Source organism: Fluctibacter corallii, from assembly GCF_025751585.1.
In the GTDB taxonomy this organism is placed as follows: Bacteria; Pseudomonadota; Gammaproteobacteria; order Enterobacterales; family Alteromonadaceae; genus Fluctibacter_A; species Fluctibacter_A corallii.
This window is the reverse complement of sequence record NZ_JAOWKX010000007.1, coordinates 1-115343: the sequence shown is the minus strand read 5'-3', so window position 1 is coordinate 115343 and position 115343 is coordinate 1. Positions and strand designations below refer to the sequence as shown.

Genomic DNA, 115343 nt, shown 5'->3' with positions numbered 1-115343 from the left:
TGGATGACTGAGTTCATGATCAGGTTAATCATGATTTGGTTAATCGGGCCTGCTTTACTCTCGATATATAAATCGCTATCGCATTTTACATTGATATGGTGTTTTTCCTTTTTCAGCTTAGGACGAAGTGACAGTAAAATTTCATCCATTAGCTGGCCGAAAGAGAACACGCGACTGGTCTCTGATGATTGATCAACGGCAACTTGTTTAAAGGATGAAATAAGCTCAGCAGCGCGATTCAAGTTGCGATAAATAATATTGAGATTCTCTTTGCCTTCTCCGATGAATTTTTCCAACGAGCTGGCTTTGAGGGTTTTTGATTCAAACTCTTTCGTGAGCTGCTCAAGGCGATCGAGCATCATTGTAGAGGCTGTTACACCCAAGCCAATTGGCGTGTTGACTTCATGCGCAACGCCCGCAACCATGTCGCCAAGAGAAGCCATTTTTTCATTTTGCACCAGTTGGCGCTGAAATTGATGAAGCTTTTCTAGCGTTTGTATTAATTCCTGATTTGCCTCTTTCAGGGCGACGGTGCGTTGGTTAACTTTTTCTTCGAGGCTGGCCTGTAATTTGCGTTGCTCTTCCTCGGCTGCGTTTTGCCCTAGCATGTACTCATGTGTGCGGCTGAGAAGCTCGTTGAAAGATTCTGCAAGCAAAGAAAACTCTCGAAGATTAGACGCGTCTGCACGAAGAGAGTAATCCCGCTGACGAGATACACGCTGAACAATGTTAATCAATGAATCGATCGGCTTTGTCAGTGTTTTTTGCAATTTGAGTATTAAAAAGAAACACACTGCCAGCGCAATAATGGTCACGGTAAGGGTAATCGCAATGGCCTGAGTAATTAAGTCAACCAAGCCTTGTGCCGAGTAGCGAATATAGGTGTAGCCTATTAGTGCCCCGCTTTGGCGTATAGGCCAAATGATCTCCATGAAGTCATCTTCCAATTTGGGCTCCGAAAGCTCCTCAATTCGACTCAGTTGTGGCACAACCGGTGCGATGCCCGGTTTGTTAAAGCTGGAGAAAAACATGGGAGAACCATCTGTATCCAAATTATAAATGTGCACATTGAAGATCTCGTCGTTTACTGCGAGCGCTTTGAGGTTCTCTTCTTCTTTAAAACTGTCTTCAGCGATAATGGAGTTGGTGGCGTTAATGCTAATAAGTTCGGAGTATGTGCGTACATCTTGCACCAACTCCTTTTTATAGTTGTTGATCTGCAAATACAGAGAAATAGCAGATGCTACTGCCAACGCAAAGGCGGTAATCGCCATCACTACCGTAATGAAGAGATTCTTAATCGAGTAAATATTAGTGTTTCCTGACATTAAGTGCGTATTGTCATATTCTTATTATTACACTGTATTTAACAATAGTGGTATAAACTGGACGAAAAGGAAACAAGATTCTCAACGGTGACTAAGAAATCTCTGTCTGAACATGCCTCACTTCTATCAGCATACCGAGACATTTATTTTAGGTTGAATACACCTGTTAAGTGGTCTGCGTTCTCGATTGTCACAGCGTACAATCCCCGTTCGATTCCCTTGCCGCAAACAAGCAATCTGCGTCATCAAATTCAGTTGCAAGAAAGGGTTCAGTTGCGGGAGTGGAAGGCGGTGTCATTGCTAGCTGGTAACCGCGATTTTACGTATTACGAACCCAGTTTGGCGATACTGCTGACGCAATCTGAAGCCATCAATCTCGCAAAAGATGTTGAGCAAAATGCCATTTACTGGATTGAAAACGATGGCTTGTGGTTACTGCCCGTTTTAATGCCAAGGCACTATGCAGAATACCTAGGGCGCTTCTCACCTCGTTGCCAATATACTTAAATTATGGCTTATTCTCGAATCAGCTTAATCAAGTCTTCGGGTTTCATACCCAGCTTAGAGGCCGAGCGACTGAGCGCAACTTGCTGTTCTATTTGCTTCTGGCGAGAATCTGCGGGTAAACGAATCTCAGTAAAATCGGCCATACAAATGCACACCATGTCGCCCGCTTTTACATTAACGACGTTAACATCTACAGGCGATTTTTTATAAACAAGATGAGGACAAACGTCACTTCGTTCTGGCAGCTCAAGGCAATTCTCTGGCATTTGCGCAAATGTAATACTGGGTAACAACAGTAGTGAAATCAAAACTCTCAAAGGGATCTCCGTTATTTTCTGCAAACACTAATATCAAATAGGTACATGGGTCAGACAGTTTTCATACAGGGTCTGGTAGTCCAGCGCGGAGCTTTCCCATGTAAAGCGTGTTTTCATGGCGCGAATGCGCATGGCTTGCAGTTGCTCTGGCGCTTCATAATAAAACAAGAGTGCGCGGCGTAAACAATTTAAAAAGGCGGAACTGTCTGGGTGTTCAAATACAAAACCGGTCGCCTCATCGGGACGCTCCTGCAAATCAATCACTGTATCTTTCAGGCCCCCGACTGCTCTAACAATGGGCAATGTGCCATATGCAAGGCTGTACATCTGGTTTAAGCCACACGGCTCAAATAATGATGGCATCAAAAAGAAGTCGCACCCCGCTTCCAACAAATGGGCAATCGCTGGGCTAAAGTCTTCCTTAAACTTAAATTTATCAGGGTGTTGTTCTGCATGCGCGGCAAGTGCGTCGCTGATAGAAGGATCACCTGTACCGACAATTAACAACTGAACATTATGCTGAAGTAGATTATTTAAAATTGGAAGTAAATAGCCAAACCCTTTTTGCTCGGTTAATCGACAAACCATACCCAGCAGCGGCACATCAGATTTTTGCGGTAAACCTACCTGTGCTTGAAGGGTTTGCTTGCACATGCGTTTGCCATCAAGGTTCTCAGGCGTGTAGTGGGCGGGCAGATAGGTGTCATTGGTTGGGTCCCATTGCCTGTAGTCACATCCATTTAGAATGCCTGAAATATCTTGTTTTCTGGCCTGAAAGTCATTGTATAAGTTATGTGAACCTAAAGGTGTTAGCAATTCATGGGCATAGTTAGGGCTTACGGCATTGATTTTAGTGGCGTAACGAATGCCTATTTTAAGAAAGTTCAGATAACCACTTTCGCTGTGGCTGTGTAAATGCAAATGGGGCTGTAAAAAAGGAATATCTCTAAGAGGATAGTTACCTTGAAATGCGCCATTGTGGATCGTTAATACACTTCTCGTGTGCTGAAAAAAACCAGACGTATCTTGCTGCATAAAATATGGTGTAAGTGCCGTGTGCCAGTCGTTACAGTGAACAATGTCTGGTGCAAAATCGATGTGTCTTGCTACATGCATGGCAGCGGCAGAGAAAAAGGCGAAGCGCTCAGCATTATCGCCATAGGCGTGGTAGCCATCGGAATATAATCCGTCTCGATAGAAGTAGTCAGGATAATCAACGCAGTAAACCGGAACATCTTGCAAAGATAACGTCTTTATCGCGAAGGTATAGCGCTTGTCATGGGCATCAATATGGGCGTTATCGACAATCGTATTTAAGGTGTGTTTTTCTGCAACGGATTTATACAGTGGCTTTACGATACGTACGTCGTGGCCCATTTTCTTTAATGCGATGGGCAAGGCTTTGGCTACATCAGCTAATCCGCCTGTTTTTGCAAGATCTTCCACCTCAGAAACTACAAATAGTATCTTCACTGCCTTTCCTTTTTCACTGTGGCGCGGCCTGCGTTATAGCTTAGCGTTGGCGGTGATGTCAGTGCAACTTTTGTGTTGCTTTTCGACAATTCTTGCTAACAGTTTGCCGACTTCACTGCGCATTTTTCCGTGGTTTTCAGGTACGTGATTGGTGGCATAAGCAACAGAAGCATCGTAATCAGGCATAAGCAGAACAAACGCAGTAGAAGCTCCGCCCATGACGCCTCCATGATGAACAATGTTGACAGGCTTACCATTAATTGAAAAGGTTTTAGACGTTTGAATGCGCCATCCGAGGCCGTAAAACTGCTTGTTGACCTCACCATTGTTTAGCGTTACTGGGGTCGTGACTTGCTTAACTGCATTTTTTGAGAGTAGTGTATCGGTAGAAAGCGCTCGAGTCAGTTTAATCAGGTCGGAAGGGGTAGAAATAAACCCGCCACCACCAAATAAAAAACTGCGGTCGCGAGGGGTTATGGCTGGAACAAAGTGGCCTTTATCGTCTTTTTTCGTGTAATAGGTCGCTTCTTTTTCATTACTGTGAATACTGTCATCGAGGGCGGTATTATGCATGCCTAATTGCGTCCAACTTGCTTGCATAATCTCCATATAAGGCTGTTTAGCGGCTGCTTCCATCGCAGCGGACAGCAACACATAACCCATTGATGTATATTGAAAATCACTACCAGGTGAAAACCATAATGGCTCATCTTTAAAAAACGGCAGCACATCCATTGGCGTACTGAAGTCGCGTGGTTTATCAAATTCTAGCGTTTGGCGAATATCCCAAGGCCTGCCAATGCCCGACGTATGGGAGGCTAGCTGTTTAAAGGTGACAGCATGTGCATGCTCAGGATAATTAGGTAAATAGCTTGCAATCGGCGCATCAAGCTGCATGACGTCATCGTCTAGCAATGTCGCAAGGGCAATGCCGGTCATCGGTTTAGCGACACTGCCAACAGAGTAGCGAGTTGTCGGCGTTGCGGGAATCTTTTTCTGGATGTTGGCATAGCCAATAGCATCAGCGAAGAGCAAATCGTTATTCAGACCAAGTGCTAAAGAAAACGAGGGTAAATCATAGTCTTTCTGAATGGACGCTATAGTGGACTTTATCGCTGTGGAGATATCCTCAGTGGCACAGAGGTTGTGCTGGTGGGGCGCAGCATACACAGAGTCAGATATAGCGGCTAAAAGTAACAGGGGGATGTAGGTAATGAGGTTTTTGTTAAGCACAAACGTTCTCCTGACATTGATTATTCTATTTAAACAAATAGAGTCGATCTATGTCAGAAAAAAGTTTCAAAAAAATCAATAAATTAATTAGTTGTATCGCACCTTGTACTCGCAAAGTGCGATACTAACTTATGATTTTCTAGACGGTGCTAGTCTAAATGTTCTGTTAAAAAAGCATCCATTTCAGCAAAAAAGCGGTGTCTGTTTCGTTGAATAGACAGGTAATGATCACCATTTTCAAGCTCTACATACTTGAACTTCTTATCGTTACTTTCTAGCTCTTCAGCCAAATAGCGGCTTTGTTTTGCATCAACAACGCGATCATCTTCTCCATGAACTAGTAATATGGGTGTTTTAATTTTATCCATATGATTGATAGGAGAACGTGCTTCCAAATCATCGTAATCATCACCAATTTGGTTTTTAACAAACTTTGAGCTCGTATACGCACGCGCATCAAACACTAATCGCTTCAAATCAGCTACACCAGCAAAACTGACTGCACACTTGAATAGGTCAGGTTCTTTCGCAATGCCCATTGCAGCAGCATATCCGCCGTAACTGCCGCCTACAATGCATACTTTGTCTTTGTTAGCGACGTTTTCTTTAACCAAAAAGTTCACAGCATCAGTGAGGTCGTCTTGCATTTGCAGGCCCCAACTTTTCATTTGTTGTTGTGCGAACTCGTAACCATATCCCGTTGAGCCTCGGAAGTTAGGGCGGAATACAGCATAACCTTTGTTAAGGAAAAAAGATGTCCAGTAGTCAAAGCCCGCAAATTCTCGTGCTCCAGGTCCACCGTGAGGAAACAAGATAAGCGGACGTGGGCCTTCTGTACCAGGAGGCTTACTCAAGTAACCTTCAATTTCAACACCATCGCGTGCTGTATAGGAGATCAAATCATGAGAATAATCTGGCAGTGACTCCAACTCAGGATACTGAGAGAACAGTACGTTGATGGCTTTTTCTTTACGCTTACCAATTAGGTACATTCCTGGTGTATAGTCGTTTTCGGTATACAACAAGTAGGTGTTTTCATCTTTACTGAAGTCAAAGATATAGTTGTCTGTGTCAGGCAATGCATCATCAATTGAACGTTGCAGAACATTACGATCTTCATCCCAATAAATGCGTCCAGTGTCAGTATTGGCGTGAGAGAAGCCGATGACTTCACCTGATTTTTTGGAATAGATGAGTCGACCGCTCACATCCATCTCAGGATCATGGAAAACCAGTTCATGTTTTTCTGTGGTTAAATCCACTTTAAATAATGAGCGCATGTCGTCTTTGACCGCAGTGTAGTACATCGTATTTCCGTCATACGAAAATCCTGATACTGCAATCGATGGGTCGGTGAGTGCATTGTAGCCAAACAGTTTATGCCACTTTGAATCAGGCTTTTTACGAACATAAATGTTTGCCTCACCGCTTTTGTAATCTAACGACTCACCTGCACGGAGATTACCTTGACGATCAGTCGTCCAATCGCGAATTTTACGCTTTCCTTTTTCTACACGCTGCATCTTCTTGGTGTAGATGTTGAGTTTGTAAACTGATGGAAGATGTGGTTCATCAAGATCAATAGAAATCAGCACGTGCTCTGGATCGTCACGCAAAAAGTTGATGATATTGTCTTGGAATTGAGAGAAGTGATTACTTGCTGCACGACCCGTTGACCTACGAGGCTTAATGAGTAGTCGTGGCTCAACTTTATCGTCTTTGCCGTTAATATCAATGGCAAATAGCCTTGTTTCCGTCGTATCTGTGCCATAGCGTGACCCCGCGTATCTCACACTAACGATAATGGTATTTTCGTTAGCCCACTCATACCAATTGATTTTTACATCTTCGTTATCTGTATGAAGTAGATACTTTTTTTCGCCCTTGGTCATGTCATAAGAGACCATTAGCGTGGCCGCATCGCCCGTATCATCTTGGATGTTTGTTAAGAATGCGAGCTTGCTTCCGCTGTCACTTAAACTAACGGAACCGTATTGTGGAAGACTACTGAATGCCTTTGTTGGTAAATCGGCCGCCATAGCGTTTGACGACAAGAGACTCATGCCTAAAAAGGCAAGTGAAGTGGTGAGTTTCCTCATTAGGTTGTTTCCTTTGTTACTACTAATACGAGGCGGTTGGCTCGTATTTCCTTATTGGATTTTTATTTTACCGCGTGATATAGGCTGAATTTGGATGTCTGTGCAATGGTAGCAAAATGCTTGAATGTTGCCTCTAATAAATCTGGATATTTCAAGAATCGATTGGCAACAAGCGTTAATTTTGCGTCATTATGCATATGAGTAGACAATCCTTTAATCAACTTCTCCGTGATGGAGTAGTCGGTTTTGATTCCTGTATGAAACGGTGGATTGGTGTACACCCGATTAAATTTTCCTTCAATATTAGATAGCCCGTTAGAAGGAATAATGGTCGCTTTTACGTTATTTGCTGCCACTGAACGCTCAGCACAATACAAAGCTAAAGCACTTACATCGGTCATAGTTAGATTGATAGAGGGATTTAGCGTAGCCATACAAATACCAATAACGCCATTTCCACAGGCAAAATCTAACACGTTCTTGTCTGGCTGAGCGCTAAACTCTTCCAGTAATAATGCAGTGCCCGCATCTAGTTCACCGTGGCTAAATACACCGGGAAGCGAGGTAAGCTGAATTGAGTTGCCATTGAAGGTGATACCTTGTTCGCTTACCCAGTCGGCCAGAACAAAAGGCTTTACGGTGTTATCAATTTGTGTGGCGAACAACGCGCAATGCCGTGCCGAATCAATCTTATTCACTTGTGAGCCAACAGATTCAAGCAGTTTGGCTGCGCTTTTTATACCGCTTTTATTCTCGCCTACCAACATCAGTGTGCCGTTTGGCTTGATACATGCCGCGATATTCGCAATTAGCATGGCCGCATGCTTTTTCGCCTTTGGCATGTATATAACAGCACCGTCGAGACGTTCCTCTGGGGCAAAGTCTGCGCTGAACGTATGCGCGCATCGACTTGTTTGCTGTGCTTGCTCATAAATATCGTAGAACTGATGAAACCCACATAGCGATGCCTCAGGCAGCCCATTGAAGATGGCTGCATCGGCCGCGTTGACTAAAGCCCATTTGCCATCACTGAACAGTGATGCATTTCTCACGAGCACCTGGCTTGGCGCAGATAACATCATTATTTCACTCTCTCGAACATTAAGTCCCAAACACCATGACCTAAGCGGTGGCCACGTTGTTCAAACTTTGTGAGAGGACGATGATCGGGGCGTGGCACATAGTCATTGCTGACTGATTGATTCTGATAACCCTCTGCGTCAGACATCACTTCTAACATATGTTCGGCATAGTTTTCCCAGTCTGTGGCCATATGGAATACGCCGCCAATTGCCAACTTACCACGAAGTTTTTGCACAAATTCTGGCTGCACAATTCTGCGTTTATGGTGACGTTTTTTGTGCCACGGATCAGGAAAGAACAGCTGTACTCTGGCTAAGCTGGAATCAGGCACGCAATCGGCTAATACTTCCACTGCGTCGTGCTCAAATACACGCAAGTTTGTTACGCCTTGTTCTTCTGCTTCCATCAAGCAAGCACCAACACCCGGACGATGTACTTCGATGCCTATATAGTCATGATCTGGTGCATTTTTAGCCATTTCAACAAGCGATTTGCCCATACCAAAGCCAATTTCGAGTACAACAGGCGCTGTGCGACCAAAAACCTGATTGAAATCAAGTAAGCCGTTTTGGTGCTCTAAGCCCATTTCTGACCAGTTGTTTTCAATCGCATTGGCTTGCCCTTTTGTTAGGCGACCTTCTCGCTTCACAAAGCTTTGGACTTTTCTTACATAAACGCCCGCCGCTTCGGCTTCTTCTTGCGTTTTATATTGACCCATTTAAGAGTTCCTTCGCGAATAATCTGTAAAATTGCTGCGCATTATGCCGCCACAAATATGCATTGCAAGTCAGGTTTCGCAGCGTGGTTCTTTGCCTGACTTAATATCTGGCTAAGTTATTGATTTCGCTGGGCCAGAAAATCTTCTATTGCCTTAGCGCTTTTATCTGGCGCTTCGACTAACATCATGTGGCCGCAGTGCTCAATCACAGACAGTGTAGAGTCTTTTGCGATTGTGTGCATATGCTCAAGCGTATTGAGTGGTGCGATGAGATCATGACTTGCCGCTACGATATGCACGGGCACATCAAGATTGGTGAGTTCTTTCAGCCTCGATGGCCGAGGTGTCGCCGCTTTGATATGCGCCTTAAGCACACCGTTGCCTAAGTCGTCATTCATGCTAGCTAGATAGCTAACTAATTTAGTGTTGTCTTGATTGCTAGGATGCAGATAAGGCTGTAAATAACTTTCTGAACTGCCTTTATACATGCCTTTTTCAATGAGTGAGACAATATTATTTCGGCTAGCAATCTCATTTTTTGATAAGCCATCGGCGTTGTAGCCAATTAAGGTTAGCGATGCGACCTTGTCTGGATTCGCTAATGTATACTCAAGTGCAACGTAACCGCCCATAGAGAATCCGACTAGATGCGCTGGCGCGCCATACTCTTTCACTCTGTCATCGGTTAGGGCAAGCATTTGATCTAGCGATTCAGCCCACTGTAACGGCACATACGCACGTTGATGAATTGACATCGCCTTCCAGCATGGAAACCAAATGCGTTCGTCGCATAATGTGCCAGGTAAAAATAGAACGGGATGGGATAATTCCAAATCAAATTGCTCCAAATCGGGTCAAATCGAGTAAAATCGCTAACAGTTATTTAGAAACAGGTAGCGATACGTTGTATATGAGCTTTTCCGATCGCATTTTGGCATGGTTTGACCAACATGGCCGAAAGAATCTTCCTTGGCAACAGGATATCACGCCTTACCGGGTTTGGGTGTCAGAAATTATGCTTCAGCAAACTCAGGTAAAAACAGTCATTCCGTATTACGCGCGTTTTATGGCAAGTTTTCCCGATGTTCACGCGTTGGCTGATGCCCCAGAAGATGAGGTGCTACATCACTGGACGGGGCTGGGCTACTACGCCCGCGCTAGAAATTTACATAAAGCAGCAAAAATGATTGTGGCTGAATATAACGGTGCGTTTCCCCGCACGCTTAGCGAAGTAATGACGCTACCGGGCATTGGGCGTTCTACTGCCGGAGCCGTGTTGTCAATCGCTTGCAATCAGTCTCATAGTATTCTTGACGGGAATGTAAAGCGCGTATTGGCGCGCTATTTAGGTATCGAAGGTTGGCCGGGTGTTAAAGCTGTTGAAAACGTGCTGTGGGAGCATGCCGATGCGTTAACGCCTACATCTCGCACTCACCATTACACGCAAGCCATGATGGACATGGGCGCAACGGTATGCACCCGCAGTAAACCCGCATGCGACAGGTGTCCAGTTCAAGTAGATTGCATTGCCTATGCTTCTGGGCGTCAAGCTGAACTGCCGGGTAAAAAGCCCAAGAAAATATTGCCCGAGAAATCGACGATAATGATGATTCCCATGTGGCAGCAGCAAGCGTTATTGTATAAGCGCCCTCCTAGCGGGTTGTGGGGTGGATTATGGGGGTTTTATGAGGTTGATACACCAGAACAGATCCCAGACAAAATAGAGCGGTTGAAATTAGGTACCGTAAGCCAACAGCCCCTACCTGTTTTTCGACATACGTTTAGCCATTATCATTTGGATATTCAGCCCGTGATATTGCATTTGTCGCAGCCGCCCCAATCAATGGCAGGTGAGCAAGTGCAAATGTGGTACGATTTGACCCAGCCCGCGAACGTGGGATTAGCAGCACCAACTAAAAAATTGTTTGCTACTATTGGCAAGCATTTATAACCAAGCGATGGAACAGTTATGAGCAGAACCGTATTTTGTCAGCGATTAAAGAAAGACGCCGAAGGGCTAGATTTTCAATTATACCCAGGCGAACTTGGCAAAAAGATTTTCGACAATATCTCAAAAGAAGCATGGATGGACTGGCAGAAAAAGCAAACTATGCTAATTAACGAAAATAAACTTAACATGATGGAGCCTACCGCTCGCCAGTTCCTTGAAGAACAAATGCAAGCGTATTTGTTTGAAGGAAAAGAGCCTGAAATTGAAGGTTACACACCTCCAAGCAAGTAAAATGCGGTGGCTTTTATAGCAATATGGGTGCTTTTTGTTCAAACGGTCACAAAAGTGATAAATTTCTACAAAAAGGTGTTGACTTAGTGCGTCAATATCCGTTTAATACGCACCCACAGCGAGGCGAGTTACTGAAACCGCTAAGCTAACCGAGATTGCCCAGATAGCTCAGTCGGTAGAGCAGAGGATTGAAAATCCTCGTGTCGGTGGTTCGATTCCGCCTCTGGGCACCATTATTCCGAAAGCCTTGACTAGAAATGGTCGAGGCTTTTTTTGTTCTGGGGTTAAGTGAATTCAAGAACACATGCTAACGGTGTGTGTTATGTTTAAATTCGCACCTCGTGTCGGTGCTACTGCGTAGCGCGTATCGATTCCGCCTCTGGGCACCATTATTCTTGAAGCCCTGCAAGCAATTGCGGGGCTTTTTCAATTCTAGCCCCATTTCAACTTTCCAAATAAAACCGTATTTTCCAAAAACTATACTCGTTTCTCGAACGGTTCTACCCGCGCTCCAAGCATACTATAATGTTGCTTTGTAACGGAAGTACTTGTGTGACCTACTGTTTTGCTAGCCTTCGCCAGGTCATTGTAGTCAGTTATAGCTTTATTCCTCAAATATCTCTCAGCAAACGGTTTCTCTAGGTCGTTTTCTAACGCCCTAGCCATCGATCTCTGCCAAGCACTACTGAATGATTCCGCGTTATGTGGTTCACCCGTTTTACTAGTAAAAAAATATTTTGAAGCGGAAGGCATTGAATTAGTTATTCGGTCTATTAATGCCCTCAAATCATCAGTCCAATCAAACATTAAAGCTCCGCCCCTTTTAGAAATATCGTGCACAAAGAAACAGCTTTCCAAAATCATTGATATATTGAGTTTAAGCATTGCGGTCTAGCTGAAAAGAAATATTTGATTTTGAAAGGTGTTCGACTTGTAGTTTACGTACTTTTGTACCTGTAAGTCTTACCACATCCCCTTTGTCTAAAAATATCGAACTGTTCATGGTTTTCCTCAGTTAACGTTTCCAAAAAAGTCATCTAACTCCCGACGTTAACTGCTAAAAGGTTGGGGAAAACCCTTAAACTAAGTAAAACACTAGTGGAAAGTGTAAAAAACGCAAGTTGGTAACATAGAGAGAGCAAACTGAAAAGTAGGAGATGTAGAGATTAGAATTTGTGACGATTTGTCCCACCCTTAGCCCACGTGATCCGTGGGCTGGCCATAAATAGATGAATATCCATCAGGTGTGGTAATTGTTTGGAACAGAACAACAGCTTAAAAAGCGTGTAAAAAAATCGAAAAATTTTTTCGTTATCGCTTTTTCAGATTCTGAAAAAGCACCTAGGGCGTCATCAAAAAATAACTCACATTTAGCACCATTTTGCTCGCTATGCACCTCACAATGCAGTTATCATTTTGTACATGTTAAACTTTTAAAAGCTAAGATTTACTGGTTACTAGCTGTTTTAAGTATTGTTTTCACTGAGTTAACAAATTTTATGGATGAAAAAGAAGACTCTGTACAGTATCGATATGCCTATAATTCACGGGGTAATCTTACACACGTAAATGATGCAAAGAGACTAGAACGATATAGTTGCCCCGGGTGTGAAGGCGACCTCATTCCCATTTTAGGTCAAATCAAGGCCAAGCATTTTCGCCATCATTACGATTCTTGTTCCTATGAAACATATATTCATAAATGCGCTAAAAATGCATTTCTGAATACCTATAGACGCGCTTTAACTGAAAATGAGCCCATTACGTTGGAGCTAAATCGACTGGTTGTTTGTGACGGTCACAAAGCCAAACTCTTGGATGACTTTGGTTTTAAATGCGAGAAAGTGACATTAGCGAGATACGACCTAGTACGCATATTCGATAAGGCTGAGTTAGAAAAATTCGATAACGTGACTGGTTTTACACCTGATGTATTGCTGCAAGATTCGAAAAGCGAGCGACGCTGTTTCATCGAGATATGTGTAACACACCCATGTTCACAAGAGAAAATAGCTAGCGGTATTCCAATTATTGAATTCAAAATTGAATCAGAGAGAGATATTCAAATGCTATTGGACGGCGTCTATCGCCGAATCGATGAACGAATTTCTTTGTATAACTTTTCTCCAAAAATACAAACTAGAGATAAATGCAGCGGTACTTGCATAGCCGACAATACTGAGATTTCCTGTTGGACTTTAAGCGAATCTGGAAGGCTCTACGAGAAGCGAGTCGCACTTGGAAATATCGAAGTTGACGACTTCTCAAGTGTGAATATGTGGCTAAAGAAACTCCCATCTGATGCTTTAGAGGCGAATCTTCAATTATTTCTTCAACATGCTGATCCAGAGAGAAGATACCCAATGTGCCTTCTGTGCAAGCATGGAAAAAATTGGATTGACGGCTACATGGAATGCCAAAAAAGAGCCAAGAAAGTGGCTTATACAGAGGCGAGAAGATGTGCCGATTATGAGTTGATTTAATGGCCAAAAGACTTACAAGAGAGCAAAAAGCTGTCGTCCACCACCTTGATGGACATGCACTAGTTAAAGCGGTACCTGGTAGCGGCAAAACGACAACGTTGGTTAAAAGAGTAGAAAGACTAGTTAAGTCCGGAGTTTCGAAGAGGGCTATTTTGGTACTCATGTACAATAAATCAGCACAAGTGAGTTTTGCTGAAAAGCTAAAAATTGCTCTAGATAGTGATGTTATTCCTGAAGTACGAACATTTCATAGCTTCGCACTACAAGTCATTAAGGTTGCAGAAAATAGAAAGCTTATTGAGAAAAGAACGCTACTAACGCCTGCCGACCCAAAACATGTAAACATGGTTAAACAAGCGTATCGCAATGGTTTTTCGCATAGCGACACGTATATCCCGCAGGATGATATTGAGGAACTGGAGCTTTTTATCACCCGTAATCGTGCCGAAGGAATAGTACCGAGCGATATTTCTTCAGATCCATCATTGAACGAAACAAAACCCGAATTTTTAAGAGCTTACAGTTGGTATTGCGATACCTTAGATGAAAACAAATTACGTACTTTTGACGATTGTTTGATTGAAGCAGTAAAAATACTCAACGAATGTCCACAGATTCTAGGGACATTCAGGCAGATCATTGTTGATGAATATCAAGACGTAAATTTCATACAAAATGAACTTGTAAAAAGGGTAGCGACGTCTGGGGTGTCTGTTATGGCTGTGGGAGACGTCAACCAGTGCATTTATGAATGGCGTGGTGCGCGCCCAGATTTCATTGCTGGTATATTCGAGAAGCATTATATAAATACAAAAGTTTTTAACCTCTCCTGTACATTTAGATTCGGACATAAGTTAGCCCTTATGTCTAATTCCGTGATCCGTCGCAATTCTGTCAAGCAATCGAGTCTTTGTATAAGTCATCCGAGTGCGACGAATACAGAGATTCAAATCTATCATGAAGACGACATGCAAAGTGCACTTAGAGAGCTCGCCAATCAAGATGGCTCTTGCGCAATACTATCAAGGACGAAAGCTAGCCTCGCTGAAACAGAACTAGCATTGCGAATGAATAGAATTGCCTATTCGTATTTGAATGGTGATTCACCTCTATACACTCGGGCAGAAATTGGCATGTTAGCGATCTATTTTTCCATAGGGATGTTTGGGGATTTACAAATCTTAAATGGCAATCCACAAAGGCAGACATTAGTTTTCGGTTTCTTAAAAAATGCTGGTTTCAAATGGGAAAAGGGGCAACTGCAGGAAGCAAGACAAGTATTAATGCATCCAGATTCAGATTTATGGAATACTCTCTACAGTTTATTGGGGCAAAGCGAATTTCGGCGACAAAGAGTAGATGAACTAAGTGCCTTAAAAAACAAATATGATGAAAATACAAACGCTTCTACTATGTTTTCAGACCTAAAAAACCTAGGGCTATTCGATAGCATTGGGTTTGGAGGCGTTTCACGAATTGGCTCTAACGACCAAAAGCGCGGTACCTTTAGAATTGAACAGTTACTGCTTACATCTCATCTATCTGGTTTAGAATTCTTGAATTTGATTTTGGAACCACCTGAACCTGTAAGCACTGCTGAGTTTGTTTTATCTACGCTTCATACTTCCAAAGGGCTTGAGTGGGACCATGTGGTAATGGTTGGACTAAATGAAAAGGACTATCCAGGTATAGCTAAAAATGATGCTGACATTGTTTTACCAAAAGAATTAACCACGGATTCAGAACTTGAAGAAAACAGAAGGCTATTCTACGTCGGGATGACACGTGCTATGCGCAGCGTAACGTTCATCGTCCCCGAGGATGAAGGACTGAAAAAATGGTTAGCCAATGCGTGGGATTCGACACCGAAACTTACGTCAGTTGCAACAAGATTTGTTTATGAGACAGGACTAACTGCCGCCATTAGAACTGGCGATGCAATTTATGCAAATAGCATTGACGCATTGAGTCCTAAGTTAAACAAGCTTCATAAATGGTACATAAAGGAGTTCAAGAAACTTAGAATTTAAGGAAGGCGAATACCAGCACTATAATTACAGTTGAATAGACCAATGCAGATAGCCATCCTTTTTGTTCTTCTTTTTGCATTTCAATTTTATGCTCTTCCCAAGACTTTATACAAATCCTCCAATTGGTTTAATCAAATTATAGCAGACAAATAGTTCGTAAAATAAACGACCACTTGTTTGCTAGTGTTCATTTACTGACAAGACCTTAGGAAACAGCTTGCTTGAGTGTAAATAAATCCGTAAAGTTTTCAATGTAAAGAAAAGGTACCTTTGTTTATGAAGATCTGCTACGCAAGAGTAAGTACCAACGGTAATATTTAACTGATTTCAAAATCGCAGTTATAGTCTGGCAACTACAACTGGTGGGGCGTTAAGATTCGTCTAATCTTGACTTCACATCCAATATCAAACCGAGTTCACACCTCGGTTTTTTGTTTTATGCGCTTCGTGAACGTGAATTTTCGATAAAACCTCCTTAAAAATTGATTTCCAAAAACGCAGTTTTAATTGAACCAAAACATGCGGTTTGCAAGTCAGTTTTCGGAAGTTCCACTTGGAATGGAAATCTATCTAAGTGATTGATTTTAAATTGAAATGCATTGTCTGCTTAGCGGATTGAAAATCCTCGTGTCGATGCTACTGCGTAGCACGTATCGACACCGCCTCTGGGCACCATTATTCCGAAAGCCTTGATCAGAAATGGTCGAGGCTTTTTTCGTTCTGGGGTTAAGTGAATTCAAGAACACATTCTAACGGTGTGTGTTATGTTTAAATTCGCACCTCGTGTCGGTGCTACTGCGTAGCGCGTATCGATTCCGCCTCTGGGCACTCTATAGAAATAGTGAGTTTAGTTTACTGCGAATGAATTGTCGGAAGTTAAGACACAAGCAAAGATAAAAACACAGAGTAGCGTTCCTTGGCTACCCTATTATTTTACGTCTATTGGTAGGTTAGTTTTTACCATTTCGACCGAACAAGTATCCAATAATTGCGGTATTAATGGCGACGGTAGGTGTGAGTAGTTGTTCCCAAATTTGCTTGCAGATTTCAAACTCAATCGCGCCGAAACCTACAAACAGCATTGGAACAAAAATCAACCCTACAAAGATGAGTGACCAGATAATGGCAAGATCCATACGTCGCTTATTGGATGAAATCTTAACCTGATCATCAACATTAATCGTGCGAGGCGCTATTGATGAATCAATAGTCGATTCGCTTTGTTCCTCCCCTGTTGGTTCATTCGCTGCATTTTTCTTGTTAAATACGGTCAAAATGCGTTGAAAATTTAGTTTACGTTTACGCTCATCACGAAGTTTACTTCCTCTCATACCAATGCCTCCTATGAGGATGACTATGAGATTGTGTCTCGTTGGCAAATCCTTGTTTTTGAGTGTAAGCGCTCCTTTCTTATGTTCTTCTTCCTGTCTGCTCAATCTAGAGCGTTAAGAGACCTATCTCATATCGAGTTGTTTAACCGTCGAGTACTTAGATACTGAACACAGCACATTGCCTTCAGCCAGCTCATTCCTGATGAACAGCTCATCGCCAATGGCTTTCATCATGAATGATTTTGTGTCCATACCCGTGCGGTGGATTTCATCAATGACTTTTCTCGAAATTTTCAGTACTAACGTTTCTCTGTTACACATAATGAGTACTCCGATTGGTTTGATTAAATAAGATATCTTTTTGATGTCTTATTGGTTTCAATATTGATCAAAAAACAATCAGGCGCAAGTGTTTTAACGTGAGGTTTTGTCGATATGTTACGAATTCAGTACTAAAGCACTGAAAAGTATAAGGTTAAAATTTTCTGTAATATCAACATGTGTGAATTGAGAGAAGCGAAAAGAAAAGATAACAAGCAAATGAGAAGAAAAGACTAGCGGTATATTCGCCAAATTAGATTTCTATAGGTTTTGATCGATACAGTGTGGCTTGTCTCGTCGTCTTCAGGAGGAGGATTAGGCACAGGTGTGTCGATATGGATCACATTCGGCAGAACGTAATCATCAATAACAATGACACTTTGATCGTTTTCATCCTCTTTGGCCATAACCCAATTCCTCAACGTCATCCGTAACCATCACTGCATAATTTATCTTAGCACAATTTCCTTTACTTCATTGTCTTTTGTCTGAATCAGCACACGCGAGCCATTGGCATGTTCTTTCATTAAGTACAGCTCTGTACCTATTGCGCGGCGGATAAATTCTTGTGTAGTAATACCTTGCGTTGAAGCGGCTTCCTGAATCTCGTCAACGAGGTGCGTGGTTAACCGCAACGTAAGCGGTTTTTTACTTGGGGCAGACATGATTTTCTCCAGTATCTCATGTATTCATGTATGGACTTTATCGGCAACCAATTTATAAAGCTTATTTTTGACATCAAAAAGATATTATTTGTATTACAAAAGTAGTGCTTTATAGACAATTTACAAGGTGTTTTTTCACCCTGAACCATAAGTATCAAATTTCATTGAGAATTTAACTTGCGTTACGTAACTCTATTGCCATGAAAGAGGTTGTGTTGTCACGATAGATGTCAGCAAGTGAGTTTCTTTGTAGCTCAATACTTTTGGGGTATCTGACATGATATGTTTGAATAAATCTGGATCGTCAGGTGTGTTTGAAAACTCTAATCCTACCCACGCATCTTTCTTATTGCGCTTGGCGGCGTACAAACAGGTATCGGCGATATCTACCACCTGAGACCAGTTAGCAATTGAATAGTTGTTTGGTATGAGTGGATAACAGGTGAAACCAATTGAGCAGGTGAGATGCAACGTGGTGTCATCGCTAACATGAAACGGATGGGTGGCGACTGCCTGTCTGAAGCGTTCTGCGTAGGTTGATGCATCGTGTCGATTGACGTGGCGCATCACCACGAGAAACTCTTCACCGCCCCAACGAACCAAATAATCAGATCCTCGGAACACCTGGCTCATGATTTTACTGAGTTCCATCAAGACAATGTCGCCTGCGGTATGTCCGTGAGTGTCATTTACTTGCTTAAAGTTATCTAAATCCAACATCAAAAAAACGTAATCTTGATGCATGTCTGTTTTACGCTTTGTGTGCGATTGTTGCTGCAAATTCTGCAATTCGTTGGTGAGTCGCTGCATTAAAAAGCGGCGATTAAATAACTTGGTCAATTCATCTGTTTGGCTACGCAGCTCCATAACTTCGTAGGCTTCCTGCAATTCTTCATTCTTCTGAGCCAGCTGTTTTGTTCGATGTTTTACTTGTTTACTTAGATTTTTATTCAGGCGCCTTTGTAGCCAGCGTCTGTGTAACAGGAACGCTACCCAACCCAATGAAATAACCAATACAATAATTACGTTGCGCTGTACTATCTGCGCGTCGGCGATGCGCTCTTGATGCTCCATTTCTTTTTTGTGTTCTACGTTTTGGAGCTCCTGTGCAAGTGCGAGTTGTTCGAGTTTATGTTCTGTTTGAATGGCTTCATTCTTAGCGCGTAATGCCGCAATTTTTTTGTCACTCTTATCATTAAAAATGTCATCTTTAATTGAAGAGTAGGTTTTGTAAGCTTCAAGCGCTTGCTGAAAATTTCCTTGTGCCTCATAAATCGTTGCCAATAAAAAATGCATGTCACTGACTTCTGAGCTGAATTCTTGTTGCGTTGCAATTTTCAACGCGTCTTGCGCGTAGTTTAAAGCGGCGGCAAAGTCTTTTTCTTGTAGTGCGATTCTGGCTAAGTGAGAGCGAGGGTTGAGAGCGACGGTGTTATCACCGATTTCATCTGCTAAATTGAGTGCTGCTTGTGCCAACGCTTTTGCCGTAGGTATATCATCTTTAGCATAATACAGGCCCGCCAGCCCATTCAGTCCCTGCGATTGAAGATTTTTGTCCCCTAGTTTTTCTGCTATTGATATACCTTGTTGATAATAACTAATAGCTGTTTCGTAATTTTCTGCGTCACGGTATAAAGGCGCGATATTTAACAAGGCCAGACCTTCGCTATGTGTATCATTAATTCGCTTTGCCAGCGCGAGCGCATCTTGATAAATCTTTAAGGCTTCGTCGTATTTATCTAAACGGTTGTAGGTTACCCCTATGTTGTTAAGTAATGCCTGCTCTGTCGAAGCATCTTCGGTTTCTCGGGCGATCTCAAGTGCCTGTAAATGTGCTTCTAAAGATTCCTCATAGCGTGACTGGCTTCCATACAGAATGCCTAATATATTTAGTGTTTTACCTACTTTTATGGTGTCATAAAACGAGGCAAAGGTTGGCAGAATGCGTTTGAGAATACGTATGGCCTCATTAAACTTGCCTTGGTAAAAATAGATGATACTGATTTCATATTCAGAAGATGCGCGCTCAATAGGTAAATTGTATTTTTCTGCGTGTAGCTTGGCTTGTTCAAATAAGGTAAGGGCTTCGTCAAGATGAGATTCGTAACGCGCAATTACCCCTAAAAGGCGAAGGCTTTCGACCTCAGCCATTTGCCAGCCATACTTTTTACTTAAATTATTAGCTCTTGTTGCATTGGCAGATGCATCAGAAATGTTGGCCTGACCTACTTGTAAAGTGGCTAGCTTTATCAGCGCCTTGGCATATTGCGGCGTGTCAGAGGCGTATTGGCTGGCGGCAGCGACCCACCGTAATGCATACTGCTTGGCATATACGGGATGCGGGTGCGAACTGATTTCTACGATTTCTTCAAGAATCGGCAGTACATTGTTGCCCTGACGCTGGCTAAGCGCTTGCTCAAGCTCAGCGAGCTCTTGGGTGGGAGCGGCATTGCCCACACATGCGAAAGTCAGCATGCTTATCAATACAGCAGCTGTAATATTGAAAAGTCCCACACCCATTTCTGATACTCCAGAATACAACGAATTACGGTCAAGTGGCTGGTGGTACATGGTCGCCAGCTCGTTATAGTTTACACGAATATATCGATTGAATTAGGTCTGACAAGTGTCTTAGGATTAGAGTTCACCCTCCGCTATATAACGGCTTTTATTTTATGCGGTGATATCAAATGCTAAAAGGCAATTTGCGTGTTAAACCCAAGAATTGAGCAAGGAGTGAACTCGCTCCATACTCCACCCAAATATAGGTGATAACATGGGAACATGCTTAGAAGGGTGAAGCTCCAGATGCTTAATAAAAGTAGATGGTAAGTGAAATTCTTTTGCGCCTTCTAGCATTAAATCCAGATAGCGTTTTGATGGTAACCCCGGAGATTTTGCAGCTTCACTTGTTAGCATGATAACCGGTAGTGTCGTTCCATCCCTAAGTTGTGCCATAGCATTGGCAAACGTGTATTTACTGCTTTCAGATTTGGCGAGGGTATATAACTCGTCGACTGAAATTCGATAAATCACACCAAACACAACTGAACCATGCTGTGGTGTGATGTTGGCGAAGCGAGGCTCTAAAAAATTTATGCCAGGATGTGTAAAAGATAGCTCCCAGTCCATAATATGTGCCTGTGAGCTCCATATCGGTGCGATCCCTCGACGTTTGGTCATCACCCGTGAAGCCATATTGGCGCCATAAGCAAAGTAGTTTACGTCTTCTTGAAAATCCTCTTCCTTTCTAGCAACGGTATCCTCAGGCTCCATCGTTACTCGCTCCTTAATTGAAGACTGTTAAATTTGGTTTAGCGACACAAGTTTAGACTAGTTTACCATTTAGGTGAGAGGCAAGGTCGCATTCTTCTAATCTATTAGAAGGGGGTCATTTAGGCCGCTTTTATTGAAAGCAGCCTAAGCGCGCAATACGTTGAGGTGAGGCATTGACTTTCAAGAGTATGAGGAAAAGGTGATTAGTTTAATCACAGTACAAATCATGCAAAGTTGAGATGATTGCTTTAACTTCTTTGCTTGCTAATGAATAGTAAATAGTTTGCGCATCACGTCTGGTGCAAACTAAATTGTCTTTTCTTAAAACGCTCAGATGTTGAGACAATGTAGATTGAGGAATTAAAATTTGATTGTTCAATTCGCTCACTGATAATTCTTCGTCATTCAGGATGCAAAGAATGAGTAATCGATGTTTATTCGCCATTGCTTTTAGCAAGGAAGAAGCTTGCTCAGCGTTGGATTGCATTTCTTCAAAAGTCATCGTCGTACAGCACGCATGGTTACTTCATTAACCCATCATCATACTCTGTTCATTGAGAACTACAATCTCTCTTAAACTGGAAAGACCACAGCATTAAATATTTGTATATTGTAAATTGTGAATGTATGATTTTTGGTAAATTAGGTACAACTATGTTTTACCGTTAAAAAAAGAAATTAACGCAATATCTAAAGTGTTATCTATTCTTTAGAAGTAAAAGTAGAGTTAATTTTCTGAACGACTGCTGAAATTGTGAAGGGTTTGCTGCCATTAAGGGTGGGGGTAAATTCATTTCTGAGGAGGAAGCATGCTGAATTTCCCAGAGTATGTAGCAAAAATCAAAAAAGAAATAAAAGAGATTGATACGACAACGGCGCAAGACCTTTTGACGGAATTTCCTTTAATTATTGATGTTAGGGAGCATGGAGAGCATCATAATCGACGTATTCCTAATGCAAAGTGTATCCCAAGGGGAATGGTCGAAGCGCAATTATTCAGTTGTGTGCCAGAAGCAGGAAAATCGAACCCAGGCCAGTGGTTAACGAAAAATAAAATATTACTTTATTGCCAATCTGGTGCAAGGTCGGCTTTAACTGTAAATTCGCTAAAAGATATGGGGCTTGTTCACGTCTACTCCCTATCAGGAGGGATGAAAGCGTGGGAAGACAAAGGCTTTGAAACTGAACCTTGTAATAAGTAATTCAAAGATTACTGTGCGCTAGTGCTTTTGACTGTGAGAAATATGCTGTCATTAGACTGTTTAGTCAAAAAAATCACAAAAACCGCTTTACAATAGTAGTATTCTTGGTCTGATCCGATATATAATTACCTTCCAAGGGTGCACCGACAGCACCTTTTTTTATGCCCAGCGAAACTTTCAGTGTGTTTTCGTAATGCACCATGAAAGTTTTCAAGGGAATAAAAATAGCTACCATATTTTAAAAAATATGATTCTTGATAGCGATCAGGCCGTCAAGAGCAGCCTTGGAAAATCACACATGAAAAACACACACACAATTTCTCAGATTTCAAAAATGTCTCTTTTAGGGGCGTCTATTTCTCTTGCTTTGTCTGGTCATGCTTTTGCTCAAGATGCGGCAGAAGAAGACAACAACAGCAACATTGAAGCTATCACAGTTACGGCGACAAAACGTTCTCAAGTTATTTATGAGGTGCCGATTGCAATTAGTGCATTTAATGGTGAAGCGCTTGCCGCTCAGGGCGTAACCGACCTAACGGATGTGGGTAAGTTTGTTCCTAACTTAAACGTAACAGGCTTCTCTGCGGGGCATACATCTTCGGCTAACCCTTTTATTCGTGGTATTGGTTTGCAAGATCACTTGATCACAACCGACCCAGGCGTGAGTGTTTATGTTGATGGTGTGTATCTTGGACGCCAAGTAGGTCAAAACTGGAATTTGAATAACATCGAGCGTATTGAGGTACTACGTGGACCTCAGGGAACATTGTACGGCCGTAATTCTATTGGTGGTGCGATAAACATTATCACCAAGCAGCCAGATGAAGTGGCGGTCACGAAGTTAAATGTAGAAGCGGGTACGCGTGGACGCAAAAAAGCAGATATCTTCCTTAACCGTGAAATTACACCTGAATTGGCTTTCAACCTAAATGCAGGTTACAACGCGCGTGATGGCATCGGTGAATTCATTAACGTGCCAGATGCTGAATATGATGTAGGCGAAACAAAAGAGTTATACGGCCGTTTGTCTGTTCGATATGCACCTAGCGATGATTTCAGCTTAGTATTAACGGCGGATAAAAACGATGGTGAAGGTGGTTTACGTCCTTATCAAGTATTGATCGATGAAGTGCCTACAGGCGCTTACTACACGGGTGGTCGTTTTGGTGGCACATTCGAGAATGGCCCACTGCGTAATGCTGACACAACAGCAGACCCATATGACAACGCAACGGGTTCACGTGATGTGACCACGGTCACCAATGAAGCGTCGGGTATTTCACTGACAGCTGATTGGAACTGGAATGATGATTTTGCTTCAAAGGTGGTTGTAAGCTCTCGTTCTTCTGAGTACAAAGCAGGTTTGGATGACGATGGCACAGTGTATACCATCGACCAGTTCCCTGAGCTAGGTGAAGCTGATCAAACTTCGGTAGAATTCCAAATAAACGGCTTTTTGGGTGATGCAGACTTTGTTTCTGGCCTTTACTGGTTTGAAGAAGAAGGCAGCAACTATCAAATGCCAGGTACTGCGGGTTCAACCGATGGTGCGTTTTTTAATGAAGGGCCGACACTGCTAGCGCTAGACCAAGAGACAACAAGTAAAGCGGTATTCATCAACGTGGGTTACGATGTATCGGATGCTCTTCGTGTGTCTGGTGGTTTGCGTTATACCAAAGATGAGAAAGAAGCATCAGCAGATATTTGGATCGATGGCGAAGATGGCCCTACAGATGCGACGAAACCACAATTTGCCAGTGATAAATGGGACGAAGTATCGTTTGATTTGTCTGCAAACTATACCTTCGATAGCGGCATCAACGTGTACGGTAGCATCCAAAATGGTTATCAATCTGGCCAGTTCCCTGCTCGTCCATACTGTATGTTTACTTCGCGTAGCTGTTTTGTTGCGACTGAGAACATTACCGCAGTGAACTATGAGCTAGGTGTAAAAGGTGAAGTAACAGACAACTTCAGCATGAGTGTTGCAGTATTTAACACCGAGTTTGAAGATTTGCCTTATCAGGTAAGTACAACCGCAGTAGGTGGCTTTAACACAGTAAACTTGGTTGTTGAGCAAACGTCTCGCGGTGTTGAATTCGAAGGTACATTAACACTAACAGATAACTTCAAAGTACATACTAGCTTAGGTTATATGGATGTTGATGTTGACGAGAAAGATGGCGTGAAGCCTGTCGCACCACTGACACCTGATTTAACAGCATCGATTAGTCCGATGTTTGAATATCCGCTAGCCAGTGGCGCAACCATTAAAGCGCGTGTTGACTATTCGTTCCGAGATGAAATGTATGGTGAGCCAACGTCTGACGCAGGTCGTCAAACATTGCTAGACAGCCGTGAATTAGTTAACTTTGATATCTCTTACGTTGCAGCTAGTGAAGACTGGACGGTTTCACTATATGGTCGCAACGTGTTTGACGAGCGTTATGACAACGCACGTTTGAATACAGGTGACTATATCCTACAAATTCTAAGCAATGATGCGAGCGAGTTTGGATTGCGTTATAGAAGAGACTTCTAAGTCTATTTAGCTCTAAAAAGAGGCACGTTTAGGTGCCTCTTTTTGTTTTCAATGACTGATTCTATTTAGCCCCACACGTTTCAAGCCTATGTGGGAGTGTGTAATGGAATCAATAATCAAATGCACAAAGCATTATTATTTTGCAATTTTTCAGTACCTTAGTCGGTACTTGGTGGGATGGTGTTGACTCAAATCTTTGTTGTGGCTAACATTCGCGCGCAATTTATTGTGTTGCGAAATTAATAGATAAAGGCAAACAAGTCGCGAGACTTGGACGCAAAGCCACCAGTCTGCTGAAATTGGCAGATAGTGGGGTTACCTAGTTCCAATCTTTACTCAGATTTTCCTGAGGGCTGATCGCGTCTGCTCGGTGTCTTTATCCTGTAAAGCGGTATTTGAATATCTACATGGACTAATGGATTGATATTCAAGAAAAAGGATAAAAAAATGAAAATATCTTCTGGCAAAGCACTCTTGCTTTCTCTCTCTGTTTTTGGGTTGACGGCTTGTGGAGGCGGCTCTTCCGACTCTGATGCTTCATCGCCTTCAACGTCACCTACGTCATCTCAGCAACCTACTCCCGCAGGATCGTTAAAGGTTGTGAACCCGATTCCAGATTTGACTGCAAAGGTAGGGGTGGATTTCAATTTCGAAATTCCAACTAATACCTGTGAAAGTACAAGTGGACAAGCCGTGAGCTACGGTATCACGCGTTTGACGAATGCTTCTGGGCTCACTCTTGTTAATTTTGAAGCGCTAGTAGGAAAACCGACTAAGCCAAATACTGTATTGGTGACTGTAACGTGCAGAACAGCATCATCATCGGTGAAAGATGAATTTAAAATTGTCATAACGGAAGATAACGTAGCCCCCACCGTAGATGCAGGCTCCGACCAGTCTGTGAAAGCTGGCGAGAAAATTACTCTGAGTGCATTGGCCGCCGATATCAATACGCAGGATGAAGTCGTATCTTATGAGTGGGTACAAGTGGGTGAAAATATGGATGCTATCGACATTATTGATGGCAATTCATCTAGCGCCTCTTTTATAGCTCCAGATGTTGAAATTGAAGAAACCTTTACTTTTTCTGTCACCGTAAAAGATAAGTCTGGCGCTGAAGCGACCGATACTGTTGATGTGAAAGTCGTTTCACGTTTTGTTCCAGACGTGAATGTTCATTTTCCCCTTCAGTCAAGCTATACAAACGCTGACAAGCTCGATGTATTTGGGGCTGTTGACGTAAAAAATGGTGCTTCGCTATCTAAGGTTGTGCTTGATGCAAATGGTACTGTTTTCGAAGCCACCGTTGATGCAGCCAATGGTACGTGGCGAGCGACAGATGTTGATACACTAAACGTTGATACAATGACTGTAAAAGCAACGGACTCCAAAGGATTGAGTTCAAGCGTTGAGTTAACGTTATCCTCAGATCAAGATGCAGTTACTGTAATACCTAATGATATTGTGGATATCGGTTTAGATTCAAAGAACGATACATTGTATGTGCAGACAACGGGCCTTTTGGTTCGTGATAATCAAACTCATGCTTTAGATTTACAAAAAGGAACAGCGAGCGTTCTGAATATTCAACCCGCCGGAAGTGATTTTGATACATCTAAAGTGTATAGCTTTACGTTTGACGAAAACTCAAACCAAATGCTCCTAGGGTTTTCGAACGGCACGGGTGGCGCATTAATGTCGGTTGAACCGTCTAATTTGCAGCTTAAGCTGATTACCTCTAGCGACGTGGGTCATCCAGTAGATATTGTTGTAGGCAACAATGGCACGGTATATTTGGTTGATAACAACAATGAAAGCGTTTCATCAGTAGATTTGAACACTGGAAATCGCACTCTGGTTGCAGGCCCTGATTCTACGCCGCTAGCTGTTGATGCACCGATTGCTGCTGCATTTAATCCAAATGATAACAGTATTATATTGGCGGCTAATTCGGCTATTGACTATCCGTTTTTACGCGTTGATACAGGTTCTGTGAATAGTGTCTCAATCGTTAATGGTGCGAGCAACATCTCAATTTCAGATTTGGAAGTCAACGAAAAGACGAATACGTTGTATTATATCAATGCAGACTCTAGCTTAGTTGCGTTTGATCTTACCACTGAGAAAGAAAGCGTATTAATTGAAAATCTAATTAACAGTAACGATTTTTTCTCACCATCAACGGGTGCAGGTCTCGCAATGGATACTGACACTGGCTTACTGTTTGTTGTAGGTAAGAGTCGAACAACCTTCAACAATATCGTAGTGGTAGTTGATACCGTATCAGGAGATTATATTCAGTTGTAATAAAAGATTGGTATATACCAATATTTTATCTCAATTTTGATCTAAGCCAGCGTTATGTCGCTGGCTTTTTTGTGCGTAACGTTAAGCTATTCACGGCTAGATGTAATTGGCATACACTTACTCAAATGAAACAGCAAGTAAATGCGATTTTGTTATGTGTGGTCGATATGCCAACCATGTAGGCGCAATGCATGGGTGGTCAGATATTCTTGATAGCTGGCCGCAACAGCTAGAGCTGGGTTTCAACGTGTCTCCTAGCATGATGATTCCGGTGTTTACGCCCTCAGGGGGGCAGGCAATGCGGTGGGGCGTGATTCCGCCTTGGTTAGATCGCCCAAGCAGTCAGTACGCGACGTTTAATGCGAGGTTGTCGAGTGTGGCCGAAAAGCCGACCTTTCGACGCGCTTGGAGACAAGGTCAGCGCTGCTTGATTCCTGCTATTGGCTACTTTGAGTGGAAACCTGTAGGCAATGTAAAACAGCCTTATTTTGTTAGGCCAAAGGATAATGCGCCCCTTGTATTTGGTGGTATCTTCGAAACGGGATCAACGGGTAAATATGCCTCATGTGCGATTCTAACTCGACCCGCTCAAGGCGGGTTAGCCACCCTTCACCATGCAATGCCCGTTTTTATAAATCGAGCGTCTGCTGAGTCGTGGTTAGAGGCAGATGTGACCCAAGCAGAGAGTATTGCATGGCAAGATTATGATGAGTCTTGTTATTTTTATCCTGTGTCTCAGCGGGTGAATCGGGCATCAGAGCGAGGTGCAGAGCTAATTGAAGAAATTACACGTGAAGTGCCTACGCAAACCGGATTCGATTTTTGACTTAGCGTTCAGTGGGAGGTGCGGTGATGTTCACCTGCTCAGCGTTAACTTCTAAGGTTACTTCAGAACCGTAACACACACCCTCAATAAAGGGCATAAGCACCTCAATTAGAGAAGGTGGATGAAAGTCTCTAGGTTTGGTGTCGGGATGAGGATAGTAAATCCAGCCCTGATAGGATTTTTGTTTAAACATTAATTGGCACTTCACTAATGAAAAGGTTTCTGCCGGAAATCCTTCACACCACACAAGGTTCTCCAACGTAACATCGGGTGCAATGATGGAAAATTCGAACGGGGAGATCGTTAAGTTGAGCGTGCCCTTGTAAAGTGTATCCATACATACGCCCTCCCTTGCAAAAAAGGGGGCTTGCAAGGCAATGCTGCCGTCAGGATAGGGCGAACTCTCTGATTGCCCTGAGGCAATTCGATGGCCTTGAATCACCGTGGCTGGAATTAACTCTTTCATATTCTGTGACTCATATTTTGATTAACACATTGGCCCTTGTTTGGGCTCCAAAATAGATAAAATTATTCCTTGTTTGTCGAATACAATCGCAACTTGTTGGCCTTTCTTGACGTTACTATCTAGCTTGTTCATATTTGCCAACGCATTTACCAGCGTTTGGCTTAGGTATAAGCGAGTATTGTCACACGTTTTCAGTTCTAACCCGTTGTTTGTTGACATAATTTTTGCGAAAGACTGACGATATGCCTTAAGTGTCTGCTCTTTCGCAATATAATCGGCGTAATGTTGAGCTCGGCGTTGAGTCAGTTCTGCTGATATAGAGGGTTTGATGTTATCTACGGGCATACTATGAAGCTCTACATTCGTCACAAGGTGCGCATTGTTTAAAGGCGACTGATTAGGTGTAAATGATACAAACATGACCAATAACATGGTGCTCGCTGCGAGCGCGTAAAAAGATAATCGATTAAACCAACCGTTAGAAATGCGCGTTTCGCGAGCGTGTTGGAGTAAAACGTGTTTGGATGAACGTGGCATACGGAGTTGATGTTTACGATTCAGATAAAGCTTATCAAGATCTAGTTTATCGTCTGTCTTCGTCAAGTTTGTCTGTTTACTCATGAATATTCTCCAGTGCGTCACGCAATGTTTTTCTTGCGTAGCGAATACGCGTTTTAATGGTTTCCGCCGAAGTGCTAGTGATCTCACTAATTTCTTTTAGGCTAAATCCCTCTTGTTGAAGACAAAATGCTTCCCGTTGCACAAACGGTAGTTGCATTAACACTTGATCGAAGCGTTCTTCTATTTTCTCTGCCGTCATGTTTGGCGTCGTTGTGTGTAGCGACAGTTGGTCTAATTCGACACACTTCGACTGGGCACGAAATTCGTCTAACAAGGTTCGTCTGGCAATGGTAAATAACCAAGGTTTGAAACGACCAGATGGCCTATATAGATGCCGCTTCTCGATTATTTTCAACCAAGTTTTTTGTGCGACATCTTTGGCAAGCGTATAATCTGAGTGCGTAACCAGAAAGTGAAACAAATCGTCTGCGCATGCATCATAAAGCTGTGATAATACTTTTGCGTCGCCTGTCTCAGCGTAGCGTTCCATTAGTATTTCAGGAGTGACTTCAATACCGATGAGCGTTTTTATTGTAAGGCTGATACTCATTCAATACTCCTTTTTTTGCTTGATTCTGGATAACTAGCTTTGCTATTTCTCTAGTGTAAATTGCAGTATCACTTCTAATCCATTTCTCATCACTGGCTTTCCGTCAATTAATTGTGGCTTGTATTTCCACTTAGACAGTGCGCGCTTGGCTTCACGATTGAATATTCTCGCAGGTTCAGCATCGATGATATTAACATTAATTACTGTACCATCTGTATTAATTGAGAATGACAGTTTCACCCATCCTTCAAGGCCATTGCGTGCCGCATCAGGGGGATATTTGGGGCCAACTCGAACAATCGGTCTAGCTTCGTTATCGCCTGATTGAAGCGTATTTTTGTCTACTAAATTGTTTGGATGAGTGGGTTTTACAATCTCATGTCCTCCGTTAAAACCCATTTCGTTAGGCTCTAGCGGTTCAATTTCTCTGCGTTCAATAGGCCTTTCGATTGGCTCTGGTTGCTTTGGCATAGGCGACTTTTCGTTAGTATTTTCATCTTGTATGTCGGGCAAAAAATCAATAACGACTGGCCCTTCAGTGGGCGCGATGTAGGCTTGGTCGTTTTTGATGAGTGTGTTCATCATTGCAAATAGGCCAAATGAGACCGCGGCTGCCAATGCTATCGAAGATAATGTTCGAATCATTGATGAGTTGGATGCACTTTTTTGAGTGATAAATGTTAATTCGTGACTGACGTTGCTGTTTGTAGCAATCATATACTGGCTCCTTGTTATGCTTTTATAACTACCACGCACCGCGAATCAAAATGGGGTGAAAACGTTTGTCGGTTGGTATCGGTACTTTATCGATTTTTTCGTGTTTTCTTCTCTTGTATACGAGAAAATACGTATAAATTTTTGTAAAACCAAAGGGTTATTTGCCCTTACTATTGCGCGGTTGCGGAATGTCAGGAACGATAAAATGAATAAAACAACATGGAATGGGATCCTACACATGGCTGTTATTGTGTGCGGATTGGCATTTTCGTACTCGTTATTTGCGCAAAATTTAGATAAAACTTATCAGGTTCCGGTCATCAAGACGGACGTGAATATTGATGGCATTATTCATCAAGAAGAGTGGGCGCAAGCCGAAACCATTACCCTCGACTACGTTACTCGGCCATACGAAAACACGACCCCACCCGTTAAAACCGAAGTAAAAATCATGGAAAGTGGTGATACGTTATATCTCGCTTTTACCGCCTTTGACCCTAAACCTAATGATATACGTGCCTTTTATCGTGACCGAGATAAGGTCTGGAGTAACGATCTGATTGGTGTAAAGCTCGATCCTTTTAATGATAGTCGCCTTGCGTATCAATTCTTTGTAAATCCATACGGTATACAAATGGATTCTATAGAAAATGAGATGACCAAAGAAGAAAGTGATAGCTGGGATGCCATTTGGGAATCAAAAGGGCGTATTACTCAACAAGGATTTGAGGTTGAAATTGCGTTGCCATTACGTATTTTCAATTTCTCTGAGGGTAAAGGCGCTAAAACCTGGGGGGCGGAGTTTGTGCGTTTTTATCCGCGTGAGACACGGCTTCGTATTTCTAATATTCCTTACGATAGAAACAATGCCTGCACACTCTGTCAGTTAGGTGAAATTGAGGGGTTTGAGGACGCAAAGCAAGGCAAGAATCTGGCGCTTATTCCTACTTTGGTTGTTGGAAAAGGACGAAGTCGTGATTTGGATGAGTCACGAATTTGGGATGATTCAAATACTAACGAAGTCGGCATTGATGTTAATTGGGGGGTTACCCCAGAAATCTCGCTTCAAGCCACCATCAATCCTGACTTTTCGCAAGTGGAGTCTGACGCGGCACAGTTGAGTATTAACAATACCTTCGCATTGTTTTTTGACGAGAAAAGGCCTTTTTTCTTAGAAAATGCCGATTACTTTTCAACTAATTATAATCTGGTGTATACCCGCAATATTGGTGCACCCGATTATGGTGCCAAAGTAACGGGCAGAGTAGATGATCACACATTTGGCGTTTTTATTGCGAATGATGAGAATGCGACCTTCCTTGTACCAGGTAACTTGGGCTCTTCTATTGCAACCATAGAGGAAGAATCCATTAATGTGGCGTTGCGATATCGGTACGATGTGTCTGATGATTTGTCTTTCGGTTTAATTAATACGTTCCGCTCTGCCGACCATTACCACAATTACGTGTTGGGGTTTGACACTAAATATGCAATAACTCACCAAGATACGCTGCGTATTCAATGGGTAGGATCAGACACAGAATATCCGGATACGTTATTTAAGGACTTTTGTGACGACAACTGTCAGGTAAAAGATGATTTTTCTGAAGCTGCTATGCGTACCAAAGAAGAGGATAGTTTTCAGGGAATCGCCTATCAACTTAATTATCGTCACGAAGAGCGAGATTGGTTTTTCCGTTATGACCACTATGCCAAGCGAGACGGTTTTCGCGCTGACCTTGGCTTTGTTTCAAGTATTGATAAAACCACGGATGTAATAGGCGGTGGATATATTTGGTATGCAGAAGACAGCTGGTGGAATGAATTTGAAATCAGCGGTGATTGGGACATCCATCACACTGATAATGGAGAGTTGCTTGAAAAAGAGTCACAGATTCAATTTTTGCTGCAAGCGGGAATGCAATCATCGTTTGAGCTTGGCTTTGAGACACGAGATCGCGTAGGGCTGCGCCACGATAGGAGCATACTAGCGATAGACAACAATACGACGCTATTCCACGAAGATACTATTTGGACATATTTTGACTTCCGCCCTTCTTCTAGCGTTTATTTTGAAACCTTTGCCAGATATGGGGATCGTATCGATTTTGTGAATAACCGACTTGGCAAGGAGTGGACAGTTGAACCGAATATCACGCTAAGTTTAGGTGAACATTTTGAAATCGATATTGAGCATGTATACAGTTCAATGGATGTCGAGGGAGAGCGACTTTACACTGCAAATCTGACGGATGCCCGTTTGTCATATCAAATTGACCAACGTCAACTGATTCGCCTTATATTGGTGTATTCTGATATTGAGCGGAACAAAGCAAATTACTTGGATCCTAATGACATCGATGCGCGAAGTACTGATTTTGGCGCTCAATTGCTGTATTCCTACAAACTAAACCCACTGACAAAGTTCTTTGTTGGTTATTCAAGTTCAGGGTTTGAAGATGACAACGTGCCCAATCTAACAATTACAGAGCAATCCATTTTTATGAAATTGAGCTACGCTTGGTTGAATTAACAAAGTGTCTTGTCGTCCTCTTTTATTTAGCATTTTGGCAGTGAGTATGTGGTTGTATCAGCAAGATGACTTTTGCTGCCAATGGTTAATATATTTACCTCAAGTAAAATGTGAGTCTAGTTTTTCATTTTTTTTAAAAAACTAGTACAATTCTCTACAGATATGGGTTAACATTTTAACCTTAGGGTAATTAAATTTCGCTGTTAAGTCGTTACCTGAAGTTGATGTGACCTCTACTGGAGATATCGTATTCTCAGGCTGTAAATTTCACTCGATATTTTTTCATTATTGATTTGCTATTTCATAAATGTGGGATTTTTACCTTCACAGCTTGGGCGAAGGTACTTTGTAGAGAATTGTAAAAAACGAGGATAGCTCAGTTAAGGATTTGCTGAGTCCGTTTATTTTTCAAAGGATATGCTGATGTTGATTCGGGAATTGTTTAAGTGGGCGCTGTTATTGACTTGTTTTTTTGGTCCGTCTTTCGCCTATAGTAATGCTGTCCCCCCCCATACTTTACCCTCTTTGCCAGACAGAATAGCCATCGACGGCTATGTCAATGAAGCTGCATGGGACAATGCGTTAAAGCAAACGCTTGACTACCAGACATGGCCAAATGAAAACGAGCCGGCACCCGTTAAAACCGATGTATGGATATATGAAAATGGTGAATACCTTTACGTTGCGTTCAAGGCGTATGATCCCGATCCAGCAAGTATTTATGCGCTCTATCGAGATCGAGATTTGGTTATCAGTCACGACAATGTCGGAGTAGAAATTGATACATTTAACGACAATAGGCTCGCATACCGATTTAACGTCAACCCCTATGGTGTGCAGACAGACTCTATCTATAACGAATTAACGGGAACAGAATCTTACAGTTGGGATGCAACGTGGCAATCAGCGGGGCGTATTACAAACGAAGGGTACGAAGTTGAAATTGCGCTACCGTTGGAAGTATTCAGTTTTGAACAATCTCAAGATATTAAAACGTGGGGAATCCGTTTAGTGCGATTTTATCCTCGTGAAGAAAACATGAGGCTCGCGAACGTTCCTTACTCCAGAGACCAGTCTTGCTTGTTATGTCAGTACGGGCGAGTGCAGGGGTTTAAACATGTATCTCAAGGAAGTGATACCGTTGTATCACCGTTTGTTGTCGCAGGCCGACAACGCTCTCGAGATCTTTCCAGTGGCAATGACTGGCATTATGAGGGGCGAGCCGAGGCCGGTGTTACTGCAAAATGGAATCCTACACCAGAAGTGTCACTGTCGGGCACAATCAATCCCGACTTTTCCCAAGTGGAGGCAGATGTCGCACAATTAAGTGTGAACACACCCTTTTCGTTGTTCTATGAGGAAAAACGTCCATTTTTTCTAGAAAATAATGACTACTTTTCTACGTATACAGACATCGTGTATACGCGAAACTTGTCGGCACCTGATTATGGTGTAAAAGCGACTGGACGAATGGGAAGTCACACCTTGGGTGTGTTTGTAGCGGATGACGAGAGCACCACTTTCTTTGTTCCTGGGAATATTTCGTCTTCCATTGGTTTTATTGATGAAGAGTCAACAAATGCAGCTGCACGATATCGTTATGATTATTCGTCGGGACTATCTATAGGTGCAGTCACTACATTGCGTGAGTCGGATAATTATCACAATTATGTCTTTGGTGTTGATGCGCAGTACGACCTGACACAGCAAGATACGATCACGATGCAAGTATTGAAATCGGATACAGAGTACCCTTTAAATTTTTCAGACCGCTTTTGCAAGTATATTTGTGGCCAAACTGAGTTGTTTAACGAAGCACCGTTGAGAACAGAAGAGCAGGAGATCAGTGGGGCAGCATTTAAATTGGAATATTCTCATTTTGAGAGAGACTGGAATTTGACCGCTTCGCGCGAATCCTTTGATGAAGACTTTCGTGCAGACTTGGGCTATATACCTGCCATTGATACCGTAAAAGACAAATTGACTGCCGCTTATCTGTGGTATGAGGAAAACAGTTGGTGGAATGAAGTAGAAGCCCGAGGAACGTGGGAGAAAAAAGAAAGTTCAGCAGGGGAGTTACTTGAGCAGGAATGGGATGCCAAAGTCATCGTCACGGGCATTTACAAAACGTACTTTGAATTGGGCTATTCTGATCGTGAACGTGTAGGCTTTCGAAGTGTTGCAGAATCTTTGCGAGTAGAAGATAGCAGCGCATTGTTTGATGAGCACGAATGGTACATGCAGATAGTAACACGCCCTATTTCGACCATGTATATTTCTCAGTATTTTCGAACTGGAAGACAAATCGATTTTGTTAACAATCGTTTGGGCGACGATTTTATGTCTCAAACTCGATTTTTTATAAATTTAGGTATTCATACTACGATAGACGTTCACCATACCTATCAGGACTTTGATGTGGACTCGGGTGACCTATTTACAGCCAGTTTGACTGATGCACGTATTACGTATCAATTTGATAAAGAACAGTTTATTCGTCTTACATTCGCATATAATGATGTTGATCGGCATCTTGAAAACTATGTCGGCTCTAATTTTTATGAAACCAACAGAGATTTTGGTACTCAATTGCTGTACTCCTACAAAGTCAATCCTTTTACTAAGTTCTTTTTGGGATATTCTGATTTCGGTGTTCAAAATGATCAGGTTCCACATCGAAGAGTAGCTGAACAGTCTCTATTCATGAAAGTGAGTTATGCGTGGTACAACTAACCTATGTTTAGTGCGACTAAATAGACGCAAAATTACCCGCTCAACAAAATAAAAGGTCGGCATTCGCTGGCCTTTTAGCGCTTAAATCTTTACCCTAGCCGCCATTCTCAGTTGAGTATTATTGTCTAACCTAATCAAGTAGTAGAGAGAGCCTATGTTTACGGGTGAAATTGCCGCATTAAGTACCGCACTGTGTTGGGCTGTAGCTGCCAGAATGTTTGCGATATTAGGAAGGAGCTTTTCTCCTTTGGCCCTGAATTTCTGGAAAGGGCTAGCTGCAATTGGCATATTGTTCATTATTACAACCTATTTTGTACCTGCCTATACATTGTCTAATGAAGCGATGTTTTGGTTGTTGCTAAGCGGTGTGATTGGGATTGGATTAGGCGATACGTTCTTTTTCCAAGCGCTAAACAAGATAGGCGATAGCCAGTCCATTTTGGTGGCCGAAACTCTCGCTCCTATTTTTACTGCATTATTGGCTATGGCTTGGATCTCAGAATGGCTCACTTGGCAACAATGGACAGGTATTGCACTGGTGATATTGTCGGTAGATATGGTAGTGAAAATTCAAAAGAAAGATACTACCAAGCTTTTTGAAGCGACTGGATATGTCTATGCCGCTTTAGCTGCATTGTGTCAGGCTGTAGGCGCGGTAATCAGTCGAGATATTCTCACATCAACGGGCGTTGATGCCTTCAATGCAAGTCAGATTCGCCTAGTGGGCGGTATGGTGATGATTGTCCTATTAATGGTGTTGATGCGTCAAACGTGGCTACCTAAAACTAACAACGCAAAACAAACTTGGGTGCTGTTTACTGGCGCAACCGTTATCGGTACGTTTGCAGCCCTGTATTTGCAGATGGTCGCGTTTGCGAATACCAAAGCAGCGGTGGTACAAACCTTGTTTGCTACCAGTGTCATTTTATCTCTTATCGTAGCTAAAGTGTTAGGTGAGCGGGTTGAACGGAAAACCTTGATCTGGTCAGTGATAGCGTTAATTGGTGTCGGCGTGTTGGTTGGAGCGGAACATATTCCTCATTAACCGAGTGGCGAGCGTGTTGAGCATTTGTCGTTACTAAGGTTGAAGCGCCATCCTATAGCGACAATACAGCAAATATATCTTGTGTTGGATGCGGGATTTATATACAATGCGCGCCCTTAAATCAGCTACTTTATTTTGTTCCTTGTCTCAACACAGTCTGGCTGAGCTGCACGAGACTACAACCGTAAGGAATCAACGATGCGTCATTACGAAATCGTTTTCATGGTTCACCCTGATCAGAGTGAACAGGTTCCAGGTATGATCGAGCGTTATACTGGGATCATCAAAAATGCTGGCGGTACTATCCACCGTCTAGAAGATTGGGGTCGTCGCCAATTGGCTTACCCAATCGAAAAGCTTCATAAAGCACACTATGTTCTTATCAACGCAGAAGCATCTGCTGAAGCGATCGAAGAGCTAGAAACTGCTTTCCGTTTCAATGATATCGTTCTTCGTAACCTTGTTATGCGCACTAAGAACGCTGTGACTGAGCCATCTCCAATGGCGAAAGAAGAGCGTCGTGAGAACAAGCGTGAAGAGAAACGTGAAGAAGCGCCTGCTACTGAAGCAGCTTCTTCTGAAGAATAATCATTAAGGAGACGGATAATGGCTCGTTTTTTCAGACGTCGTAAGTTCTGCCGATTCTCTGCAGAAGGTGTAGCGCAAATCGACTATAAAGATATTGCTACGCTTAAAAACTACATCACTGAAAGTGGTAAAATTGTACCTAGCCGTATTACTGGTACAAGTGCGAAATATCAGCGTCAGTTGTCAACTGCTATCAAGCGTGCGCGCTTCCTAGCATTGCTTCCTTACACTGATTCTCATAAGTAATTGTTGGCGTAAATAAGAGGTAGCAAAGATGGAAATCATTCTACTAGACAAAATCGCCAACCTTGGCGGATTGGGTGATCAGGTTAACGTTAAGTCTGGTTATGCTCGTAACTTCCTTTTCCCACAAGGAAAAGCGGTTCCAGCAACAAAAGCAAACGTTGAAAAATTTGAAGCACGTCGTGCTGAACTAGAAGCAAAAATCGCTGACCAGCTTTCTGCTGCTGAAGCGCGTGCTGCTAAACTAGGTGAACTTGAAAATGTGACTATCGCTGCTCCTGCGGGCGACGAAGGTAAACTATTCGGTTCTGTAGGTACACGTGACATCGCTGAAGCAATTACTGCTGCAGGCGTTGAAGTGGCTAAGTCAGAAGTTAAGCTACCACAAGGTACGCTTCGTGAAACTGGTGAGTTCGAAATCGATATCCAGTTGCACTCTGATGTAATGACTACGATTAAATTGGTTATCATTCAAGAAGCGTAATTCGCATTTTTGAATCAATCAGTTTTGAAAACCGGCTCTTGAGCCGGTTTTTTTGTATATGTCGCTAAATGAATGCGTTACGCATTCATGCCAGTCAGTTCTGGTTTCAAAGAGATAAAGTGGGAAGCGGTATTGATGTTGCTACTAAAGCGAGCAACACAACAAAAATATGCGGGAAAGCGACGGTGGGTTTCAGGCATTGGCGCATGTATGAGATGATCAAAGTTACTCCCCCTGCGCGTTGTTCGCTCCACATCGTGTTGAGTTGCATGGCTTTGTAATGCTGTTGTTCCGCGATGGCTTTTTCTACTACCAATAGTCGATCCGAGATGCGAGCCTGATAGGTTTTTATCATCCCTTCTGTTACCCATAGCGCCGCCGTAATAAACACAATTAAGTAATCAAAGTGGCGGTGAAAGACCAACACACCTAAAGCGATCAATCCGGCCAGTTTTAAATGTACCGCGGTTTTCTCGAAGCTGTGAAACTGCCCTTGAAGTGTGCTCCATTCTGTGTGCAGTGCGCTTGCCTCAAATCCTGACATTGCCTTGTATCCTTGAAAATATTAAACCCAGAATAGCGTAAGGGATGTGGTCATCCCTTAGCGAGCTATTTATACTGCAACAGCGTATTTTTCTCTACTTATGGGGCAAATTTAGAAACGATAGTTTCTGTTTGTCGTCAAAGTGGTATTCGTCAATTAATTCAACGAGCTCTGAGGTGACATCTGCAAGCGCGGTGGCAGCGCGGCTGATCTGGTGCGTCCCTTTGGCATTTTGATCTGACATTTCATCTATCTTGGTGACATTCGTTGCAACATTTTGTGTAATTCTGGCCTGCTCCTCAGCTTGTGAGCTAATGCTGAATGAAATGTCATGAATTGCGACAACACTTTCAACAATTTGCTCTAATAACGCTTCAATATTTCTAGCGTTATCGACAGCCTGATCGGTTTTCTCTTTGCCCTGTTCTATCATCCGTGTTGCAGTTTCAGAGTCTCGTTGTAACGTGCTGATAATTTCGCTGATTTCTTCAGTGGCTTCTTGAACACGCTTTGCTAAGCTGCGTACTTCATCTGCCACCACGGCGAAGCCGCGGCCTTGTTCACCCGCACGGGCCGCCTCAATTGCTGCATTTAGGGCCAATAAATTGGTTTGTTCGGCAACCGATTGGATCACGGTAACAAAATTTGAAATATTTACTACCCCGTCATTTAAGGTCGCAATATTGTCACGAATGTTATTCACTTCTGTCGCGACTTCGTCAATGTTTTCTACGACTTCGGTGACGGCATCTCGGCCCGATTTGGCGAGATCACTGGCTGCTTTGGTGGAGTCTGCGGTACCTTGAATTTGCTTTGCTACGTCAACAATGCTGGCGGCTAACTCTTCCACTGAGGTCGTGGATTGTGAGCTTTCGTCGCGTTGTCGGAGTATATTGGTGTCGCTTTGCACAACAGCTACTACTGTATCATGGGTTGACGACACTGCACTGTAAGTAATATGAGCGATACGTGAGAAGTCTGTGCCAATTTTATCTAGTAGCTCATTCATTTGATTGGCTGATTTACCTAGGTAGTCTTCGCTAATGACAGGGATTTTTAGAGTAAGGTCACTGTTAGCTCGCACAGCTCGCAGCGTGCTGTCTATTTCTCTAGCCTGCTGTCCCATGGTATCGATGGTTTTGTACACTAAATAAGTTAATACAACCACAAACACGATAAAAATGGCATCGAGTATCACGAATAAAACCATCTCACTGTGTAGGTCATTCATATAGCTCTTTAAATCATCAATAACACGCTGATTCAAGTCACCTAACGCTTTTAACCGCTGTGTCGCAACCGCAAACCAAGATTCGGGTGTTTCATTAAATTGGCCGTTGGCTGCTTCGGTAAGAACTTTGTCGCGTAAAGACACCGCTGATTGGTTTTGTGGTGAAGAGATAAAGCGCTCAATATCATCCTTTAATTCGTATATGGCTAAGCTCGTAGCGGTGTCTAAATACGCCCTTTCTTTTGCGACTAGTTTAGAGACTAAATCACGGTTTTCTGCCGATAAAAATTTTGAAGCTAAAATATTACTGACGGTGGCGCGCTGAATGCCACCTTGCTCTTTTACCTGTTCAAGTGCGAATAATGTTGAGAGATCTCGGGTGACATGCGCATTCTCAAACACCCGCATGATGACAAGGGTCTCGTGAATGAGATTAGTAATCAGTGGGGTGTAATACTTGAGGGTGTCTTGTAAGGGCAATGCCCCTTGTTGCACGCCTTCGCGCACTTCTTCCAAACGCTGTAAGTCATTCAATGCTTTTTGAATGTTGGCGCTTGAATCTCGGCCTACCTCACCTAACACCAATGATTTAACGAAGGTTTTGTAATTCGTAACGGCAATATTTGTTTTGTTGTAGTGGTCGCGTAGTTCTTGACCAAATTTCATACCGCCAGACCCTAAATAGCCTGATGACATACCCCGTTCCACTTGCAAGCTTCCGACGAGGTCTTTTACCACCTCCGAAAACTCGACAATTTCGTATGCTTTTGACTCATTCTGTAATGCAACAATGTTTTTCCACATTACGAATAGGCTGATTAAAATCAGAATAATGGAAGGTAAGAGAATAATTGCCGAAATGTGCTTTGAGAGAAACTTGCTCATTCTTCACCCTGTTTGTATTTCAACTTGTGATTTCCACGCTAGTTTAAATTTAGGCTGAAATACCAGCTTTGCCAGTTTTTGGGGGGGAAATTGAAAAGAGGAAAGTGTGTTAATTATCAGAAATACAAAAAAAAACGGCTCCGTAGAGGAGCCGATTCTTAAGTGGTAAGCCGTCGCTTACCGACCATGTTGAAACTAAATACGGTCGTTCAATACTTTTGCGATAGGTGAGTCCATTAGGCCTTTATCACTGACCCAAGCACGTAGCGTTTTACCGTCTGCTTCAGGTGCATTAAGTTGGCTTTTTGGCATCTTTTTAATTAACAATGATCCAGACTCAACGGCACCGTTAAGAAAGGCAAAACGAATTAAGCTTTCGCCGCTGCAAGACACACCTGAATAATAATCTTGAAGTTTAAGTTTGTAATCAGACTGAACTTTCTTCATTTTTTTACGAAGTTCGCCTTTGTCATCTGCCTGTACAATTGTGCAGATGTTAGACAGAGCCGCATTAACATCGTTCGCGAATGCGTTTGCACCGAATGATAAAGCCGCTACTGCAAGAGAAATCTTAACTACTTTCAACATGGTTAACACTCCAATAAAAGGATTATAGGTCTTATTGACGGCGGCCATTAGACCTGAGAAAGCGTGCATGCGAAAGCGGCATGTTAATACTTAGGTATGGGTTTGAATAACATGTGTTTTTTCTCAAAAGCGAGTATTTATCTGTACAAATAACCAGTGTTGAACTAGTGTCTGGTTACCGGAGTTAAATTTGGTAAGTTGAGATGTACTTAAGCGATAACCTAACTGTGAACTAAGGAATGATCATGAGCGAAACGATAAAGCTGTCTGGACGTTGTTTGTGTGGTGATGTAACGGTTACGGCAAATACCGTTGTGCCTGCTGTGGGTGTCTGCCATTGTGGAATGTGCAGAAAATGGGGCGGTGGCCCGTTAATGACAGCGGATGGGCAAACGGATGTTACCATCGAGGGAAAAGATAGTCTCACGACTTACCCGTCTTCTGAGTGGGGCGAGCGTGCTTTTTGCTCTCGTTGTGGTTCACATTTGTTTTATCGTGTGCAGCAAACTGGGCAATATTTTCTTTCGGTGGGTTTATTTACTATTCCTGACAATATGGACATGGAACACCAAATTTTTATTGATGAAAAGCCACACTTCTATTCTTTTAGTAATCAAACGCACACCATGACTGCGGCAGAGACCATGGCGGCATTTATGCAAGAGTCGTCCAATTAATATAGTGTAAGGATGACAAAACGGTTGCGATAGCAGAGTGCGCTTATTGCGCGCCCTGCCGTTTGTTTAGAATCTGACTAAATATGCTGCTTACATGAATTCATGCTGACAGCCGAGTGTGCCAGATGTTAGCACTATTTCCCCACGGTATTTTCCCACGGCATGGGCGAGATAGGAATGTCGTAGCAGTCTTGATGCCCAGCGATACAGACTTCAATGTGTGAGTGATTTGACGAGTTTTTACTTATTGTTTGCATAATATGATCAAAGCTCGTTGAGTTCACGGGGGTTTGGTTGATTGACGTGATGATGTCACCCACGTTGAATGTATTTTGGGGTAATGCGGAGAATTCATAAATTGCTTTGATGATCCCCCCGTTTTCATGAGGAAGAATACGCAAGCCCAAATGAGGCAATGTTTGGGAAGACACGCCATCGCGGATAGGCTTTAAATACAAGGCTTCATGTTCAAAATCAACGATGGCGTTGAATTGACGCAGTATTTGATTGCCTAATACCCCATGGCTGCCACTTTGGGGGTTTTCTCCCTCGCTTCTAAAATAGGCAGGAAAATGATTAACATTGAATCCTGCAAGTGTCATGTTGTCTACCAAACCTACTTTATTGCGTGAGTAGCCACTGATGCCCCGTGAACGTGCTTCATAATGTTTGGCTGGTACGGTGACCCCTTCTGGTAAGACACCCATAAATAGAGATAAATATCCTGTTGAGCCTGTATCTATCATGACTTTCACGGTGTGTTTTTTATCGTTTATTGTTACATGGGTGTCTATAAATGGCGTATCGCTATGAACTGGCATGGCGTGGAATTGCCAACCTTGTGCTAAGCGTTGATCGTGGAAATGTTCGTGACTTTCTGGTGGTTCAGCAAATGTGACTTGCATATTGCCGTAATCAATTTCAATTGTCGTGCGGTTAAAAAAGTCAGCTCCAATCACGCCGTCGAAGTAAGTTTCGTCTTGGGAATCAAAGGGGAGTGCGTCGGTTGTGGCATAAATAACCGATAGGTTTGCAATCGAGAAGTCACCCGTACTGAGGGTAATATTATCCAAAACGTACGCAGTGGGGTCGCCATCATTCCCCGAACCGCTGATAGCGATAGGTGAATCTTTTTTAAAGGATAAATGCTTCGTTCTTGGGCTTTGGGTTATAACGGTTGCGGCTGCACCCGTATCTAACACGAACCTCAGTGGCTCGCCGCCATTGATGCTTACAGGCACAATAATGTGATGGTTGTATGTTGTAAATGGCACGCTTGTTGTCTTGTCGGGGGTGGTCCATTTGACGTTCGCCTGCTGCTGCTTTAGAAAAAATGAGAGTGAATTCGCAAGCTGGCAGCCGCTCAAATAGAGTAAAGAGACAATAAACACGCAAAGTTTGATGGGCGCTGTTATATTCATAGAATACTCCGTAGTTAATGTTCTGTGATAACAAATTATCGTAATACAATAATTATAGGTTGTTTTGTAATAATTGTTTCAAGATGTAAAATAGCGAGATTATTGTCACTATGAGACTGTTAGATATGAAGGCGTTAGAAACATCAGTAGAGCAAAACTCTCTAAATCGACATATACGCACGTTAAGCAAAGGGGCGCGTTTGCTTATCGCCTCTTTTGCAATATTGGTCATGATAACCAGCGCAATGGGATGGTTTATTGAAGGGCGTTGGTGGGTCAGTTTATTTAGTGGTCAGTTCAATGCGCTGTGGGAGCAACAGACGGTTTCGCAAACATGGCTATGGGTGTCTTTACTGCCTTTGATTGGGTTGTGCGTGTTTGCTTATATGCAATTGGATCGCTTTTTTCGCCATACTTCCCGAAGCGAGTTTTTCTCTCATGATGCGGCCTACTGCCTTTATCGGGCTGCACAAGGGTATACCGGAATGGTTGCTTACTCGCTATTATGGCCACTGTTGATGCTATTAGTGGTCACTGGTCAGTCAGCAAACATCGAATTGAATATCGCACCAGGACAATTGGTTGTGGCAATCACCTTTTTGATCATTGCAAAACTCTATGCGCTCGCCGCGTCTATTGATGAAGAAAACAAGGCGTTTATCTGAGATGAAAATTATTGTGAATTTAGACGTGGTCATGGCGCAAAGAAAAATGAGTTCGAAAGATATCGCTCAACGAATTGGTATTACGGAAGCCAATTTGTCATTGCTAAAACGGGGCAAGGTGAAGGGTGTCAGGTTTGAAACCCTTGCAGCGTTATGTCGTGAGCTAGATTGTCAGCCAGGAGACATTTTGGCTTATGGTGAAGACGCTACTTAGATAGGTTTACACCTAAAGCGCACCATTAAGTCTTACGAACACGGTAACTTATGTCATGGCTTTTAACCATTGTTCAAAGGCGATACCGACATTTTTATCGTGAGATTCAAGAAATTGTAAAAAGCGTTTAGCAGAAGTATTTACCACGCGCTCCAATGGGAAATCCACCGCAGCTGCTTTTTCTTCGCATTGATGCGTGTCGCCTACATGATATGCAATGTGGGCATCGCTTGAAAACACCACTTGCCAGTCGAGTGTATCAACTAGCTCCATAATGCGTGTGCAGTTTTCTTCACTACCGACTCGAGAGTGAGTAAATGAGCTGTTGTTAATTTCAATCAATACGTTGGCATCTTTTGCGGCGCGGATCACTTCCTCGTAATCTAACGGGTAATTGGGATTTCCTGGATGCCCAATGATTTGGCATTGTCCCGATTGAATGGCGTTGATTACGGCACGTGTATGGGTTGCCTTATCTTTAGGTGGAAAAACAGGCTCATGAAAGCTGGCGATGGCAAAATCTAAGTAGGGATGAAGGTTTTTAGGAATATCTAATTTTCCGTTGTCAGGCAAAATATTCGCTTCGATACCTCGCAAGACGCCGATTCCGTCTATCACGCGTGGAATGACCGAACGATTGCCAAAATGCCAAGGATGCGGAGAATCTGGCATCTGCGGGCCATGCTCAGTGAGCGAAATCATCTTCAGCCCTTTTGCTTTGGCTTGCTGCACATATTCGCCCACCGTACTGTAAGCATGGGTACTGGCTACCGTGTGAGAATGTGTATCAACTTCGATTAACATATTACCTCCTGCGCCACATGGGGTTGGTGCTCGTTTTGTTGTTTGTCCCGCTCGCTATCTTCAACCTGCCGACTAAGATACTATCATGTTCACATGACATATCGCTGACAATTTCGCTGTTTGAGTAATGAATATTACCAATTAGAACCAGTAGCGAATCAGCGTACAACCGAGTGAGGAAAAGAATGGAATTAGCAACGTTTATGCAAGCTGCAATTAATGAAGCACAAAAAGGCCGAGATGAAGGAGGGATTCCGATTGGCTCGGTGTTGGTGCATAACGGTAACGTGATTGGTGCGGGTCACAACCGTCGTGTGCAAAATGGCAGTTGCGTGTTACATGGTGAAATGGACGCGTTGGAGAATGCTGGCCGTTTACCTGCCAGCGTATACCGTGAGTCAGTTATATTTACGACATTGTCGCCATGCTCAATGTGTACTGGAGCGATTTTGCTGTATGGGATCCCCCACGTTGTGATCGGTGAAAACCAGACCTTTCTTGGAGAGGAAGAACTACTTAAATCAAAAGGGGTTAAGGTGACCGTAATGGATGATGAAACCTGTAAAACCTTGATGAAAACCTTTATTGAGCAACACCCTGAATTATGGAACGAAGATATTGGTGAATAGGCGATTAAAAAACGGATAGAAATTGCAAAAAAATGGATGCGCCTAACAATTAATGCCGACATAATACCCATATAAAATTTAGCACATCCAGTGCAAAGTCGCGTAAGGGGCGTCTATTATCTAGAGAGGATTCTAGATAGGCGTTCCTTTTTCTTTTTCGGAAGGCCTGATGGTGAATCAAACGAAAATATCAGGCACATTTTGGGGATAGAAGTGAGCAATAACGAAGATTGGACAATCGAAGACGCAGAGCGCTTATACAGTGTAGGTCGCTGGGGCGGCGGTTATTTTGAAATTGGCGAAAACGGTAATTTACACGTTACACCAGATTTGGATAACAAAGACATTCGTATTGATTTCAAAGCAGTGCTTGAAGAAATCAAAGAAGAGGGTATTCAATTACCTGTCGTTGTGCGTTTTCATGACATCTTGCGTTCACAGGTAGAGAAACTGAACGAGACGTTTCGACGCACCATGAATGACGCCGAGTATGGCGCTCAGTACATGGGTGTTTATCCTGTAAAAGTGAATCAGATGCGAGAAGTCGTAGAGGAAATTGTTGATGCCGGCAAACCGTTCAACTATGGCTTGGAAGCAGGTTCAAAAGCAGAGTTGATTACCGCACTGGCGTACAATACCAATGAAGATTCACTGACAGTGTTAAATGGCTATAAAGACGAAGAGTTTATGCGTTTGGCGCTTCTAGCTAGAAAGCTTGGTCGTAAAGTGATTGTGGTCATTGAGAAGTTTTCTGAGTTGTTGCTTCTGGTCAAAATTGCGAAAGAACTCGACATACAGCCTATTGTGGGCTTGCGTTCGAAAATGACAGTTAAAGGCCGAGGAAAGTGGGAAGGTTCTGGCGGCGATCGTGCCAAGTTTGGCCTCACCATCAGCGAGATCATTAAGGCTGCACGCTACCTTGAGTCTGAAGGAATGGGAGACACCTTCAAATTGCTTCACTTTCACATTGGTAGTCAGCTAACCGACATTAGAGCGGTAAAAGAAGCCATTAACGAAGGCGCACGCATTTATGCCGAGCTTTATCGCATGGGCTTTAAACTGGATTATGTTGATGTGGGTGGCGGACTAGGCATCGACTATGACGGCAGTAAATCAACGAATGACTCGTCGCGTAACTACAGTATGGAAGAGTACGTCGCTGATGTTGTATTCGGTATGAAAGAAGTGTGCGACTTGGAAGACGTGCCTGTACCGAACTTAGTCAGTGAAAGTGGCCGAGCAATAACGGCACACCATAGTTGCGTAGTCACACAGATTGTTGGTGAAATTCGTGCGAATAGCGCCGAAATTGACACCAAAGAGGAAGACGACGAGCACATTTTAGTGTCGAATATGCGCGATTTGGCGTTGGGTGTTGATCAACAAGACAACTTGCAAGAAATATTCAATGACGCATCTCAGTGGAAAGAGCAAGCAATAGACGCGTTTAAACTTCGTGTGGTAACGCTTGAAGAGTTAGCAAAAATTGAAACTTTGTATTGGCAGATTATGGTGAAGCTTCGTCATCGCACGCGTGATGCTGAGTTCGTGCCAGAAGAAATGCAAGAGCTCGAATACACGCTTTCTTCCCAGTATTTGTGTAACTTTTCGGTTTTCCAAAGCGCTGCTGATACGTGGGCGATTGACCAAGTCTTGCCCGTTGTGCCAATTACCCGCATGAATGAGCGCCCAACGGTGAACTGTTCGCTGGTGGATATTACGTGTGACAGTGACGGTAAAATTGACCAGTTTGTTATCGAAAATGGTGTGTCTGATGTGTTACCCATGCACCCTTTACGTTCTGGGGAAGAGTATTACTTAGGCTTATTCCTAACTGGCGCATATCAGGATGTAATGGGCGATATGCATAACCTGTTTGGCCGACTCAATGAAGTGCATATTTTTAGTTATGACGATGATCCTCAAGACTTCTACATTGAAGAAGTCGTGCCCGGCTCGTCGGTAGAAAACGTGCTGTCAATTATGCAATATCACCCTAGTTCAATGGCACAAACGGTGAAGCGTATGATTGACCGAAAGGTGTCTGAAGGCATAATGAACCCACGTGAAGGGGTTAAATGGACAGACTTTTATGAGCAATGTCTGGCTGGATATACCTACCTGAAACAAAAATAACGCAGGTAGTTACTCAGGTTATGTCTGTTCTTCAGAGATAACCTGAGGCTGCTTTAGCGTGTTGCTTCTAAACCGTCATCGTACCGTTGGTTGTGCCTATCGACGATGGCAAATACGATTCGATGAATTAGCAATAATCCTCCTATTATAACGTAAGGCAGGTAGGCAGTGTCGCCCGCTTTTTCAGCTAGAAAAAAGTGCAATAACACCAAAACTAACAAGCCATACACACTGCGGTGAATCTGCCGCCATGTGCGTTTCAGCTTTTTTTGAATTGCGGTGATAGAAGTGATCGTAAGAACGACATAAACCGTGATTGATAGCCAGCCTATCCAAATAAATGAACGCCTTAACGCATCTTCGATTGCTTCATCTACTATCCAAACGACTTCCATATGCAAATAGGCAATACAGTGTATTAACGCAAAAAGGGCTGAAATCAACCCTATACGTCTGCGGTACTGAATCAAAAAGTTCCAATCGGCTAAGCGTTTTCCATAGGGAGCATGTAAATAGGTAAAGCATATCGACAGCCAGCGTCGCAACGGCGTAATCGCGAGGCTGAGGAGTAAGAATATCAACGCATACGTGCCACTGCGATACATAATAGTTTCAAAACTATTGGCGCTGGGTATCAGAGCGGGGAAGACCGCATAGATGGCTAAGAGCATCGCTATTATCAAAAGCAGCCGTTTGATAATAGGTTGTTGGCGTTTAATGAACTGAATCGAATCTCGCATTATAGTAAGTAGACACCCATCATCATAGCGGCATGTTATTCAGCTAAGGCTGTTCAGAATGTCTGGCGTATAAAGGTGCTGTACATCGTCTGCATAACCATTTAGCAACTGGGTAGCACGCTTTTGGGTTTCACCGAGTGGTAGTTCTCGTCGTTGACTCCATCTTGGGTGTGGAACGTCTGGATTAACGTTGGCAAAAAAGCCGTATTCGCTAGGCGCCATCTGTTGCCAACTGCTGAGTGGTTGATAAGAAACCAGTTCAATTCGACGAATGGCTTTAATACTCTTATAGCCGTACTTCCAAGGCACGACTAACCTCAATGGTGCGCCGTTTTCAGGCGTTATAGCACCGCTGTACATGCCTGTCGCGAGTAAGGTTAACGGGTGAAGGGCTTCATCGAGCCTAAGTCCTTCAGTGTATGGCCACTGTAAAATCTGTCTGCGCTGACCGATCATTTCTTTTGGATCAAAGTGACCAATAAATTTTACGAATTTTGCTTCTGGCTTAGGATTTGCCCTAGAAATGACATCTTTCAGCAGAATACCTTGCCAAGGAATTACTGCAGACCAGCCTTCTACACAACGAAGTGAATAGGTGCGCGAATGCAGAGTAAACAGTGAGGAAACGTGACTCACATCAATTGAATAAGGGGTGTCGACTAATCCGGTGACGTCTACTTGCCATGGATTGAGGGTTAACGCTTGCGCTAGAATTTTCACGGCTTCTTTTGAGCGGCTGAATTCATAGTAATTGCAATAAGAAGACACTAATGATTGCGGGGTAACGTCAGGAGAAGGCGCAATATTAGGCTTTGAACAAGCAGGTAATAAGCCAAGCGCAATCGCGCCTTTAATGACCTCTCGTCGCGTTAAAAAGAGATGCTTAGGCGTGATTTTACCGGGAGTGGTTGCCTTAGTTTTGTGCGCTCGCTTTTTATTATTCATGTAGCGCACAACCGTTAACTAATTGCGCAAGGTATACACATATTCAACTACGCTTTCTAATTCTTCTTCACTAAGCTGGTCTTTCCAAGGCGGCATTTGCATAGAACGCCCGACTTTTTCTCCGCCTTTTTCAATGATGTCTTGTAAATATTGTTTAGGTAATACGCTCACCGTTAAATTGGCTGGTGGTGGCGTTTTGATGATTTTACTCATGCGGCCGTCGCCTTTGCCATAATCACCATGACACAAAGTGCAACGCGTATTGAAGACCTGTCTACCTAAATCAAGAAGGTTGGTTTCATTTTTAATGTGAACGTCATTTAAAAAGGTGAGCGCCTTGGGCGCGTCTTCGCGTAACAGTAAAACAAAATCGACAACGCTTTGTAATTCTGTCCAACTGATATCTGCACCCATCGGCGGCATATAAGGCGATACGCCCGCTAATGACGCGCCATGGGCAATGACTTTTTCAAGCCCCGCTCGATTTGGGTATTTGATATTAGTACGCAGGTTAGTGTCGGGGTAATCTTTGATTTGCATTGCCAGCCGTCCTTCACCCATGCCTTGTGGACCATGACACAAGGCACATCGATGTTTAAATACGTGAGCGCCCAATTCCATCGATGGATGACTGACCTTCTCATAGACATCCAAGTTGGGTTTTCCTGTTGCTGCGCTGTCTGGCTTTGCCGTTGCAAAACTGCTGATGATCATCAGCACCCATACACTATTTATCATGCTTAACCTGCGCATGGTGCTTATCCTATTCTTTAACGATGACTTTCATTTTCATGGCTGGGTGAATAGCACACTCCACTTCAACCGTGCCTGCTTGATCGAAGGTGACATCTCGGTATTCCCCTTTAGGGAAAGATCCTAAATCAAATAACTTGGTGTCTGACAGGCTGTAAACGTTGTGAAAGAATGGATCTTCATTCACAAAGCGCACTACATCTCCTTTGTTAATTTCAACTTCAGCAACCGTAAACTCTTTGTCTTTTTGTGCTACTTCAACGGTTTTGGCTATAGCCGTCGCGCTGACGATAAGTAACAGTAGGGTGATGAAAAGGGCTTTCATACATTCTCCTTGTGATTTTTCGCGTTAAAGTGGAATCGCTGGCAAAGTAAAAGGTTTTTGCGGTGACGTTAGGGCTTCTAAGAAAGCGACTAAATCGGCTTTTTCTTTATCGGTTAACGTCAGCGCCTTCATATTCGGAGAGACATTGGTTTTGACAACACCGCCAGTAATATAATGGTCGACGACGTCCTCTAACGTACGTGCACTGCCATCATGAAAATACGGGGCCGTGGTTGTGATGTCTCTTACCGTTGGTGTTTTAAATGCGCCTTTCATTAGGCGAATAGGCACAAATTCAAAGCGGCCCATATCTGGTGTTTCCGCCCCATAAGACGGCAAGCCGATATTGTGAAAGCCGTTGTCTGTAAAGTTAGGCGCGCTGTGGCACACTTCACAGTTTCCTTTGTCAGGATCAACAAATACTTTAAACCCGTTAATCTGAGCAGGAGTAAGCGCGTCTTTTTCCCCTTTAACCCAGCGATCAAAAGGGGAGTTGCGGCTCACCACAGTGCGTTCGAATGCGGCGAGGGCTTTCGCTAAGGTTTCTGTACCAATAGGTTCATCGGGATATGCCTTTTTAAAGGATTTCGCATAGTCAGATGTTTTTAAAAATTCGACTAAACGGGGAATACTCATGTTCATTTCTACATGTGATTCCATCGGGCCCATGGCTTGGTCTTCCAATGTGGCTTTTCTGCCGTCCCACATTTGAATGGAGTTGTAACCTGTGTTGACGATAGTCGGTGTAGCGCGGCCTAACACCATACTTTTAAATCCTTTGGCTGTGGCAAGCCCGTCAGACCATCCAAACATAGGATTGTGGCAGGTTGCACAAGACATGTTGCCGTCGCCACTTAATCGCGTATCGAAGAAGAGCTTTTTGCCTAGCTCAACGCGCTCTGGTGTTGTTTTATTGTTGTCTGGTGCAGGTACCTCTTCAGGCAGAAGCCAACGTTGAAGAGACGGGTGTCCAGCTTCAAACACATATTGCGATGCGAAACTGCTAAACGTAAGACCGTACAACGAAAGCATACTGCAAAAAAATATCAAACTGCGGCTAAGTTTAATCATAATTTGCTCCGTCGAAGCGTGAAGAAGTGTCAAAGGTTATTGTGTTATTAAGGGTAGACAATATTTTCACAAGCTGTGTAAAAACATTTGTTTACGGTTAAAAAAGAGCGTTGAGCTTCCTAGCTCAAAAGGGGGTGGAGAAAGGCAAGGCTTGACACTCGGCAGTGTTCAAGCCTTTTGGCAATAAAGTATGCGCTGCCCCGAGGGACGGTGGTAGATATTAGTTTTGGGTTTTCTCTTGCTTAGCCGCAAGAGTTGCATATTGGGTGAAAAAGTCAGCCCAAAATGCAGCGGTTAATCCGTTTATTGTATTTGATTCTGCATTCATCAGGATTGCAAAGCCAACCTGTTGCTCTGGTGCAAATGCAATGGCTGCACGATAACCTTGAACCCAGCCACCGTGATAGATAAGGGGCTGGCCTTTGAAGTCATAGATACGCCAACCTAAACCATAGTGGGCATCGTTCAAATACCCTTTCCAGTCGCGTCTGCGCAATTCACGTGATGTTTTTACCACGGGCGTTGTGACTTGCTCTATGAGTGAGTCAGAAATAACATGAGGATATTCACCTAGCATGGCTCGTAGCCAAATAGTCATATCTTTTATACTCGCGTTGACCCCTGCTGCGGGCGAATAGCGGTAGTAACTCTTTTTGACTTTGCCTTCACGCCATTTGTCTTTTCGAATGGCAATATGGGGTTTTGCCCACTCATCGGAAGATAACAGCGCGGCTAATCCGGCACTGGCAGTGGGCATACCTAAAGGCTTTAAAATTTCTCGATTAAGCACGGCGCGATAACTGGTATTTTGGGCATCAAAGTAATGCTCAAACACACCGAACAACGCATTTTGATAGGTATAACACTTGCCTGGTGTACACAGTGGCTCTAAATCTGCCAGCATATTTAGTACCCGAGGGAGCGGGTAATTGGCTTCAATTAAGTTGTCGTAGGCGTTGGGCATGTAGCCACTGGCTTGCCCAACAATATGGCGCACGGTCAGATCATTGCGGCCATTGGTAGCAAACCCAAATTCAGGCGCGAGCTTTGATACAGGCGTATCCCAATTAATGGCTTTTTGTTCTGCCAGTTTGGCAATTGCCATCCCTGTAAAGGTTTTTGAGACAGAAGCAAGCCTGAATACTGTGTCTTCGGAAATAGGCGCGCCCTTTCGGCTCGTTTTACCAAACGTGAAAATGTGCTCGGGTTTGCCTTTTTCTACAAACACCAATGCGTAGCCAGGAATATTATGTTTCGCAGCTTTAGCTTGGGTGCTATCGGCATAGTCATATAACCATGGCGCCTGTCGGGCAATAGCAAGGTCAACAATGAGCAGGTTTATGATAAATAGACCTGTAAATAAAAATCGCTTCAACAACATGGAATCTTAATATTTGTTTTTATCGTTCTAGGGCGTTTAGCCCTTATATATTACGATGCTATTATCCTTTTTTCACGATACATTAATCAACTGTTGATTCAGTTCCGTTTTACGCGGGTGTGTTTATCCGATTCACGGTACACTTTTATATCATTATTTGCGAGTAGTGGAATGAATATGGTGCTGAGTCAACAAGCCTATCAGAGCGCGCGACAAGCTCGGGATTATCGGTTTGATGGGACCTTCTTTGTAGCAGTAAAAACGACGGGGATCTTTTGTCGCCCTATTTGCCCCGCACCGGCTCCAAAAGAAGATAATGTGACCTATTATGATTACGCCCATCAAGCGATGCAGGCGGGGTACCGGCCTTGTTTACGTTGTCGCCCCGATAGCGCGCCTAGCTCATTTGCGTGGAAAGGTGTGGACACAACGGTTGAGCGGGCCATAAAACTCATTCGTCAACATCCGCAAGACACCCTCGCACATCTGGTGGAGCGTTTGGGCATTACTGATCGATATTTGCGTCGTCTGTTTGCTGAAAAATTGGGAGTAAGCCCCAAACAGTTTCAATTATATGAAAAGCTCCTTTTTGCGAAGCAGTTAATTCAGCAATCAACGATGACCATCGAAGACGTGGCACAAGCCAGTGGGTTCTCTTCGTCGCGCCGCTTGCAAGAGAATATGAAAAAACAAATGGGCTTAACGCCGATTGCATTGCGCAATGGTAAATCAGTCTCTCACCATACTATTTCTCTCTCGTTATCTTTTAGGCCTCCGTATCATTGGCCTCAGGTGCGAGCGTTTTTAGCTATGCGCGCCATTCCTGACATGGAGTGGGTGACCGATGAATCGTACGGTCGCACCATCGTAATTGAGGCATGCTATGGGCAATTCACTGCCACTTATCATGAGGCTAAATCATGCTTTGAGGTTAGCGTAGAATTGTCTGATCCCGCCTACTTGAAGCAAGTGATTTTTCATATACGTCGAATCTTAGATTTGGATGCAGATCCCGCTGTGATTAGTCATGCATTACACAGCACGGGGTTAACAGAGTCTCACTGTACGCAGGGTATACGGTTACCTGGTGTGTTCGACACGTTTGAAGCAGGCTGCCGAGCGGTGTTAGGTCAACAAGTTTCTGTGAAAGCGGCGATTAATCTGGTGACAAAATTGGTAGAAAATGTGGGCGTGAAGCGCGATGATAAGCGTTGGTTTCCCACGCCAGAAATAGTGGCAGAGAGTGACTTAACCTTTTTGAAAATGCCAGACAGCCGGAGACAGGCACTAAAAAGGTTAGCGCAATTTATAGCCGATAAGCCTGACGCTGACCCTGTACAGTGGTTGGCATTGAAAGGCATTGGGCCATGGACGGCAGCGTATGCTGAAATGCGCGGCCAATCGCAGCCAGACATTTGGTTAAACACCGATTTGGTGATTAAAAAGCAACTTGCTCAATATGCACTGGATGCAGACTTAGCGGCCCCTTGGCGTAGCTATTTAACGTTTCAATTATGGAGTTTAGCCTCATGACAAATGAAGTTTACACGCAGACTATTCGCTCTGAGATGGGGTGGGTAGAGATCACCGCATCAGAGCAAGGCATTCAATCGATTTATTTCAAAGATGATAAGCAGCGTGAAGATAAACCAAATCAGCATACAAAAGCTGCCGTGATGCAATTAGAGGAATATTTCGCGGGTAGCAGAGATGTGTTTGACTTGCCGCTTGATATGAAAGGCACTACGTTCCAGCGGTCAGTGTGGGACGAATTGCTAAAAATACCTTACGGGGAGACCTGTTCATACAAGCAAATTGCAGATAAGCTGAACAATCCCAAAGCAGTAAGGGCTGTGGGAGCTGCCAATGGTAAAAATCCAGTGTCTATTGTAGTGCCTTGTCATCGTGTGATTGGCTCTAATCAAACGTTAACAGGGTATGCTGGTGGGCTGGAACGAAAAGCAAAACTGTTGTCGCTGGAAAATGCCCAACAGACATTTTTGATATAGGACGTCATTTTGAGATTACAAGATGCATTTGAGCTCGTGTTATTAGCTGCAATTTGGGGCAGCTCATTTTTATTTATGCGTACGGCCACGCCGGAATTTGGTGCAATTAGTCTGGTTGCGGTAAGAACCAGCATTGCAGCACTGTGTCTATTGCCTTTTTTAATGATGTCCAAGCAAGTCAAAACGGTGACGAGCTATTGGCGTCAGTTGCTATTTCTTGGGGTGATTAATACTGCCTTACCTTTTTGTTTATTCAGTTATAGCACGGTTCAGATTGGTGCAGGGTTTGCGGCAATCCTAAACGCTACTGCTCCCATGTTCGGTGCGCTTATTGCTTTTTTGTGGTTGCGAGAAAAGCTTACGTTGTGGGCTGTGGGCGGTTTAGTGCTAGGGTTTGTTGGGGTGCTGGTTACCACCAATGCGCGTTCAGCTGACTCGTTCTATTTAGCCATTATGCCAATTCTGGCTGCATTAGGGGCAACGTGCTCTTATGGTATTGCTGTTTGCTATACACGCAAATGGTTGGCCGGCGTGAATGCCTTGGCTATTGCAACAGGAAGCCAAATCTTCGCAGCAACGGCGCTGGCACCATTAGCGTTTCTTACATGGCCAGCGGTAATGCCATCAACCTCTGCGTGGTTACAAGTGTTGGTTATGGCGGTGGTATGCAGTGCATTCGCTTATATTTTGTATTTCCGTCTTATCGCGAATGTTGGGCCTACCAAAGCATTGTCTGTTGGTTACTTGGTCACTGTATTTGGCGTTATGTGGGGGATGCTCTTTCTGGGAGAAACCATTAACAGCCAAATCGTCATTGGCGCACTGCTCATCATGTTTGGTGTTTCACTTACCACTGGGGTGATTAAGCAGCGTCAAAAAGCTGAACCCTAACCAGATTACGTCCATCACGCTTTGCTTGATAAAGCGCATCGTCGGCAGATGCTATTAGCTCTTTTAAGCTGTTGGGGGCGTGACTGTATGATACGCCCACACTGGCCGTGACCTTCATCATGAACTTGTCGGAATGTAAATTCATATTGGCGACATTTTGGCGAAGTGCCTGTGCCACTTCATAAGCTCGGTTAGGATCGGTGTTCGGCAGTAAAATCACGAACTCTTCTCCACCCCAACGGCCGACTATATCGTCTTCACCGATGGAATTTTGCAGCACCTCAGCCGCCTTTACTAATACCTGATCGCCTGTATTGTGGCCGTACGTGTCGTTAATAGATTTAAAATGATCTAAATCGACCAACAAACAACTCATTGGTACATGTTGTTCTTGGAGTTCACCAAACCTCAGCTCTACCTTTGCGCGGTTGGGCAATTGCGTGAGAGGATCCATTTGCATGTTTTTGTGCATGTCTTGTTTGAAGAAATACAACAAATGATAAATCACCATGAACATGACAAATATAATGACCAATAAGGTAACGATGCTAAAAATAAACCCCTGACTGATTTCAACTTGGCGAGCTTGTAGCGGTGTAAGTAGGTGTAATGTCCAATTGAACGGTGCAATATTAACTTCGGCAATGAGGTAGTCGTGCCCGTCTACTTTAACCAGAGTATTGTTCAAAGAATGAATCGCCTCATTGTCGGCTTTTAAATCCTGAAACCATGGTAGGTTTTCTAGGTTCGTAAAGGTCGAGTTTCTGGCATTAAGCAAGGGATCTGATGAAAGCATGATATTGCGCTGCTGATCAGTAAAGATGAAGTCATATCCATATTCCGCTTTATACAACGAAAACAGCTCAATGAAACTTTGCAAACTTTTACCTGTACCGAAAAAACCTAAAAAGCGGCCATCGTCGTCAAAAATCTTTATGTCAATGTAAAAGTGGGTGTCTTCCCATTTGCCAATGTCTGCTATGGCCGAATCTGGTACGTCTTTATATTTAAAATACCAGCTGACTTCGCCTTCTTTTAAAGTGTGCGTGGTGCGATCTGAATAATATTGCTGACGATTTTTTTCACTGGCAATGAAAAATAGGAAGCCAAACTCCTGATTTAACCGGCTTAATGTGTTGTAGATAGCCGCTTCGTCGATGTCGTCGGCCTGCATCAACGATTTAATTTCTTGAGACTTAGATAAGGTTTGCGCTATATGAAGCGGCTGCATCAAATGCTCTACAATGAGTGCATGAGCGGGCGAAATTGATCGCTGATGCGCACGGCTCTGTTCAGCCACGATTTTTGACACACTAAAGTGTGCAAGAATAACGATCGAAATAACTACAACAACGAACAGTGCAAGAATACTTCGATGCAAATTTCTAAAATTACTCACTTAAGATCCATTTATTCACTGCGAATTTGCATTCCTTTTGTACGAATTATATCTGTTTGTGTCGTTAAATTGAACAAAGTTGAAGGGAACTTCCTAATAAAAATACGGTTTTCTCGTAAATACCCATAAAAAGTAGGGACAATGGGTCATAAAACTACGCGTACCAGCGACACGAGTCTGGAAGTTTCGGTACTCTCTTGTAGAATAAACGCCAAATTATCATTGTTCAGGATTCGTTATGACATTTTCTGTAGTAGTGCTTGCGGCTGGAAAAGGAACCCGCATGAAGTCGTCTTTGCCTAAAGTGCTTCACCCAATTGCAGGCAAACCCATGGTAAAACACATTATCGACACGGTCAGAGAGATTGGTGCAGAGAATGTGCATCTTGTTTACGGGCATGGTGGTGATCAGCTACAAGAGCGATTGTCTGATGAAGCACTATCGTGGTGCTTGCAGAGTGAACAGCTCGGCACAGGGCATGCGGTTCAACAAGCTGTGCCACACATTAAAGACAATGAAGATGTGTTGATTTTGGTAGGCGATGCACCACTGATTAAACCTGATACTCTGCAACGTTTAATCCTTGTTAAACGTAGTGCTGATCTTGCCCTACTGACTGTCGAACTGGAAGATCCTACTGGAATGGGGCGCATTGTTCGCGACGGAGACAATGTTGTTGCTATTGTTGAGCACAAAGATGCGACAGAACAGCAAAGGCAAATTAAAGAAATTAACACCGGCATGATGATGATGGCCGGTGCAGATTTGAAGCGCTGGTTGAGTGCGCTAAATAACAATAATGCGCAAGGTGAGTACTACCTCACTGACGTGATTGAAATGGCTGCCAAAGAGGGAAAAACTATCAAAGCGGCTCATCCAGATACAGCGGTTGAAGTGGAAGGCATTAATAATCGCATGCAGCTGGCTAATATCGAGCGTGCTTATCAACGAGAGCAAGCCAATACGCTCATGATGGAAGGCGTAACGCTGGCCGACCCAGCCAGACTCGATGTGCGTGGCAAAGTGACTGTGGGCCAAGACGTGTTCATTGATGTAAACGTTATAATAGAAGGCAATGTAAACATCGGAAGCAATGTGCGTATTGGGGCGAACTGCCACTTGATTGATTGCGATATTGCAGCTGGTGCAGTGATTGAAGCAAACAGCATAGTTGAACACGCTAATGTTGGCGAAAACTGTTCGGTTGGTCCATTTGCCCGATTGCGCCCAGGTGCGGTAATGGAGTCGTCTTCGAAGGTGGGCAATTTTGTTGAAATGAAAAAAACCATTTTGGGTAAAGGCTCAAAGGCAAACCACCTTACGTATTTGGGCGACACCATTGTGGGTGAAAAAGCGAATATTGGCGCGGGCACCATTACGTGCAATTACGATGGTGTGAATAAGTCTCAGACCATTATTAAAGATGGCGCATTCATTGGCTCAAACAGTTCATTGGTTGCGCCTGTGACGGTGGGTGTCAACGCAACAGTTGGGGCTGGCTCAGTAGTGACTAGAGAAGTGGGTGATGAAGAGCTGGCGATAGCGCGTAATAAGCAGCGTAATATGCAAGGTTGGCAGCGCCCTGTTAAGAAATCATAAGCGTTGTTTGCACGCTCTATATGTTTATCAAGGCCAGCGGTAAAACGCTGGCTTTGTTGTTTTTGTTTGAGAGTTTTCCTAGACACCCACGTTATGGTGAAATTTTAAACTTGCATTTCGAAATTATAAAGATAAAATAAGTTTCAATTCGTAAGTTTGAGTTTCATAATGCAAAAAAGAAATACACAACAACGTCGTCGTGCCATTATTGAGCGCCTTAATGCAAGAGGCGAGGTGGCAGTTGATGAGTTGGCTGATGTATTTAGCACCTCAGAAGTAACCATCCGTAAAGATCTTGCCGAGCTTGAAAATAATGGTTTGCTAATGCGTAAGTTTGGTGGGGCTGTGCCGTTACCGCAAACCGCATCGGAAATGTCGAGCGAGAAAGTTTCAAAACGAAAGAAATGTATCGCCGTTGAGGCAGCGAAGCTGATTCGTGATCACAACCGGATTATTATCGACAGTGGCAGTACAACTGCGGCGCTGCTTCCAGAACTCGCAACTAAGCTTGGGTTGGTGGTAATGACCAACTCGTTGCATGTGGCTAATCAGCTTTTAGAGCAAGAGAACGAGCCCAAGGTGCTGATGACGGGGGGAACATGGGATCCTCAATCGCATTCATTTCAAGGCAAAATGGCAGAATCTATGCTTCGAGCGTACAATTTTGACCAAGTATTTTTAGGCGCAGCGGGTTTAGATTTAGAAAAAGGTACAACAACCTTTAATGAGCTGACGCAGTTAAGCCAAGTGATGGCTGAGGTGGCCAATGAAGTGATTGTGATGGCGGAGTCTGAGAAACTCCAGCGTAAGATACCGAATGTAGAATTACCATGGCAGGCAATTTCGGTGTTAGTAACGGATACTGACATCGGCGTGGCTGCTAAAGCAAAAATTGAATCATATGGCGTTCGTGTTATTTGCGTCGATGAGAAAACCAAATCAGGAGAGTAGTGATGTGTGGGATAGTTGGCGCAGTAGCTGAACGTAATGTGGTAGAAATCTTGTTAGAAGGCCTAAAGCGCCTTGAATATCGTGGATACGACTCTGCGGGCGTGGCATTGCTTGATAGCAGCAATAATTTAACTCGCGTGCGTCGCACAGGTAAAGTTCAAGAGTTGGCAGATGCTGTTGAAGCAAACCCCGTCACTGGCCAAACAGGTATTGCTCACACGCGTTGGGCGACACATGGCGGTGTAACTGAAGCCAATGCACATCCTCATTTTTCGTCTGATCGCATTGCGGTTGTGCACAACGGTATTATTGAGAATTATCAGTCTTTGCGCGAAGCACAAAAGGCGGCAGGCTATACCTTTACCTCTGACACCGACACTGAAACCATCGCGCACCAAGTTGAGATGGAAATGGCGTCAGCCGACAGCTTGTTAAGCGCAGTGCAAACGGCTGTGAAAAAATTTGAAGGCGCGTATGGCACCGTGATCATGGATCGTGAAGATCCATCTCGCGTGGTAGTTGCTCGCTCTGGCTCGCCATTGGTGATTGGTTTGGGTCTTGGTGAAAACTTTATCGCCTCAGACCAAATGGCATTATTGCCTGTTACACGTCGTTTTATTTTCCTTGAAGAAGGGGATGTGGCTGAAATTACCCGTCGTGACGTGCATATTTTTGATAAAGACGGCAATCCTGTTGAGCGTGAAGTGGTGGATTCAGTAGTTGAACATGACGCAGGCGACAAAGGCGGATACCGTCACTATATGCTTAAAGAAATTCATGAGCAGCCCACCGTTGTGCGTAATACCTTGCAACAACGTTTGGGAGAGCATGATTTAGTTGAAGGCATTTTTGGTGACGGAGCGGAAGCGATTTTATCAAAGGTTAAGCACATTCAAATTATTGCCTGCGGTACGTCTTATCATGCCGGAATGACAGCGCGCTATTGGCTGGAACAGTATGCAAATGTGTCATGTAACGTCGAGATTGCCTCTGAATTTCGCTATCGCAAGTCGTTCGTGCACCCAAATAGCTTGTTGGTAACGATTTCACAATCGGGTGAGACGGCAGATACGCTAGCGGCATTGCGCTTAGCAAAAGAGCAAGGCTACATGTCGAGCCTGACCATTTGTAATGTTCCGGGTTCATCGTTGGTTCGTGAGTCTGATATGGCCTTTATGACCCGCGCGGGCGCTGAAATTGGCGTGGCATCTACTAAAGCCTTCACAACGCAGTTGACTGGGTTTTTAATGCTGACTTTGGCGTTGGGTAAGCACAATGGGATGGCTGACAGCGATCATAAAGCCATTGTTGCTGGTCTGTATAGTTTGCCAAGCAAACTAGAAGAAACATTGGCCCTTACGGGCGGCATTGAAGAGTTGGCAGAAGAATTTGCCGACAAAAATCACAGCTTGTTCCTTGGCCGTGGCGATCAATATCCGATTGCAATGGAAGGCGCACTTAAGCTGAAAGAAATTTCATATATTCATGCCGAAGCGTATGCATCAGGCGAGCTCAAGCACGGCCCTCTCGCACTGATTGACGATGAAATGCCCGTCATTGTGGTTGCACCTAACAACGAACTGCTTGAAAAACTGAAATCTAACGTAGAAGAGGTGCGCGCGCGCGGTGGCATCATGTATGTTTTTGCTGACAAAGAAGCGAGCTTTGCAAGCGATGATACCATGCGCGTCATCAACGTCCCGCATTGCGAATCTAGCATTGCACCTATTGTTTACACCTTACCGCTTCAATTGTTGTCGTATTACGTCGCCGTTATCAAAGGCACCGATGTAGACCAACCTCGTAACCTAGCAAAATCAGTAACGGTTGAGTGATTGGGTTGGAGGAGAGAGCGATTATTCGTTCTCTCTCCCTCAAGGCTGTCACTGATGAATATTTTATGTAGAATTTCAGCTTAGTTCATCTATGGCAAGTCCTTCCTGCTTGCCTTATTTTCTAGTCAACACCTTTCATATATTAGTAATGTACTTAAGTCGGAAAGTTTCATGGAAAAGCCAAAGCTGTGAAAGTGGGTGCGGATGCGGTAATAAACACAACCTGTAGCGTTGCTCCTTTGGTAAATAATTGCTGGGCTGCAAAGCAGTGTACAGGCATGGCCGTGAAAAAAATCAGTGACTAAATACGAAACCTAAAGGTAATTTAAAATATGAATCTCAATTGGACGTTACTTGTGGTAATGGTTTTCTTAAACCTTCTCGTTAGCGTCATGCTTTTTAAAAGAGATGACCTAGATAGGTTTCAGAAGGTCGCTCAAACGATGATCGTCTGGCTCTTTCCTATGTTTGGCCCATTGGGGATCTGGCTACTCCATCGAGGGCAAGATGCGGAGGATGGTAAGAGGGCGAGCCAAGCGTTTGGCGGTGGCTCGGGAGGTAACAGTATTAATTACTCCAGCGGTGGCGATTAGTGAAGACATCACCTCGTATTAATCGCATTATAGCGTCATACACCTCCTGATATGCCTTTGGCATACCTGTCTCTTATATTTTTTGCGGTCTTAATATTGTCCTTTTGCATGTGCGTGTATATTGATATCAAATAAGACGTTTGAATCACACCCAAATCTAGCTCCTGCGAATTCAACTCCCAATTCTGCCATTCATTCTTACTCATCAATTAATGTTACATATCGCGCATGTTAAATGTAACGAATAATGCTTTATTACTAGCTATTTTCTTACTTTTGTCTGAATTATTTTCGTAAGAAATATTTATTTTAATATTAATATTTTTTCTAAATCATAATCTTAAGTAATAAATAAGTTTAATTTATTCCTTTCCATAAGGGGGCGTGTTGACTCTCTATTTTATCGATCATAAGGTAAAAAATATTCCATTTGGCGGTTGGAACGAGTGGGCGCACTGGCGCTTTGTATTCAAAGCGTCTCATCTATAACGCGCATGTCATTGCACACTTGAACACAAGGTTAAGTGAAAACATGAAAATGAATAAAATATGCCTCGCTGTGGGCGTGTTACTTTTTGGTCATATGCCCTTGCAAGCTGCACAGGTCTCTTCTACACATGACCAGCTAGACGAATTGCAGGCGTTATTGTCTTCTTCTGGAAAACGACTTTCTTCGGCAGAACACAGTAACAAAGGCGCATTTAAACTGTTAAAAGAGCAAAACTCATCAGAGCATCAATACCTTACTTATCAACAGTTTAATCATGATTTGCCAGTGTGGAATCATCAGGTGGTGATTAAAACGGGTAAAAAAGGCGAGTTTATCGAGGGTTTTGGGCACGTAGTCACCGAGTTTGATAATGATTTAAAAAGCAATAAATCATTTTGGGAAAAATCGGAAGAGGGGGCGCTTGAGGCGGTATTCGCTCATCATAAACTCTTGCCTGAACGTGTTATTAAATCATCGGTTGAGCGAATTATATATCTTGATAATAACCACATGGCGCACTTCGCATTTAAAATTGAATGGATGGCGGATGTTGGCAACCAATCTACATCAATGGTTAAGAAGGTGTCCATATTAGATTCTGACTTTGCCATCATCGATGAACTCGATGCGCTCTTCCGTAATTTTAATGATGGCGGCAGTGGCCCTGGTGGAAACATCAAAGTGGGGGGCAGAACCTACGACAAGTCTGCTTATGATGGAAGCTTGCCACTTCGTACCTTTGTCGTGCACGTCGACAATAATACGTGTTTCCTCAATGCAATGGACGTCGACACCCGCGATGCGAAAAATGAACTCGCGCCTGCGTCGTCGACCTTCAGCTACGATTGCTCAGATGGCAAGAACGAGAATAATCAACGCACGGCCAATAATGCTTACTCACCCCTCAATGATGCCCATTATCACGGGCAAGTGACTCAACTCATGTACCAAACATACCTCAATACCAAGGTATTGGGTGACACCAAGGTGATTCAAAATGTTCACTTTGGGCAAGATATGGATCAGGCGTTTTATGAAGATGGTCAGGTCTATTACGGTGATGGCTATCAGCTTTTCTATCCAATGGTAGCGCTTGATGTGGTGGCGCACGAGTTATCGCACGGTTTTACCCATGAATATGGCAGCGGCACTGAAAAGTTAATGCTTACAGGGCAAGCGCGTGCAATTAACGAGTCTTTCTCTGATATTGCTGGTGAGGCGGCGAAGTTCTATTTGCTGGGAGAAAACGATTGGAAAGCGAATTATGAGGCATATAAAACGCCCAATGCTGCCCTTCGATATATGGATGAGCCTACCCAAGACGGGCAATCTATCGATCACGTTGAGGATTGGGAAGATAACGTCAGTGCCCATCATGGCGGTGGCGTATTTAATAAAGCGTTTCATCGTTTGATCACTCAGTCTGTTAGTGAAACAGAAAGCAATCCATGGAATCCCAAATATGGATTCATCGTGTTTGCGAATGCGAACCGCTATTGTTGGACAGCCACCTCTAGCTACCAAGAAGCAGCATCGTGCGTAAAAAGCCAATTGCAATCGGCTACTACGGCAATGGCAGCAGATGGTGTGCGTAAATCTGATGGCAGCAAATGGCTGACCAATGAGCTTAAAAATCATCTTCGCAAGGCGTTTGCGCAAGTCGGTATTTCATTGCCAGCTAATTATGGTGTGGAATCAGACTTTACACCTGAAACACGCTTTTTAACGGTGTCGTTTCACAATAACACGCGTTTAAATGGTGATGAGATCAACAGCAACACCGCTGACTGGCAGTGGTTGTGGTCGTTCGGTGACGGTAACAATTCTACCAGTAATGCCTTCAATCCATCGTTTGAATACAGTGCTGAAGGGGAATATCCAGTGAGCTTGAAGGCCACAGCGCCAGATGGTTCCACCGATATTTTTCAGTTGTCGGTGTCTACGTGGGCTGATTACTGCACGATATCTGGCGGTAACGAAGACCGCTATTACATTCAATCGGTCACGATGAACGGCCAAACACAAGACAGCGGCAGTAGCCCCTATTCAGATTTTAGCCATAAAGAAATCGACGTAATTGATGGCGGGCAGTTTAACGTGAGCATTAAGGCTGGGTTACCTGATAGTAGCGCCAACAATACCAAGAAGTTTTATATTTGGCTGGATAAAAACGGTGACGGCCAATTCCACAAAACCGAAGAGCTCGCCTATTTCGGTTCAGATAAGCAAAGCATCTCAACGGCATTGTCGGTTAGCGGAGATCCAGGCACTAAAATTCGCGCAAGGGTGATGGTATCGTTTGGGTTATTGTCGAGTGCATGTGGGCAATTTACATGGGGTGAAGCCGAAGACTACACACTAAAAATTGCCGACAACAGCACGCCTCCCACGCTTGACATCACTGCTCAAGTTCAAAGTCAGCAAAATCAAGTCACTTTTAATAACCAAACCCTTGATGGTCGCATTTCTGGGTGGGAATGGGATTTTGGTGACAACAGTGGCACAAGCAATCAAACGTCGCCTGTATACCAATATCGCCAATCGGGGGCTTATGATGTTGTTGCAAAAGCGCTAAGTGCAGACAACCGCGAGTTAGCTCGATGGGAAAATACAGTTAACTTCACTACGGTGACTGAGGCTGAGTTCAACCCTGTCGTAAATGGCCGGCAGGTAGTGCTGACTTCAGGGTTGAGCAAAATGCCCGCGGGTACGCAGGTACACTGGAACTTTGGCGATAACAACAGTGCAACCGATCCAGATGTCAATCACACCTACGGTAGCGATGGTACTTACACCATTACACTTACTTTAACAAATCCAGATAACCCACAGGGCGTGAGTATTGCTAAGCAAGTAGAGGTGGCAGAGCAAGGGTACTTGCCTCAATACGATGTGACAGTCGTTGAGAATCAAAACGGTTCGTTTACTGCCACGTTCAACAATAGCACTGTTACACCGCCAGATGTGCACCACTCTCATAACCGTTGGCGTAACGCGGAGTTGCATTGGACGTTTGGAGACGGCGACAAGTCTACTTCCTACACACGTAACTTTGGTGAAGACACACAACATCATTATACCGCCGAAGGTACATACACGACGAAATTGGAAATTGAATATAAGACCAGTAGTGGTCCTTGGACATCCGTAACCAAGATTGTTCCGATTGAGGTGAAACGCAATCAGCCAGTGGAATATTGCGAGGCATCTGGGTTAACCACTTACGAACATATTCAAAGCATGACCGTAGCAGGCGTCGGCCCGCTAAGTAATGGCAGCGCGGGTGGCATTGTCAATGCCAATAATCCAATCGTTTTGCAAGCCGACACTCCTATCAATTTTGAAATTGTTGCAGGCTACAGTGATGGCGTCGCGTACGCTGAAAATTACCATATCTGGATTGACTTGAATGGCGATGGTCAGTTTGGTGACGGAGACTGGCGCAACAATAAAGCCGAGCGTGTAGCGAATGAACTTGATCAGACCGTAGGCGATGCAGGTACTGGTCGAGTTAATAGCACATTCACGATTCCGTCAAACCTAATCCCGAGGGATAACCTGCAGACCAGAATGCGCGTTCTGCAGTACTACTCCGCTTCACGAGTCAACAGCATTAACCCGTGTTCTAACTATGCCAATGACGGCGGCAGCGGTGAAATCGAAGACTACATCATAGAACTACGTAAATAATTAACAGAGATCAAATTATGAAACTAAACAAAAAGTCCGTATTTGTGCCGCTGTCATTGTCTGTGGCGATATGCGCAGCACTCAGCAGTAACGTTAGCGTTGCGGGTGTGTCAAACCACACACTCCACGAGTATGCGCAAGCCCCTGTTGTGGCTAAACGTGTGAACATCGAGCGCAATAAATTGGGGGTTCGTGAGTTAGATATGACCAACCCTATTCATATGGCATTGGCGAAAGAGCGCTTCGTAAAAGCAGGAAAAACAGAGCAGACCTTTCCGCAGCTGCACAACAGCTTGTTGGAATTGAAAGCGCAGCAAGAACAGCTTAAAAAATTTCCTGCACTAGAAAAAGAAGTGGAGCTCGATCCCGCACAGCTGGATATTATCGAAAACGCGCATTTGTTCTTAGATATGAACGTGGCAGTCGCTGAAGATAATGCTGAACCATACCTGCTTATCAGAGCGAAAAGTTCGGTATTTGGTGGTACGACGGCTACCTATGTCGACTTATTGCTTGAAGATGCCAACGGTAACCAAATTGCGCCAATGGGCAGCACGTTTACCGTACTTGACGGTAAAAATACAGTGGTTATTTCAACAGTAACGCTTAAAACGTTGAAGCAACAATTTCCTAATCTTGACACCATTTACGCAAGTTCTTACGTAGAGACAGAAGACGCGAATGGCAAACTTACGTCAGCACTCAAGTACACGGAATATCCGTTTTCTTGGGCACACATTGACGCTGCGTATAATCAATTGGCCGCGTCTAAAGAAGACACAAATGGCTTCCATAGCAAAATGATCAGCGTGGCGAATGATGGGCGTCCGGTCTATACAGCAACACACCCCGTTGATCAAAACAACGACGCGGTGATTAAAGTATGTTTAAACCGTTCACACTCAGATTGTGACTACAAAGCTGATCAAATTGGCGATCCAAACGAAATTACCGATGTGAACATTCCGTTTGCAGGGCAAATTGTTGTGGGTCACGAAATAACGCAAATCTATGCGACTGACACACCGGTTGGCGAGCGTCCAAATGGTATTGACGAAATCACTAACGTTTATCTTCAAGAAGGCAATTACGGTGGTGCGACTAAGCAGAGCTATAAAGGGTTAGAGGGCACGATTAAGAGCTTCTCTGATTATTTAGAGTTTGATGTTGACCCAGATAAAAAAGAAACTCTCATTAGCTGGAACATTCCACGCGCGGAAGGCCGTTTCGGCAATGCTAAGCTGTTCTCAAATATTGCAGAGGCTAACTGGTATATTACGTTTGCAGTTAAAGGGTTCCCTTACTTCAATCACGGTCGAGGTGGTCGCGAGAGTAACTTCCAAATCTCGATTACCTCTGAAGAAGCATCACGCTTTGGTAACTACTACACGCCAGTACTTCCTAAAATTAAGCTGGGATACAGCTGTTTAGCAAAAGGCACGCTAATCACTATGGCTGACGGCACACAGCTTGAAATTGAAAAAATTCAGGAAGGTGATTTCGTCATGGGTGCGCAGGCAAACAATGCCATGACTGCTGAGGCGATGGAAGTGGTGGATGTGTCTGTAGGTATTGAAGCTATTCAAATGTACCGTATTCACACGGGAGATGAGAGTATTCTGATGACAGAAACCCATCCGGTGTCTACGTCAAACAAAGGCATCGTATGGGCCAGCGAACTTGAGCCTGGTGATCGCATTTTATCGAAATCGGGTTCGGCGCTGGTCACCGAAGTGGCAACGGAGTACTACAAAGATAACATCTACAACCTGAAATTGAAGCCGTCTAAAGAGTCTACGCTTTCTGGCAAGCGTGACCTTGGCATGTTTGCAAACAACATGCTAGTGGGCGATTTATCTGCGCAAGATAAATTCAACTACAAGTATCAGGGTAAAACGCTAACGCAAGAAGAAGTGTTAGAGCAGCTTCCTGAAAAATGGAAAACAGACTACATCAATAGCCTTTAACTTTTCTACAGGCAGCGCCTTGCTGCCTGTCCTTCCAAGGAAATACTTATGCAGATTAGACCTATTATGCTTGCTATGGCGCTTTGCTATACGGGTATGGCCAATGCAGCCTCGGATGATGTACAGCAGTTAAATTCAGAATTACCAGGCGATGGCAACGACACAATCACACTAGGAACCGCTTATCACAGTGAAAAACAAGGCTTGTATTCACTTCAAAGTGTAAACGGTAAGGAAACGCAAGAATATGGCAACACAGAGTTAGACTTTACCGTGGGTGTTGACATGAGTTACGAGCAGCTGGCCAACATGCTTGATGGCAACCTTGGTGCACAACTTGATGTACCTGCCATTAAAGTGGGTGTCGGTGCGAGTTACGCTAAGGAAAACGCCGCAGATAACTACACTGGCACCTACACGCTCTACTTGTCAGTAAAGCCTAAAAAGAAAATGCTTATTCCTTCCACTGACTCGGGTTATCAACCTACGCAGGCGGCAATGAATCTCGTTAATGATGCGCCTGGCGATAAGTTCGAAAACATCGGCAATGAATTTGTCTCGGCGATTGAGTACGGCTCGCAGGTTATGATTAACCTGAAGTTCCAGTACAAAAACAAAGAAGACAAAGTGAAGTGGGGCGGTCAACTCGATGTAGATTGGGTAGGTAAAGTGAGTGTGAGCGGCGCGCTCGAAAAAGTAGACGAAGAGACAAAGCGGAATATCAAGGTTACCGTATCGGCGATTCAAATGGGGGGCGATCCCAACCGTTTGTTGTCAGTTATTCCTGAGCAATTAGTTAATTGTACGATGGAAGATCCCACGCCGTGTTTTGATATTTTTGCTAATACCATTAACTACATTAAAACCGACTACATCAATCAGTTTACCAGCCTTGATAAATACAATGTTGCGAAGCTGTACACCAGCACGTATACCCATTCAGGCCCTGGTTTAAACGCATTGTTACCAGATGCTCCGTATCCAAGTCGTTCAGTACTAACGAAACTCGCAACGAAAAACCTTAGCGAAGCATGGGTACAAGCCATTATGGACAATCGCCGTGCAGACAATCTACTGAATTACTACGCAAATGAGTTAGACGCGAATCACAAAAACAAGCTGGAAAGCATCCGTGATGACTCGCTATTTAATTCATTTTTGTTAGCGGATGCGGTGTCTTACTGCAAACGTAATCCTATTGGTTCGTATTGCCGCAACCGCGAGCTGGCCAGCAATAACAGCATCATTACCTACGACCGCCAATGGCTGGAACTGTAAGGAGTCATGAACATGAAAATGAAAAATACGCTATTTACCTTGTCGGCGTTATGGGTGGTTGGCGCACAAAGCGCGGTAGCAACGACGATCTTCGAGTCGAAAGACATTCTCACACCTCAGCAGGCGCTTGGACGTTATCAATGGTTACAAACCTGTTATCCGAGCTTGCTGATTGAGCTTGCAGATCAAATTTTAGACCCGACTATCCCGCGCAGTGGAGAGCAGAAACAAGAAGAGTTGAAGCAGGTGTTATTGTACAAAAATAACCAGCTTAAATCTGACGCAAAATACATAACCTTTGGTGATGAAAATGGTCAAAATCCCCAGCGTTGGTATGCGGGCAAATCACCCACCGACAGTTGTGTATCGATTCCTTCTGACTACGCGGTCAGCGCACTTATGATTGCCAGCGAGTTACCTCAGTACTGTGCTGTTGCCTCGCGTGAAAAAGGGTATGAGTTCATCAAGTCTGTCACTGTATCTGATTTAGCTAACGAATCAGGGGCGACGTTCTACTCCAATTATGTAGGTAAGGCAGCAAAAGTATATAAAGATCGCAGTTATCAATTGGCGTTGACTCCCGGATTCGTTAACAACGAAAAGTATCCTGAAACGTGGCATGTTTTTGTGGATTGGAACCGTGACGGTGACTTTTCTGATACCGATGAAACCCATTTTGCCGGTGTCTCTGACAGCACCGTGAATTATCAGCTAACGCCTCCAGCAGGCACTCAACCGGGTTTAACGAAAATGCGCATTACCATGGATTACCTTGGTGGTAGCAATGATGCGTGTAAAGAAATCGACTCTGGCGAAGTCGAAGACTATATGTTTTACATTAAATAATCTGGAGGCATCATGAAAGCAACATGTTTATTAGGGCTGATGTTGGCCTCAGGAACTGCGCTCGCGCAATCAGACGTACACATGAAAGCGGAAGCGAAGGCAATAGAACAAGCGAAGCAGAGTTTGTCAGCAAGTAATATCAATCAAACGTTAATTCCAGGGTTGATGAACGATCATGTCATTCTTGGCACAGCTTTTAACACTGACACCAAAGAGTTTTTAAATGTGCAGCCCGTGGCTGGCACGGTGGTCGAGAACTTGGGTAACACGCAGGTGCAGTTTGAACTAATCAACAATGCCTCGTACGACGACGTGCTAAGCCAATTAAACGGTAACGTGGATGTCGATGTTGGCTTCCCCGTTGTACGTGTGAATGCAGGTGGGCACTTAGCCAAAGAAGTCGCCTCTACGGAGTTTTCAAACACATACACGTTTCAGGCAACCCTCACGCCTAAGAAGCGCGTGCTTCAACCGCTCAATACGAATACGGGGTTTACTTTGTCACCCGTAGGTGAGGAGTTGGCAAACAATTATCAAAGTAAATTGATGAGCTTAGCCGGCGATAGTTTCATCACTGAAATTGAGTACGGTGCGCAGTTACTTATTAATATGAAAATTGAGTATTTAAGTGAACAGCACAAAAGCGAAATAGGCGGCTATTTGGGCGTGAGCTATGGCGCGGGAAATATTGGCATTAGTGTCGATGGAAAACTTAATTATATTGATGAGGATCTGAAAAAGAGTGTACGTATTACGGTTAGAGCCTTGCAGAAAGGCGGCGAGCCGACGCGATTACTCAATGTGATCCCTAACAACATAATTTCGTGTTCGTTAGACAACTATGAACCGTGCTTTACGTTATTCGAGCAAGCTGTAAATTACGCGAAAAATGATTTTGGTAAGCAGTTTAATGGATTGTCTGACTATAACGTCGTGCGTTATAAAGCGGTGCCATACAATGCCAGTACTTTGGATGTAAAACGGTTGGCTGCTGACGAGCAAGAGATCCGTTTTGAAACCACATACCGCACTATTTGGCTCGAAGAACAGTTCAAAAAGTCGGTAAATCACGAGCACCGCGCCCGTTCTGTACTGGCGAAATACTCAAGCTGGATGACAGACGAGCAACGCACCAAAGCCCAAGCAGTAAAAGATGCGGCTTACAATAATGCTTGGGTTTATCACGAATATGCCCTGCGCTGCCGCGATAATCCTTACGGGACGGCCTGCGCTGACAATTGGTCGAATTACCAAAGTTCGTGCGGTGCATCAGATGTTCCATGTATTGAAGCCTACAGCCTGAATGACTTAAATATTCCGTCGCAGTCATTATCTACATTCTTTAAGTGTGAAAATGCACGGGAAGCAACAGCAAATTTTGGTGTAGAAGACAACGATACTTCTCTTGGTTTCCGTAACCTTGGTTGGGCGCCAGCATTCGTTGATGCAGAGGATCCGGCTTCAGGTGTTATGGTTTGGGTACCGTGTAAAACCGCATTGGATACATACGGCTCTGCGTTTGAATAGCCAAAATGGTTAGTTATAAAAACTAGCAAAACGTTAAGAAAGAGAGGGACGGGCGTTCCTCTCTTTTTCGCAAACCATGATTGGACAGCAATATGAAAGCCAGACTACTACTTTTATGTTCGTGCCTGTATGCATCTTTTACTTATGGCGATACCTTTTACGCTTTAGGCACCAATAAAGAAACACTGGGTATGGGATTCTCCAGTGAAGTGAATATGCCTTTAAGCCCATGTGTAACAGGAGACTGGATATTTCAGGGAGGGAGTCAGGGAGAGCTAGCGTTTCAACAGGGCATGGACAGCACTACGATGATGAATTCTGTTAGTGGGAGTGTGCGAGGCAGCGTTAATTTCGTTATTTTTGGCGGCTCAGCGAAATTTTCAATGCGTAAAAAAACCACTGAAAACCGCAACAGTATTGCATCAACCTTGATGCTCAATTACAACGGCGGAAATTACTCTTTGGAAAATCGCCGCATTACCGATGAAATAGCCTCCCTTATTCATACCGATCCCGCCGCCGTCGTTGGGCGTTGCGGTGATAGTTACATTCACAGCCTGACAAAAGGCGCTAATTTATATGTAACAGCCAAGCTTTATTTCAGAGACAAAACCGAATACGAGTGGTTTCAAACTAAGATTAAAATAAGGGTGTTATTTTTCAAAAAAACCATCACGAAAACCAAAGAATTCTCTAATGCGATAAAAAATGCGGTGTACAGTGTGCAAGTACATACAGATGGCGGACTGACACCCTATTTACAATCTATAGGCACATCTAAGTATTGCCGAGGCACCGATATCAGTGCGTGTACAGATTATGCAGATCAGTTATTTAGTTATTTATTGGCTGGCGGTAACTATGCTTCAGATCTTACCCCTGAACTGCTCAAACCCATTAAGTACACTGTAGAACCTTACGAGAAGTCAGGCCACATGACGTTAATTCCAGCCTCTGCCAATAATATGCCAGCGGATTATTTACGGATATCTGGCAGGTTGCGGGGGTATCAGGATTTAGTGAATGACGAAATTGAACGGCTTAAAGCCTTCATTGCCGTGGCAACAGAGGCGGAGAAACCCGCGTTAGAAGCGGAGTTTGCATTGAGACAAAGCGAGAGCAATGCTTTGGCAGATGCCGGAGAATACTGCGCCACGTTGCCTGGAGTATATCAATGTGAGCAACGTGTTGAGCAAGCCATAGCACAAGTGCATTAACGCGTGTGTAACGTGAGTCGATTAACCGCGCTAGATGAGACGATATTTCATAAAGGCGTTCGTTAGCATCAATATAACGAACGTTTTCAACATGGTTGTGGTTCTACGTAAACAATATTGTCAGCCAATTCTATTTGCGTCGGTTTGTGGGTAATATATATCACCATCTTGTCTTTTTTGAGAGCAGCAATTGCATCATTGAGTAGTGTTTGGTTTTCTTCATCTAGAGCGCTGGTGAATTCATCAAGAATCACAATGTTGGCTTTTTTGAGAAAAGCGCGGGCAATGGCAATTCTTTGTTTTTGACCACCTGATAATTGCCCTCCTCGATCTCCAATAAGTGTGTGATATCCGTTGGGCAATTTAGAAATGAAATCGTGTGCATTAGCACGTTTACATGCATCTATTACCTCTTCGAGTGGAGGCGGTGGCGTGCTTCCCGCTGCAAATTGAAGGTTTTCTAAAATGGATGCGTTAAACAGCACAGGGTCTTGTTCAACGTATGCAATCGCGCCTCTGAGCGCAGGGATATGTTTTCTTTCAATGCGTTGTTCGCCGATACAAATATGACCGTTTGTGGGCTCGTACAGCCCCATGAGTAACTTAATCAGTGTGGACTTTCCTGCACCTGATGGCCCAACAAGAGCGGTACATTTTCCGTATTCAAAGCGCGCGTTCAACTCTTTTATAACAGGTTTAGAAGCCTGCTGTGGGTAAGTAAACGAAAGTGAACTAAGTTGAATATCACCCGCTACAATCGCTTCTTTACTTGAGATGACGTCGTTATTGCTATCTTCATTCAATATATCAAAAAGGTATTGAGTGGCACCCACAGATTGCATCCATTCAGCCCAAAAACCAGACATTCCATTAAGGCTTGTATAGGCCATACCTAAATACAAAACGAAGGCAGTCAACTCACCCACTGTGAGTGTATTTTTTGAAACCAAAAAGCTTCCAACAATCAGCATTGTGATCATGCTTGCATAGACTAAACCGGTAAACGTCGCCTGAAAGCCGGCAAATAGCCGATTTTCATCCGTGGCAGAGGTGTAGTATTTCTGTTGTGCATCTTCGTATCGATGATTTGCCTGAGCTTTAAAGTTATATATTTTTGTGAGTATGTGACAGTTAAAATTGTCGAAAGCAACCTGGCTGGTTTTTGCGAGATTATTTTGTACCCGCTGAGAATAGGTATCTAACTTACTCCCCAGCCATCGAGTTGCAAAGAAAAAGGCCGGTACGAGAACCAATAAAATTGAAGAAAGTAGAGGCGAAGTCATAAACATCATGACGGCGCTGCCTACTGTAATTAGCGTAGCGCGTAAAAATAGAGATGCGCTAATTGTGATTGTTTGTCTTAATTCTTGTGTATCAACGGTTAGGCGCGACGACATTTCAGATATATTGGCTTGCTCAAAGAAATGCGTATTCTTGTCAAGAATTCGGTTGTGAATTTGCTGCCTAAAGCGCGTAATCGCCTTAATGCCTAACTGCTCGAATAAATAAAAACGTAGCGCACTTAATATAGCAAATGTTATGGCACCAAAAAACAACCCGATATTCAGTGGTGATAACAGTGTATCTGGCTGGTTGCCCTCTACATAGTAATTTACGATCTGTGGAAACAAGAGTTGAATTAGCGCAGTCAGTACCATTAACGTTAATGCCCAAATGGCTAACCCTGTAAAGGGTGCCAAAATAGCTATCCGTTGCATGTGGCGGTTTTTCATTATGCACTTCCTAATACATTATCTTCAAAGTATCGCCAACCATCATCACCGACTAAGCCCTGCGCCTCTATGGTTTTTTGTTCACTAATAAACACATAGGCTGGCGACACTTCATGACGATTTATCCTTAAGTAATCTTGATAGCTCAGTACTGCAATATGAGGTTGTAAGGAAGAGCTTTGAAAGAATTTGTCTAACTTTGGCATTTGGTCGTGCACCAGAATTTGGATTGTGACGTTGGCATCATCTGACCGTAAAATCATTTGTTCAAGCATCGGTAGTTTACTTTTGCATTTAGGGCAATTGGTTTGTAAAAACACCGCCGCAGTGTCAACGTGCTGCCGAGGGATTGCCAAGGGGGCATCTGAAGAAAGCTGTGTGGCTGTTAGCACAGGAAACTCTTCATCTTCGATGATCCTTTGCATGGGCGCTTCCTCATGGTGAAGAAAGTGTCGAATGAGTTTAACGTTCAACGCTAAATTGAGGGCGGTTAGGCTTGAGATAATGGCCAATAAGATAAGAAGTTCATTGTCATTCATGAGAGAGGTAACCCTAAAAACTTCACGATAGGTTTGATGTTAAGAATCACCAGTAACAGAGAAATGGATAGACAAACATATACTACGCTTATCACGTGCCACTCTAGCAAAGGGGGCGAGTACCACACAAATAGGCAGCTTAAGAAAAGCAGACTATTTCTTATGGCATCAACGAAATTGATTTCATCAGTTTCACCGAAACAGTTACACGTTAACGCGTTGTCTGACACTGTACCTATAATTGAAATCAGCAAAAAAATAGCGAATAACGCACTGGCAACGAGAATAACTGGAAGGAAAGTTGGGGGCGCTAAAAGCAAAATAGCCACGCACGCTTCTGTTGCAATTATGCCTGTTGCGAAGAGAAAACTTGCAGCAGAGGGTACGTAAAAGCTGATTTCAAGATTCGCTTTGAACTCGTCAAAATGTCGTAACTTACTGTAACTCGCATACATGAGAGTGAATGCCAACAGGAGAAGCAAGATTGCGCTTAGCGTATTTAGTATCATGCGCGTGTCCATTGCGTGATGATCGAATCGGGTGTCTTAATACGTTGGCTAACGGAGTCCGGAGAGATAATTAGCGCATCGCACCAAGTGTCATCTATATTTTCACGTGCCGCGCCTCCGATCATTGCTGGTAAGTTTTCGGCAAATACGCTGCATGCCTCTTCGAGCTCTTTCGCGGCACAAGTATTCAATCCTAAGCGCTGTAATTGCTCTCCTGTTAAATAGTAATTGTGGCTATGTAACCCATTAATTAAAAAGCGACTTATCTCCATTATTTGCGTGTTTTCTAAATAAGCAGGAAGAGAGAGTAACTCTTGAGCGACTTGATAGGTTTCTTGTTCAGTTCGGTAAAAGGCTGTTAGCGTAGGAGCAAAAATTGAATCAGCAAGGGTAGACAACATGGTTTTTGCTTCAGATTCATCAATACCGAACCAATCAACACAGCTGTTTGGAAAATAGCGAATATCATTCGTAGAAATTGATTGAGAGTCATCTCCTCCATTGCCATGTAAATGAGGGTCGATAGCCGTAAATAATGATAATGGCGTGTACAAGATTTGCTTCGCTGCCAATGCTAGTAGTGTTCCTGAGGACTGGCAATGGGAGGGTACGATGATGTTAGTGGCGCCAGCAAAATCATGAAGTAGTAGCGCAATTCTGCGTGTTGCGTTTACATCACCGCCTTTTGTGTATAGCACAATGTCTAATTCATCTTGTTGATCAATCTGCTTACGGTAACGATACAATTCAGTGAGCAATCCAATATCAAGATGAGGAGCGGCTATGAGAAGAATACTTTTCTTACGCTGTACTTGAATAGAAATCAAGGCACTTTTTACAGATTCGATGAGGTAATTGGTCATAGTTTACAAGCCTTGATTAATGCATCGGCCATTATCGATGTAAGGGGCAGTGAGGAAACGCGTTCTTCAACAAAAAGAAACTGTCCATTTGGGTTGTTTTCGAGAAATACATAGCTGCCCTCAGGAGTGACAATAAAGTCTAATGCGGCGTAGTTAAGCCCATAGTGCTGAATGAATTTTATACACTTTTCAGTTATTAAATCAGGTAATGAATAGTGGGAGTAGGGAATATCTATATAGTGCTGTCGGCAATCAACGCGACTTTCAGGATGCTTCTGTGAGTCAATTTTTGCTGAGTAAAGCGTGCCATCAATGTACGTTACTCGCAGCTCATAGGCTTTATCGACATAATGCTGAAACTGATTTGGAATCAAGGCGAGCGAAGCCTCGTCTTCTAACATGTCATTTTTTACCAAGGAGGTAAATACGGCTTGGTAGTCATCGCCTGTATCCATAATGATAGGATCAGACATCGTCTTGTATATTGAAGATTCGCTACGCTGATGAAAAGCGGTTACGCTTTCTGGATCATTCGATATGAGCGTGTTAGGAATATTCAATCCTAAGCGATGTGCTGTAACGAGCTGCTCACCTTTCCACATTGCCGCTCGAAGTTGCTTAGGATGGTTCATCCAATAACATGGTAAAGTATACAGCGCGCTAAAAAGCGCATGTTCCGATTCGGCGTTGGCAAATGGAATAAAATCATCTTCAATTTTGTCGCCAAAAGAAAACGGGGCTGGTTTTCTAGACCAAACCGCGCCAATTTCTTCTGAGTGAATACACTCATTAGAACGTAAGTGCTTAAGAGAGAAATAGGATTCGGAACCGCTTATGTATTGGCTAAGCGCATAGTTCGATGGGAACTCGTCAAAATTTAAAGTAAAGTACGGAATGCGCCTCGCTCGAAGTACATCAAGCATTCGCATGACATGATAATCATGTTGATTGCTAAGAATGAGAATTTTTTTCATATCCTTTGAATTTAAGCGCTTAAACGCTGACTCCTTTACTATGACGTATTTCCTGCCAAGTTTACTTTAGAGTGATAAAACTCCCTTTGCTAAGTAGCTCTAAAATTGAGCTACTTAGATTCAATGGTACTGTTTATTAACACCACATACCGTTATCTCGTGATCCACGTCTAGAGTCCGCTCGCATATCAGGACCTGAGCATCCAGCGACTGCAGGTTGGTTTGTGGCTTTCCATTTTTTATCCATCTTAACTTCAGATTTTGATGCTACGCGTTGAGCAAAAATATTCTGTTTTGCTTTCATACTAGAATCTCCTTTTTAGTAAATGACCTGCACTAATTTGCACAGGTTTGTACATTTAATACACAATAAAGGCGCATGGCAAGTAATTTTACATTTTAATAACAAAAAAGCGTGTAAGATGAAATTTTTTAAGGAAAGCTAGAATTGACTTCGAGATGTTTGAAGAGAATAACAATAAATGGGGTTTGAAGTAGCTCACTATTTGAGCTACTTAGATCAGAATATTGCTTAGCACCAAATACCGTTATCGCGCCCCCCCCAGCGGGAATTACCGCGAGCGTCAGGGCCTGAACACCCTGCAATAGCTGGCTTTTTGCTAGCTTTCCATTTCTTATCCATCTTAACTTCAGACTTCGTTGCTACACGTTGAGCAAAAATATTCTGTTTAGCTTTCATACTAAGATCTCCTTGTTAGTTACAACTTGATTAAAAATTAATCAAGAAAACTCATTAAATACGTAGTGCTGATTTTTTTCAAGTTAGATTTACGATTTTTTAACAATAGGGGGTATAGATGGATCGAATACACTATGAGTTATGGGTAATATTCTAAGTGAAAGATGTAAATGTCTAGTTCTGTACACTTTACATATATCAAGTCTCTACCTTCACTTATTTCCATAAAATGTAAGCAATGTAATTTTAATGACCGCATAATTTAATTTGCGGTCATTATTTTCATTACAAAAACGTTAACGGTGGAGCGGTGAAGTGTTTTAGGTTGGGTAATGCGTGTTGGAGGTGTGCATCGCTTACACCAAACCAGCGGCCCAGTGGGTAGGCGAATTGGTCGACAGAAATGTCTGGAATTAGGCGACCACCGCCAGCATCGCGCTCATGTCCTAACGTTGACTCGGGGATTGTGCCGTATATATCGTTGCCTTTCACTGCCCCGCCCATCACGAAGTGATGACTACCCCAGCCATGATCGGTTCCGTCACCATTTACCGCAAGCGTTCTGCCAAAATCAGACGCAGTGAACAAGGTCACATTATTGTGTAATCCCATTTCTTTCATCGCTTGACTAAATGCCACGAGGCCTTGATCGATTTGAGTCAGCAGCGCAGGCAGTGATTTGGCTTGGTTAGAATGGGTGTCAAAGCCGCCCATTCCCACAAAAAATACTTGTCGCGACACGCCAAGTTCTTTTCTTAGTGAAATGGTTTTGGCGACGGCGTTGAGTTGTCCTCCTAACTGACCTGTAGGGAAGGTGGTTGAAATAGATTGCGTTGCAGCTTGTGTGGCGCGGTCGAAGGCTGAATTCGCTGAATAGGCGTTATTTAAGATGGCACTCATATCGCCATGTAAAAGATGATCATAGTTAACCGTATTTTTGCCAAAATGATGGCGCAATGCGGCTTCTAACTCCGCTTGTTCAGTGTCTTCTGACAAGTGTTCCAGTATGCCAATTTTCGCAGCGCCTTGGGTGCTAATTTGATAAGACTGAACAGTATTTCCTGTTAAAAATAAAGCACTGCCATCGGTAGAAATATTGGTAAAGGTTTTGCCTGTATTGCTGCTTGCTGCATGGTCGGCAAACAATCCTCCCCAGCCGGTCTGGGCACCTTCGGGGGCGCTAGACTGCCAGATAGCCTGTTGATCGTTGTGTGAAAACAAGCGCGGGGGTAATTTTACCGCTTTGGCTTCTAAGGCTGCTTTACTTACCGGTTCAATCATCGGGCCGACATTGCCTATGATGGCAGCATCGCCAGCATCAAAAAGCTGTTTCACACCAGCCATTTCAGGCGGGAGGGCAAACTGCCTGTTGCCTTGTTTGTGTGAAATAGGATTGAGAGGCAGTAGGTTCTCTCGTTGGCGTGCACTCCCTTGAATAGTCAACAAGCTTTGTCTGACTTGCTTAAATTGATTGTATGACGCTTGATCGTAAGGTAATACGACATCGTGGGCGTCCATTCCTCCGTAGAGGAATACACACACGAGTGCTTTATAATCTCCTTGAGACTGCGCGTGAGCAGGAAAGCTAAAAAGTGATGACGCTAGGCCGCTGGCACATGCACTAGCGGCAACGCCTGCTCCTGCCCCTTTTAAAAATGCTCGTCGATTAAGTTTCATATCGTTCTCCTAGCGTTGTACAAGGTAGTCAGGGGATGTCATTATCATGAATACTGCCAGCATGACGCGCCGATAAAGTGGATCGTCTTCCATTTCGAGCGACTCGCTATCGTCATTGCCCGCCGTGTTGTCCGTGTCTATTTCGCTGATTTCAATCAGTGCAATGGTGCTGGCAATGTGTTGTTGAGTTGATTCGCTCAATGCATTGGCGCTGAGCAAAAGTGATAAATGGCGAACAAGTTTCTCGGGGTCATTGGCTAGGGTGCGTTCAAAATCATAGTTAGGCAAAAAACTGCGTTCAGAACCACTAAAGTCATACCGAACTTCAACATCGCCTTCGTCTATGGCCTCTACTTTTTCTTCTTCACTGAGCACCTCTGGATCTTCTTGGACTGCCGCAAAAATAAACCCTTCCATAAAGTTGATGTAGCCCGGAATGCTGGAAGCCGTTACGATTTGTAGCTCGGGCACGGTTAGGCCTTCCTCACCAGATTGGGTGGCAGGAGGCACGTATCCAGGTCGGAAAAAATTAAAAACAGAGTGAGAGTGATGCGCCTGTTGGTTTAATGTGTCAGTCGATTCTGTATTCCACAACAGCGGGATTAATTCCGGGGTGACATTCTCAAGTGCAAAAGCACGCGCCCAGTTAGTAAAGCGCAATACGGGTTCGCGTACTTTAGCAAAGCGTTTCGTGTCGACTTGGCTGTGCGGATTGATATCTGATGTTGCATCGGGGTCAAATAAAATCGCTGCTAATGTGGCTTTCAAATCTCCTTTTCGGCCTTCGCCTACCTGAACGTCGTTAGGCAACGTGTATAACCCCGTTTCAAATGCCGTTGCTACGCGTTCGATATAATCGGGCTCAGGATGGCTGGTGGTAAATCGCTGAATTAACTGTCGTGCAATAAAAGGTGCGACGCTGGGCTGAGCCATAATATGATCAATGGCCATTTGAATACTGGTAACGCCATCGGTGTTCGCGGGAATCGTCAGCCCTAAGAACGTTTTTTCTTTACGTGAATGCAGATCTGGGTTCAACGCCATTGGAATCGGTGCCAATTCGGGATAGAAGGTTTCTCCATCCACTTCATCGTGTTCATCACCATAGGCAAAATCAAGACCGGTAAAAACGCGCGCAAGACCGGTGATATCTTGGTTGTCATACAACTCTATTGGATTACCCTGCTCGTTGAGTTTGGGTGTTCCGTCCATATTCAAGGCGACAAGACCAACGGAAAACAACTGTAAAATCTCTCTGGCGTAGTTTTCATCAGGCACACTGCCTGTCTCTGGATTGCCTTTTTTATTCCCTTGATAGGTTAGGTACATGCCCATAGCAGGCGAATAGGTAATATCTAACAGTAAGTCGCCATAGTTGCCGAAGGCATGTTTAGCGAGTAGATCCATGTAATAGGCCATTAATTCTGGATATTCTGATAGGTATTCGGCACCGGTATGAGACACAACGACGATTTGCGATAACGCAAATGCCATGCGTTGCCTTAACTGGTCGTTTCCAGCAATGGCATTTTTCCAAAAGGCAAAGCCGGTCATTTGGCCGTTTAAATAATTAATATCTTCGATGTATTCGGGCAAGCCGAAATGTTGCCGATAGGTTAGCAGCATAGGAAGTGTGTATTGAGTGGGCATATCAAATTGCTTCATGACCCAATCTGAACTGGCCGTGCCGGTGAGTGCTTCAACCTGCTGGTGAGTCGCGCCGAAGGTTGCTTGCCCTAAAAATCGAGACGTAGACGCAGGGGTTTGAAAGCGCTCTATGCCCTGTATGTCTGCTTTGGTGGTTGAATCGGGCGCAGGCGCAGTAGGGCTGCTCGAACCCTGTGCGGGTGACGTCACGTTGGTTGAGGTGACGGCACTTGCTGTGTTTGTTTCAGACGACCCACTGCCACCGCAAGCAGCCAGCACAGTCAGCAGTGCGCTCAGAAGTGCGCCGTGTATTGCGCTTTGCCTAATATTGGTTGACGGCAGTTTGTCGGGAAGACATTGTGTTAAAAAAGAACCCATGGTTTCACCTTTACTGTGGGAAGTTACCCTTATTAAGGCGCAAAAATTCATCAGAGGGAAGCATGAGCGTCATACAATTTTGTATGCTTAAAAGCCTTGACAGATAAGGATTTCAGAGGGTGTTACAGGGTAATTTCAAGGTGTAGGAAAATTGATAACAAATTCTGCCCCGGGCGTGCCATCTTTCACAGTAATCGTCGCTTGGTGCAGTTGGCAAATAGATGCCACTAAGCTTAACCCTAGTCCGTTACCGGATGTCGAACGGCTTTTATCGCCTCGGTAGAAGCGCTCAAAAATTCGCTCGCGCTCTTGGGGTGAAATACCAGGCCCGTTATCTCCGACAACCATTGTCACCGAGTTCGCCGTCTCAAATAACGAAATCCATACCTGTGCATTAGGTTGGCTATACTGCAATGCGTTTTCGAGTAAATTCACCAACAATTGGCTTAGCAGTCCAGCATCACCCAGAATGGGCGAAGTCGCATTGGCGTTAAGAGTCAGGGATTTTCCTGCTTCTTCAAACACCACCTGATAGCTCTCGAAGAGATCTTGGCTCAATGCGCCAATGTCTATCTCCGTAAACTGAGATTTATACTTGCCTGACGCTAACTCACCTAATCGCACAAGCGCATTAAAGGTTTGCATTAGCTGTGACACACTGTCTCGCGCCATCTCTGCATGCGATGCTACTACCTCTGGCTGATGAATATGGCGGGAGATACGTTGCAAATGCTGATCGACATGTGTGAGCGGTGTTCTGAGGTCATGGGCGACCCCCACTGCGGTATCTTCGATTTGTCGGTGCAAAGAGGCAATGCTATCCATCATCCGATTGAATTGAATAGCCACTTGGTCAAATTCATCATAGCGCGGCGATACGATGCAGCGCGTGTCTATGTTACCAGTTTGAATTTGACTGGCGGCGCTGACTAATGCGCTCAGACGACGGTTTACGGAACGAGATACTAACCATCCACAGAGTAAACTAAAGGGCAGGGCACCGATTAATACAATCAAATAACCGTAGCTAAAGACCTTCTCAAGGTGCAAAAATGGCGACGAGACAATTTTTCCTACCGACATGCGATAGTCTTCATCCAAAGGCGCGGTTAGCACAAACATGTCATAGCGATGGTGTTCTGACGATAAGGTCGTGCGCGCCCACTCATTCTCGGTTGTAAAATTAGGAAAACCAGCAACGACAGTATCTTCGTCATCGCGGAGTTGAAAGACCAAGCCTTCACCGCCTGCGACATCTTCAAGATAATCCGACGACCAAATCACGCCATCTTCATCAAAGTGCGACAACAGTTCGTCGATGCCGTCGTGTTCAAATACCTCTTCAACCCAATGCCACTCTTCTTCAATGCGCTCCCGATAGGCGCTTTCAGCGTGGCTTATCCATATGGTTTCAATAACAAACAGGAGGGCAGCTATTACCACCGTCAATAATAGCGACCACAGCACAGTTAGCCGAAATACGCTGGCTTTATGTACATTCACGCTATGAGTGGATGACATAGCCTTGTCCTTTAATGGTTTCAATTAATGGTGAGTCGAAAGGCTTGTCGATTTTACTGCGTAACCGACTGACATGGGTTTGCACTAGGCTGGTTTGCGGATCAAAGTTAAAATGCCATACATGCTGAAGCAACATTGATTTAGTAACGAGTTGGTCGGCGTGTAATAGCATATATTCAAGTATTTTATATTCACGGGGCATGAGTATAATCGGTTGGTCCGCACGACTTACTGCTTGTGTGGTACGATTTAACACTAGATCTTGGGCATAAAGCAGAGTCTTGTTTGTTGTATTTACTGAGCGCCGGACAATGGCATAAATACGTGCGCGCAGCTCGGCAATATCAAAGGGTTTTACCAAATAGTCATCTGCCCCCGTGCTCAATCCATCTACTCGCTCTTGAATACCGTCCATGGCGGTTAGCATAAGAACTGGCGTGGCTAGCCCTTGGTCTCTTATTTGTTGAAGTAATGTGAGGCCATCTAATTTGGGTAGCATCCTGTCGAGAATAATCATGTCCCATTGGGAGGTGAGTGCAGTGTGCGCTCCCGTCTTGCCATCTTGACAAATCACCACGCGATGACCGTCTTCTTCCAGCTCCTCTTGAATGAACTGGGCTATTTTGCTGTCGTCTTCTACGAGTAATATATGCATATGAACTTATTGCAGACGTGATGTGTAAATTTAACTGACTCCTAAATAATAATCCTACAGTGAATGACAAGAATCAACCAAGGGATTTCACTAATAGCCTGTTTATATTGATAAAAATATTTCTGGTCTTTTTTATGCTTGGCGTTAGATGTCAGAGAGTAAAATCATTGCATCGATAGACAGGTGGAGACAAATCAAATGGCTTGTTTAACACGTAAATTGCAGAAGACATTAACTCAGTATCTAAAGCAACAGTCTGCTTGGGTCAAACATAAGCAGCCTGAAACCATTCGCGCTGAGCTTGTAGATAAAGGCGTATGCCCGTCAGATGTGACGAAAGATCAATTTCGACATTTGGTTAAACAAGCGGTGGGTGGCTACTAAACTTGATTGTCTGTACTTGCACTCAGTAGATATCTCGAATTCAACGCAACAGTGCACTACTGGTTCAACTAGGTAGCCCTGCGTTATTCTTTGAATACTAGAACGGACTACACCTTCCTTCGGCTCAACTCCTCTGTATAAACATCACTTGTATCCTATTGTCTTGCCATTTGTAACGTTTGTAGTAAAAAGTAAACTTACATAAAAACGCAATTGATAATAATTATCATTTGTAATATTATGCTTGTGCTTTAAACACACTCATCATGTAAGACGTTATGGAAATCAAAAAAACACATATTGCATTCGCGTTATCTCTTGCTTTAACTGGTGCAGTTAATGCGCAAGACAACACTAAACTCAATCAGCAAGCGCCTGATGCTGCTAACAACATGGAAACCATTGAAGTTATTGGTACGCCGAACAAGTTTGGTGCGCTGAAATCAGATACGCCGATTATGGAAACCGCTCGCTCGGTGTCGATTGAAACCTTCGACTCTTACATGGCAAAAGGTGCGTTAAGCCTTGATGATGCTTTGACTTACTCGAGTGGCGTTACTGCCGAAACCTTTGGTTTTAGTACTCGTGGAGACTTCATTCAAATTCGCGGATTTGATGCGCCAGAGTACCGCGATGGTATGCAGTCATTAAGCGGAAACTACAATAACACACGCCCTGAAATTTATACCTTAGAGCAGGTTGAAGTATTGAAAGGGCCGGCTTCTGTGTTGTTTGGTCCGGGTTCACCGGGTGGCTTGGTTAATATTGTAACAAAGCGTCCAACCGCGTTAGGGACAAACGAAGTGATGCTAGAAGCGGGTAGCTTTGGTCGTGGACAAATCGCAACGGATCTGCATTTTGCTTCGGGCGATGAAAAATTGCTTGGTCGTTTTGTTGGTTTATACCGTGAAAGTGACACGCAAATTGACGAAATTAACGATGACTCGTTGGTTATCGCGCCATCATTTACTTATCAGTTTTCAGACGATACGCAAGTGACGATTCTGGCAGATTACACTAAACGTAAGAGTGACAGTGCGCACCAGTTTCTGCCATTAACTGGCACATTGTACCCATCGGCATCGGGGCAAGAAATTAGCAATACAGCCTATTTTGGTCAACCTGGCTTTAACCAGTTCGATACAGAATCGTGGGCGATTACACTTTTAGCAGAGCATCAGATCAATGATACGTGGTCTGTAGATTTAAGCTCTCGCTACAGAGACGGCGAGTCTGAGTACAAACAAGCTTGGGTTTCGTTTCTTGGCGCAGGTACGCCACGCATAGACCAAAATGGTAACGGTGCACGTAGTTGGTATATCTCTAATGGTTTCTCTGATCAGTTTCAGGTAGATGCGCGTGCGCGCGCCTCTTTCGCAACTGGGAATGTAGAGCATCAGTTATTGATTGGCGTAAGTAACCAGCGAATTGACAATCGTAATGATCGCTCAAATTTGTATGGCGTAGATTTTTCAACCGGCCTACCGATTCCTGTTGGTGGCATAATCAATGTGTTTAACCCAGTGTATGGCGCAGTACCTGAACTGCCTGCTGTTACACGTGGCACTGAAACAGAAGACACCATTTGGGGTCTTTATCTTCATGATCAAATCAGTATCGGCGATTGGGTACTGAATGCAGGTGTGCGCTTTGATGATGTTGAAAAGTCTGTCGAAGGCGTGAAAACGGATGAAAAAGAGACCAGCATTAGTGTTAGTGCTCTGTATCAGTTCGACAGTGGCCTTTCGCCTTACATCAACTATTCTGAGTCTTTTGCACCAAAATTCGGCATTGATGAAATTTCCAAGCAAGCGCTTAAGCCAGAAAAAGGCCAACAAATTGAAGCCGGTATCAAATACCAGCCGACTGGCACATCACACCTTGTGACGTTAGCTGTTTTCGATATCGAGCTGGAAAACCTTGCGAATCCAAATGATTTACCTAACGCGCCGACTCAACAAGAAGGTGTGTCTGAAGTACAAGGTATCGAAATTGAAGCCGATTTACGCTTCGATGTCATCTCTGTAGAGGCTAACTTTAACTGGCTAGATAGCGAAGATCCTAATGGTAATGAACGCTCTAGTATTCCTAAGCGTACAGCGTCTGTATGGACGATGTACGAGCCGTCAAAAGAGGCTGGTTTTAATGCTGGGATGGGAATTCGTTATGTAGACAATAGCTACAGCACACAAGGGCTAGTGCATATTGTGACACCTTCATATTCAGTGATTGATTTGAAGTTAGGTTACAGACTGGAAGATTGGGACTTATCCCTTAATGTTAGAAATCTTGGTGATAGAGAATATTACTCAACGTGCTTAGCGCGCGGAGATTGCTTCCCGGGCGAAGAAAGAAATATCACTGCGCGTGCAGTATATTCTTTCTAAATCACGCCATGTAATAGGTGCTTGACTGACAAATGTGCCGCACTACGTACATTTTGATGTCGATAGTAAAGCCTCGTCGTTATGACGAGGCTTTCCTTGTTTTTGAATTGAGGCTCTGAAGATGAAAAAGTCGGCGTTTAAAATTCATTCGTGGTTGGCGCTGTTTGCGTTAATCCCGTTATTGGTGATTTCACTGACGGGAAGTATTCTGGTCTACAAGCAGGAAATTGATGAATGGCTTATGCCTGATAAAGCCATGTTGAGTGGGGTATCAGGTGAAAGACTAGACTTGGATGCGTTTTTAGATCGTATTCATGAACAACTACCTGAGTTTGAAGTCGCCACCATTGAAATGTTTTTTGATGGTGTAGAATCTGACCGAGTGTATGTAATTAAAAAAGGGACATTTGATTTTCACAAAGTCTACGCCAATCCCTATACTGGCGAAGTGCTTAGTGAGCCCGTTGGGTTGCATAGCTACCTGACAGACTGGTTGCTTGAGCTGCATTACACCTTTTTAGTTGGGGATGCAGGCTTATTGATTGCGGCATTTTTCTCATTGATCTTAATCACGCTTGGCGTTACAGGCCTGATTATGTACTCAAATTTTTATAAGCACTTTTTTACCTTTAGAACAGGCAGGGCCTTAGCGGTATTGTTCAGTGATGTGCATAAATTTATCGGTATTCTGGCATCGCCCGTATTGCTGATTCTTGGCATTACCGGTGCGTACTGGAATATAGCAGGATATTTGCACGAGACGTCTGAGGAGCATGCGTCTCACGCTGATTTTGTGTTAACAGAGCGTATGTATAATCATTCGCTGTCTCTTCAGTCTTTAATTGAAAAAGCCACAGACACCGTCGATGGGCTGGCGCCCACGTATGTATCGCTAGCGTATGAGCCAGATGAAAATATTCGCGTGTTTGGTTCGGTTCCTACAGGCAATCCGTTGTATAGCCAATATAGCAGTGGTGCTAGTTTTGACCCTCAAACGGGAGATATGATCACGTCGTGGGATATTCGCGAGTTGGGCTTTGTGAGTAAACTTCTTGATAGCTTTCGTGAGTTACACTTTGGCACATTTGGCGGTGAGCTCTCAAAATTCTTATGGTGTGTACTAGGTGCTGCACCGTTATTGTTGTCAGTCACTGGCGTTTACATGTGGTCGAATCGTCGTAACAAGCGCAAAAGCAGTAAAAAGCGTCGAGCTGAAATGCACAATTCGTCTATCGCCGTAAACGGCTAACCGCAGTTTCCCTTGCCCACAATCGTGTTGTGGGCATGCTTTCCTTCTTTTTCTCAGTGAACGCTTTTTAGGGCGTGTTTACCTTGTTCCTAGCTCCCATTCTTCCTCTGCTTAGTCATTTACTATAAATATCATTTATTTTATCTATAGCCAAAATAGATACATTTGATCATAAAACTAGCACTTGTTAATGATATGCTGCGCGCAATTTTTAACCTGTACCAAGGTATGGGTTTTAAATTACACGCTCTCACATGTGTATTTCTTTCACTCGTGAGCAGAGTGCACATGGCGAGAATAATAATAATTAGAATATAAAATACTAAAAAGGCGAGTCATGAAAAAATCATTAACGTTGATCTCTTTGCTAATGACGTCTCAGGTTGCTGACGCAAACGTGTGCAGCAGTTTGGGATGTCCGACTGGCGCCCCTACATCAAACCAAACCGTAAGCCGAGCAATCTATACATTAAGCAACAACCCAACTACAAAGTTTGCTGATTGGGTGGCTTACAATGTTACTCCCTCCACCATTGATGGGCCTTCTCGGTCACGCAGTTGGTCGGCAGATCCGCAGATCTCCTACCACTATACACTTGAACCCAATGATTATACTGATGCCCATGCGGTTATTGGTACTGATCGTGGGCATCAAGTCCCTCTATCCTCTTTCAGTAATACTGCATATTGGAGTGATACCAACTATCTATCTAATATTACCCCGCAAGCCTCTGATTTGAACCAAGGACCGTGGAACAAATTGGAAAATGCCGTTCGTGATTATGTAAGAACAGGGCAGGGCGTATATGTTGTGACTGGCCCACTGTACGAATACTATTTTGCTACGTTACCTGGCGCTAATGAGAATCACACCATTCCTTCAGGCTACTTCAAAGTAGTATTTACGTTGAGTAGCAGCGGCTGGATTGAAGCATCAGCCTTTATTATGGAGCAGACCGCATCACGTACTCTTAATTATTGCACGACTGAAGTGACAGTAAATGAAGTTGAGACACGCACCGGTCTCAACTTTATGCCTTCAATGCCATCATTCAAAGAAGGCGCTGTTGAAGGACGTTTGGGCGGTCTTGCTACAGAGCTAGGTTGTTAGCCATCCTTTACTCATTGAATGAGGGTAATCGCGCGCGTTAGCGATCATCAATGCCCTTTAACCAACACCAAGGAAGGTGTTGTTCAAAAATTTTGAATATAGTTATCAATTTCTTCCGATTTTTTTCTTGCGCTTAGTTATCTATCCTCTTTTCAAGCTTAAACAAAAGCATTTTATTCGTCTTTTAATTGTCAGAATTTTAGAATTGGAGAGAGATATGTATATCAATAAATTACACACCCTTATTCACCCTGGACAGGGAATTGCGCCCGTATTACTTCGTGGGGTACTCGGCATTACATTTGTGGCGCACGGCGCTCAAAAATTGTTTGGTTGGTTCGGTGGTTATGGATTGGAGGCGACAGGGCAATGGATGGCATCTATTGGGCTAGAGCCAGGATGGTTTATGGCATTTGCTGCAGGAAGCGCTGAGTTTTTCGGTGGACTATTTTTACTATTAGGGTTACTCACGCGGCTGTCTGGGGCTGCGTTGGCAGTGACTATGCTCGTCGCCATCTTTTCGGTACACATTGGTAATGGCTTTTTTATGGCAGCTAACGGTTACGAGTTTGGTTTGGTATTGATGGTAGCTTCATTGTCGTTGGTATTGTCTGGTGCCGGCAAATATTCCGTCGATCAGTGGTTGTATCGCGTTGCACGTAAATAGGAGAAAAATGATGTTTACATTAAGAAAAGCAGATTCGCGTGGTAAAGCTGATTTTGGATGGCTGCAAAGTCAACATACATTCTCATTTGGATCATACTACGACCCACAACACATGGGCGTATCATCTCTTCGTGTAATTAATGATGATCGTGTTGCGCCTTCTGCGGGGTTTGATACTCACGGGCATCGTGACATGGAAATAATCAGCTTTGTCACTCACGGTGTGATTGAACACAAAGACAGTATGGGAAATATTCAGCGCTTGCCAAAAGGTGAGTTTCAATTGATGTCAGCGGGCAAGGGCGTATTTCACAGCGAGTATAACGGCTCAGATGAAGAAGAACTAACGTTCTTACAAATATGGATAACGCCGTCTGAGCGAGGTGGTGAGCCCAGCTATCAGCAAAAACACTTTGGAGAAGCGATTGGGCTAACAACGGTAATTACCCCAGATGGTAGAGAGGGAACATTGCAAATTAAGCAAGACACCACAGTGAGCCAGCTTCGATTAGATACGCAGACTCGCCTAGAACACACATTGAATTCGTCGAGAACCTATTATGTTCATGTGATTGAAGGTGAGTTACTGGTTGAAAGTGATTCTGCGCAAGTAAGGCTTGAATCAGGCGACGGGTTGACAGTTCGCGCTGCAAACAGCATTGCCTTTACGGGGCAATCCGCGCAAGATGTGGCGGCTATATTGTTCGATTTACCATAAAAGGATCTACCATGCATCATGCGGTTACGCTCGACGCTCTAAGAGTATTAGAAGCGATTGATCAGAAGGGAAGTTTTGCTGCAGCGGCAGAGGCTCTGTTTAAGGTGCCGTCTGCACTCACATATACCGTGCAAAAGCTAGAAAGTGACCTTGGTGTCGCGTTATTTGATCGCAGCAAACAGCGCGCAAAATTAACAAATGCAGGACAGCTGCTTTTACAGGAGGGACAATTTATTCTTGCTTCTGCTGCTAGATTAGAGGCGAAAGTCAGACAAATTGAATCAGGTTGGGAAACGTCGTTAGTGATCGCCAGAGATACTATTATTCCGGAGTTGCCCTTGTTGAGGGTGCTGTCTGAATTTTGTCAGCTCGATAAGTTGGTAGAGATCACAATTATCGAAGAAGCCTTGGCTGGTGGTTGGGATGCGCTACATAGCCAGCGAGCAGATATTGCGATTGGTGTGTCGGGTGAACTACCCAAAGGGCAGTATGATATGGTGCCAATTGGCCAAGCAAATATGGTATTTGCGGTAGCATCAAGCCATCCTCTTGCCAGTGTCGAAGGCGATATTCAGCCGGAGCATATTGCCTTATATCCCTCGATCGTTGTAGCCGACAGCTCCCGCCGACTCCCCACGCGAAGTGCAGGTGTATTGCAAAGTAAACAGAAAATTCGCGTTGATAACATGTTAAGTAAACTTCAAGCCCAAAAAGAAGGCTTGGGAGCGGGATTTTTACCCCTTCACTTGGTTAAACCCTATCTTGATAGCGGCGAGATGGTGTCGCGCCATGTTCAGGTCCCTCGACCCGCAGTCGAGCTGTATTTGGCCAAGGAAAAGCATCGAGAGGGTCACGCCTTGAATTGGTTTTTCAAGGCGCTATCAGAAGTAGATTGGTGTGTGTAGTCTATTGTAAATCGAATATATAGCGCATAAAAAATATCGCAGCCAAAATATAAGTAATCGTGGATACGTCTTTGAATTTCCCCGTTCCTATCTTGATTGCGGTATAGGTAATGAACCCCAGTGCGATACCTTCACTGATGCTATAAGTAAGTGGCATAGCCAACAGCGTGACAGTTGCCGTTGCAAGCGACGTCATATCATCGAAATCCAGCTGACGAATCGATTCCATCATAAAAATGCCGACCATCAATAAAGCAGGCGTGGTAGCCATAAGAGGAATCACTTTCATCAGTGGTGTGAAGATCAGTGCCACCAAAAAACATATTGCTACAACGACGGCTGTGAGCCCAGTTCTGCCCCCAACTGATACGCCTGCTGCTGATTCTACGTAGGTTGTAACCGGCGATGTTCCCAATGTTGCACCAGCCACACTTGCCGTCGCGTCAGCCATCATTGCGTTGCCGATTTTAGGTAAGTTACCCGATTCATCTAGCAATTTCGCTTTACGCGATACGCCTATCAATGTGCCAATGGTGTCGAACATATTAACGAACAATAAAGCGAATATCAGATCCCAAGTCTCGGCAATATGCTCAATCGGATAGAAGAAATCCATTGCTAGAAAGGTAGAACTGATTCCATCGGGTGCACCGATGATTGATGCTGGGGTAGCGGTAATAAACCCATCTTCTGTGGGAATAAAAGCACCTGCAACGGTAAGAAAAATAACAGATAATAAAATAGCGCCAGGAATATTTCTGACAATAAGAATGACCGTCAGCAAGATACCAATAAATGCCAGCAATGTTGGCGTTTGAGTGAAGTCTCCCAAAGTGACTAACGTTTCTGGGTGCGAAGTAATAATTCCAGCATTACGCAGTCCAATAAAGGCAATAAAAAGCCCAATACCAGCTTGAACACCCACTTTCAGTGCCCCGGGTATCGCGTCGGCGATTTTCTTTCTTACCCCCGTGACTGAGAGTAATACAAACAAAATACCGTTCCAAAATACGATGCCAAGAGCAGCTTCCCAAGGTATTTCACGCGTTAAACAAATAGTAAAAGCGAAAAATGCATTCAGTCCCATACCCGGTGCTAATGCGAGCGGGTAGTTTGTTAGAAATGCCATTAGTAGCGTGCCAATACATGCTGCTAGCGCTGTGACTGTAATCAGTCCTTCTATTGGCATGCCACCTGCAGCGAGAATATTGGGATTCACCACCAATACATAAGACATTGCAGCAAACGTCGTTAATCCAGCGATAATCTCGGTTCGAAGCGTTGAACCGCGCGCTTGTATTTTGAATATCCTCTCAAGGACGCTGAGTTGGGTGGCGTTAGACATAGTTGTTCTCTTTTTTGCTCGAAGCCCATATCAGAATTAATAATAGGCAATGGCGCTTATTTTTCACAATATGAAAAAGAAAACAACTAGACCATTTGGTCATGTTACTGGTTGTAACTGCCTGATTTTCATGATTTTAAATTAAGAACTATTGTTCTTAATCGTAGGTGAGTAAGATTAACACTTCTACGCCAGACCCATCGGGAAGATTTTGAATCGACAGTTTACCATTGTGAAATTCAGCAATAATACGAGCAATGTACAAACCTAGTCCTAAATGGGGATCTTGGCTGTGTTCGCTTTTTCTTACTGAAATCATAGAGTTGGCGAGCTGCGATTGCATATTATCAGGCAGAACGGGGCCCGTGTTTGTTATGCGTAAAACGAGTTTACCGTCAAGTTGGTGCATCGCGATGCCAATCGTGGAATCAATTGGGCTGAACTCTACGGCGTTAGCAATAATCTTATCGAGCATTTGGGCAAATAACTCAGGGGATCCTTGCAGCGAAGGCAACGTTTTATCGTGTTCTAAGTTAAATTTACGTTGGCTGTAAGTCATTGCATAACTTTCAGTGCAACCTCGTACGACATCAAGTGGGGCAAAGGTTTCAGTTTGCGTACTTTGGAGCGCATGCTCCATACGTGTTGCTTCACTCATGCTCGATAAAATTTTACTGAGCCTTCGAATGCCTTGTTGGGCGCGGTGTATATATTCTCGACTCTCTTCGTCTAGCTCCGTATCAAGGTGATTGAGCGCCAAGTTTTCTAATGAAGAATTCACGATTGCGATGGGTGTTCTTAACTCATGGGACAGCCGCGAACTCATGTTTTCGAGATAGTTGTTGTAGTTATTTAAACGATTGATAACATCATAAAATGCGCGAGAGAGATCGCCAATTTCATCTCTGGCCGAAGCGGGCACGATATTGCCGATAATCCGGCCATTTTTATCAATGATGGCCTCCGTTTCATTGCGTAACTTCGTCACCCGCATTGATATACGAGAGGCAAAGAAAAATAATGCTGTTGTACTTAACAGTAGCATGCCCAAAATGACATGGAACAGTTGCTCCAATGCGCGATTGCGTAACGTGCGAATACCGTGAGTCGTTTGCTCGACCACGACAGCACCCATGACTTTGTCTTCGATAAAAATAGGGTGCGCGGCGGAAAGAATCACGGCTTTGTTATCGGGGGTGATATACCAGTGAGAGGCCGGCTCACCTGTTAATGCCTCCAAAACCGCTTTTCCTTTTAAGGAATAAGCATTCTCTAGCTCGTCTACAAAATCTGAAGGAGGGCGAGTGAGTATTTTGTAATACAGTGGTAAGAGAAGAGAATTTTCAATTTCTGACCAAATGCCGTTTAACTTACTATCGTGGTGTTCATTTTCAATCGAGGTTTTTAAGCCAACAGAAGAGTGGATAGATCCTGATCGCGCCAAAACACGATTGTGGTTATCAATCACCCAAACGCGCGAATTTGCATAGCGTAATCCTCGAATGATTTTTTCAATTTCTGGAGACGGAACCAAGACGGTGCCCAAATCATCTCTATTATCCGGATCACCGGTTCCCATCACCGAAACCCACTGGCGAGTTTCTTGATTATCTACGTCAGTCACAGCGAAGGCAATTTCGCTCATTAACATGTTTAGAGGCAAACGTAACTCTACTTGATAGCCTTTCTCGGTGAGGCGCCAAAACCCTTGAATAGAGGGAAATACATGCTTTGCATATCCTGAATTATCTGATTCTTGAAGTAAGTAAGCATTAACCCATCCTTCTTCATGGGGGGAAATAATAAAGCGTTGAAAACCGTACTCGGGGGTTTTAAGGGAAATTAAAATATGATCGTTTTTATCGACTCGAAGGACGTTGGGATTACGAAGCACGACATGATCATCAGCAACGTCGAACATGGCATATAGATATTGGCGATAACGCCCAACCAAATGCTTGAAGCTGAGGCTCTGCTCAGACGAAGGATGGGATTGGCGAATGATGTTCCGTTGATCATACGCGATAGCTAAATGTTGGTATTCAGCCCAGTCGTTTAGGTGCCCGTCAAGCTGGATAGGATTAATGATTGGATGCGCATATAAGTCTTTTCCCCGTCTTACTTTTTGTAAATACGCAGCCTGTTTGTCAAATAAATTAGGGCGCTCATGCAGCGCGGTGGCAACGGCGCGGGCAGTGCCTACCATAGTTTGTTCCTGCCCTTGTCTTAGGTAAGATTCAAGCTCCCACACATATTGATAGGCCAAGTAAGGTACTGGCAACAAGCACAACAAAATCACCAGAAGTTTGAATCGAATACCAAAGATCATAACGTATTATTCTTGATGTGCTTTCCAGCGATAGCCCATGCCATACACGGTTTCTATGTTATTGAAGTCCCGGTCGACTTCAGTGAATTTTTTACGAATACGTTTAATGTGTGAGGTAATGGTTGTGTCGTCTACTACCATTTTTGATTCGTCCATCAATTGTTGGCGACTTCTCACAAATCCGGGGTGCTTAGCAATCGCGTATAGCATCCAGAATTCCGTTACGGTTAACTCAACGGGGATATGTTTCCATTTAATCGACATTCTACTTGCATCCATCTCCAGGTTACCATTTTCGATAATGTCAGTTTGATTCACGGGTTGGCGCATCACTTCGCTCCGCCGAAACAGTGCAGCAATGCGAGCCAGTAAATGGGGCAAACTAATATCTTTTGTCAGATAGTCATCTGCACCCATTCTCAATCCACAAATGGTGTCATAGTCGTTATCGCGCGCAGTAAAAAAAATGATAGGTAAAGAGGTTGATTGCTGCCTCAGCAATTGGCACAACGCAAATCCCCCATCAATTTCGTCTTGTAAGCCAATGTCAATGATCGCCAAATCAGGTAAGCGTATGCTGAATGCAGCTTCGGCTTCAGGTCTTGAAGAGTAAGTAAGCACTTCGTAACCTTGTTTTGTTAATGCCGATGCATAGTTTTCTCTGATGAGTGGGTCATCTTCTATAATTGCGACACGTTTCACCGTTTTACCTCTTTATCACAGTAGCCGACACTATATCTGATTCAACCTGAAGTAAAAGTGAAGAGAGACAATTTCCATTTTTCTGCCACATTTCACCTTCGCTTTTCCATAGTTTTTCCCCTTCGATGCCCATTCTCTGGTGTTTAATATCCATCAACAGCGACACGAATCCCGTAAGGAGAATGAAAATGAGAAAAACAGTATTAGCAGTGGCACTAACAGGTCTAATAGCATCAACATCAGTCATAGCAGAAGAGGTGGACACGACAAAACAAAATGAAGTGGTCGGCCTTGGCTCTGGCGTTGCGGTTGGCGCGCTGGCAGGTGGTCCATTGGGTGCGATGATTGGCGGCATTGTCGGCCTTCTGATTGCTGAAGATATAAATAACGAGCAACGCTTGACTCTTGCATCTAATCAGTTGAAGCAACGAGAAGAGCAACTTATCGCATTAAATGGTGAATACAAGCGCTTAAAAGAGGAGACGCAAGTGCAGCTGGTATCAATGGATACACAAATTGAACGTGTATTGGAGCCTTTAGAGGCGAGTATTCAATTTGAAACAGGCTCATACGCATTAGCACCACATTATCAATCTCAACTAACAACCTTGGCTCATAGCCTAAAACGAAATCCCGATATGACAGTACAGTTAAGCGGATTTGCAGACCGACGCGGAGACGATACGTTCAATCAGGCATTGTCAGAGCAGCGGGTGCTGAGTGTGAAATCCTACTTAACGTCACTTGGCGTAGCAAAAGAACAAATTACCACGCTGTCATTTGGTGAGTCTAAACCGCTGTATGAAACCGCTAGCAGAGAAAAAGACTTTTTTGATCGCCGTGTCGTTATCAAATTAGACGAAGGTGCGCGTTCTATGACAGTGGCAAACTAAGTTGATGCATCAATTGCTTGACGCAGATCAAGTCATTCAACAGCAACTGGTCTTATGCTGTGCCCATCAATTCATTGTAGGATTAAAAAGATGAAAAAGACGTTAATTTCAGCCCTTTTAATAGCGTTAACAGGCACAGCGCAGGCAGCGATTCCAGAAGCAGGTAGCTGGTTAGTTAGAGCGGGTTCAACTACGGTTGCACCTGATGATTCTAGCTCTAACGTTTTTGTTGGTGGCGCAGATTTGGGAATAGGCGTAAGTGTAGACAACAATACCCAGTTAGGCTTGAACTTGGCGTATTTCGTTTCAGACAATGTGTCTGTGGAGTTGCTTGCTGCTACGCCGTTCCAACATGAAATTGAGCTAAATAGTGTCGGTCAACTGGCCGACATCAAGCACTTACCGCCGTCTGTCACAGTAAACTACTACATGATGGACAAAAATAGTGTGTTCCAACCTTATGTTGGTGCGGGCTTAAACTACACCGTATTTTTTGATGAAGAGTTTACCTCTGCTAACCGTGATGCTGGATTTAGCGATCTTGATCTTGATAGTTCATTTGGCTTAACTGCACAGCTAGGTATGGATTATCACATCAATGACAGTTGGCACGTGAATGCTTCTGCCCGTTGGATTGACATTGACACTGACGCCACGTTCAAAGCGGGTGGAGTGGAAGGTAGTGTATCCGTAGATATCGACCCGTGGGTTTACTCTGTCATGGTAGGTTACACGTTCTAACTACATTTTGGACAGGAAGTCATTCCTGACTCGCTTGAGGCACCTTCTCGGTGCCTCTTTTTTATTGTTTTGATATGTGCTTCCCGCCTGTCCAGCCTCCTTTTGCCAATACGGTCTCGCCCAGAGCTTTAGGTGCTGCTTCAAGTTGTGTGGCCATTGAATCGTTCCAGCGATTAAGAAAACCATACAACGACACGGCGGCTAAGATTTCTACAATCTGGTTTGCCGTCCAGTGCTGTCGCATTGACTCCATGATATCGTCATCAACGCCATTAGGTACCGAGCCAGCCGCTAAAGCAAAATCCAGCGCGATGCGCTCTGCTTCGGAATAGAGAGGACTGGTTCTATAGTCCCAAACAGCCGCGACTTTTTCATCACTGATGCCGTGAATTTTTGCTGCAATCAGCGAATGTGCTTCACAGTATTGGCAACCCGCAGCGCGGCTAGAAAAATGTGCGAGTAGCCGCTTGAACCCCAAGTCAACTTCGCTGTCTTGTGCCATAACCGCCTGGGTCAACGCGCCAAATCCCTTCACAATTTCCGGCTTTCTCTGCATCGTTAATAGGCTGTTAGGCACAAAGCCTAAGATATCCTCAAATAGCGCAAAATCGTCACTGAGTTCTGGCGTATGGTCTTTTGGTAAAGGGGGGAGCAATGGCATAAGGCCTCCGTGTCATTTTTTGTACTAAGCTATAACAACCTGACACTAGCATATATTTTACGGATAAAAAATGAGCAAGCCAGTCTCTGTACCCGACCACTATCATACCGTGACGCCATCAATTGTTGTTGCTAACTCAATTCACGCCATTGCATTGTATGAAAAGGTGTTTAATGCCCGAAAAAGAGAAGTCATTCGCCAACATAATAAGGTAGTACATGCTGAAATTCAGATAGGAGATGCGATTATTATGATGGCCGATGAGAATGCTGAATGGGGGTTAGTGTCACCAAGCACGTTGGCAGGCACCGCTTCTTCGTTGTATGTGTATTCATCTGACGTCGATACGTTATACCACAAGGCGATTGAACATAGTTTTACATCGCTGATGGCGCCGTCTGATATGTTTTGGGGAGATCGGTTTGCGCAAGTAAAAGATCCTTTTGGTCATATTTGGTCGCTAGCCACGCACATTGAAGATGTGTCGGAGGCAGAAATACAACGCCGCGTAAATGATATGGATGCAGAGTAATACTGCTCGTCTAATCAATATGTGAGAAACGTAATCGTTCTGACTTAAGGCTTGAAAAAACGTTTTTTGCCGCCATATCAATGGGCTATCTAAGATTTGTGAGCATACTATGAAAGCACTGAATATTGTGGGTTTAAAGAAAACCTACAAAGGCGGCGTACAGGCACTCAAAGGTATCGATTTACATGTCGAAGAAGGAGACTTTTTCGCGTTGCTCGGCCCCAATGGTGCGGGGAAGTCCACCACTATTGGTATTGTAAGTTCGTTGGTGAACAAATCAGAAGGCAGTGTTGAGGTGTTCGGTCATTCCATGGACACACAATTGGTAGACGCTAAATCAAGCATTGGTCTTGTGCCGCAGGAATTTAACTTCAATCAATTCGAAACGCTGATGCAAATCGTTGTAAATCAGGCTGGATATTATGGCGTTCCGCGAGACGTGGCGAAAACACGTGCAGAAAAATACCTGAAGCAACTCGATCTATGGGAAAAGCGAGACGCGCGTGCAAGAGAACTATCTGGCGGCATGAAACGGCGCTTGATGATTGCACGTGCTTTGATGCACGAACCAAGAATGTTAATTCTTGATGAACCGACGGCAGGCGTAGACATCGAAATCCGTCGCTCGATGTGGCAATTTCTCAAAGAAATTAATCAGCAAGGGATTACGATTATTCTTACTACGCATTACCTCGAAGAAGCAGAAATGTTGTGCCGTAATATCGCCATCATCGATAAAGGCCGAATCGTTGAGAATACCAGCATGAAAGCGTTGCTGGCCAAGTTAAATGTTGAAACCTTTGTACTTGATTTACCGCTAGGTACAGATTCGGTCTCCCTGCTTGGGTTTGAGTACCGGATGATTGACGATCATACCCTTGAAGTGGACGTGCCAAAAGAGCAGGGCCTAAATGACGTATTTAGGCAGCTAACCGAACAAGATGTCATGGTTTTAAGTATGCGAAATAAAGCGAATCGATTGGAAGAGCTGTTTGTCAGAATGGTGGAACAAGGTAAAACCACAGGAGAAACACAGTCATGATGGGGTCGCGAAATTTTGTAGCGCTTCGTACAATATGGATAAAAGAGTGCACGCGTTTTTTGCGCATTTGGATCCAAACCCTGGTTCCTCCTGCCATTACGATGTCATTGTATTTTGTCATATTTGGGAGTCTTATTGGTGAGCGTATCGGGCAAATGGGCGGATTCACGTATATGGAATTCATTGTGCCAGGTCTCATCATGATGGCGGTGATCACGAACTCTTATTCTAATGTCTCATCTTCGTTTTTTAGCGCAAAGTTTCAACGCAATGTAGAAGAGTTACTGGTGGCCCCCATGCCGAATTGGATCATTATTCTTGGCTTTGTTGGCGGTGGTGTGGCAAGGGCATTGTTGATTGGCATTATCGTGACCTTCGTATCGATGTTTTTTGTGGATGTGCAAATACATAACCCTCTCATCATTTTTATCACAGTGTTATTAACCGCAAGCCTATTTTCTACCGCGGGTTTAATCAACGCTGTTTATGCTAAAACGTTTGATGACATTAGCGTAATCCCAACATTTGTATTAACGCCGCTTACCTACTTGGGCGGGGTATTTTATTCTCTTTCACTGCTGCCTGAGTTTTGGCAATGGGTGAGCAAAGCAAATCCTATAGTGTATATGGTGAATGGGTTTCGCTATGGCTTTTTAGGTGTGTCTGATGTGAGCTTCTCTACATCGGTGATCATTCTATTGGTATTTAATGTTGTATTGTTCACGGTTGCCTATCAATTGATTAATCGTGGCGTAGGAATTCGAACGTAATGTCACAAGGTAACTCACGAAGTATTACAACTAATCAGCAAGGGCCTCATGAAAAAATTCCTGAGCTGGTGAATAGACATTTGTCTCACTCAAGCCTTAAGCCTTACAGCCAGCATACCTTAGACGCATTTGACGAAGTGCAATCATGGTTAAAGCAACGTCAAGGACCGATTATTCTTGATGCGTGCTGTGGTGTTGGCGAGAGCACGGCGCGCATTGCAGCGAAACATCCTGATGCACTGGTAGTGGGCGTCGATAAATCTGCGCTTCGTACAGGCAAGCATAGCCATTACCAAGCTGAATCAGATAACTACATCATCGTAAGAGCTGATTTAAATGATTTTTGGCGACTCGCTTTAGATGCTAAATGGGTCTTGGCGAAACAGTTTTTACTGTATCCCAATCCGTATCCTAAATCGGCGCATGTACAGCGACGTTGGCACGCCAGCGCCGCCTTTGGCGATATTGTCAAGCTAGGCGGTTTGTTAGAGGTTCGCAGTAACTGGAAAATCTACATTGAAGAGTTTGCAATGGCACTTAACATTGCAGGGTTTAATGTTGAAACTGAACTGTATCAGGCAGCTGAACCGGATACACCGTTTGAAAGAAAATACTGGGCTAGCGGTCAACAGAGTTGGCGTGTCGTGTGTGATTTGAGCACAAACAAGTAAGCTTGCGAGTATGTCTGGCCACTTGGCCAGACATTACGTTGCTGAAGCTTGAGGGGTTGAAAAGTAAAACCCTTGCCCGTAGCCAATGCCTATTTCCATAATATCGTTTAGTGTATCTTCGTCTTCTATGTGTTCTGCGATGACGTTGATACTCTGGGTATCGGCGGCATCAAGCAGATGAGCCACATGGCTACGAACCTGTTTAGAGTCGGATATCTCAGACATCACGCTCCCCGCAATTTTTATTCCTGTAATGGGACGTGAAAGTAACGCCATATCTGCGTCACCAGCCACGCCAAAGTGATCAAGGAAGACATTAACACCGAGTGCATTGGCATTATTTAAAAAATGGTCGAAGCGCGGCAGGTCTGAGTGAGCGGTGTCTGCTGTTAATTCAAAGCCAACACGGTTAGGGTTAGGGTAGTCATCTAGCACGCGTTTAAGCATGGAGAATAGTGTGTCATCAGCAATATCTTCTTCACATAAATTTAAGTTCCACGCTATGCTCGTGTTGCGAAAATACTCTGCACTACGGTGAAACATTGTTTCGGTAAATTGGGCAACACTGTCCTCTCTTTCAATAAGATGCAAGAACTGATTAGGAAGAAAAATGTATTCACCGGGCGTAACAAGCCTAGCTAAACATTCGTAACGCCAAACGCGATCATGTTTCAAATCCATTATCGGTTGAAAGAAGGGGACTATGTGTTCCAGACTAAATGCATCAGTATCTGGCATCGATATTCTTCCTTATTGTTATCATTATTATTCAATATAGCAGCTTAACTACGCTGTTCACCTGATAATTCAGGTTAATCCTATATGCCATTAAATTTGATTTCTTCTTGTATTAATGACAATAAGTTATTCGTTAAGCGCTTTCAATATTTGGTGTAAAGCGGGAAGTAGGTTAAAGTTCGCGGTTGAAATTTTTCAGTTGAGGTTACAAGCGTGGCAAAAGCCGAAGTCAGTTTAGCGCATTTGTTCCGGGTCTTTACTAAACCCGAAGGCACCGATTCAAAACTGGCCCAAATTGAACAACATTTATCAGACAACGTGTCAGACTTTTTGTCTCAGCACGTTGTGACTCAGGCGATCCCGCTAGAAGAGATTGAAAAAACATTTTCAGATCATCGTGTGCCTGAACATCCTGAATTTGTGTCGGCGCATGCTGATGCGTTGCTTAATAAGCTTGTAAAACACTCTGTAAATACCTATTCACCAACGTTTATCGGACACATGACGTCTGCCTTGCCTTACTTTCACTTGCCGTTAGCAAAGTTATTAGTAGGGCTAAATCAAAACCTGGTAAAAATTGAGACATCAAAAGCCTTCACACCGTTAGAGCGCCAGGTGCTCGGTATGATGCATCAACTGGTGTATCAGCGAGATGGTGATTTTTATGATGCTTACTTGCACAGTGCAAATCACTCTCTCGGTGCGTTCTGTTCGGGCGGTACTATTGCCAATATGACCGCGTTGTGGGTAGCTCGAAATACTATGCTTAAGGCTGATGGTGTGTTTAAAGGCGTTGCCAGAGAAGGGTTGGCATCAGCGCTGCGCCATTATGGGTACGGTAATCTTGGTATCTTATCATCAAAACGCGGGCATTATTCTCTATCAAAAGCCGTGGATCTGCTTGGAATTGGCCGTGAACAGATGCTCACGATAGACTGCCCGACTCAACGTTTATCGCCAGAGCGTGCGCTGAAATTGGCAAAAGAATACGAAGCCAATGGGAACAAATTATTGGCTATTGTTGGTATTGCAGGGACAACAGAGACTGGCCATATTGATCCTTTAGATGAGCTCGCTGACGTTGCTCAAGAGGTTGGCTGTCATTTTCATGTTGATGCCGCATGGGGCGGAGCGACGTTATTTTCTGAAAAACATCGTAGCTTACTCAACGGGATTGAGCGCGCTGACTCTCTGACGCTAGATGCCCACAAGCAAATGTATGTGCCGATGGGCGCGGGTATGGTGTTGTTCAAAGATCCCAACAGCAGCAATGCCGTTCGTCATCATGCTCAATATATTTTGCGCGAAGGCTCTAAAGATTTGGGCGCTACCACCCTTGAAGGGTCGCGCAACGGCATGGCAATGATGGTGTATGCGTCGCTACATATTTTTGGCCGAGAAGGGTATGAATTGCTTATTGATATGAGCATTGAAAAGGCGAAAGCATTCGCCAAAATGATTGATGATCACCCACAGTTTGAGCTGATTACATCGCCGACATTGTCACTCCTTACATATCGATTACGACCCGCATTTTTAGCAAACCATCCGTTACTTAAGCATGCTGATGTCAATGCGCTGTTAGATCAACTCACTGTTGCTGTGCAAAAACAACAACGTGAAGCAGGAAAGTCGTTTGTATCGAGAACGCGGTTACACACCAGCACCTATCATAATGATCCGATTACGGTTTTTCGTGTGGTGCTAGCTAATCCCCTGACGACCGAAGAAGACCTTCAAGACATTCTTAATGAACAATTAGACATTGCTCAGAATTTAGATATTTGGAAGGCACTATTGGTGCAGGATAAAGCCAGCGCATAAGCCTTTAGAGAACAAAGGGCGCAGTGGAAAAAGCGCCCTTTGTGTATGACTACTTCAGTGTAACTTGTAGGTTGTCGATTAGGCGGGTTTTGCCTAAAAACGCAGCACCTAAAATGACCAATTCTTGATCTTCATGGCCTGGATGAAGGAGCGTACTTGCCGCGCGAACTTCTATATAGTCTACCTTATAACCCGCGTTAGACAGCGTCTCGCTTGCCTCAGAGATGAGCTTAGAATAATCACGGCGACCTAATTCAAGCTGATCGGCTAACGTGTTAAGTACCTGATACAAAATGGGAGCTCGCTGGCGTTCTTCAGCACTTAAGTAACCATTGCGTGAGCTCATCGCCAATCCGTCTTCCTCGCGTACCGTAGGCACGCCCACCACGTTCAAGTTCATAGACAAATCTGTCACCATTGCCTTGATCACTTGAAGTTGCTGAAAGTCTTTCTCACCAAAAAAGGCGATGTTAGGTTGCACCATGTTGAACAGCTTACAGACAATCGTTGCAACACCACGGAAATGCCCCGGCCTACTTGCGCCACAGATCATGTAAGAAATACCTGGCACTTCAACAAAGGTTTGTTGCTCTAGTCCACGTGGATAGATATCTTTAGCCTGCGGCGTGAAAAGTACATCAACACCTAATGCATCCAGTGCATCGGCATCTTGTTGCAAGGTCCGTGGATAAGCGTCCAAATCTTCGTCAGGGCCAAATTGCAATGGGTTCACAAATATTGACACAACAACAATATCTGCGTATTTTTTCGCCTCTTTTACTAAGGTCAAATGCCCTTGATGCAAATTTCCCATGGTGGGAACAAAGGCGATAACTTTGCCATCTATTTGCCATTGTCTGCGGGTTTCTCGCAATGACAGTATGTCTTTAACTATCTGCATACACTAACCTATTCGCTTTCCTGATTAGTTGAAGCTATGTGCCTCGGACGGAAATGCCCCCGTTTTCACTTCCTCAATAAACTGAGCGACGGCTTTGCGTATATCGCCTGTTTCTTGAAGATAGTTTTTAGAGAATTTGGGCATGTAATTGGCGCTGATTCCAAACATGTCATGCATAACCAACACTTGACCATCGGTTTTTACGCCTGCGCCAATACCGATAACGGGCACTTTCACCGCGTGTGAAATTTTCTCTGCAAGTGACGTCGGCACGCACTCTAATACAAGCAGTTGAATGCCAGCAGCTTCAAGTGCTTGCGCCTGCTCCACCATTTGCTCGGCTTGCAAGTCATCGCGTCCTTGAACTTTAAATCCGCCAAAAACATGAACAGATTGTGGAGTCAGCCCTAAATGACCACAAACTGGAACGCCGCGCTGATTGAGGCCTTTGATGGTGTCTACTAACCAATCACCACCTTCGATTTTCACCATGCTTGCACCCGCTTGCATTAGCTTGGCCGCGTTCTCATAAGTGACTTCTGGCGTGCTGTATGACATAAAGGGCATATCAGCCACGACAAAGCTGCGTTGACATGCGGCACTGACCGCACGTGTATGGTAGGCAATATCTTCAGTGGTGACAGATAAGGTATCGTCTTTACCCTGAAGTACCATTCCCAATGAATCGCCAATTAGAATGACATCTACGCCTTGCTCATCAAATAATTTTGCAAAGCTTGCATCATAAGCGGTTAGCGACGTGATCTTTTGCCCCTGCTGTTTCATGTCCAGCAATACGGATGTAGTTACTTTTTTTGTCATCGTATATCACCTTTTGCTAACGATTGTGCCATTGTATGGCCGTTTTTTTGCTTAGTTTGGCACAAACTGCGTGCTGTGTTCGGGAAGTTTAGACAACCCGTTACGTTGAATGTTTTGAATCGCGACACTAATGGATTCCCCGCAAGGAAAGCGTATTTCTGGTGAAATTTCGAATAGGGGAATGAGTACAAATTCTCTTTCTTTCATACCGTAGTGGGGGACACGGAGTCTTGGTTCGTCAATGATCTCGTCGCCGTACAATAATATATCTAAATCTAAGGTGCGAGGCCCCCACTGTTCCGCTTTACGCACACGGCCTTGCTCTAATTCAATTTTCTGTAATGCGTCGAGCAGCGCGAGAGGGGAAAGAGTGGTCTGAATACTCACTACCGCATTGACGTAATCGGGCTGATCTTGTGGTCCCATTGGTCTGCTAGCGTATAAGGAAGAAGTATGTTCTATGCGCGTATTGGGAAGCGCCGCAATTGCAGCGAGCGCTTGCATAATTTGATCAACGGGAGTGGCTAAATTGCTCCCCAAACCAATAAAGGCGAGCGTGCTCATGATGACTTTTTAGTTGCCTTAGGCTTGCTTCGACGTCTGCGGGTTCCGCGTTTGGTTGCTGGTTTTCCCTCTTTGTCGCGTAATGTATTCAGCATCGATTTTTTAGTATCGGCTGCTGCATCTTGGAAGGTTGTCCACCAATCGCTTAATTCAAGCAGATCGCCGCCTTCTATTTGCCCACGAATTAATAAGAAATCGTAACCCGCACGGAAGCGAGGATGCTCGAGCAATTGATAGGCTCGGCGACCAAAGCGTTTAGGCAGTCTGTGCTGCATTTGCCAGATATCTTTCATGCCGCTAGAGAAACGCTTAGGGATCATAATTCTTTGAATCTGGCGATGTAAAATATCGTTCATTGCGATATTAAATGCATCATGCTGTGACAATCCCGATTCAAATGCGAGCTTTTGCGCGTGCTCTTCAAGCGGATACCAAAGCACGGCTGCATATAAAAATGCGGGTGTCACGCGTTGGCCTGAATTGATACGGTTGTCGGTGTTCTCCAGTACCTTCTCAATGAAACTGTTTTCTCTTCCGCTTTCTGTTTTAAGAAACGGTGTTAACATCGGAAAAAGCTGATGGAAGAGCTTAAATTCTTTCAATAAACGGTAGGTGTTAACGCCATGTCCAGATGCAAGTAGCTTCAGTACTTCTTCGAAAAGCCGAGCTGGAGGAATATTGCTAAGTAACGACGCCAATTCATAAATAGGCTGCGCTGTGGCATCACTAATACGCATATTTAATTTGGCTGCAAAACGCACCGCGCGTAGCATACGCACAGGATCTTCTCGGTAACGAACCTCTGGAGATCCAATCAACTCAATTCGCTTATGTTTGATAGCGTCAATACCGTTGGCGAAATCGAGAATGGTTTGATCAGCAAGGCTGTAGTACATTGCGTTAACAGTAAAGTCTCTGCGTGCGGCATCTTCTTCAATTGAACCGAAAACATTATCGCGTAAAATCAGCCCTTCCTGACTTTGCTTGCTGCGCTTCTCGCAAGCGTCACCTGATTCTGGTTGATGGTGACCTCTAAACGTCGCGACTTCGATAATATCACGACCAAATACGATATGTGCCAAACGGAAACGACGCCCAATTAGACGACAGTTTCTGAACAAACCTTTTATTTGTTCAGGTGTCGCATTGGTTACTACATCAAAGTCTTTTGGGTGTAAGCCTAAAATTAAATCTCTTACACACCCGCCTACCAGATAGGCTTCGTAACCTGCACCATTCAACCTATGAAGTACTTTGGCTGCGTTTTCACTGATATCATCACGAGAAATACCATGCTCGCGCTGGGTAATTACGCGTGCGGTTAATTTGGTACTATCTTGTTCAGGCGTTGGGGTAAGTGCACGCTTGACCTTGTTAATGACTCGAGAAATTATGATAACGCTCCGTTAATGTACAAAAGGCTGAAAAATCGGCCGCTAATAATATACTTATTACCCGTTCAATTCTATTGGTAGATCATAGTACTTAACCTCAAATTCTGTTATTCAACTGAATTTACGATGATTTCCTGTCGTTTGGGTATGTGATTTACGTCCCAATGGGTTGTCGCCCAACGTAAAATTTCGTTTGGGGCCGCTTTTGTCATTTCGTCGGCGATAGGTTGATTCAAGTAACGCAGCACATCAAACAAATTTTGACTCAATGATGTGTTTGAAATGCCTTTCGCGTGATTTTGTTTGCTGAGTTTAAACCCCGGCTTTGTTGCTGCGACGGGTACATGAATAAATTTTGGATAGGGGTGACCCAACGCCTGCATAAGAGATTGCTGGCACACAGATGGCGCGAGTAAATCTGCTCCTCTTACTATTTCGGTGATGCCAAAATCAATGTCGTCAATAACCGATGCCAGGTGATAAGCATACAGGCCATCTTTACGCTTAATGATAAAATCTTCAGATGCCGCTTGTTCAGAGATGGCAATATCTCCGAGTAATTGGTCGTGAAGAGAGTCGGTTTGCACGTCATTTTTAAAGCGAATTGCACATTGCGCGTCAAGATTATGTTTATCTCTACAATGCCCGTCGTAGAAGCCTCCTCGTGCTTTGATCGCACTTCTGGTGCAACTACAAAAGTATGCGAGATTGGCGTCTAAAAGCTGTTGGAGCACCGAATCATAGCGATCGCTTCGGGAAGATTGATAAATACATTCGTCCCAAGCTAACCCGTGTAGCTCAAGACAGTCCAATATCTCCTGCTTCGCGCCTTTTGCCTCTCTGGGTGGATCGATATCATCAATGCGAACCAGCCAGCGTCCACTATTTTGCTTAGCTTGCAGATAACTGGCTACCGCGGTTACCAGAGAACCAAAGTGCAGAGGCCCTGAAGGTGAAGGGGCAAAACGTCCAATATACGAGTGTTTACTTTCCTCTGGGTTGCCATTATTGACACGTTGAAAGTGAGGAGAGAGCTGATCTTGATTCGGCATCATAATGAGGGCGTAAAGACCTTCGCTAAGTAATTAATCGAGTCATATGCGTTGTTCGCGTAATGAAACGGTGTTGGGTGGCTGTTATTTAAACAAAAAAAGCTGCAAGAGTGCAGCTTTTCATCTAATTCCGTGAAGGACTAACCTTGCATTTGTTTTTCTTTAATCTCTGCAAGGGTTTTACAATCAATACACAGGTCGGCTGTAGGACGTGCTTCCAAACGTCTTACACCAATTTCGATACCACACGCATCACAGAAGCCAAAATCGTCTTCTTCAATACGCTTAAGGGTTTTCTCTATTTTCTTGATTAGTTTACGCTCGCGATCACGGGTACGTAATTCAAGGCTAAACTCTTCTTCTTGCGCTGCACGATCGACAGGATCGGGGAAATTAGCAGCTTCGTCTTGCATGTGGTGTACCGTACGATCGACTTCTTCACGAAGTTGATCTCGCCACGCATGCAGAATTTTACGAAAGTGCTCAAGCTGCGCATCATTCATATACTCCTCGCCGTCTTTCTCCTGATAGGGAGTAAGACCAGCTAAGGCCAAAAGTCCGAGTGACTTAGATTCTTTTCCTGTTGGCATGTGCCAAATCTCCTAAAACTACGACGCAAAGGCTTAATAGCAGGCGGCTATCTATACCAGAAACTTCCGCCCCTCGCAATGTCTAAACGGTCAACGTTACAGACAATTCGCTGTTCCCGCTGTCATTTCCCACTATATACGCAACGTACTACTGTAAAGGCGCACCCCGCGTCGAATATAAGGTGGTTGCGCTTCATATTGCGTGTGCTTCAAATGAATACGTTTTTTCCACTCGCTCTGTTTATTATAGACAGCGTACTGAGGGTTAAAAACCTTATGCAACACAATGTTATTCGCAAGAGGGTGAAATATGGCGCGCTTAAAATAAAAATCAACCCTTTTTTTCATTTAAGAACGGGAGAGATTGATTTATTTGGATTTTTTTATCGCTGATGCAACATTGCCATGCATAGACTTCAACCCCCTTTTCTATGGCTTCTTGCAACGCATTTTGGTATTCAGGGTCGATATGCGCAGCAGCTGAAACGTGTTTGACCCCTGAGTGTTGAACACAGAAAATCAATACGCAGCGCACACCTTTATCCCTCATTGCAGCAAGTTCACGCAAATGCTTTGTGCCTCGTGCGGTTTTGGTATCAGGGAAATAGCCGTGGTGCGAATCTTCCAACAGGGTGACAGATTTAACTTCCACGTAGCAATCGGGTTTACCCTCACCGCGTAGTAGAAAGTCAATTTTACTGTTTTCGTCACCGTATTTCTGTTCACGAAGTCGTGTTTCGTAATTTGCCAGCTCGGTAATTGTTTGATTTTGAATGGCTTCTTCCACCAATCGATTCGCTCTGTGGGTATTGATACCTATCCAATCATTATTGAAGGTTTGTGCCAGTTCCCACGTGTATTTAAGTTTGCGCTTTGGATCATCATTTTGGCTCAACCATACCGTATAACCTGGCTCTGCACAGCCAGTCATTGCCCCCGTGTTCGGGCAATGCGCGACCACCACGTCACCGTTGGGTAATTCAACGTCTGCAAGAAAACGCTTATAACGTTTAATCAGCGTTCCCTTGATTAATGGCTGTTCAAACTCCATAACAATATCACTTACTCAATTTACAAAATGTGCTAGCCTCCCACACTGCGAGGACTAAAGCCAGCAAGGAGTTATTGAATGTCTCAATTTACCGTTTCCCTTTCTCATCAGGCAGCCTCTGCCACGTGGGGAGAAAAAGCACTTATTTCACTAGCTGAAAATGGCGCAACAGTGCACATTGATGAATCTCAATCGCAACGTGAGATCCTGCGACAAATTCGCAAAGCGTCGCGTCAATTAGAAACATTGAAGTTACCATCAATCGCGCTTACAGGTGATTGGACGGCAGAACAGCAATGGGCTTTTGCAAGCAGTTTTGGTGGACCAAAGCGCATTGGGCTGGTTACGTTCTGCGAAAATGAAGACAAGCAACAGTTAGATAATCAATATCAAGCGTTAACGTTCACGCGTGAGGTGATTAACGGCACGCCAGAAGATATTTCACCCAAGATGTTGGCTGAAAAAGCAGCACAATGGTTAACCTCTTTGGCGCCCGATAGTGTTAGTTATCGTCTTGTTGAAGGTGAAGCTTTGCAGGATGAAGGATGGACAGGCATATACAATGTAGGACGCGGCAGTGAACGCCCTCCTGTATTATTAGAACTGGATTACAACCCATCAGGTGATGCTTCTGCTGCTGTCGATGCGGCGTTGGTCGGTAAGGGAATTACGTTTGATAGCGGTGGCTACAGCATTAAATCCAGCGAAGGCATGTTAGATATGAAATGCGACATGGGCGGAGCTGCAACAGTCACAGGCGGTTTGGGCTTGGCTATCATGCAAGGCGTACAAAAACGTATTAAGTTGTTTTTATGCTGTGCAGAAAACCTGATCAGTGGTCATGCCTACAAGTTGGGTGACATTCTAACGTATAAGAATGGCCTAACCGTCGAAATCGTTAACACCGATGCGGAAGGTCGCTTGGTGCTAGCTGATGGTCTGATGGCAGCATCTGAAACGGGTGCGCCTTTTATTCTGAATGCCGCGACATTGACTGGTGCCGCCGTTGTCGCTTTGGGTAGCGATTATAACGGACTGTTTGGCTTAGATTCTGAATTGCAAAAACGTGTAATGAACTACGCCGATGACGTCAATGAATTGGTGTGGCCGTTGCCGCTTGAACAATGGCATCAAGAAAAGTGTCCTTCTCAATTCGCTGATACCGCAAACAGTCGCCCTCAAAAAGGCGGTGGTGGTGGTGGCGCCTCAAATGCCGCTGGCTTCTTATCTCGCTTTGTTGATAATAACGGTAAAGGTTGGGTACACATGGATTTGGCAGCAGCCTACAACGCAAATGGTAATGAGATTATGCCAGCAGGTGCCTCTGGCCTTGGCGTACGCGTAATTGCAAAAGCCTTAATGGAAGAATAATAAAACTAACCAAGTCCGTCGTCCCAGCTCGAATATCGCAGGGGCGACGGTCACGTTGTAAACGACTGAGAGGGTTATATTCCGCCGATTCTTTCTGCAAATTCTTTGTACTTTTGTACATCTTCTTTGGCGAACATGGGTTTTCCGCTGTCGTCTTTGTCTTTGGAAACCAATAAATTTTCGCGCTCTAAACGCTCAACTCGAATTTCTTGCACTCCGAGATATTCAGCTACTTCAGAAACAGACATCAGGCTCATAGGACCTTCCTCATTTAAATTAAATTATTATTATTAAAGCTTAAAATGCTGGATTTGCTAACTTCGCATTATTGCTATTTTTTGAGGGGTTTGTCCAATCGCCGAATTTAGGCCGGACTTTAAAACGCCACTGTTGGATTGAGTGAGCCGCTTTTTCTTTGTAATTCAGACGACTAGTGTAAGACGCTATCTTGATATACACTTTGCGAAATTGCTAAATATTATCTTGTTCTACCCATGGATACTTGGTCAGCTGCCGTTACATTATTTCTTATCATGGATCCGCTGGGAAACCTGCCGGTGTTTCTGTCTGTTTTAAAGAAAATTGAGCCCAAACGCAGGCGCATCATTCTTGCGCGCGAACTTGTGTTCTCACTCGTGATCATGATGGTGTTTTTATTTAGCGGTCAGGCTGTACTCGACTTTTTGAGTGTGAAACAGCAAGCCGTGAGTATTGCAGGTGGTATCATTTTATTTTTAATTGGCATCCGGATGATTTTCCCGCAGCCCGGTGGCGTAGTCGGCCTCGCTGATGGAGAAGAACCTTTCTTGGTGCCATTGGCAATTCCGATGATTGCTGGGCCGTCAATATTGGCAGCGCTCATCTTGTTGGCAAATCAAGACCCTACCAGAATGACGGATTGGTCTATTGCGTTATTGTCTGCATGGGGAGTATCTGCCGCTATATTAATGTTTTCATCTAATTTACATCGTGTTTTGGGAGAGCGTGGCCTAACCGCGATTGAACGATTGATGGGAATGATTTTGATCATGATATCGGTACAAATGTTTCTCGATGGTGTCGGAAACTACTACTCGCTATCATAGCGTAGAGAGAAAACGCATTGAATAATAAGTTAAATACATTTCAACGTGTACGCGAACTAGAAGGGTGGGCCGCGGTTGCTTTTGCCACTACTTTAGTTGAACGTATGTCACCCAACTTTCGGCTGTTTTGTCAGGCCTGTGAGTTTGAAGGGAATGAACAATTTGAAAAATCTCTGAATGTCATTTGGGAGTGGTTGTCTCAGCAAAAGATGAAAGTTAACTGGGCAACCCACATTGAAAAGGTAGAAGAAATGACACCAGATGCCGCAGATTTTGATTCTTATGGTGTGTTTCCTGCGATTGATGCGGCCATATCGCTTACTTCGACGATGTACCTTGCCAAACAAGATGATTTGCAGGGCGCGGTGGTTGTGAGCAAGCTTTCTCAAGGGTCGGTTGAAGCATTTATTGAGGCAACCTCAGAAGAGGAGCTTTCTGCACAAGACATTAAAGCTCACCCACTCATGCAGTGGGAAATTGGCTTTCAAAATGCGCTGTTAGATTTTCTATCTACGGCAAAGCGCAATACTGATTCAGTGAAGGCACTTCGCGAAATGGCGACCGTCGATGGGATCAGCAATATTGGAATTGAGCGAGAGTAATGTCTTTGTTTTGTTCAGCCGGCGGTTTATCGTACCCGTTAGCTGAACAAAATCAGTCCCCAACTTAGCGCGGCAATTAACATGCAAAAAAATACGGCTGCTGAGCCGAGATCTTTTGCTTGTTTAGAGAGTGGGTGGCGCGACAAGCTAATTCTATCAATGGCGGCTTCTATGGCACTGTTGGCGCATTCAACGGCGAGTACCAATAACAACGGCCCGATCAGTAATATCCGCTTAACGGGATCCGCGGTGATAAACAGCGCGAGTGGAATCAATACGCTACATACTATCAATTCTTGTCGAAACGCCGCCTCATGACGAATTGCGTAGCCAATACCGGCTATTGAGCATCGTCCGGCATTAATTAAGCGTGTTAAGCCGCGACCATTTGGCTTTTCCATTTCCATCACTTCGTCCTCTTATTGTCGTGACTTTCACCCACTACTTTGGATTTATTCGATATAATCGATAGTCAACTTGTTGACTGGCACTGTGTTTAATACATTCCCAGTTTTCTGGCACAGTATACAATGCGTTCTCTACCTCGCACTCAATGTAAACCAGTGCACTATCTGCAAGTAAGTTTTGCGTCTCTAGGGCATTGATCGCGTCTGGAAGTAATCCTTTTTGAAAAGGCGGATCAAGAAACACTAAATCGTATTGTCGAGACAGTTTTGACGTTGCGTTTAGTGCATCTGTGACAACGACCTCCGCTTTACTAGGATCTACTCCGAGTGTCTTCATATTTTCACTCAGTTGACTTGCATTGTGTTTGTCTTTTTCAACAAAGGTGACAAAAGATGCGTATCTGGATAGCGCCTCGAATCCTAATCCGCCACTTCCGGCAAATAAGTCAAGACAGACGGCATCTCTTACGTCAGTCATTAACCAATTAAAGAGGGTTTCTTTGGTTCTGTCTGTAGTAGGGCGCAATCCTTCGGCATTTAGCACAGGGAGTTTTCGACCTCTCCACTGACCGCTAATGATTCGAATTTGGCCTTTATTGTTTGGTTGGCGTTTTGTGCCTCGCTTCATGGGATCAAGAAATGTTATGATGACAAAATTGCGCCTAGTGTAATACCAATTGCGTTAAATATCCTTATTATCAGACAGATTGAATGTAAACATTCGTTTTCTGTATGAAACAAGCGCCATGTTGGCGTCATCATTGGGCTGGGCTTGGCGATTGAGTGAGAGCACGACATAACACCCTGTGCATGACACGATTTTTATAGGAATAGATTTGCGATATGTCTAAGTTTTTTAACTGGTTTAAAAAAGACAAGAAAAAAGCGACAGATGAACTCAATAAGACTCCGCAGGAGCAGGTTGTTGAGAAAGCCGAAAGCCCACAAGAGCAAAGCGCTGCTGTCAACGAGCAAGAAACGAATAAAGACACTGTCGATAATTCTCAGCTAGAGACTACACCCGACGCGATGGCTAAGGGCCAGTCGGCGGCAGACAATGAGAGAGTGCAAGATTTATCTCATATTGATGATGTGAGTGAACAGAGTGAGGTTGACCCAGTCGCAGATATTGCGCTAGAACAATCTGATAGCGTCCATGAGGGGCAGCCAGACGTTTCACCGGTTGAAGAAAAGTCTGCTATTGCTCAAGAGGAATCAGTTGACGTTTCAGAAGAAGTGCCGTCAGCTTCATTGCCAGAGCCAGAGCCAGAGCCAGAGCCAGAGCCAGAGCCAGAGCCAGAGCCAGAGCCAGAGCCAGAGCCAGAGCCAGAGCCAGAGCCAGAGCCAGAGCCAGAGCCAGAGCCAGAGCCAGAG

The 115343-nt window shown here is 44.0% G+C and carries 108 protein-coding genes, 1 tRNA gene, 1 pseudogene and 1 riboswitch (1 of these 111 running past the window's edge); of the genes and pseudogenes, 52 read left to right on the top strand and 58 right to left on the bottom strand.

Annotation, left to right across the window (positions count from 1 at the left end):
* Nucleotides 1-1328, bottom strand: partial view of a sensor histidine kinase gene (locus tag OE749_RS13715; RefSeq protein WP_263713038.1) — the 5' portion only. It extends 316 nt beyond the left edge of the window; 1328 of the gene's 1644 nt are visible here — the first part of the coding sequence; it begins with the start codon at nt 1326-1328; its stop codon lies beyond the left edge, outside the window.
* A gap of 87 nt (nt 1329-1415) precedes the next feature.
* On the opposite strand from OE749_RS13715, the gene OE749_RS13710 reads away from it, so the two are divergent.
* Entirely contained in the window at nt 1416-1835 is a 420-nt protein-coding gene (locus OE749_RS13710) for a DUF3293 domain-containing protein (protein WP_263713037.1), read from the top strand.
* Between the two features lie 8 nt (nt 1836-1843).
* On the opposite strand, the gene OE749_RS13705 is transcribed toward OE749_RS13710, so the two are convergent.
* The 7 genes from OE749_RS13705 to OE749_RS13675 all read right to left on the bottom strand — a co-directional run bounded on the left by OE749_RS13705 (nt 1844) and on the right by OE749_RS13675 (nt 9591).
* Complete coding sequence (locus OE749_RS13705; protein ID WP_263713036.1) at nt 1844-2152, bottom strand: hypothetical protein; 309 nt, start codon at nt 2150-2152, stop codon at nt 1844-1846.
* Between the two features lie 33 nt (nt 2153-2185).
* Entirely contained in the window at nt 2186-3625 is a 1440-nt protein-coding gene (gene glgA / locus OE749_RS13700) for a glycogen synthase GlgA (RefSeq protein WP_263713035.1), read from the bottom strand.
* 33 nt (nt 3626-3658) lie between these two features.
* Nucleotides 3659-4858: a serine hydrolase domain-containing protein gene (locus OE749_RS13695; RefSeq protein WP_263713034.1), complete on the bottom strand. Its 1200-nt coding sequence runs from the start codon at nt 4856-4858 to the stop codon at nt 3659-3661.
* Between the two features lie 149 nt (nt 4859-5007).
* Nucleotides 5008-6957, bottom strand: a complete 1950-nt coding sequence (locus OE749_RS13690; protein ID WP_263713033.1) for an alpha/beta hydrolase family protein — start codon at nt 6955-6957, stop codon at nt 5008-5010.
* A 62-nt stretch (nt 6958-7019) separates the two neighbouring features.
* Nucleotides 7020-8039 (bottom strand): class I SAM-dependent methyltransferase, encoded by a 1020-nt coding sequence (locus OE749_RS13685; RefSeq protein ID WP_318527883.1) that lies wholly within the window; start codon nt 8037-8039, stop codon nt 7020-7022.
* Nucleotides 8039-8758, bottom strand: a complete 720-nt coding sequence (gene trmB / locus OE749_RS13680) for a tRNA (guanosine(46)-N7)-methyltransferase TrmB (RefSeq protein WP_263713032.1) — start codon at nt 8756-8758, stop codon at nt 8039-8041. The genes OE749_RS13685 and trmB (OE749_RS13680) overlap by 1 nt, the downstream gene beginning before the upstream one ends.
* Before the next feature lie 116 nt (nt 8759-8874).
* A complete protein-coding gene (locus tag OE749_RS13675) occupies nt 8875-9591 on the bottom strand; it encodes an alpha/beta fold hydrolase (protein WP_263713031.1) in 717 nt (238 codons plus the stop codon).
* A gap of 77 nt (nt 9592-9668) precedes the next feature.
* On the opposite strand from OE749_RS13675, the gene mutY reads away from it, so the two are divergent.
* From mutY to OE749_RS13660, 3 genes are all read left to right on the top strand, one after another.
* The gene (gene mutY / locus OE749_RS13670) at nt 9669-10709 is read left to right on the top strand and encodes an A/G-specific adenine glycosylase (protein WP_263713030.1); all 1041 of its coding nucleotides are present in this window, start codon (nt 9669-9671) and stop codon (nt 10707-10709) included.
* 18 nt (nt 10710-10727) lie between these two features.
* Entirely contained in the window at nt 10728-11000 is a 273-nt protein-coding gene (locus OE749_RS13665; protein WP_263713029.1) for an oxidative damage protection protein, read from the top strand.
* 157 nt (nt 11001-11157) lie between these two features.
* Nucleotides 11158-11233 (top strand) — tRNA-Phe (locus OE749_RS13660).
* A 644-nt stretch (nt 11234-11877) separates the two neighbouring features.
* Here OE749_RS13660 and OE749_RS13655 read toward each other — a convergent pair.
* Nucleotides 11878-12003 (bottom strand): hypothetical protein, encoded by a 126-nt coding sequence (locus OE749_RS13655; RefSeq protein WP_263713028.1) that lies wholly within the window; start codon nt 12001-12003, stop codon nt 11878-11880.
* 250 nt (nt 12004-12253) lie between these two features.
* On the opposite strand from OE749_RS13655, the gene OE749_RS13650 reads away from it, so the two are divergent.
* Nucleotides 12254-13483, top strand: coding sequence for a competence protein CoiA family protein (locus OE749_RS13650; protein WP_263713027.1), 1230 nt, complete (start codon nt 12254-12256; stop codon nt 13481-13483).
* Nucleotides 13483-15513: an ATP-dependent helicase gene (locus OE749_RS13645; RefSeq protein ID WP_263713026.1), complete on the top strand. Its 2031-nt coding sequence runs from the start codon at nt 13483-13485 to the stop codon at nt 15511-15513. The genes OE749_RS13650 and OE749_RS13645 overlap by 1 nt, the downstream gene beginning before the upstream one ends.
* A 950-nt stretch (nt 15514-16463) precedes the next feature.
* On the opposite strand, the gene OE749_RS13640 is transcribed toward OE749_RS13645, so the two are convergent.
* The 7 genes from OE749_RS13640 to OE749_RS13610 all read right to left on the bottom strand — a co-directional run bounded on the left by OE749_RS13640 (nt 16464) and on the right by OE749_RS13610 (nt 21608).
* A complete protein-coding gene (locus OE749_RS13640; RefSeq protein WP_263713025.1) occupies nt 16464-16844 on the bottom strand; it encodes a hypothetical protein in 381 nt (126 codons plus the stop codon).
* Between the two features lie 123 nt (nt 16845-16967).
* A complete protein-coding gene (locus tag OE749_RS13635) occupies nt 16968-17165 on the bottom strand; it encodes a hypothetical protein (protein WP_263713024.1) in 198 nt (65 codons plus the stop codon).
* 233 nt (nt 17166-17398) lie between these two features.
* Entirely contained in the window at nt 17399-17572 is a 174-nt protein-coding gene (locus tag OE749_RS13630) for a hypothetical protein (RefSeq protein ID WP_263713023.1), read from the bottom strand.
* Between the two features lie 42 nt (nt 17573-17614).
* Nucleotides 17615-17830, bottom strand: coding sequence for a hypothetical protein (locus OE749_RS13625; RefSeq protein WP_263713022.1), 216 nt, complete (start codon nt 17828-17830; stop codon nt 17615-17617).
* A 192-nt stretch (nt 17831-18022) separates the two neighbouring features.
* Nucleotides 18023-20401 (bottom strand): diguanylate cyclase, encoded by a 2379-nt coding sequence (locus tag OE749_RS13620; protein ID WP_263713021.1) that lies wholly within the window; start codon nt 20399-20401, stop codon nt 18023-18025.
* A 141-nt stretch (nt 20402-20542) separates the two neighbouring features.
* Nucleotides 20543-21106 (bottom strand): gamma-glutamylcyclotransferase family protein, encoded by a 564-nt coding sequence (locus OE749_RS13615; protein ID WP_263713020.1) that lies wholly within the window; start codon nt 21104-21106, stop codon nt 20543-20545.
* A 208-nt stretch (nt 21107-21314) separates the two neighbouring features.
* On the bottom strand, nt 21315-21608 hold the full coding sequence (locus tag OE749_RS13610; protein WP_263713019.1) for an ArsR/SmtB family transcription factor: 294 nt from the start codon (nt 21606-21608) through the stop codon (nt 21315-21317).
* Nucleotides 21609-21915: 307 nt separating this feature from the next.
* Here OE749_RS13610 and OE749_RS13605 point away from each other — a divergent pair, with 307 nt between their 5' ends.
* The 4 genes from OE749_RS13605 (at nt 21916) to OE749_RS13590 (ending at nt 27983) form a co-directional block, all read left to right on the top strand.
* Nucleotides 21916-22308: a rhodanese-like domain-containing protein gene (locus tag OE749_RS13605; RefSeq protein WP_263713018.1), complete on the top strand. Its 393-nt coding sequence runs from the start codon at nt 21916-21918 to the stop codon at nt 22306-22308.
* Between the two features lie 298 nt (nt 22309-22606).
* Nucleotides 22607-24850, top strand: a complete 2244-nt coding sequence (locus tag OE749_RS13600) for a TonB-dependent receptor (RefSeq protein ID WP_263713017.1) — start codon at nt 22607-22609, stop codon at nt 24848-24850.
* A gap of 241 nt (nt 24851-25091) precedes the next feature.
* Nucleotides 25092-25173, top strand: a riboswitch (cyclic di-GMP riboswitch).
* Between the two features lie 124 nt (nt 25174-25297).
* On the top strand, nt 25298-27157 hold the full coding sequence (locus tag OE749_RS13595) for a PKD domain-containing protein (RefSeq protein WP_263713016.1): 1860 nt from the start codon (nt 25298-25300) through the stop codon (nt 27155-27157).
* A 154-nt stretch (nt 27158-27311) separates the two neighbouring features.
* Nucleotides 27312-27983: an SOS response-associated peptidase gene (locus OE749_RS13590; RefSeq protein ID WP_263713015.1), complete on the top strand. Its 672-nt coding sequence runs from the start codon at nt 27312-27314 to the stop codon at nt 27981-27983.
* 1 nt (nt 27984) lies between these two features.
* Here OE749_RS13590 and OE749_RS13585 read toward each other — a convergent pair whose 3' ends face one another.
* Genes OE749_RS13585 through OE749_RS13570 form a run of 4 tightly spaced genes read right to left on the bottom strand, consistent with a single transcriptional unit; the run spans nt 27985 to nt 30337 of the window.
* A complete protein-coding gene (locus OE749_RS13585) occupies nt 27985-28449 on the bottom strand; it encodes a hypothetical protein (protein ID WP_263713014.1) in 465 nt (154 codons plus the stop codon).
* Between the two features lie 21 nt (nt 28450-28470).
* The gene (locus OE749_RS13580; RefSeq protein ID WP_263713013.1) at nt 28471-29070 is read right to left on the bottom strand and encodes a hypothetical protein; all 600 of its coding nucleotides are present in this window, start codon (nt 29068-29070) and stop codon (nt 28471-28473) included.
* Nucleotides 29063-29620 carry an RNA polymerase sigma factor gene (locus tag OE749_RS13575; protein ID WP_263713012.1) on the bottom strand — a complete coding sequence of 186 codons (558 nt, stop codon included), beginning with the start codon at nt 29618-29620 and terminating at the stop codon, nt 29063-29065. The genes OE749_RS13580 and OE749_RS13575 overlap by 8 nt, the downstream gene beginning before the upstream one ends.
* A 42-nt stretch (nt 29621-29662) precedes the next feature.
* On the bottom strand, nt 29663-30337 hold the full coding sequence (locus tag OE749_RS13570; RefSeq protein ID WP_263713011.1) for an energy transducer TonB: 675 nt from the start codon (nt 30335-30337) through the stop codon (nt 29663-29665).
* A gap of 205 nt (nt 30338-30542) precedes the next feature.
* Here OE749_RS13570 and OE749_RS13565 point away from each other — a divergent pair, with 205 nt between their 5' ends.
* From OE749_RS13565 to rplI, 6 genes are all read left to right on the top strand, one after another.
* Nucleotides 30543-32870 carry a carbohydrate binding family 9 domain-containing protein gene (locus tag OE749_RS13565; protein WP_263713010.1) on the top strand — a complete coding sequence of 776 codons (2328 nt, stop codon included), beginning with the start codon at nt 30543-30545 and terminating at the stop codon, nt 32868-32870.
* Between the two features lie 423 nt (nt 32871-33293).
* Nucleotides 33294-35603 (top strand): carbohydrate binding family 9 domain-containing protein, encoded by a 2310-nt coding sequence (locus OE749_RS13560; protein ID WP_263713009.1) that lies wholly within the window; start codon nt 33294-33296, stop codon nt 35601-35603.
* A gap of 154 nt (nt 35604-35757) precedes the next feature.
* Entirely contained in the window at nt 35758-36648 is an 891-nt protein-coding gene (locus OE749_RS13555) for a DMT family transporter (protein ID WP_263713008.1), read from the top strand.
* A 198-nt stretch (nt 36649-36846) separates the two neighbouring features.
* Entirely contained in the window at nt 36847-37236 is a 390-nt protein-coding gene (gene rpsF, locus OE749_RS13550; RefSeq protein WP_263713007.1) for a 30S ribosomal protein S6, read from the top strand.
* Nucleotides 37237-37254: 18 nt separating this feature from the next.
* Entirely contained in the window at nt 37255-37482 is a 228-nt protein-coding gene (gene rpsR, locus OE749_RS13545) for a 30S ribosomal protein S18 (RefSeq protein WP_263713006.1), read from the top strand.
* Nucleotides 37483-37510: 28 nt separating this feature from the next.
* Nucleotides 37511-37963 (top strand): 50S ribosomal protein L9, encoded by a 453-nt coding sequence (gene rplI, locus OE749_RS13540; RefSeq protein WP_263713005.1) that lies wholly within the window; start codon nt 37511-37513, stop codon nt 37961-37963.
* 106 nt (nt 37964-38069) lie between these two features.
* Here rplI and OE749_RS13535 read toward each other — a convergent pair whose 3' ends face one another.
* The 3 genes from OE749_RS13535 to OE749_RS13525 all read right to left on the bottom strand — a co-directional run bounded on the left by OE749_RS13535 (nt 38070) and on the right by OE749_RS13525 (nt 41211).
* Nucleotides 38070-38507, bottom strand: coding sequence for a hypothetical protein (locus tag OE749_RS13535; RefSeq protein WP_263713004.1), 438 nt, complete (start codon nt 38505-38507; stop codon nt 38070-38072).
* A 94-nt stretch (nt 38508-38601) separates the two neighbouring features.
* Entirely contained in the window at nt 38602-40623 is a 2022-nt protein-coding gene (locus tag OE749_RS13530; RefSeq protein WP_263713003.1) for a methyl-accepting chemotaxis protein, read from the bottom strand.
* Between the two features lie 195 nt (nt 40624-40818).
* A complete protein-coding gene (locus OE749_RS13525; protein ID WP_263713002.1) occupies nt 40819-41211 on the bottom strand; it encodes a DUF3718 domain-containing protein in 393 nt (130 codons plus the stop codon).
* 245 nt (nt 41212-41456) lie between these two features.
* Here OE749_RS13525 and OE749_RS13520 point away from each other — a divergent pair, with 245 nt between their 5' ends.
* On the top strand, nt 41457-41888 hold the full coding sequence (locus OE749_RS13520; RefSeq protein ID WP_263713001.1) for a GFA family protein: 432 nt from the start codon (nt 41457-41459) through the stop codon (nt 41886-41888).
* Nucleotides 41889-42022: 134 nt separating this feature from the next.
* Here OE749_RS13520 and OE749_RS13515 read toward each other — a convergent pair whose 3' ends face one another.
* A complete protein-coding gene (locus tag OE749_RS13515; RefSeq protein WP_263713000.1) occupies nt 42023-43309 on the bottom strand; it encodes an aspartyl protease family protein in 1287 nt (428 codons plus the stop codon).
* A 125-nt stretch (nt 43310-43434) separates the two neighbouring features.
* On the opposite strand from OE749_RS13515, the gene OE749_RS13510 reads away from it, so the two are divergent.
* Both OE749_RS13510 and OE749_RS13505 read left to right on the top strand, forming a co-directional pair.
* A complete protein-coding gene (locus OE749_RS13510) occupies nt 43435-43974 on the top strand; it encodes a hypothetical protein (protein ID WP_263712999.1) in 540 nt (179 codons plus the stop codon).
* Between the two features lies 1 nt (nt 43975).
* Entirely contained in the window at nt 43976-44188 is a 213-nt protein-coding gene (locus OE749_RS13505) for a helix-turn-helix domain-containing protein (protein ID WP_263712998.1), read from the top strand.
* A gap of 48 nt (nt 44189-44236) precedes the next feature.
* Here OE749_RS13505 and OE749_RS13500 read toward each other — a convergent pair whose 3' ends face one another.
* Nucleotides 44237-44992, bottom strand: a complete 756-nt coding sequence (locus OE749_RS13500; RefSeq protein ID WP_263712997.1) for a phosphatase — start codon at nt 44990-44992, stop codon at nt 44237-44239.
* A gap of 185 nt (nt 44993-45177) precedes the next feature.
* Between OE749_RS13500 and OE749_RS13495 the strand changes: the two genes are divergently transcribed.
* On the top strand, nt 45178-45621 hold the full coding sequence (locus tag OE749_RS13495; protein WP_263712996.1) for a nucleoside deaminase: 444 nt from the start codon (nt 45178-45180) through the stop codon (nt 45619-45621).
* Nucleotides 45622-45834: 213 nt separating this feature from the next.
* A complete protein-coding gene (gene speA / locus OE749_RS13490) occupies nt 45835-47757 on the top strand; it encodes a biosynthetic arginine decarboxylase (RefSeq protein WP_263712995.1) in 1923 nt (640 codons plus the stop codon).
* A 53-nt stretch (nt 47758-47810) separates the two neighbouring features.
* On the opposite strand, the gene OE749_RS13485 is transcribed toward speA, so the two are convergent.
* From OE749_RS13485 to OE749_RS13460, 6 genes are all read right to left on the bottom strand, one after another.
* Complete coding sequence (locus OE749_RS13485; RefSeq protein ID WP_263712994.1) at nt 47811-48497, bottom strand: ferric reductase-like transmembrane domain-containing protein; 687 nt, start codon at nt 48495-48497, stop codon at nt 47811-47813.
* 39 nt (nt 48498-48536) lie between these two features.
* On the bottom strand, nt 48537-49442 hold the full coding sequence (msrP, locus tag OE749_RS13480) for a protein-methionine-sulfoxide reductase catalytic subunit MsrP (protein ID WP_263712993.1): 906 nt from the start codon (nt 49440-49442) through the stop codon (nt 48537-48539).
* A gap of 18 nt (nt 49443-49460) precedes the next feature.
* A complete protein-coding gene (locus OE749_RS13475) occupies nt 49461-50195 on the bottom strand; it encodes a c-type cytochrome (RefSeq protein WP_263712992.1) in 735 nt (244 codons plus the stop codon).
* A 10-nt stretch (nt 50196-50205) separates the two neighbouring features.
* On the bottom strand, nt 50206-50520 hold the full coding sequence (locus tag OE749_RS13470; protein WP_263712991.1) for a plastocyanin/azurin family copper-binding protein: 315 nt from the start codon (nt 50518-50520) through the stop codon (nt 50206-50208).
* Nucleotides 50521-50544: 24 nt separating this feature from the next.
* Nucleotides 50545-51591: a cytochrome-c peroxidase gene (locus tag OE749_RS13465; protein WP_263712990.1), complete on the bottom strand. Its 1047-nt coding sequence runs from the start codon at nt 51589-51591 to the stop codon at nt 50545-50547.
* Nucleotides 51592-51811: 220 nt separating this feature from the next.
* Complete coding sequence (locus OE749_RS13460) at nt 51812-52972, bottom strand: serine hydrolase domain-containing protein (RefSeq protein ID WP_404828178.1); 1161 nt, start codon at nt 52970-52972, stop codon at nt 51812-51814.
* A gap of 171 nt (nt 52973-53143) precedes the next feature.
* Between OE749_RS13460 and OE749_RS13455 the strand changes: the two genes are divergently transcribed.
* Genes OE749_RS13455 through OE749_RS13445 form a run of 3 tightly spaced genes read left to right on the top strand, consistent with a single transcriptional unit; the run spans nt 53144 to nt 55872 of the window.
* Nucleotides 53144-54505: a DNA-3-methyladenine glycosylase 2 family protein gene (locus OE749_RS13455; RefSeq protein WP_263712988.1), complete on the top strand. Its 1362-nt coding sequence runs from the start codon at nt 53144-53146 to the stop codon at nt 54503-54505.
* Nucleotides 54502-54981 carry a methylated-DNA--[protein]-cysteine S-methyltransferase gene (locus tag OE749_RS13450; protein WP_263712987.1) on the top strand — a complete coding sequence of 160 codons (480 nt, stop codon included), beginning with the start codon at nt 54502-54504 and terminating at the stop codon, nt 54979-54981. The genes OE749_RS13455 and OE749_RS13450 overlap by 4 nt, the downstream gene beginning before the upstream one ends.
* 9 nt (nt 54982-54990) lie before the next feature.
* Nucleotides 54991-55872: a DMT family transporter gene (locus OE749_RS13445; protein WP_263712986.1), complete on the top strand. Its 882-nt coding sequence runs from the start codon at nt 54991-54993 to the stop codon at nt 55870-55872.
* Here the strand turns inward: OE749_RS13445 and OE749_RS13440 are convergent.
* The gene (locus OE749_RS13440) at nt 55844-57271 is read right to left on the bottom strand and encodes a sensor domain-containing diguanylate cyclase (protein ID WP_263712985.1); all 1428 of its coding nucleotides are present in this window, start codon (nt 57269-57271) and stop codon (nt 55844-55846) included. The two genes, OE749_RS13445 and OE749_RS13440, sit on opposite strands and share 29 nt — an antisense overlap.
* Nucleotides 57272-57509: 238 nt before the next feature.
* On the opposite strand from OE749_RS13440, the gene glmU reads away from it, so the two are divergent.
* From glmU to OE749_RS13390, 10 genes are all read left to right on the top strand, one after another.
* Complete coding sequence (glmU, locus tag OE749_RS13435) at nt 57510-58871, top strand: bifunctional UDP-N-acetylglucosamine diphosphorylase/glucosamine-1-phosphate N-acetyltransferase GlmU (protein WP_263712984.1); 1362 nt, start codon at nt 57510-57512, stop codon at nt 58869-58871.
* 168 nt (nt 58872-59039) lie between these two features.
* The gene (locus OE749_RS13430) at nt 59040-59822 is read left to right on the top strand and encodes a DeoR/GlpR family DNA-binding transcription regulator (RefSeq protein ID WP_263712983.1); all 783 of its coding nucleotides are present in this window, start codon (nt 59040-59042) and stop codon (nt 59820-59822) included.
* Between the two features lie 2 nt (nt 59823-59824).
* Nucleotides 59825-61657 carry a glutamine--fructose-6-phosphate transaminase (isomerizing) gene (gene glmS / locus OE749_RS13425; RefSeq protein WP_263712982.1) on the top strand — a complete coding sequence of 611 codons (1833 nt, stop codon included), beginning with the start codon at nt 59825-59827 and terminating at the stop codon, nt 61655-61657.
* 332 nt (nt 61658-61989) lie between these two features.
* Nucleotides 61990-62250, top strand: a complete 261-nt coding sequence (locus OE749_RS13420) for a hypothetical protein (protein ID WP_263712981.1) — start codon at nt 61990-61992, stop codon at nt 62248-62250.
* 532 nt (nt 62251-62782) lie between these two features.
* Entirely contained in the window at nt 62783-66430 is a 3648-nt protein-coding gene (locus OE749_RS13415) for a PKD domain-containing protein (protein ID WP_263712980.1), read from the top strand.
* 17 nt (nt 66431-66447) lie between these two features.
* Entirely contained in the window at nt 66448-68397 is a 1950-nt protein-coding gene (locus OE749_RS13410) for a Hint domain-containing protein (RefSeq protein ID WP_263712979.1), read from the top strand.
* A gap of 48 nt (nt 68398-68445) precedes the next feature.
* The gene (locus OE749_RS13405; RefSeq protein ID WP_263712978.1) at nt 68446-69675 is read left to right on the top strand and encodes an internalin; all 1230 of its coding nucleotides are present in this window, start codon (nt 68446-68448) and stop codon (nt 69673-69675) included.
* Between the two features lie 12 nt (nt 69676-69687).
* Complete coding sequence (locus OE749_RS13400) at nt 69688-70521, top strand: GEVED domain-containing protein (protein ID WP_263712977.1); 834 nt, start codon at nt 69688-69690, stop codon at nt 70519-70521.
* A gap of 12 nt (nt 70522-70533) precedes the next feature.
* The gene (locus OE749_RS13395) at nt 70534-72048 is read left to right on the top strand and encodes a hypothetical protein (RefSeq protein ID WP_263712976.1); all 1515 of its coding nucleotides are present in this window, start codon (nt 70534-70536) and stop codon (nt 72046-72048) included.
* A 92-nt stretch (nt 72049-72140) separates the two neighbouring features.
* Nucleotides 72141-73265, top strand: a complete 1125-nt coding sequence (locus OE749_RS13390; protein WP_263712975.1) for a hypothetical protein — start codon at nt 72141-72143, stop codon at nt 73263-73265.
* Between the two features lie 86 nt (nt 73266-73351).
* Here the strand turns inward: OE749_RS13390 and OE749_RS13385 are convergent, their stop codons facing one another.
* From OE749_RS13385 to OE749_RS13335, 11 genes are all read right to left on the bottom strand, one after another.
* Entirely contained in the window at nt 73352-74998 is a 1647-nt protein-coding gene (locus tag OE749_RS13385) for an ABC transporter ATP-binding protein (protein WP_263712974.1), read from the bottom strand.
* On the bottom strand, nt 74998-75537 hold the full coding sequence (locus tag OE749_RS13380) for a hypothetical protein (protein WP_263712973.1): 540 nt from the start codon (nt 75535-75537) through the stop codon (nt 74998-75000). The genes OE749_RS13385 and OE749_RS13380 overlap by 1 nt, the downstream gene beginning before the upstream one ends.
* Nucleotides 75534-75992: a MauE/DoxX family redox-associated membrane protein gene (locus OE749_RS18615; protein ID WP_404828181.1), complete on the bottom strand. Its 459-nt coding sequence runs from the start codon at nt 75990-75992 to the stop codon at nt 75534-75536. Before OE749_RS18615 ends, OE749_RS13380 begins: the two co-directional genes overlap by 4 nt.
* A gap of 50 nt (nt 75993-76042) precedes the next feature.
* Nucleotides 76043-76909 carry an SDH family Clp fold serine proteinase gene (locus OE749_RS13370; protein WP_263712971.1) on the bottom strand — a complete coding sequence of 289 codons (867 nt, stop codon included), beginning with the start codon at nt 76907-76909 and terminating at the stop codon, nt 76043-76045.
* A complete protein-coding gene (locus tag OE749_RS13365; RefSeq protein ID WP_263712970.1) occupies nt 76906-77883 on the bottom strand; it encodes an MvdC/MvdD family ATP grasp protein in 978 nt (325 codons plus the stop codon). The genes OE749_RS13370 and OE749_RS13365 overlap by 4 nt, the downstream gene beginning before the upstream one ends.
* A 136-nt stretch (nt 77884-78019) precedes the next feature.
* Entirely contained in the window at nt 78020-78187 is a 168-nt protein-coding gene (locus OE749_RS13360; protein ID WP_263712969.1) for a hypothetical protein, read from the bottom strand.
* Nucleotides 78188-78415: 228 nt separating this feature from the next.
* The gene (locus tag OE749_RS13355) at nt 78416-78583 is read right to left on the bottom strand and encodes a hypothetical protein (RefSeq protein WP_263712968.1); all 168 of its coding nucleotides are present in this window, start codon (nt 78581-78583) and stop codon (nt 78416-78418) included.
* Nucleotides 78584-78868: 285 nt separating this feature from the next.
* Complete coding sequence (locus tag OE749_RS13350) at nt 78869-80260, bottom strand: DUF1501 domain-containing protein (RefSeq protein ID WP_263712967.1); 1392 nt, start codon at nt 80258-80260, stop codon at nt 78869-78871.
* Between the two features lie 9 nt (nt 80261-80269).
* Nucleotides 80270-82285 (bottom strand): DUF1800 domain-containing protein, encoded by a 2016-nt coding sequence (locus OE749_RS13345; protein ID WP_263712966.1) that lies wholly within the window; start codon nt 82283-82285, stop codon nt 80270-80272.
* Between the two features lie 135 nt (nt 82286-82420).
* Nucleotides 82421-83806 (bottom strand): HAMP domain-containing sensor histidine kinase, encoded by a 1386-nt coding sequence (locus OE749_RS13340; RefSeq protein ID WP_263712965.1) that lies wholly within the window; start codon nt 83804-83806, stop codon nt 82421-82423.
* Complete coding sequence (locus OE749_RS13335; protein WP_263712964.1) at nt 83790-84461, bottom strand: response regulator transcription factor; 672 nt, start codon at nt 84459-84461, stop codon at nt 83790-83792. The genes OE749_RS13340 and OE749_RS13335 overlap by 17 nt, the downstream gene beginning before the upstream one ends.
* 198 nt (nt 84462-84659) lie before the next feature.
* Between OE749_RS13335 and OE749_RS13330 the strand changes: the two genes are divergently transcribed.
* The 7 genes from OE749_RS13330 to OE749_RS13300 all read left to right on the top strand — a co-directional run bounded on the left by OE749_RS13330 (nt 84660) and on the right by OE749_RS13300 (nt 91882).
* Nucleotides 84660-84845, top strand: coding sequence for a hypothetical protein (locus tag OE749_RS13330; RefSeq protein WP_263712963.1), 186 nt, complete (start codon nt 84660-84662; stop codon nt 84843-84845).
* A 278-nt stretch (nt 84846-85123) separates the two neighbouring features.
* On the top strand, nt 85124-87232 hold the full coding sequence (locus OE749_RS13325; RefSeq protein ID WP_263712962.1) for a TonB-dependent siderophore receptor: 2109 nt from the start codon (nt 85124-85126) through the stop codon (nt 87230-87232).
* A gap of 121 nt (nt 87233-87353) precedes the next feature.
* Nucleotides 87354-88481 (top strand): PepSY-associated TM helix domain-containing protein, encoded by a 1128-nt coding sequence (locus OE749_RS13320; protein ID WP_263712961.1) that lies wholly within the window; start codon nt 87354-87356, stop codon nt 88479-88481.
* Nucleotides 88482-88818: 337 nt separating this feature from the next.
* The gene (locus tag OE749_RS13315) at nt 88819-89592 is read left to right on the top strand and encodes a DNA/RNA non-specific endonuclease (protein WP_263712960.1); all 774 of its coding nucleotides are present in this window, start codon (nt 88819-88821) and stop codon (nt 89590-89592) included.
* A gap of 217 nt (nt 89593-89809) precedes the next feature.
* A complete protein-coding gene (locus OE749_RS13310) occupies nt 89810-90259 on the top strand; it encodes a DoxX family protein (protein ID WP_263712959.1) in 450 nt (149 codons plus the stop codon).
* Between the two features lie 10 nt (nt 90260-90269).
* On the top strand, nt 90270-90977 hold the full coding sequence (locus OE749_RS13305) for a pirin family protein (RefSeq protein ID WP_263713198.1): 708 nt from the start codon (nt 90270-90272) through the stop codon (nt 90975-90977).
* Nucleotides 90978-90988: 11 nt separating this feature from the next.
* Nucleotides 90989-91882: a LysR family transcriptional regulator gene (locus OE749_RS13300; protein ID WP_263712958.1), complete on the top strand. Its 894-nt coding sequence runs from the start codon at nt 90989-90991 to the stop codon at nt 91880-91882.
* A 1-nt stretch (nt 91883) separates the two neighbouring features.
* On the opposite strand, the gene OE749_RS13295 is transcribed toward OE749_RS13300, so the two are convergent.
* The 3 genes from OE749_RS13295 to pdsR form a co-directional block, all read right to left on the bottom strand.
* Entirely contained in the window at nt 91884-93227 is a 1344-nt protein-coding gene (locus tag OE749_RS13295) for an NCS2 family permease (RefSeq protein WP_263712957.1), read from the bottom strand.
* Nucleotides 93228-93384: 157 nt separating this feature from the next.
* Complete coding sequence (pdsS, locus tag OE749_RS13290) at nt 93385-95556, bottom strand: proteobacterial dedicated sortase system histidine kinase (protein ID WP_263712956.1); 2172 nt, start codon at nt 95554-95556, stop codon at nt 93385-93387.
* A gap of 6 nt (nt 95557-95562) precedes the next feature.
* Nucleotides 95563-96258 (bottom strand): proteobacterial dedicated sortase system response regulator, encoded by a 696-nt coding sequence (gene pdsR, locus OE749_RS13285; protein WP_263712955.1) that lies wholly within the window; start codon nt 96256-96258, stop codon nt 95563-95565.
* 188 nt (nt 96259-96446) lie between these two features.
* On the opposite strand from pdsR, the gene pdsO reads away from it, so the two are divergent.
* Both pdsO and OE749_RS13275 read left to right on the top strand, forming a co-directional pair.
* Nucleotides 96447-97151 (top strand): sortase-associated OmpA-like protein PdsO, encoded by a 705-nt coding sequence (pdsO, locus tag OE749_RS13280; RefSeq protein ID WP_263712954.1) that lies wholly within the window; start codon nt 96447-96449, stop codon nt 97149-97151.
* Nucleotides 97152-97241: 90 nt separating this feature from the next.
* The gene (locus tag OE749_RS13275; protein WP_263712953.1) at nt 97242-97892 is read left to right on the top strand and encodes an OmpW family outer membrane protein; all 651 of its coding nucleotides are present in this window, start codon (nt 97242-97244) and stop codon (nt 97890-97892) included.
* A 61-nt stretch (nt 97893-97953) separates the two neighbouring features.
* Here the strand turns inward: OE749_RS13275 and OE749_RS13270 are convergent, their stop codons facing one another.
* Nucleotides 97954-98553, bottom strand: coding sequence for a carboxymuconolactone decarboxylase family protein (locus tag OE749_RS13270; protein ID WP_263712952.1), 600 nt, complete (start codon nt 98551-98553; stop codon nt 97954-97956).
* A gap of 70 nt (nt 98554-98623) precedes the next feature.
* Here OE749_RS13270 and OE749_RS13265 point away from each other — a divergent pair, with 70 nt between their 5' ends.
* The 4 genes from OE749_RS13265 to trmB (OE749_RS13250) all read left to right on the top strand — a co-directional run bounded on the left by OE749_RS13265 (nt 98624) and on the right by trmB (OE749_RS13250) (nt 101568).
* Entirely contained in the window at nt 98624-99085 is a 462-nt protein-coding gene (locus tag OE749_RS13265; protein ID WP_263712951.1) for a VOC family protein, read from the top strand.
* A gap of 109 nt (nt 99086-99194) precedes the next feature.
* On the top strand, nt 99195-100127 hold the full coding sequence (locus tag OE749_RS13260; protein WP_263712950.1) for an ABC transporter ATP-binding protein: 933 nt from the start codon (nt 99195-99197) through the stop codon (nt 100125-100127).
* The gene (locus tag OE749_RS13255) at nt 100127-100897 is read left to right on the top strand and encodes an ABC transporter permease (protein WP_263713197.1); all 771 of its coding nucleotides are present in this window, start codon (nt 100127-100129) and stop codon (nt 100895-100897) included. The genes OE749_RS13260 and OE749_RS13255 overlap by 1 nt, the downstream gene beginning before the upstream one ends.
* Nucleotides 100897-101568 carry a tRNA (guanine(46)-N(7))-methyltransferase TrmB gene (gene trmB / locus OE749_RS13250; RefSeq protein ID WP_263712949.1) on the top strand — a complete coding sequence of 224 codons (672 nt, stop codon included), beginning with the start codon at nt 100897-100899 and terminating at the stop codon, nt 101566-101568. Before OE749_RS13255 ends, trmB (OE749_RS13250) begins: the two co-directional genes overlap by 1 nt.
* 33 nt (nt 101569-101601) lie before the next feature.
* Here trmB (OE749_RS13250) and OE749_RS13245 read toward each other — a convergent pair whose 3' ends face one another.
* Nucleotides 101602-102306 carry an EAL domain-containing protein gene (locus tag OE749_RS13245; RefSeq protein ID WP_263712948.1) on the bottom strand — a complete coding sequence of 235 codons (705 nt, stop codon included), beginning with the start codon at nt 102304-102306 and terminating at the stop codon, nt 101602-101604.
* 213 nt (nt 102307-102519) lie between these two features.
* Here OE749_RS13245 and panP point away from each other — a divergent pair, with 213 nt between their 5' ends.
* Nucleotides 102520-104130 carry a pyridoxal-dependent aspartate 1-decarboxylase PanP gene (panP, locus tag OE749_RS13240; protein ID WP_263712947.1) on the top strand — a complete coding sequence of 537 codons (1611 nt, stop codon included), beginning with the start codon at nt 102520-102522 and terminating at the stop codon, nt 104128-104130.
* A gap of 49 nt (nt 104131-104179) precedes the next feature.
* On the opposite strand, the gene panC is transcribed toward panP, so the two are convergent.
* The 7 genes from panC to sfsA all read right to left on the bottom strand — a co-directional run bounded on the left by panC (nt 104180) and on the right by sfsA (nt 110504).
* Complete coding sequence (gene panC, locus OE749_RS13235) at nt 104180-105031, bottom strand: pantoate--beta-alanine ligase (RefSeq protein WP_263712946.1); 852 nt, start codon at nt 105029-105031, stop codon at nt 104180-104182.
* A 24-nt stretch (nt 105032-105055) separates the two neighbouring features.
* A complete protein-coding gene (panB, locus tag OE749_RS13230) occupies nt 105056-105853 on the bottom strand; it encodes a 3-methyl-2-oxobutanoate hydroxymethyltransferase (RefSeq protein ID WP_263712945.1) in 798 nt (265 codons plus the stop codon).
* 51 nt (nt 105854-105904) lie between these two features.
* Nucleotides 105905-106417 (bottom strand): 2-amino-4-hydroxy-6-hydroxymethyldihydropteridine diphosphokinase, encoded by a 513-nt coding sequence (gene folK / locus OE749_RS13225; RefSeq protein ID WP_263712944.1) that lies wholly within the window; start codon nt 106415-106417, stop codon nt 105905-105907.
* On the bottom strand, nt 106414-107727 hold the full coding sequence (gene pcnB / locus OE749_RS13220) for a polynucleotide adenylyltransferase PcnB (protein WP_263713196.1): 1314 nt from the start codon (nt 107725-107727) through the stop codon (nt 106414-106416). Before pcnB ends, folK begins: the two co-directional genes overlap by 4 nt.
* 191 nt (nt 107728-107918) lie before the next feature.
* Nucleotides 107919-108866, bottom strand: a complete 948-nt coding sequence (gluQRS, locus tag OE749_RS13215) for a tRNA glutamyl-Q(34) synthetase GluQRS (RefSeq protein WP_263712943.1) — start codon at nt 108864-108866, stop codon at nt 107919-107921.
* 137 nt (nt 108867-109003) lie between these two features.
* Nucleotides 109004-109453, bottom strand: a complete 450-nt coding sequence (dksA, locus tag OE749_RS13210) for an RNA polymerase-binding protein DksA (RefSeq protein ID WP_263712942.1) — start codon at nt 109451-109453, stop codon at nt 109004-109006.
* A gap of 331 nt (nt 109454-109784) precedes the next feature.
* On the bottom strand, nt 109785-110504 hold the full coding sequence (gene sfsA, locus OE749_RS13205; protein ID WP_263712941.1) for a DNA/RNA nuclease SfsA: 720 nt from the start codon (nt 110502-110504) through the stop codon (nt 109785-109787).
* A 78-nt stretch (nt 110505-110582) separates the two neighbouring features.
* Here sfsA and pepB point away from each other — a divergent pair, with 78 nt between their 5' ends.
* Nucleotides 110583-111875, top strand: a complete 1293-nt coding sequence (gene pepB, locus OE749_RS13200) for an aminopeptidase PepB (protein WP_263712940.1) — start codon at nt 110583-110585, stop codon at nt 111873-111875.
* Between the two features lie 74 nt (nt 111876-111949).
* Here the strand turns inward: pepB and OE749_RS13195 are convergent, their stop codons facing one another.
* Entirely contained in the window at nt 111950-112132 is a 183-nt protein-coding gene (locus OE749_RS13195) for a helix-turn-helix domain-containing protein (protein WP_263712939.1), read from the bottom strand.
* Between the two features lie 237 nt (nt 112133-112369).
* Here OE749_RS13195 and OE749_RS13190 point away from each other — a divergent pair, with 237 nt between their 5' ends.
* Both OE749_RS13190 and OE749_RS13185 read left to right on the top strand, forming a co-directional pair.
* Nucleotides 112370-112960 carry a YhgN family NAAT transporter gene (locus OE749_RS13190; RefSeq protein WP_263712938.1) on the top strand — a complete coding sequence of 197 codons (591 nt, stop codon included), beginning with the start codon at nt 112370-112372 and terminating at the stop codon, nt 112958-112960.
* A gap of 17 nt (nt 112961-112977) precedes the next feature.
* The gene (locus OE749_RS13185; RefSeq protein ID WP_263712937.1) at nt 112978-113562 is read left to right on the top strand and encodes a YjaG family protein; all 585 of its coding nucleotides are present in this window, start codon (nt 112978-112980) and stop codon (nt 113560-113562) included.
* Between the two features lie 38 nt (nt 113563-113600).
* On the opposite strand, the gene OE749_RS13180 is transcribed toward OE749_RS13185, so the two are convergent.
* Complete coding sequence (locus tag OE749_RS13180; RefSeq protein ID WP_263712936.1) at nt 113601-113969, bottom strand: diacylglycerol kinase; 369 nt, start codon at nt 113967-113969, stop codon at nt 113601-113603.
* 34 nt (nt 113970-114003) lie between these two features.
* Entirely contained in the window at nt 114004-114597 is a 594-nt protein-coding gene (gene rsmD / locus OE749_RS13175) for a 16S rRNA (guanine(966)-N(2))-methyltransferase RsmD (RefSeq protein ID WP_263712935.1), read from the bottom strand.
* A 215-nt stretch (nt 114598-114812) separates the two neighbouring features.
* Between rsmD and OE749_RS13170 the strand changes: the two are divergent.
* Nucleotides 114813-115343 (top strand): annotated as a pseudogene (locus OE749_RS13170) (hypothetical protein); the annotation flags it as partial.

What these genes read in the sequence shown, in the direction of transcription:
- OE749_RS13690 (WP_263713033.1), bottom strand. Translation starts at nt 6,957, where the DNA reads ATGAGGAAACTCACCACTTCACTTGCCTTTTTAGGCATGAGTCTCTTG.
- OE749_RS13685 (WP_318527883.1), bottom strand. Translation starts at nt 8,039, where the DNA reads ATGATGTTATCTGCGCCAAGCCAGGTGCTCGTGAGAAATGCATCACTG.
- trmB (WP_263713032.1), bottom strand. Translation starts at nt 8,758, where the DNA reads ATGGGTCAATATAAAACGCAAGAAGAAGCCGAAGCGGCGGGCGTTTAT.
- mutY (WP_263713030.1), top strand. Translation starts at nt 9,669, where the DNA reads ATGAGCTTTTCCGATCGCATTTTGGCATGGTTTGACCAACATGGCCGA.
- OE749_RS13665 (WP_263713029.1), top strand. Translation starts at nt 10,728, where the DNA reads ATGAGCAGAACCGTATTTTGTCAGCGATTAAAGAAAGACGCCGAAGGG.
- OE749_RS13655 (WP_263713028.1), bottom strand. Translation starts at nt 12,003, where the DNA reads ATGAACAGTTCGATATTTTTAGACAAAGGGGATGTGGTAAGACTTACA.
- OE749_RS13645 (WP_263713026.1), top strand. Translation starts at nt 13,483, where the DNA reads ATGGCCAAAAGACTTACAAGAGAGCAAAAAGCTGTCGTCCACCACCTT.
- OE749_RS13640 (WP_263713025.1), bottom strand. Translation starts at nt 16,844, where the DNA reads ATGAGAGGAAGTAAACTTCGTGATGAGCGTAAACGTAAACTAAATTTT.
- OE749_RS13635 (WP_263713024.1), bottom strand. Translation starts at nt 17,165, where the DNA reads ATGTGTAACAGAGAAACGTTAGTACTGAAAATTTCGAGAAAAGTCATT.
- OE749_RS13630 (WP_263713023.1), bottom strand. Translation starts at nt 17,572, where the DNA reads ATGGCCAAAGAGGATGAAAACGATCAAAGTGTCATTGTTATTGATGAT.
- OE749_RS13625 (WP_263713022.1), bottom strand. Translation starts at nt 17,830, where the DNA reads ATGTCTGCCCCAAGTAAAAAACCGCTTACGTTGCGGTTAACCACGCAC.
- OE749_RS13620 (WP_263713021.1), bottom strand. Translation starts at nt 20,401, where the DNA reads ATGTACCACCAGCCACTTGACCGTAATTCGTTGTATTCTGGAGTATCA.
- OE749_RS13615 (WP_263713020.1), bottom strand. Translation starts at nt 21,106, where the DNA reads ATGGAGCCTGAGGATACCGTTGCTAGAAAGGAAGAGGATTTTCAAGAA.
- OE749_RS13610 (WP_263713019.1), bottom strand. Translation starts at nt 21,608, where the DNA reads ATGACTTTTGAAGAAATGCAATCCAACGCTGAGCAAGCTTCTTCCTTG.
- OE749_RS13605 (WP_263713018.1), top strand. Translation starts at nt 21,916, where the DNA reads ATGCTGAATTTCCCAGAGTATGTAGCAAAAATCAAAAAAGAAATAAAA.
- OE749_RS13600 (WP_263713017.1), top strand. Translation starts at nt 22,607, where the DNA reads ATGAAAAACACACACACAATTTCTCAGATTTCAAAAATGTCTCTTTTA.
- OE749_RS13595 (WP_263713016.1), top strand. Translation starts at nt 25,298, where the DNA reads ATGAAAATATCTTCTGGCAAAGCACTCTTGCTTTCTCTCTCTGTTTTT.
- OE749_RS13590 (WP_263713015.1), top strand. Translation starts at nt 27,312, where the DNA reads ATGTGTGGTCGATATGCCAACCATGTAGGCGCAATGCATGGGTGGTCA.
- OE749_RS13585 (WP_263713014.1), bottom strand. Translation starts at nt 28,449, where the DNA reads ATGAAAGAGTTAATTCCAGCCACGGTGATTCAAGGCCATCGAATTGCC.
- OE749_RS13580 (WP_263713013.1), bottom strand. Translation starts at nt 29,070, where the DNA reads ATGAGTAAACAGACAAACTTGACGAAGACAGACGATAAACTAGATCTT.
- OE749_RS13575 (WP_263713012.1), bottom strand. Translation starts at nt 29,620, where the DNA reads ATGAGTATCAGCCTTACAATAAAAACGCTCATCGGTATTGAAGTCACT.
- OE749_RS13570 (WP_263713011.1), bottom strand. Translation starts at nt 30,337, where the DNA reads ATGATTGCTACAAACAGCAACGTCAGTCACGAATTAACATTTATCACT.
- OE749_RS13565 (WP_263713010.1), top strand. Translation starts at nt 30,543, where the DNA reads ATGAATAAAACAACATGGAATGGGATCCTACACATGGCTGTTATTGTG.
- OE749_RS13560 (WP_263713009.1), top strand. Translation starts at nt 33,294, where the DNA reads ATGTTGATTCGGGAATTGTTTAAGTGGGCGCTGTTATTGACTTGTTTT.
- OE749_RS13555 (WP_263713008.1), top strand. Translation starts at nt 35,758, where the DNA reads ATGTTTACGGGTGAAATTGCCGCATTAAGTACCGCACTGTGTTGGGCT.
- rpsF (WP_263713007.1), top strand. Translation starts at nt 36,847, where the DNA reads ATGCGTCATTACGAAATCGTTTTCATGGTTCACCCTGATCAGAGTGAA.
- rpsR (WP_263713006.1), top strand. Translation starts at nt 37,255, where the DNA reads ATGGCTCGTTTTTTCAGACGTCGTAAGTTCTGCCGATTCTCTGCAGAA.
- rplI (WP_263713005.1), top strand. Translation starts at nt 37,511, where the DNA reads ATGGAAATCATTCTACTAGACAAAATCGCCAACCTTGGCGGATTGGGT.
- OE749_RS13535 (WP_263713004.1), bottom strand. Translation starts at nt 38,507, where the DNA reads ATGTCAGGATTTGAGGCAAGCGCACTGCACACAGAATGGAGCACACTT.
- OE749_RS13530 (WP_263713003.1), bottom strand. Translation starts at nt 40,623, where the DNA reads ATGAGCAAGTTTCTCTCAAAGCACATTTCGGCAATTATTCTCTTACCT.
- OE749_RS13525 (WP_263713002.1), bottom strand. Translation starts at nt 41,211, where the DNA reads ATGTTGAAAGTAGTTAAGATTTCTCTTGCAGTAGCGGCTTTATCATTC.
- OE749_RS13520 (WP_263713001.1), top strand. Translation starts at nt 41,457, where the DNA reads ATGAGCGAAACGATAAAGCTGTCTGGACGTTGTTTGTGTGGTGATGTA.
- OE749_RS13515 (WP_263713000.1), bottom strand. Translation starts at nt 43,309, where the DNA reads ATGAATATAACAGCGCCCATCAAACTTTGCGTGTTTATTGTCTCTTTA.
- OE749_RS13510 (WP_263712999.1), top strand. Translation starts at nt 43,435, where the DNA reads ATGAAGGCGTTAGAAACATCAGTAGAGCAAAACTCTCTAAATCGACAT.
- OE749_RS13505 (WP_263712998.1), top strand. Translation starts at nt 43,976, where the DNA reads ATGAAAATTATTGTGAATTTAGACGTGGTCATGGCGCAAAGAAAAATG.
- OE749_RS13500 (WP_263712997.1), bottom strand. Translation starts at nt 44,992, where the DNA reads ATGTTAATCGAAGTTGATACACATTCTCACACGGTAGCCAGTACCCAT.
- OE749_RS13495 (WP_263712996.1), top strand. Translation starts at nt 45,178, where the DNA reads ATGGAATTAGCAACGTTTATGCAAGCTGCAATTAATGAAGCACAAAAA.
- OE749_RS13485 (WP_263712994.1), bottom strand. Translation starts at nt 48,497, where the DNA reads ATGCGAGATTCGATTCAGTTCATTAAACGCCAACAACCTATTATCAAA.
- msrP (WP_263712993.1), bottom strand. Translation starts at nt 49,442, where the DNA reads ATGAATAATAAAAAGCGAGCGCACAAAACTAAGGCAACCACTCCCGGT.
- OE749_RS13475 (WP_263712992.1), bottom strand. Translation starts at nt 50,195, where the DNA reads ATGCGCAGGTTAAGCATGATAAATAGTGTATGGGTGCTGATGATCATC.
- OE749_RS13470 (WP_263712991.1), bottom strand. Translation starts at nt 50,520, where the DNA reads ATGAAAGCCCTTTTCATCACCCTACTGTTACTTATCGTCAGCGCGACG.
- OE749_RS13465 (WP_263712990.1), bottom strand. Translation starts at nt 51,591, where the DNA reads ATGATTAAACTTAGCCGCAGTTTGATATTTTTTTGCAGTATGCTTTCG.
- OE749_RS13460 (WP_404828178.1), bottom strand. Translation starts at nt 52,972, where the DNA reads ATGTTGTTGAAGCGATTTTTATTTACAGGTCTATTTATCATAAACCTG.
- OE749_RS13455 (WP_263712988.1), top strand. Translation starts at nt 53,144, where the DNA reads ATGAATATGGTGCTGAGTCAACAAGCCTATCAGAGCGCGCGACAAGCT.
- OE749_RS13450 (WP_263712987.1), top strand. Translation starts at nt 54,502, where the DNA reads ATGACAAATGAAGTTTACACGCAGACTATTCGCTCTGAGATGGGGTGG.
- glmU (WP_263712984.1), top strand. Translation starts at nt 57,510, where the DNA reads ATGACATTTTCTGTAGTAGTGCTTGCGGCTGGAAAAGGAACCCGCATG.
- OE749_RS13430 (WP_263712983.1), top strand. Translation starts at nt 59,040, where the DNA reads ATGCAAAAAAGAAATACACAACAACGTCGTCGTGCCATTATTGAGCGC.
- glmS (WP_263712982.1), top strand. Translation starts at nt 59,825, where the DNA reads ATGTGTGGGATAGTTGGCGCAGTAGCTGAACGTAATGTGGTAGAAATC.
- OE749_RS13420 (WP_263712981.1), top strand. Translation starts at nt 61,990, where the DNA reads ATGAATCTCAATTGGACGTTACTTGTGGTAATGGTTTTCTTAAACCTT.
- OE749_RS13415 (WP_263712980.1), top strand. Translation starts at nt 62,783, where the DNA reads ATGAAAATGAATAAAATATGCCTCGCTGTGGGCGTGTTACTTTTTGGT.
- OE749_RS13410 (WP_263712979.1), top strand. Translation starts at nt 66,448, where the DNA reads ATGAAACTAAACAAAAAGTCCGTATTTGTGCCGCTGTCATTGTCTGTG.
- OE749_RS13405 (WP_263712978.1), top strand. Translation starts at nt 68,446, where the DNA reads ATGCAGATTAGACCTATTATGCTTGCTATGGCGCTTTGCTATACGGGT.
- OE749_RS13400 (WP_263712977.1), top strand. Translation starts at nt 69,688, where the DNA reads ATGAAAATGAAAAATACGCTATTTACCTTGTCGGCGTTATGGGTGGTT.
- OE749_RS13395 (WP_263712976.1), top strand. Translation starts at nt 70,534, where the DNA reads ATGAAAGCAACATGTTTATTAGGGCTGATGTTGGCCTCAGGAACTGCG.
- OE749_RS13390 (WP_263712975.1), top strand. Translation starts at nt 72,141, where the DNA reads ATGAAAGCCAGACTACTACTTTTATGTTCGTGCCTGTATGCATCTTTT.
- OE749_RS13385 (WP_263712974.1), bottom strand. Translation starts at nt 74,998, where the DNA reads ATGAAAAACCGCCACATGCAACGGATAGCTATTTTGGCACCCTTTACA.
- OE749_RS13380 (WP_263712973.1), bottom strand. Translation starts at nt 75,537, where the DNA reads ATGAATGACAATGAACTTCTTATCTTATTGGCCATTATCTCAAGCCTA.
- OE749_RS18615 (WP_404828181.1), bottom strand. Translation starts at nt 75,992, where the DNA reads ATGTATGCGAGTTACAGTAAGTTACGACATTTTGACGAGTTCAAAGCG.
- OE749_RS13370 (WP_263712971.1), bottom strand. Translation starts at nt 76,909, where the DNA reads ATGACCAATTACCTCATCGAATCTGTAAAAAGTGCCTTGATTTCTATT.
- OE749_RS13365 (WP_263712970.1), bottom strand. Translation starts at nt 77,883, where the DNA reads ATGAAAAAAATTCTCATTCTTAGCAATCAACATGATTATCATGTCATG.
- OE749_RS13360 (WP_263712969.1), bottom strand. Translation starts at nt 78,187, where the DNA reads ATGAAAGCAAAACAGAATATTTTTGCTCAACGCGTAGCATCAAAATCT.
- OE749_RS13355 (WP_263712968.1), bottom strand. Translation starts at nt 78,583, where the DNA reads ATGAAAGCTAAACAGAATATTTTTGCTCAACGTGTAGCAACGAAGTCT.
- OE749_RS13350 (WP_263712967.1), bottom strand. Translation starts at nt 80,260, where the DNA reads ATGAAACTTAATCGACGAGCATTTTTAAAAGGGGCAGGAGCAGGCGTT.
- OE749_RS13345 (WP_263712966.1), bottom strand. Translation starts at nt 82,285, where the DNA reads ATGGGTTCTTTTTTAACACAATGTCTTCCCGACAAACTGCCGTCAACC.
- OE749_RS13340 (WP_263712965.1), bottom strand. Translation starts at nt 83,806, where the DNA reads ATGTCATCCACTCATAGCGTGAATGTACATAAAGCCAGCGTATTTCGG.
- OE749_RS13335 (WP_263712964.1), bottom strand. Translation starts at nt 84,461, where the DNA reads ATGCATATATTACTCGTAGAAGACGACAGCAAAATAGCCCAGTTCATT.
- OE749_RS13330 (WP_263712963.1), top strand. Translation starts at nt 84,660, where the DNA reads ATGGCTTGTTTAACACGTAAATTGCAGAAGACATTAACTCAGTATCTA.
- OE749_RS13325 (WP_263712962.1), top strand. Translation starts at nt 85,124, where the DNA reads ATGGAAATCAAAAAAACACATATTGCATTCGCGTTATCTCTTGCTTTA.
- OE749_RS13320 (WP_263712961.1), top strand. Translation starts at nt 87,354, where the DNA reads ATGAAAAAGTCGGCGTTTAAAATTCATTCGTGGTTGGCGCTGTTTGCG.
- OE749_RS13315 (WP_263712960.1), top strand. Translation starts at nt 88,819, where the DNA reads ATGAAAAAATCATTAACGTTGATCTCTTTGCTAATGACGTCTCAGGTT.
- OE749_RS13310 (WP_263712959.1), top strand. Translation starts at nt 89,810, where the DNA reads ATGTATATCAATAAATTACACACCCTTATTCACCCTGGACAGGGAATT.
- OE749_RS13305 (WP_263713198.1), top strand. Translation starts at nt 90,270, where the DNA reads ATGTTTACATTAAGAAAAGCAGATTCGCGTGGTAAAGCTGATTTTGGA.
- OE749_RS13300 (WP_263712958.1), top strand. Translation starts at nt 90,989, where the DNA reads ATGCATCATGCGGTTACGCTCGACGCTCTAAGAGTATTAGAAGCGATT.
- OE749_RS13295 (WP_263712957.1), bottom strand. Translation starts at nt 93,227, where the DNA reads ATGTCTAACGCCACCCAACTCAGCGTCCTTGAGAGGATATTCAAAATA.
- pdsS (WP_263712956.1), bottom strand. Translation starts at nt 95,556, where the DNA reads ATGATCTTTGGTATTCGATTCAAACTTCTGGTGATTTTGTTGTGCTTG.
- pdsO (WP_263712954.1), top strand. Translation starts at nt 96,447, where the DNA reads ATGAGAAAAACAGTATTAGCAGTGGCACTAACAGGTCTAATAGCATCA.
- OE749_RS13275 (WP_263712953.1), top strand. Translation starts at nt 97,242, where the DNA reads ATGAAAAAGACGTTAATTTCAGCCCTTTTAATAGCGTTAACAGGCACA.
- OE749_RS13270 (WP_263712952.1), bottom strand. Translation starts at nt 98,553, where the DNA reads ATGCCATTGCTCCCCCCTTTACCAAAAGACCATACGCCAGAACTCAGT.
- OE749_RS13265 (WP_263712951.1), top strand. Translation starts at nt 98,624, where the DNA reads ATGAGCAAGCCAGTCTCTGTACCCGACCACTATCATACCGTGACGCCA.
- OE749_RS13260 (WP_263712950.1), top strand. Translation starts at nt 99,195, where the DNA reads ATGAAAGCACTGAATATTGTGGGTTTAAAGAAAACCTACAAAGGCGGC.
- OE749_RS13255 (WP_263713197.1), top strand. Translation starts at nt 100,127, where the DNA reads ATGGGGTCGCGAAATTTTGTAGCGCTTCGTACAATATGGATAAAAGAG.
- trmB (WP_263712949.1), top strand. Translation starts at nt 100,897, where the DNA reads ATGTCACAAGGTAACTCACGAAGTATTACAACTAATCAGCAAGGGCCT.
- OE749_RS13245 (WP_263712948.1), bottom strand. Translation starts at nt 102,306, where the DNA reads ATGCCAGATACTGATGCATTTAGTCTGGAACACATAGTCCCCTTCTTT.
- panC (WP_263712946.1), bottom strand. Translation starts at nt 105,031, where the DNA reads ATGCAGATAGTTAAAGACATACTGTCATTGCGAGAAACCCGCAGACAA.
- panB (WP_263712945.1), bottom strand. Translation starts at nt 105,853, where the DNA reads ATGACAAAAAAAGTAACTACATCCGTATTGCTGGACATGAAACAGCAG.
- folK (WP_263712944.1), bottom strand. Translation starts at nt 106,417, where the DNA reads ATGAGCACGCTCGCCTTTATTGGTTTGGGGAGCAATTTAGCCACTCCC.
- gluQRS (WP_263712943.1), bottom strand. Translation starts at nt 108,866, where the DNA reads ATGATGCCGAATCAAGATCAGCTCTCTCCTCACTTTCAACGTGTCAAT.
- dksA (WP_263712942.1), bottom strand. Translation starts at nt 109,453, where the DNA reads ATGCCAACAGGAAAAGAATCTAAGTCACTCGGACTTTTGGCCTTAGCT.
- sfsA (WP_263712941.1), bottom strand. Translation starts at nt 110,504, where the DNA reads ATGGAGTTTGAACAGCCATTAATCAAGGGAACGCTGATTAAACGTTAT.
- pepB (WP_263712940.1), top strand. Translation starts at nt 110,583, where the DNA reads ATGTCTCAATTTACCGTTTCCCTTTCTCATCAGGCAGCCTCTGCCACG.
- OE749_RS13195 (WP_263712939.1), bottom strand. Translation starts at nt 112,132, where the DNA reads ATGAGCCTGATGTCTGTTTCTGAAGTAGCTGAATATCTCGGAGTGCAA.
- OE749_RS13190 (WP_263712938.1), top strand. Translation starts at nt 112,370, where the DNA reads ATGGATACTTGGTCAGCTGCCGTTACATTATTTCTTATCATGGATCCG.
- OE749_RS13180 (WP_263712936.1), bottom strand. Translation starts at nt 113,969, where the DNA reads ATGGAAATGGAAAAGCCAAATGGTCGCGGCTTAACACGCTTAATTAAT.
- rsmD (WP_263712935.1), bottom strand. Translation starts at nt 114,597, where the DNA reads ATGAAGCGAGGCACAAAACGCCAACCAAACAATAAAGGCCAAATTCGA.